Here is an 89,497-nt window from a genome sequence, read left to right as displayed (position 1 = left end):
GCTCTCGCTTGATGGTCACGGTAGTGCAACTATCGTTGATGAGAATGGACCTGACTTTGATGATATGCCTGTTCTGACGGTTTCTGATGCGGGTGAAACTGTTGAAGGTGATAATGAATTCCCGGCTACGTTCTTAGTTGAGTTAGATAAAGAAGTGGACGGTTTACTCACTTACACCTTTAACCTCAATGTTGAAGGTTATGGTGAAGGTTCCGTCACTTACAGCGCTGAGATGGAAGATTTCTTGGCAAACGGTAATTTAACAGTGACCTACACCGTGGGTGAGGGTGACGATGCAGTTTCGCCTTCAACCGCCGTATCTGCAGTTGATGGCACGGTAGACATTCCAGGTAATGCTTACAACATTTCAGTGAGTGTTGATACGTTTAATGACGATATCTTTGAAGGTACGGAGAGCTTTGGGCTTGATGTTCATGTTGACGGTGAGATTGGTGACGAGCTTGATGAGTTATCGCTTGATGGCCACGGTAGCGCGACCATTACCGATGAGCTGGATGGTGAAGATGACCCAGACTTCGAAGACAAACCAACATTAACCGTCAGTGATTCACCGGATGTTATCGAAGGGGAGCGTTCAGTCTTTGGCGTTGAGCTCAGCAATGAAGTTGATGGAGAACTAGAATATACGTTCAACCTCAATGTTGAAGGCAGTGCCGACCTTGCTGACTTTACAGACGTAGGGGATCTAACTGTTTCTTATACCGATGATGATAATGTTGAACATATCCAGCATATTGAGAATGGAGGAAGCCTCTTTTTTGCAGGAGGCATTTTGAATTTAACCGTCAGTGTCGGAACCCATTACGATGGTATTAACGAGGAGGCTGAGACCTTCGCTCTTGATGTCAATGTATCTGGAGATATAGGTGATCTTCCCCACGATCTAGATCTGGATGCTAGTGGTAGCGGCACCATTATCAACAAAAATGCGGCTCCAGAAGCCGAAGACTTTGAGGCTTATCTACGAGACCCTGACTCGCCAATTCCAATCGTCTTTGACTCTGATGACCCTGAATTCGATCACATCTGGGACTTTGATGAAACAATCCCGGGTAACACTGAATCAGTGATGGTGATGATCACTTCATTACCAACAACAGGTACGTTGTTCTACACCGAAGAAATTGATGGTCTAGATGTACGAAGAGAGTTAACGATAAATGATCTCTATACTCAAGAAGATGGCGGTACTATTCTGGACCCTAGCAAAATTGAGTACGAGCAAGATGAAGGTGATACCTTTGTGATGGGCGGTATGCCAGAAGATTTAGACTCAGTAGAGGGGCCTTATAATTGGGGTGATTGGGAGTCTAACACCGAGCGTAGTTTTGAACTTTCAAATGGCGCTACAATATTGATTTCACTTATTGACAATAACCCCAACAGCAAAGGGAAAGCAGAGTTTAAACAGTATGAACACCCAGATAATCATAAAGGTTTTGGCTTAGCTGAAAATCATGGTAAGGGTATGAACCCTAAAGAACAAATTGTTATTAATCTATCCGAAAATCCATTAGAGACAGTCACTTTTGGGATTGATGGTATGCAAAATGCCTTTATTAGAGGGGCTTCTATTTTGGTCACTTATACTTTACAAGATGGTACAGAAGAGACGGTTGAATATAATAAAAGCTCTGATCTAGGAAGTCAGGAGTTTTACGAACAGTTTACTTACACTTCAGAAGATAACCCAATAGTAGGTATGGTTATGGAAGGAACTGGTAGTAACTGGGTGCTTCGTGATCTCTCAGGCGAAGAAGCCATTACGGAAGATGATAGTTTCACTTACCTAGCGATAGATACCGGTGGCTTGGTCAGTGAAGAAGCAACTGTTACGATTCCTCCATATGTTGAACATGCAGCGAGTTTGGAAGATGAATTGTTGTCCGGTACTGAAGATACAGACGCCTTCAAATGGAGTGACACGACTATTGATAACGGTGAAGATACGATTGAAAACTTCACGCTTTATGAAGACCTTATAGACCTCACAGGGGTGTTGGATGATGACCCAGAGGTTAGTATTGGTGAGCTTATGGATGTTGTAACCGCTAGCGTTGTCGATGACGATGTAGTGTTAACGGTTAATGCGGCAAACTCTGACGATATCGAGGTTACTCAAACTATTGTTATCGAAGATGGAGCCACTATATTGGATGATTTCATTCCTGCGAACTCTGAACTTGATCAGTTAGAACTCTTATCACAAATACTCAAGACAGACGCTGCATAGTAGGCACAATAAAGCTGGTCGAGAGGCCAGCTTTTTATTTACAAATTCATTAGTAAAAACAGTTGCCAGACTCTTTGGAATTGTGTTACTTTCCCGCGCAATCTCGGAGCTGTATTTTAAGCATTGCACTGGGGGATACGCGCAACGAACATTCTGGCTGATTGTTTCGTTACGTAGGGTAGGTATCAGCAAGCCATTTGCTGATAGACGGGATAACTTTGTTGCCTTTGCAACAGATGAGAGAGAAACCCAACATTGAATACTTTTAACTTATACAGTCTAATCAGCTTCGTACTTCCTAAGTGCCCTGTACTTCACGTCAGTAGCATCACCGAACCCTGAATTCCTGATCTCCAAATCTACCATTTCTAATGGTCACTATCTAAATCCCGAACGTATGGATGTTTTCGGAAGGTATTGCTTTGCCTCTTGTTTTATCAACCGGTGTTGAAAAGAGCGCAAATCCTCTATTTTTAGGGAATTACAATGAGCACAGCTTTTGAAGTCGATAACACGCTTATCGCAACCACTTTTTCTACCAAAGTACCTAACGTAGAAGGTCTATATGATCTTACTCCAGACCAAATACTGCTTGATCAAGCAGATCATGAGTCTGAAGTTCGTTCATACCCAAGACGTCTACCTATCGCGATCAAACAAGCACATGGCGCGCTTGTTGAAGATACCCGTGGACAATTGTTTTTAGATTGTCTTGCTGGCGCAGGTACTTTGTCTCTGGGTTATAACCACCCAGAAATCAATCAAGCGTTAAAAGAACAGCTTGATCTAGGCTTGCCATATCAAACACTTGATATGACAACTAGCGCGAAAGATACCTTTATCAAACGCGTAAAAGCATTTTTGCCGAAAGAGTTCTCTCATAATTCTGCAATCCAGTTTTGTGGTCCTTCAGGCGCAGACGCGGTTGAAGCAGCAATTAAGCTTGCTAAGCAAACCACCGGACGTAATACCATGTTTGCTTTCCGTGGGGCTTACCACGGCATGACAAATGGCACCATGGGTATGATGGGTAACCTGAGTACAAAAGAGCGCCGTACAGGCTTAATGTCCGATGTTCACTTCATGCCATTCCCATATAACTTACGCTGCCCGTTTGGTTTAGGTGGTGATGAAGGCGCGAAAGCGAGCATTCGTTACATGGAACGTCTGCTTAACGATGATGAAGCGGGAATCATGAAACCTGCGGCAATCATCGTTGAACCAGTACAAGGTGAGGGCGGGGTGATACCTGCTCCTGCATTCTGGTTACGCGAGCTTCGCCGTATCTGTGACGAGCATGATATTCTGCTAATTCTTGACGAAATTCAATGTGGCGTAGGCAAAACTGGCTACCGCTTTGCGTTTGAAGAGTCGGGTATTTCTCCAGATATTCTGTGTCTGTCTAAAGCGATTGGCGGCGGCTTGCCAATGTCTATTCTTGTTTTCAAGAAAGAAATTGATACATGGAAAGCGGGTGAGCATACGGGCACTTTCCGTGGCAACCAACTTGCTATGGTATCTGGTGCTAAGGCGCTAGAAATTATCGAACGTGATAGTTTAGTTGAGCATGCAAATATTGCGGGTCAATACTTCCGTATGGGTCTTGAAAGCATTCAAAAGCGTGTGAATTGCGTTGCTGAAGTTCGTGGAAAAGGCTTGATGCTGGGTATGGAAATCCAAAAAGCAGATGGAAGCACCAACAAGTTTTGCGAACCTGAAGCTGATGGTGATTTAACTCTGGCGATTCAACGTGCAGCTCTAGAGCGCGGCTTGATGGTTGAGAAGGGCGGCCGTGAAGGTTCTGTCATTCGTTTCCTTCCACCAATGATTATTTCGTTTGAACAAATTGATTTTGCTCTTCGCGTCATGGAAGAGGCGATTATTGCTGCCGGTGGTGGCAAGCGTGAAGCAGTTGAAGACAACGCAAAGTGGAAACAGCACTTTATTCATGTTGGCGAAAATGGTGCTGATGAGTTCGCTGCGGTAATGAATCATGCGACGGATACGCTAAAGCAAATTTTTGAGCAGGTTGAGCAGCCATACACGGGTATGGATCCAAAGTTTCTTGAAGCTCAAATTAATTCGGTTTGTTTAGACTCTGCGAATGCAAGTTTAAAAGACGTCATTGAGAGCACTAGCGACCTAGTCGTGAAGAACTCTATCTTCACTCAGCATCCTAACTGTATTGCTCATCTGCATACACCACCTATGATGCCAGCTATTGCGGCTGAAGCGATGATCGCAGCATTGAATCAATCTATGGATTCATGGGATCAAGCATCTTCTGCAACGTATGTTGAGCAACGTGTTGTTGATTGGCTTTGTGGCAAGTACGAACTAGGCAATCAAGCGGACGGTATTATTACCAGTGGTGGAACTCAAAGTAACCAGATGGGGCTGCTGTTAGCTCGTGACTGGATTGCTGATAAGCTTTCAAAGCACTCAATTCAAAAGCTGGGTCTACCTGACTACGCACATAAACTACGTATCATCTGTTCAGAAAAGTCGCACTTTACTGTTCAAAAATCCGCTTCTTGGATGGGTTTAGGTGAAAGATCAGTCGTCACTGTACCTGCGCATGTTAACGGCACAATGGACACTGACGCGTTAGAGTCAACGATTCTGGATTTAAAAAAGCAAGGATTGATTCCATTTGCAGTGGTTGGTACCGCAGGTACAACCGATCATGGTGCTATTGATGACTTAGCCGTACTTGCAGATTTAGGTGAACAACACGATTTATGGCTCCATGTCGATGGTGCTTACGGTGGTGCTTTGATTCTTAGCAGCCACAAAGATCGCCTAGCGGGCATTGAGCGTGCTGACTCTGTGAGCGTGGATTTCCACAAGCTGTTCTATCAAACAATCAGCTGTGGTGCGTTGCTGCTAAAAGATAAGTCTCAATTTAAGTTCTTGCTTCACCATGCTGATTACTTAAACCGTGAGCATGATGAACTGCCAAATTTAGTTGATAAACAAATCGCGACGACGAAACGATTTGATGCACTGAAAGTCTTCATGACTATGCAGAACGTTGGCCCTCAAGCACTTGGTGATATGTATGACCATATTATCGAGCAAACGCTTGAAGTTGCAGAGTTGGTTCGTGCACATGATGATTTTGAACTATTGGCGGATCCATCTCTATCAACGGTTCTGTTCCGTTCAACTCGCACTTGCGAAGGTTCGGCAGACAAGCTAAATCAGAAAGTTCGAATCGAAGCATTGGTACGTGGTGTTGCAGTATTAGGTGAAACAGTTGTTGCAGGACACTCTGCCCTTAAGTTTACGATTCTAAATCCATGTCTAACGTTGGCAGATTTTGAAAGATTAATTAAAGATATTAGTCAGTTAGTGGTTGAATTTGCTGATTAGCATTTAGAACACGAATCACTTGAGAGGCTGACTTTTTCATATGTAAGCCTCTTTAAAAAGTAATCGAATTAGAAAGAATAAGGTAAAGATAACAATGGCAATTCTACAAATTGGTGCAGGTGGTGTTGGTTGGGTTGTTGCGCATAAAGCAGCACAAAACAACGAAGTTCTAGGCGATATTACTATCGCTTCTCGTACGCTCAGTAAGTGTGAAAAAATTATCGAGTCAATTAAGGGAAGAAATAACCTTAAAGACACGACTAAGAAATTAGAAGCACGCGAAGTTAACGCTGATGATGTTGAAGCACTGGTTGCTCTTATTGAAGAAGTGAAGCCGGATCTTGTCATCAATGCTGGTCCTCCTTGGGTCAATATGGGCATCATGGAAGCGTGTTACCAAGCGAAAGTATCGTACCTTGATACATCGGTAGCCGTAGACCTGTGCTCTGAAGGTCAACAAGTACCTCAAGCTTATGATTGGCAATGGGCGTACCGCGAGAAATTTGCTGAAGCAGGCATCACCGGTATTCTAGGTGCGGGTTTTGATCCAGGTGTTGTTTCTATTTTTGCTGCGTATGCGGTTAAGCACCTATTTGATGAAATCGATTCTATCGATGTTATGGATGTTAACGCAGGCGATCACGGTAAGAAGTTCGCGACAAACTTTGACCCAGAAACGAATATGCTTGAGATTCAAGGTGACTCGTTCTATTGGGAAAATGAGAAGTGGAACCAAGTTCCATGTCATTCACGTATGCTTGAGTTTGATTTCCCGAACTGTGGTTCTCACAAAGTTTACTCAATGGCGCACGACGAAGTTCGTTCAATGAAAGAGTTTATTCCAGCTAAGCGTATTGAGTTTTGGATGGGTTTTGGTGATGCTTACCTAAACTACTTCAACTGCATGCGTGACATTGGCTTATTAAGCACAGATCCATTGACTCTTCATGACGGTACTGTGGTTCAGCCGCTACACGTTCTTAAAGCACTACTACCAGACCCAACGTCTTTAGCTCCGGGTTACACAGGTTTAACGTGTATTGGTACTTGGGTTCAAGGTAAAAAAGACGGCAAAGAACGCAGCGTATTTATCTACAACAACGCTGACCATGAAGTCGCATACAAAGATGTAGAGCACCAAGCTATTTCTTATACAACGGGTGTTCCAGCTATTACTGCTGCACTTCAGTTTTTCCGCGGTGAATGGGCAGATAAGGGCGTGTTTAACATGGAACAGCTAAACCCTGACCCATTCCTAGAGACGATGCCGGGCCTTGGTCTTGATTGGCATGTACAAGAGCTAGAACCTGGTCAGCCTATCATTAATAAGCTGAAGTAACTCTACTTACTCCTATAGAGTAAATTAGATTCTAAGCCGATGCGTTTGCGTCGGCTTTGTTCGATTTAAAAGTGATTGAAAGATGAATACAAACGATTTCAAAGTAGGTGACTTAAAAACACCGTACTTCATGATTAACGAAGATAAGTTAATAGCCAACCTTGAGAAAGCAAAACAGCTGAAAGAGATCTCAGGTGTGAAGCTAGTATTGGCGCTGAAATGTTTTTCAACTTGGGGCGTCTTTGACATCATTAAGCCGTACCTAGATGGAACAACGAGTTCTGGTCCCTATGAAGTTAAGTTGGGTCATGAGACCTTCGGTGGCGAGACTCACGCTTACAGTGTTGGCTATAGTGAAGATGACGTGCGTGAAGTCGCGGATATTTGTGATAAGTTGATTTTTAACTCTCAAACACAACTTGCTGCCCATCGTCATATTGTCGAAGGGAAGGCGTCGATAGGTTTGCGTTTGAATCCTGGTGTTAGCTATGCAGGGCAAGATCTAGCGAACCCTGCTCGTCAATTTTCTCGACTTGGGGTCCAGGCGGATCATATCGATACAGCAGTATTTGATTCCATTGATGGTGTTATGTTCCACATGAACTGTGAGAACAAAGATGTAGATGCGTTTTCTGCACTTCTTGATTCAATTTCAGAGCAGTTTGGTGAGCAACTCGACAAGCTTGATTGGGTAAGCTTAGGTGGTGGAGTCTTCTTTACTTGGCCAGATTATGATATCGAAAAACTGGGTTTAGCACTAAAGTCGTTTTCACAAAAACACTCTGTTCAGCTTTATTTAGAGCCGGGTGAGGCTATTGTTACCAAAACAACTGATCTGGTTGTGACCGTTGTCGATGTTGTCGAGAATGTGAAGAAAACAGCAATAGTTGATTCAGCAACAGAAGCTCACCGTTTAGATACCCTTATCTACGATGAGCCTGCAACGATCTTAGAAGCGAATGAAGAAGGTGAATACGAGTATATTATTGGTTCCTGCTCATGTTTAGCTGGCGATCAGTTCTGTGTTGCGAACTTCGATGAGCCACTTGAAATAGGCCAACGCTTGCACATTTTAGATAGTGCAGGGTACACGATGGTAAAGTTGAACTGGTTTAACGGACTTAAGATGCCTTCTATCTATTGTGAACGTTCAAGTGGTGAGATTCAAAAGCTTAATGAGTTTGATTATGCTGACTTTAAACGCTCGTTATCTCAATGGAGTGTGAGTTAGTTTTTGATCTAGTGTAGTTAAGATTAATTATTAGCTATGAATCAAAAAGAGCAGCGATGGCTGCTCTTTTTTGTTTCTTTAATAAATGATTAGAATTGATGCTGTCTAAACTTCCAAGATAACCCGAGTATCTTCACTTAATGATTCAAGTTCATTGGCAACATCTTCAATTTGCATTTCACTAGGTAGACGTACGGCTAAATTAGCGGTGAATAAACTAGAACTCACACCACCACCACCCGCAACAAAGACTCGTTGGCAATCCATATCCAAAATGCTGATCCCTTGACCATCTAGTACGTGAGTAATTTCATTCACAATCCCGGCACGATCATTAGAATCTAGGCGAAGTTGAAAAATTGTATCTTCACGGTGTGGATTAGCCTCAGAATCGACGATTTGAACCAGTAAGTCTGAGTGTGATTGGAACGCCTTTTGAACAATCTCGGAGTTTTTTTCTGGGAGTTGAACTTTAATCACTGCGGCAACTTGGTCTTCAATAAAGTTAACTTTACTGATCAACCATTTCCCTCCGTTTTCATGAGTAACAGAAGCAAAGTGTTTAATTGTTGCGGGCGTGGCTTTCCCGACAAAATTCACGATAAATGTGGTGTTCATGATGGATCTCCTACGCCAAGTGAGTATAACTAATTAAAATAATTGATAGTTTCAGTGTAGAAGCAAATATTAGGAAAGACTTGATGGATGTCAATTTTTGAAGGTAAAGCAACTTTCAGACGCTAGAACGAGTTGTCGGGCACAAAAAAGCGCCTTGTATAAGGCGCTTTCTGAGAGTTTTTCTGGTTAGCTGTAACGGTCTAGAAACCGATTTTTAGCTCTACACCGTAGAACTGGCGGTCATAAGATGCGCCTGCGTCCATAGCAAATGCTGCTGCGCCGGAATTACCGAACCAAGGTGTACTGCTGTATTGGAATTCAGCACTGCCGCCCCAAGCATCGGTTACCCATCCATGAATGTGACCAACAGGGTTTAGGAAAAATAGAGTGAAACTACCCATCCTTTCAGAACCCCAAACTTCGCCACCGTTATTGTTAACAATGTCTTGCTCGGCTTCAAACATCATCTCACCGACAACCGCACCAAAGAATGGTGTCACGAAAATATCCTGCCATGATGGTACTTCAGCAAATGCTTCTACACCCATTTCCCAGAAGAAAGTCGACATAGTGGCAGAGTATAGGAATGATTCGAATTCATTAAAGCCTGCGTGTCTCGCTGCTGTGTAGTAAACACCGCCAAAATATGGGTGCATAACGTAGTTTAGGAAGTGTTCATCGCGATCCCATACTGGACCAGCTTTGATGTTTTCTTTCCATTTACTTCCAAGCTCACTCATATCACGAGCATCTTCATCCCATTTTGTAATGGATTCAGGCAGCAGAGTCATTAGGCCAACGGTTGCAACGCTGAGTCCCAAAATTGTATAGGTCTGGCCCATTAGGTAATCCCAGTCTTTTTCATCTTGTAAAACTAGGTATTTTGGTAAACCTGGATCTTCAATTTTGAGTTCTGGCTCTTTTAATGCGAGGGCGAAACTCTCTTGCTCATGAAAGAGGTTTGGCTGGTATGAGTAGGTATTATCATTAATACAGAAGCTATTTTCACAATCGACCGTGTAGGAAAACTCGATATGTTGATTGACGTTAAAGTTGTTGGCGTTTGCACAAGCGGAAAACGATAACATCATTGCAGCGATGTTTTTCTTTAGCACGGTGGCTCCATTATTATGATTTTTAAGATCCTAATCACAATTATCTTATAAAGAGCAGCCAATAGAAACCACAAAATGAACTAATTTACTTAGTTATAAGGATATTTTTACAGTGTCACAGTAATCGTTACATAATTTAGCGTAAAGTATGTGATGATGAGTTATAAAACTAGAAAAATAGGTAATGTTAATGACAAAAATCGCAATGCTTAGCACAGGAGAAGAAGTTCTCTACGGAGATATTGTCGATACTAATGCTGCATGGTTATCAAGACTCTTCTTTGCTAATGGTTTTTCAATGTATAAGCGCTCTACTGTTGGTGACAGCATGGTTGCGCTTAAAGAAGAAATCCTTATGTTAAGTTTCAATTGTGATGTCGTTATTGTTAATGGCGGCCTTGGGCCAACCAGTGATGATCTAACATCAGAAGCGGCTGCAGCATCTGCTGGTGAAGATCTATCGTTATTTCCTGAGTGGCTTGAGACGCTGCAGGCATTCTTCAATGCCCGTGGTGTGCCGATGCCGGAAAGTAATAAGAAGCAAGCTATGCTTCCTCAAAGTGCCACAATCATTGATAACCCGATTGGCACGGCTTGCGGTTTCCAAATGCATATAAATGACTGCTTATTTTACTTTACACCAGGCGTTCCCAAAGAGTTTGAGTTGATGGCTGAAACTCAAATCCTGCCGGATATGCAGCAACGTTTTCCTGATCATGAAAGCTTTAGCTGTAGCCGTCTATATACTTTAGGAACCTCAGAATCAGTATTGTCAGATAAACTGGATAAAATACAGCTTCCAAAAGACTACATGATTGGCTATCGCTCATACCTTCCATTCATTGAAGTGAAGTTGTTCGCGCCGAAAGAAGATTTGGACACCCGAGTCCGCGTATTACAGATGATCTATAAGCTGATTGAGTCAAATGTAGTGAGTGTCGATGAGAATATGCTTGCTCACTTAGGTCACTTGATTGCGGAGAAAAAGCAATCTATATCCATTTCAGAACAATCGACTCATGGCTGGCTGTCTAACTGGCTACATTCAAATACTGATGCCAACCCATATTGTGGACATTCGTGGATCATGAGCAGTTCACTGGATGTTTCAAGCCAAGAACAAAATCCATTGGCTGCGACATTCGCACTTGCTGGAGCGACAAGAGAAAAATGCTCAACAGATGTCTCTCTTGTGACCGGAAAATTGGAAGAAAACCAGTTTTCAATTGCGTTATCAACGTCAAAAGGGGAGTGGGGGCAAACGCTTCAATTTAATCGTCATTATTCAATGGAAGAGCAAAAAGAGCTTATCGCGACGATTGCTGCCGATATGCTTCGACGTTACCTTTCTGCAAAACCGATGTTTATTCAGTACAGTTCAGTGACGACTTTGAAAGATATGTTTATCCCTTCTGCTTTAATATAATCAAAAACTTACAAGGCTACTTATATCAAAAGTGGCCTTTGTCAAACCTCCACAGTGTGGCGTGCAGTAATAAAGTGATGATACTAAACCTTATTACATAGACCTGTTCATTTTTATTTCTTATAAACAAATCGTCTAAATGTAAGTCGATGATTTTCAATGTGCCGAGAATTTGTCCCACATTTGAGGCTACTAATGTTCTAGATTACTTGTACACTATCATCTCGTTCAAGCATTCTATCAAGGAGGTTAGTATGTTTTCTCAATCGAAGATATTAGTTTGGTATCAAGTGGCAAGCCAAAAAGTTGTTTTAGGTGAGGCACTTAGCAGCGAAGGGTGCAATGTGGCATCTGATTGGCTGCATGCACCAAGTGATGATAACTACAAAACTGCACAGGGCTATCGCCTGTCTTTGTTTGATGATGATGGTCGAGAGATTGCGGACAAGCCTGTCTCGATGTTTACCGCTGACGCTTTTCTTGAAGGTATTAAAAAGGCCAGCTTATAGCTGACCTTTGTGATTAACCTAGCGTTTAAGGCAAGACTCGTTTGCCCAGACATTACGCTCGCTTTTCTTTCAATCGGTAACGAACATTACTTAGCTCGACGTTGCTTTTGGCTTTACAGATACAAGGTAGAATTTCGTTCTTGTCTGTATAGGCCATAGCAAAACCAACAAACTCCACTTCACCCGATTCTAGTGTACAGCGACAAGCACCACAGTGCCCATCTCGACAATTATATTCTGGTTCAAGCCCAGCTAACTCTAGTGACTCTAATAGAGTATTTGAAGAGTTGGACTCGATCGTGGTGATTTTGTTGATTTTAAGTTGGGCCATTACAGTTCGAAGTCCTCGAAATCATCTGCGCTAACTTCATTGTCAATTTGGCCAACTAAGTAAGAGCTAATCTCCGCTTCTTGAGGCGCAACTTGTACGTTATCAGAAGACAACCAAGCGTTAATCCAAGGGATAGGGTTTGATGTTGCTTCAGGGTAAGCCACACCAAGTCCGACAGCTTGCATACGAACGTTTGTGATGTATTCAACGTACTGGCAAAGAATGTCTTTGTTAAGACCAATCATCGAGCCGTCTTTGAATAGGTATTCTGCCCACTCTTTTTCTTGCTCTGCTGCATCTTTGAATAAGTCGAAGCACTCTTGCTTACACTCTTCTGCAATCTGCATGAATGAGAAATCATCTTGACCGTTACGAAGTATGTTCAGCATGTGCTGAGTGCCGGTAAGGTGAAGTGCTTCATCACGAGCAATTAGCTTGATGATCTTAGCGTTACCTTCCATAAGTTCACGCTCAGCGAATGCAAATGAACAAGCGAAGCTGACATAAAAGCGAATAGCTTCAAGTGCGTTCACAGACATTAGGCAAAGGTACAACTTCTTCTTCAGGTTATGAAGAGAAACGGTTACCGACTCACCATTGATCTCATGTGTGCCTTCACCGTAGCGGTGGAAATCGTTTGTCAGCGCAATTAACTCGTCATAGTAGCGAGCAATATCTTTAGCACGGCTTAGGATATGTTCATTTTCAACGATATCGTCAAATACAACGCTTGGGTCATTAACAATATTACGAATAATATGTGTGTACGAACGAGAGTGAATCGTTTCAGAGAAAGACCAAGTTTCAATCCAAGTCTCAACTTCTGGTAATGAAACCAGAGGTAGAAGGGCAACGTTTGGGCTGCGTCCTTGGATAGAATCAAGCAATGTTTGATATTTCAAGTTTGAGATGAAAATGTGTTTCTCATGCTCAGGTAACTTGTTGTAATCGATACGGTCGCTAGACACGTCAACTTCTTCTGGGCGCCAGAAAAAGCTTAACTGTTTTTCAATCAGTTTTTCGAAAATCTCAAATTTCTGTTGGTCATAGCGAGCAACGTTTACCGATTGACCAAGAAACATTGGTTCTTTTAATTGGTCATTTTTATTTTGAGAAAAAGTACTGTAAGCCATAAATGCCTCAATTCCTTTTATAGCCTCTCTATTTAAAGAGAGGCGTTAAATCATAGGGTTGTTGTAGATTGTGTTACCAATGCAATTACATTAGCGAGAGTGATTGTAGATTAGATCTTACAACCGCCACCTGCACAATCGTCCTCTTCAACAGCAACCGAATCTGATTGCTCGTCCTTAGCACCGTCTCGGGTGTTATGGTAATAAAGTGTCTTAACGCCGTATTTATATGCTGTAAGAAGGTCTTGTAGAAGCTTCTTCATAGGCACTTTACCACTGTCATAAACACTTGGGTCGTAGTTTGTATTCGCTGAAATAGCTTGGTCTACAAACTTCTGCATGATACCTACTAGGTGAAGGTAACCATCGTTTGGCCCTATATTCCAAAGTAGTTCGTAGTTCTCTTTGAGATTAACGAAGTCAGGAACAACTTGCTTTAAAATACCGTCTTTCGATGCTTTAACGGAAACGTATCCACGTGGTGGTTCGATACCGTTTGTTGCATTTGAAATCTGAGAAGATGTCTCAGAAGGCATCAATGCAGTTAACGTAGAGTTACGAAGGCCGTGCTCCATAATTTCTGAACGTAGCTCATCCCAGTCGTAGTGAAGTGGTTCTTCACACACGAGGTCGATATCTTTCTTATAAGTATCGATAGGAAGCAAACCTTTCGCGTAGTTTGTTTCGTGGAACGAAGGGCAACGACCTTGCTCTTTTGCTAGCTCGACAGAGGCTTTCAATAGATGGTATTGAATTGCTTCAAATGTACGGTGAGTTAGACCGTTTGCACTGCCGTCCGAATATTTAACGCCATTCTTCGCCAAATAGTACGCATAGTTGATAACGCCCACACCGAGTGTTCGGCGGTTCATTGTCGATTTGTATGCAGCTGGTAGTGGGTAATCTTGATAATCCAATAGAGCGTCAAGAGCACGAACAACCAAGTTAGATAGGTCTTTTAAATCATCTAATTCGTTAATAGCGCCAAGGTTAAATGCAGAAAGCGTACAAAGGGCAATTTCACCTTGGTCATCTTCTACATTAGAAAGTGGCTTGGTTGGCAGTGCGATTTCTAAACATAAGTTAGATTGGCGAACTGGAGCAACTTTAGAATCGAATGGGCTGTGAGTATTACAGTGATCAACGTTCTGAATGTAAATTCGACCTGTTGAAGCACGCTCTTGCATTAGAAGAGAGAATAACTCGACCGCTTTAATCGACTCTTTTTTAACTGAAGGATCGTTTTCGTATTTCACATACAAACGCTCGAACTCATCTTGATCTTCAAAGAAAGCGTCATAGAGTCCTGGAACGTCCGATGGTGAGAATAGGCTAATGTTGCCACCTTGAACTAGGCGAGAGTACATCAGCTTGTTTAACTGAACACCGTAATCCATGTGACGAACACGGTTCTCTTCTACACCACGGTTATTTTTTAGAACCAGCAGTGATTGAACTTCACCGTGCCATAGCGGATAGAAAACAGTCGCAGCACCGCCGCGAACACCACCTTGAGAACAGCACTTCACAGCCGTTTGGAAGTATTTGTAAAACGGAATACAACCAGTGTGGAAAGCTTCGCCACCACGAATCTCAGAACCTAATGCGCGAATTCGACCAGCGTTGATACCGATACCTGCACGTTGAGATACGTAACGAACAATAGAGCTTGCTGTCGCATTGATTGAGTCTAAGCTATCGCCACATTCAATAAGAACACATGAGCTAAATTGGCGTGTAGGAGTACGCACGCCAGCCATGATTGGCGTTGGCAATGAGATTTTGAATGTCGAAGTTGCATCATAGAAACGCTTAATATAGCTAAGACGCGTCTCTTTAGGGTAATTAGCAAACAGGCATGCAGAAACCAGAATATAAAGAAACTGAGCACTTTCGTAAATTTCGCCAGAAACACGGTTTTGAACGAAATACTTACCTTCTAGCTGTTTAACTGCTGCGTATGAGAAGTCTAAATCACGCTTATGATCGATATAGCTATTTAGCTCTTCGAATTCAGCTTGCGTGTAATCTTCTAAAAGGTGCTTGTCATATTTACCTGCATCTACAAGGCTAGAAACGTGATCATAAAGCGTTGGCGGCTCGTATTGACCGTAGGCTTTCTTACGTAGATGGAAAACCGCTAGGCGGGCAGCCAAATATTGGTAATCAGGCGTCTCTTCTGAGATTAAATCTGCAGCAGACTTGATGATTGTTTCATGGATGTCAGAAGTCGTTATACCTTCGTAGAACTGAATGTGAGCTCTTAGTTCTACCTGTGAAACAGATACGTTGTGTAGGCCTTCTGCAGCCCATGTGATCACGCGGTGTAGCTTCTCGAGATCGATGTTTTCTTTACGTCCATCACGCTTGGTGACAGTGAGTTGTTGATTCATTCTGATTTCGTTCCCTAACAAAACTGATGAAAGCTATATTTCTATGTGATTTCTCATAAATAATGTATTGGCTTTGTGATCAAGCTCTCTCTACACATTCTAGTTGAAAACACAACATATAGGGGTGCTTCGTCATGCGAGTTACAAGATAGTGCTATGTGATAGGTTTTTCAAGGTGGAGTTCGTGGATGACTTGTGGATAACTGACAAAATTAAAAAAAACAGTAAGTGACTACTTACCGATGAAGAAAGAGAGCAGTTGACCATGAAAAGTTACAGTTTTGTAATCGGTTTAAATGTAGCCACAAACAAAAATATTTTTCTTGATCTTTAGATAAAACACGAGGATTAAATCGAGCTGTATGAATTGGAATCTAACGCACAAAAACCAAGCAATAAGCGGTGAAATAAGTGACATTGCTACAATGTCACCTATACGTGTAAATCTAAGATAATCAGAAAGAAGATTGTGGCTTAGTTTGAATTTTGGGTGTGGACGATGTAATTCACATCGACATTTGGCCCAAGTTTATAACTGTTTGTTAACGGATTGTAATGAAGGCCGGTGATTCCTTGCTCGACGAGATCTGTTTGGTCGACCATTTTTATCAGTTCTGATGGGCGAATAAACTTCTCGTGATGGTGGGTACCTTCCGGAACTATCTTCAGTAATTTCTCCGCGCCAACAATTGCAAATAGGTATGATTTGAAATTACGATTTAGTGTTGAGAAGAATACGTGTCCACCGGGCTTTACTAGTTTTGCACACGATTGAATGACAGAAAGAGGGTCAGGTACATGCTCTAGCATCTCCATACAGGTTACGACATCATACTTTTGAGAATTATCAATAGCGTGATCTTCTATGGTGCTTTGAATATAGGTAAGTGTTGTGCCTGTTTCTAATGCATGCAGTCGAGCAACTTCTAATGGTTCCTTACCCATATCTAGTCCTGTAACTACAGCGCCTTCTTTTGCCATGCTTTCAGCAAGAATGCCACCGCCACAACCGACATCCAAAACAACTTTACTAAATAGACCGTTTGATTTTTCGAGAACATAGTTAAGGCGAAGCGGATTAATTTGGTGCAGAGGCTTAAATTCACCCTCTAAATCCCACCATCTTGATGCCATGTCTTCAAATTTTTTGATTTCACTCGGGTCTACATTTTGTTTTGTTGTCATAATCCGTACTTCAATAATATTCTAATCACTTGCCTGCATTATAACCACTTATGTAGATGTGACTATAGCCAAGCCGTTTTTCGTCATTAAATGAGTAAAATTTAACCATTAATCAACTAGGTAACAGGGAAGTGTGCAAATTCTCAGCACTTGATTCACAACCAAGCTCACAACATGATAAAAGGTAGGGGAAAGTGATGCCGAATAGACAAATAGTGTGTTATATTTTCGGACCTTGTACGTATCAATATACGATCAAAATATAGAGGGATAATGGCTCTATGAGCGATCTAGCTAAAGAGATCACGCCGGTAAACATAGAAGATGAGCTTCGAGGTTCATACCTTGACTACGCGATGTCAGTCATCGTTGGTCGTGCTCTTCCAGATGTGCGTGATGGCCTGAAACCAGTACACCGCCGCGTTTTATTCGCGATGAATGTGCTTGGTAATGATTGGAATAAATCATATAAAAAATCTGCCCGTGTGGTAGGTGACGTAATCGGTAAATATCACCCACATGGTGACAGTGCGGTATACGAATCTATTGTTCGTATGGCACAGCCGTTTTCACTTCGCTATATGCTAGTTGATGGCCAAGGTAACTTTGGTTCTGTCGATGGCGATTCAGCGGCGGCAATGCGTTATACCGAAGTTCGTATGTCGAAAATAGCGGGCGAGCTATTGACTGATCTTGATAAAGAGACGGTCGATTTTGTTCCTAACTATGACGGTACAGAACAGATCCCAGCGGTATTACCGACTAAGATTCCAAACCTATTGGTTAACGGTGCTTCTGGTATCGCAGTAGGCATGGCAACCAACATTCCTCCGCATAACTTGACGGAAGTAATCGATGGTTGCTTAGCGTTCATTAATAATGAAGACATCACTATTGATGAGCTAATGGACTACATTCCTGGTCCAGACTTTCCGACAGCAGCATTAATCAGTGGCCGTAAGGGCATTGTTGATGCATATAAGACTGGTCGCGGCAAAGTCTATATGCGCTCTAAAGCGGATATTGAAACGGAGAAGAACGGTAAAGAGACAATTATCGTTACTGAAATTCCGTATCAAGTTAACAAAGCAAGGTTGATTGAGAAAATCGCTGAGCTTGTTAAAGACAAAAAAGTTGAAGGCATCAGTGCACTACGTGACGAGTCTGATAAAGACGGCATGCGTATTGTTATTGAATGTAAGCGTGACGCTGTTGGTGAAGTTGTACTAAACAACCTTTACTCTCAGACTCAGCTACAAACGACGTTTGGCGTTAACATGGTTGCGCTTAATAACGGCCAGCCTCAGCTATTCAACCTGAAAGACATGTTGAAGTGCTTTGTTGATCACCGTCGTGAAGTGGTTACACGCCGTACTATTTTTGAGCTGAAAAAAGCTCGTGAACGTGCGCACATTCTAGAAGCTCTATCACTTGCTCTAGCAAACATTGATGAAATTATCGATTTGATCAAGAGCGCTCCAACTCCGGCAGAAGCGAAAGCTGGCCTAGTTGCTCGCGGTTGGGATCTTGGTAATGTCGCTTCAATGCTTGAGCGTGCTGGTACAGATGCTGCTCGCCCTGATTGGCTTGAAGATGAATACGGTATCCGTGATGGACAATACTTCCTTACGGAAACACAAGCACAAGCAATCTTGGAGCTTCGTCTTCATAGATTAACTGGCCTAGAACATGAAAAAATTCTAGACGAGTACAAAGCACTTCTAGATGAAATTGCAGAATTAATGCATATCCTGGCAAGTACAGAGCGCTTGATGGAAGTTATCCGTGAAGAGCTTGAGCTAGTTAGAGATAACTTTGGTGATGCACGTCGTACTGAAATTACTGCGGCAATCCACGATATCGACATGGAAGAGCTTATTGCTCGTGAAGACGTTGTTGTAACGCTTTCTCATGAAGGTTACGTGAAGTACCAATTACTAAGCGACTACGAAGCACAGCGCCGTGGTGGTAAAGGTAAGAGTGCAACTAAGATGAAAGAAGAGGATTACATTGAGCGTCTGCTTGTTGCTAATACTCATGACAATATCTTATGTTTCTCTACTCGTGGTAAAACGTATCGCTTGAAAGTATACCAACTTCCTCAAGCTAGCCGTACTGCACGTGGTAAGCCAATCGTAAACGTTCTTCCTCTAGAAGAAAATGAGCGTATTACTGCGATTCTACCAGTATCTGAATTCAGCCCTGAAAAATACATCTTCATGGCGACAGGTGATGGTACGGTTAAGAAAACGTCACTAGATCAGTTCGCTAACGTACGAGCAAACGGCCTAATTGCTGTAAACCTTCGTGATGATGATTCACTGATTGGTGTTGATATCACCAATGGTGACAGCAACATCATGCTGTTCTCTAAAGCAGGTAAAGTGGTTCGCTTTAGTGAAGATAAAGTACGTGCAATGGGACGTACTGCAGCCGGTGTTCGCGGTATGAAGCTTGGCGAAGGCGATCAAGTTGTTTCACTTATTGTTCCATCGAACGAAGGTGAAATCTTAACGGTAACTGAAAATGGTTACGGTAAGCGTACAGAACTAGCAGAGTATCCGACGAAAGGTCGTGCAACTCAGGGTGTTGTTTCAATCAAAGTCTCAGACCGTAATGGCCCAGTTGTTGGCGCTGTTCAAGTTGAAGAAGGCGATGAAATGATGATGATTACGGACGCTGGAACATTGGTTCGTACTCGTGTCTCTGAAGTAAGCCAAGTTGGACGTAATACTCAAGGTGTTACTCTGATTCGTACTGCTGAAGATGAGAATGTTGTTGGTCTTCAACGTATCGATGAAGTTGAAGAAGCTGAGCTGCTAGATGACGAGTCATCAGAAGAAAACTCAGATGAGAATACAACTTCAACTGAAAGCGGTGCTCCGACAGGTGAAACACCATCTGAAGAAGCTGACCAAGCTGATGTAGAGTCTGACGACGAGTAATCGTTCATCAAGCCTAAATCTAAAAACCGAGCTTAATAGCTCGGTTTTTTTATGTGTGTTAAAAATGCGAATGAAGTGCGTTACTTGTAGAAAGCAGTGAATTTGAATAAGTAAGTTAATCGGTCATTCCTATATTTAACTTACCTGTAAGATCGGTCTAGAATTAAACTAAGGTTTTGTTTTATTTATAGCCAATTGCTTGTCAGTGAGAAAATTATTAGAGCTTTAACCTAAAATTAGTGAGGATTTTGTAGTAAAATTACGTCAATTCGTTTGTAGTACTGCCGAATCCAATAATGGCAATACATTTAATAAATAAGTGAAATAAATTATTACCACTAGAAACCATTAAAGATAATGTTTTGGTGATTTTTACTGGTCGTATTTTAACGGCTACGAGTCAAGCTTAAGAGAGGAATAATGACTAAAGGGATTGATAAGTACAGTATTGATAGTACTGACTACACAGTTGGACAAGATAATGTTCAAAAGTGGGGGTTCGATGTACATAACCCTGTATTTGGTATCAGTGCAGGATTGATTGCACTGTTTTTAATTGCCGTTTTGTTTGCCGATGCTGCAACCGCAAAAGCTGCTTTAGATGGTGTTAAATGGAAAATTATTGGTGCATTTGATTGGCTATTCATCTGGTCAGGTAACATCTTTGTACTATTTTGCTTAGCGCTGATTGTTTCTCCATTCGGTAAAATCCGCCTTGGTGGTCAAGACGCGACTGCCGATTACTCACTAATATCTTGGTTCTCGATGTTATTCGCAGCGGGTATGGGTATTGGCTTGATGTTCTGGAGTGTTGCAGAGCCTGTTGCCTATTTCACTGGCTGGTATGAAACGCCATTGAATGTTGCGGCGAATACACCTGAAGCAGCGCGACTTGCTTTAGGCGCAACCATGTATCACTGGGGTTTACACCCATGGGCGATTTACAGCGTTGTTGCACTGTCTTTAGCATTCTTTGCTTACAATAAGGGCTTGCCGCTTTCTATCCGTTCAATTTTTTACCCTATCTTAGGTGATAGAGCTTGGGGTTGGGCTGGACATATTGTTGATATCTTAGCGGTATTGGCGACACTATTTGGTTTGGCGACGTCATTAGGCTTAGGTGCACAACAAGCTGCGAGTGGTATTCACCATGTATTTGGCGTAGATGCTGGGTTAACGCTTCAAATCATCGTTATCACAATTGTTACTTTGCTGGCTGTTGTTTCAGTGGTTCGCGGTATTGATGGTGGTGTTAAGGTCATCAGTAATATCAACATGCTAATAGCCGTTGTACTGGTCGTCGCTGTCTGCTTAATAGGCTACGCGGTGACACTTGGTTCTATACCAACGACAATATCTGCTTACGTTGAAAACATCATTCCACTGAGTAACCCTCATGGGCGTGAAGATGAAGCATGGTTCCAAGGTTGGACTGTATTCTACTGGGCTTGGTGGGTATCTTGGTCTCCATTTGTAGGTATGTTTATTGCTCGTGTATCAAGAGGTCGTACTGTTCGTGAATTCCTTACAGCTGTTCTTCTTGTACCAACTGCATTCACAGTCCTTTGGATGTCTACGTTTGGTGGCATGGCTATTGACCAAGTTAAGAATGGTGTTGGCGCATTGGGTACAGAAGGTCTAACCGATGTATCATTAGCGATGTTCCAGATGTTTGACCTATTACCACTTGGTTCTTTGTTATCTGTTGTTGCTGTGTTGCTTGTTCTTGTGTTCTTCATTACTTCATCAGATTCAGGTTCGTTGGTAATCGATAGTATTACTGCTGGCGGTAAAGTTGATGCACCAGTATTACAACGTGTATTCTGGGCCTTTATGGAAGGTGCGATTGCTGTAGCTCTATTGTGGATCGGTGGTACAGAAGCTGTACAAGCGCTTCAAGCCGGGGCCATTTCAACGGCATTGCCATTCACCGTTATTTTGCTAATGATGTGTGTTAGCTTGCTGATGGGTATGCGTACTGAGCGTTTTGAGCGCTAATACGAATTGATGAGGTGACATTGGAGTAAAACCCAACATCACCAGATAGAAAAAACTCTAGCAGCCATGCTAGAGTTTTTTTATGCGTGCTTTTTACGAGAGCTTTTCGAGGGTACGTACTACCTTTGAGACTGAGTCAACTGCTTGTATCAGGACCTTAAAAACATCCGTAATTAAAAGTATCTATGACCAAGGCTTATTATAACCAATGGCAATCATAACCAAAAATCTCTAACGGGCTGATTTGGGTTATAGTGGTAGGCTATTTGTGCTTGTAAAAGTTCTGCTGTCGCTATTGCATCTGTTAATGCATGGTGAGGCGTGTAGGGCGGTAATCCATAACGGATACGGCTTTGCCCAAGCCTTACTGACTGAGGTTTCATTCCTTTCATCATATTCCAGAAGCCTCCAGCCCAAAGCTTTTGAATGTTACTTTCTATCTGCATCGTGTCGACGACTGGAAATTGGATACCTTCATTAAACCTTGCTCGAAGCGCTTTATCTAAAAACTCTCGTTCTATACGGTTATAGTGAACAACAAGAATATTCCCTGAAATACTGTCGAGTATCTCTTCGATAACTTCGGTTAAATCGGGCGCATCAGCGATATCGCTATGAGTAATACCATGGATAACAATTGAATCATCGTTCAACTGTTTTCTAGGCCTTACGGTCCAGTGTTTAGCTCTATTGAGATAGATTCGATTGAGTGTGAATGGCACTAATCCGACGGTGATAATGTCATCTTTTTTTGAGTCCAGCCCTGTGGTTTCAAAATCAACAGCCAAAAACTCCACTTCGTTTATCGGTGTGTTTTGGTCAGGAATAGGTTGCTCGTAGAAGCGCTGAAGCACTGGGTGTTTTGCTAATGCCAAATGCTTTTTTAGCTTTAGTGTCCAATCTATGGTTGGCTTGCGAGTAAAGTGATTCATGCCTCCTCCCTTACTTGAAGCTATTGTTAGCTTGGTAACGGAACTTCAAGAAATTTTGCGCGTTACTCAATATTTGGAAGGCATCTTTCAAATTTCGTCGCTCAAAATCAGAAAGGTTTTCAGGTTCAATATTGTTATCCGGTTCAATCTCGTTTTCTACATCGATAGCTTGATGTCGAATACGGACCATTGAAATGAACTCCATTGCATCACGCAGATCCTGAGCTCTTCCTTTTGGCAAGATACCCGCATCAATAATGTCATCCAATCGTTCAAAGGAATTTCTCGAGCGAGAGCCAACGGCAAGAGAATGTACACGGATAAGGTCTGCCAATGGGGCGGTCCCACGACGTTTCAAATTAATTGAATTGTTATGACGCCCATCTTTTTCCATAACAAAGTCTTGGAAGAACCCAAGTGGTGGCGTTCGGTTTAATGCATTTCGAGCAAGGCAAGCTAGGAAGCGATTGTTCTTTTTGGCGCGGCGGATAATAAAGCTATTTAGTTGCTCCGCCCACTTCAAGCGACCATAAACCCCATCAAGATCGAAAAATATGGAGGAATTTAATAGTGCTTTAGGGTTCGGGTTATCTATCCAGTCAGAGAAGCAATCCTCCCATTCCCTGCGTGTCATACGCCATTCTGGGTTTGTTGCCATAATATCGCCGGTACAATAGGTATAGCCGCACTTAGCTAAGCCATCACAAATGAAGTTTGAAAACTTTTCAAAGTATGCATTATGTTTTTCCGGAACATAGCTATCGTCTAGGATGATTGCATTGTCTTGATCGGTAACGATAAGTTGTTCATCTCTGCCCATAGAGCCGAGTGCAAGGAAACAATATTGAATTGGGGCTGGGCCTAATTCCTGTTCTGCTAGTTCAATAATACGTTGCTTGAAGCTCCTCCCAATTACCGACATTGCCGTGCCGACCATATGAGAGTTTGCATCTTCGTTGACTAACCGTACGAAGCTGTCTTTTACTTGCTCCGATATTTGAACCAGCTCATCAATGGTATGTTGCTGGAAAATGCTGCTCACTAGGAGTAGGGAGTTTTGCGACTCGTAGCGAACGATATCAGTAACACCGATGATGCCGATAGGTTGGCGATCTTTTAGCACTGGTAGATGGTGAACGTTGTAACGAAGCATGGTTAGCATCGCTTCATAGACATACGCGTTATGATCTAGGGATATGACTTCAGTTGTCATTACATTAGCGACCTCTTCATTAGGATCGCGCCCCTCAGCTAGCACCCGTGTACATAAGTCTCTATCAGTGATTATACCTAGGACAGGGCTATCGTCATTTTCATCATCGTCGAGTTTATTTTGGTCAATAATAAGCAGTGAAGAGATATTCTCTTCAGCCATTTTTATTGCGGCTTGTTGTATCGTTTCTGTTCCAGCAATAAATAGCACATCGCGGGTAAGAAGCGATCGCACCTTACATGTTGTTAAATCATTCTCATCTTCAGTGTTGGAAACTGTTTGTCTTAAGCGAGCATTGTCTTCTACTTCCACAAAATCAGCGAACGAGTCATGGTTGTCGTACAGTTCTTGGAAAATGGCCTCGGGAAGGCAGTAGAGCAATGTGTCTTCAATCGCCTTTGCGGGGAACTTTACCTTGTTATTAGTTAAAAGCCCCATCTGGCCAAACAAAGCTCCTTCGTCTAGTCGATTATATAGCTCACCTTTACGTCGGAAAACTTCGACTATCCCGCTTCGAACAATGTATAAGTCATGGATGTTATCGCCAAAGTGGATGATAGGCGTATCTTGTCGATAGTATGAAATTTCTACATGTTTCGTGACGTGTTCTAACACTTCTTGTGGTAAGTCATCAAATGGAGGGCGTTGGGATAGAAAGTTTTGAATTTCAAGTAGTTCTGCTTCCATTGTATGATTCCGTTTTGTCGTTTTTTATATAGTACATTATTTTGCGGATCTGCGCTTTTTTGTCTGTTCTCACTAAAACGGTTGTTCATAATTTAAGCAAGAATGAGCGATCACAAATTAAGTAAATTAAATATAACTATCAATAACTAATAACTACTTAGCAGAGATAACATTATTGATCTTACTTAGTGCATCTACCGCAAGTAATCTGTACTATCTCGCTTTATTTCGCTGAGTTGAAAAGATATGACACTTAACCTAAAACATAAACTAACAGCCTGCAGTGTATCCGCCGTTGTTTTAATGGCGATAATCCTTACCTCTTTATCTGGAATTAAACTTTTAGATGAAACCAGTACCAACATATATTCCCGCTCTGAAAGCATCTCTTCAACTGCCTCTGAAGGTATTTCTGAGTGGGTTGAGATTCGTAAGAACATAGCAACTGCGTTTAACGACAACATCAATCAACCTGATGTTGTACCGTTTTTGAAGCAGGCTCGTGTTTCTGGTGGATTTGATGATATCTTTTTTGGAACGGTAAAAGGCGAGATGCTTCGTTCTCACCCTGAACGAAATAGAGCAGGGTACGACCCAAGAGAGCGACCTTGGTATAAAGATGCATTAGTTGCTAACAAGCAAATCGTGACGACGGCTTATCAAGATGCGATTACTAACGAGTTGCTGGTTACTATTGCGGAGCCTATTTATCAGGGCTCAACATTAAAAGGTGTTGTTGGTGCAGATGTTCTTATTGACCAGCTAGTGACGGATTTAATCAATCTGGATGTAGGGCAGAATGCGTACGCAATGCTTATAGAATCAATTGATGGCACATTCTTAGTTCACCCTGATCAAAGCTTAACTCTTCAACCGCTCTCCCGTTTATCTAACACTCTTTCGATGTCTTCGATTGAGAGCGCAATTAGACAAAACCAAGTAGAACGCATATTCGTCGATGGAAAAGAAAAACTACTCTATTTCTATCCAGTTCAAGGTACTAGCTGGATATTTGGTATTGCTATGGATTACGAAACAGAAGCAGCATCAAGTAAGTCATTGTTGATGAGCCTTATTGGCACTGCGTTTGTTGTTGTCTGCTTTGTCGCGGTTGCCGTTTCTCTACTGGTGAACTTCCTATTTAAAGATCTTGGCCGTGTTTCTGATGCGATGGAAAATATTGCAAGCGGAGAGGCTGACTTAACCCAACGAATTACACCAAGATATGATGATGAAGTAGGTAAAATCGCAAAAGACTTCAATACTTTTGTAGCAAATACTCATCAAGTCGTCGTTAGGTTAGAAGAAGTGTCTTCATCTTTAGCTAATCAAGCAAAATCGACACTGTCACAGTCACAAACAAGAAGCCAACGTATTGTCTCGCAGCAAGATGACATCAACATGGTGGCTACTGCTATTGATCAGATGGGCGCAGCCACGCAGGAAGTTGCTGGTAATGCTGAACATACTGCTCAGCAATCAGAGCAGGCCGTAACGGCATGTTTGCACGGTAGCTCACGCGTTACGCAAACACACAAATCGATCAACAGTTTGGAATCTGAAGTACAAGCAGCTACCGATATCATGCAAGAATTGGAGCTTCACGCAAACAGTATCCATTCCATCATTGCCACCATCCAAGGTGTTGCAGAGCAAACGAATCTACTGGCGTTGAATGCAGCGATTGAAGCTGCACGTGCTGGTGAGCAAGGCCGTGGTTTTGCCGTTGTTGCTGATGAAGTTCGTGTATTGAGTCAGCGTACACATGCCTCAACCACTGAAATTCAAACTATGATTGATACACTGCAGCAAACAACCACGAAAGCGGTAAGTATCATGAATCATAGTCGTGATCTTGCGATGACGAGTGTTGAAGATGCCAATCTTGCGGCAGTTAGCCTTGATCAGATCCAACAGTCGGTTAAATTGATTAATGATATGGCCACTCAGATTGCATCAGCTGCAGAAGAGCAAGCAACGGTTACTTCCGATATTTCTCGAAACACCATTGGGATTCGAGATGTTTCCAATGAATTGTCATCTGAAGCACAACAAGCAGCAGTGCAAGCTTCAGAGCTATCACAACTTTCTGATGAGCTGCAAACTGAAATTGGTCGATTTAAAGTATAAGTTAGTTGGAGCCCATTTCTTATAGGAAGTGGTGTCCACCAAAAATAAAAGCGCCCGTTGCAATAACGGGCGCTTTTTTTATCAATTGCTATTTTAGCTCGATGTTGAGATAAATAGATAACTTCTAATTAAGTAGACCTTAGTCAATCAAGCCATATTGTTCACGAAGTACGTCGATGATCTCTTGCTTAGGGTTAGCGCTTAGGTGTAAAGGTTTACCCGTAATCTTTTCGGCAATGCTAATGTATGTTTTAGAAATATCCATCAATGCGTCATTTGGTAAGGCATTGTTGCGCGCTAGGGCTTCTCTTTCTGGCATGCGTTCTTTGTTAAGAAGGATGTCTGGATCTGGGAAATGGTTTAAAAGAAACTGGCGGAAGCCTTCTTTCGAATTCTCAACAATATTACCCGCTTGATACTCTTTGGTGTCCCAAATGCGAGAAGAGTCAGGCGTGCCAACTTCATCCATATAAATAAGTTTTTCATTACCCGCAGCGTCATTCACATAGCCAAACTCAAACTTAGTATCGACAAAAGTTTGGTCTACTTCAGCCAAAGCTTTACTAATTACAGAAAAACCTTCCTTTAGCAGAGTCTCGTATTTTGTAATGTCATCTGAGCCAGAGAAATTGAAAGCAGCATAGCTATCTTCGATATTCTTACGTGAAATATTGACATCATCGGCTTCAGGAACACCAGGGATACCTTTAAGAATCCCTTTGGTTGACGGAGTAATTAGAAGCTCAGGAAGAACCTTATCTTTCTCAAGCCCTTCTGGAAGCTCAATACCACAAAATTCACGTTCTCCTTTCTCATACGATCGCCACATAGAGCCAGTGATATAGTTGCGGCATATAGCCTCTATCATGACTGGTTTTGCTTTTTGAACAATCCAAACAAACGGATGTGGAATATCAAGAATATGGCTGTCAGCAAGGTTATTTTTCTTAAACAGATCGAACCAATGGTTAGATATCGCATTCAGTGCAGCACCTTTTCCAGGTACTCCTTTAAGGCCACCTTCAGCATGCCAAATACAATCAAACGCAGAAATACGGTCACTGATTACCATAATCGCTAAAGGCGCGTCGGGAGCGACATCATAACCTTTTTCTTGAATAAGACGTTGACTGTCTTCTTCAGTTAACCAGTAAACAGAGCGGACTTTACCACTGTGAACAGGTTTGTTAGTGCGAATTGGTAAATCGTCATTGACGGCTAAGACTTGATCAGCAAGGCTCATTAGACATTCCTATTTTATTAAACGTCACATTGAGAATGTGCCTAAGTACGTTAAAAGACGCGACCTAGACAGTGAATATGGAATGCATCATACCAGAACTTTTCAAGCTCATCACTTAAAAAGCAAACGTTTGCCTGTTGCTTGTTCTGGCTTGAATATATTTGAGAGAAAAGAAAAAAGCCTCAACGTGTGAGGCGAAAGAGTGTGAAAAGACGTCGAACTTGTTAATGGTACTTTTGGCCTCTGCCTTCAACGAAAAATACTTCACAGTCATGGTGTGATGCTAAAGATTGTAATAGGGCTTGGTTAATATGATCAATGCTATTAGAGGCGACGACTGCACTCGCGTTACCTGATTTTATAGCCTTGGTAACGGTTTCTAACTCAGTCATTGATTGCGACGGTTTCATATGAATAATTTTATTACAGCTCACTTTTGATGAAGAGAACTGCTCAAGGTTAGGACGAGGACATTCTGCGGTAAAAAGAATCCATTGTTGGCTATTGGATAAACCAGATAGGCGATACATGATTGAATCGTCAATAATCATTGCTCTTGTTGGTTGGGCAAGGGTATTGAATTTTGAGTATTGATTAGTCTGTTGCTGCAACATTATCCTGTCCTTTTATACATACTGTATGCCTATACAGTAGTTTTATTTTATCCAAGGATCAAGCTAAAACTGACGTTTTAATGAACAAAGTGTGATTTCGATTTGATTAGGAGTGTGTTTTTTATGCAACGAATGGGGTTTAGTAACAGTAGAAAGCGAAAAAGCCACTTTAAGTGGCTTTTGTTAGTCAGAAAATGGTGGTAGCTGTCAGCAGTGAACGCTTTGTCGCTCTAGCTGCCGTTGTTCAGCAATATTAAATTGGCGGACATCCAGTGCTGCAAGATCGTAGCAGTCTTTGCATGAGTTGTTAGACTTACCGTCAATGTAGTTAAGTTGAGTGAGTACGCTAGGTTTTTTACACCAGTCACAAGTACCTTCTGAGCTGAACATTATTTTCTCCCTCTTGTTTGAGTTCGCCATCTATTTTCCAAAAGCATTATGACATATTTCCCCCTTTGAAGTTAAAGTTTTGTTACTTGTGTGAGAGGGGAATCGCTTGCGCAGCTTATTTATGGCGATGTGCGGGAGTTTTACAAATATTGACGAAATGTAACAATTAGTTAACGTTGGTTGGTTTTTTAGTGTGAGTAACGATTATCTTTAGCGCACTGTTAAGTCTTTTCATCTCTTCATCACTCCCACTTAAGTCGGGATGATACAACTTAGATAATTGTTTATAGCGAACTTTAATCTGTTTTTGATCTGGAAGTTTTGTTGCTTTAAAACCGAAAATGGCACATGCGATGGTCAGTTTATCTGCATCTGGTGCTCTTTGATTTGATTGCTGTAACTTTTTAACCTGATGAAACATAGTTTCCAGCTGTCGCTTCTGCTGTTTAATTATTAGTGCTTGATTTTGTGTAGTTTCCTTTAGGATCTGTTTTTGGTTAAGGTCTGTGCTCAGCTTTTTACGTTTACGTCGTTTAACCGTGATTGAAATTAGAACGGCAATAATAATGATGCCGATAACAATAAGAGGGTTGGAATAAGTTTGATCGCTAGGCTTTGGTGATGTAGAAGTTGACTCAACAGTTACATCACTCATTTCAAAAGCAACATCTAGTTGATCCAGGGATGAGACTTGTTGTGCCTTGCGTTGATTGAATTTAGCTTCCAATACTCGGCTATAACCTGATTCTGCCTTTTCACTATTGGGCTGCGCGACAAGATACCAAAGTTCGGCCATGTCGAGGTTCTTTGGCTTTTCTGGGTGTTTCTCATAGATTGTGGCTAATGCTATTTGAGCGTCGATATTGCCTTCAACAGCAAGTTTGGTGAGCCAATACAAAGCTTGGTTAAGGTCAGGTTCTGTTCCGATTCCTTTGAGGTAATGCGTTGCTAACGAAAATTGAGATTGAATATGGTTTTGTTTTGCAGCTTGTTGATACCAGTAAAATGCTTGATTGAGGTCTTCTTCAGCCGAAGATTTTGCGTACGTGTTCGCTAAATCAAATTGAGCGGAAACATTATTTTGCTCAGCTAAAGGTGTGAGATCTGAAATTGTGTTACTGAAGCAAGTAATTGGTAGCAGTAGTACTGGCAGCAATAATAACGTTGAGAACAGCGACTTCAAGATATGCATTTCCTTTGCTAATTAAAGAGTCGGTACTGATGGAAAGTGCCTTAATCCTATAAGGTTAGTTGAGATTAACCACAAGCAGCATAAAACGATGAAGTCACTCTGATATGAAAGCCCTTAGGGTTAGTAGATCGCTTTCATATCAGCTAACTAACGCGATTGTGCTTATCTCAATTTTTTTGGTGCTTGGGCACCATCAATAGGTCGATTTACAGAGAGCTTACGACCTTTCTTTAGCCCAACTTCATAATCAGCAGTTAGGTTTTTCATAGCTTCTTTCAGCTGTTGTTTAAATGTCTCGCGATCAATATTCTCGAACTCTTTATCGATGTAGTTATTGATCTTGTTGTTCGACTCATCATCAGGCGTAATAATGGGTAGTTTCTCTAACGCACCTTCCACCCAACCAGAAACAAACGAGTTCACGCGTCGAGTCACCTCTGCTGAAGCTGTGCCACTGCCAGAGAAGCTATTACGAAACTGACCTGTGTGTTCATTCATCTCGCGGTAAATAATGTCAAAGGCAAAAGCGGCAAAGATTGCTCTGTCGGCTTCGCCAATAAACTCGACCCTTTTAAGGCCCTTGTGATTGAGCAGAACAGCTTCAACGCCAAACTTAGTATTGATTCCTCGAATCACTCGTAACAGTGTAGAGCTAATGTTTGCAGGTAACAGATGAGATGATTGTGTCTTACCCATTTTGATAAATTCGATGTCGTCTTTATCAAGTCCATACTTAAGCATCAAGCTATGTGCCATTTTGATGGCGTTAGCGGCTTCGTTTACGTTTGCTGAGTTACCAAGTTCTAAGCACTTAGCTATTTTCTTTAAAGCTTTTTGTTTATTCATCGATATTTAATAAGGTCGAGGCGATTTTTACAAAGTCAGCCATATTACCTTTTTATGACCAAAAACTGAATATCTCTGATAAGAATACCAATAAGAAATTTCCAAGAGCGGGTTCTTTATGTGGAAAAATAAAACCCCTGACTTAAATCAAGAGCAAAAGCTTGAGTAAAGTAAGGGGTTGCTACTTGTTGAGTATGTAAGCTAGCTACGGGATATGATGTTGTGTTTAGATACCGAGCTCATCTAACAAATCGTTAGCAACATCGCCGTTGTTATCTGCTGGCTTCTCTTTTTTGCTTTTCATATTGTTCTGAGTTGCTTCAAGAATTGAATCAGGGCTCTCGTCTTCAGCTACTTCAAATTCTTCTAACTGAATAAACTCGGTTTTATCCATTGCGAGCTCTAGATAGAATATGTTGTTTTCTGCGGTAGAAAAACTCACTCGTCGTGCTTGAGGGCGATCTAGGTTTGTATCAACCGATAAGATCACTTGTTTGTTTAAGGCGAGCATCTTAGGTTGATTTTGAGTGATGTTGGTTTGCAGCTCTTTGCGGATTTTACTGGTGAAATCACCAACAAGTTGATTCATTAATTCACCAAGTACATCACCCACCTCATCTGAAGTGTGTAGAACGGCCAGTTCTTCTTCAGGCATACCCATGTTACGCATGTAATTGGTATAAACCTCTAATGCAGCTTTAGCCGTAAAGTTGATAACTACCAATCCTGAGAAACCACCATCAAAAAGAACAAAGCAGCCGAAGTCTGGCTTTAAGCTCGTCTTATTGATCTTTTGAACCATTGCTGAGTAAGAGATTTTTGAGTCAGTCGCTGAGGTTAATACACCAGTTACTGATTGGCACAGTTTGAGAAGGATATCCTCAGTGGTTACAATTTTATTTTTTTTCATTATATGTTCACTCTACGTCAAGGCTATTTATTGAATGCATTGCACATTTATAAGCTTAAGTTTTAAAAAAGAAAGCATTAGTTTCATTTTATGATTGAGAATCTGTTTTGATCACGTTTTCAAATGTTGTAAAGTGACGTAATTCAAAAAATATATAATTACAATTACCCATAGCTGATTGGATCAGCGCTGTAGGGGCAGGAAGCACATGTTACCAAGACTTCAATCTCAAACTGATGTCGACCCAGTCGTACTCAGCTACTTAAAAGAACTAAAACATTCTGGTTTCACTGGTGATATTGAATCTCAATATGCCTGTCGATTAGCCGTCTCTACAGACAACAGTGTTTATCAGCAATTACCACAAGCTGTTGTACATCCAAAAACCACTCAAGATGTCTCTCTTATAGGTAAGGTTAGTTCAAAACCTGAATATGAGCGCATTACATTTTCTCCACGTGGTGGTGGTACCGGAACTAATGGGCAATCATTAACCAAAGGTATCGTTGTTGATTTGTCTCGCTACATGAATAAGGTACTAGAGGTAAATCAAGCAGAGGGCTGGGTCAGAGTTCAAACAGGTATCATTAAAGATCAGTTAAATGATGCTGTTCGTCCGTTTGGATATTTCTTTTCTCCCGAACTATCAACGAGTAATCGTGCCACCCTTGGCGGCATGGTGAATACGGATGCATCAGGGCAGGGATCGTTGAAATACGGTAAGACTTCTGATCATGTGTTGTCTCTTCAAGCTGTGTTCAGCGATGGTAGTTTACTTGAATCTGATCTTTCCCTTGGTAAACCAGACATTGAAACTCAAGCGTCGCTAGCTTTAGAGGCTACTGAAAAAGTCTGCCGAGACAATCGCGAACAAATATTGGATAAGTTTCCAGCATTAAATCGATTTCTAACGGGATACGATTTAAAGAATGCGATCGACGATAATGACCAGTTTAATTTTACTCGTGTACTTTGTGGTTCAGAGGGCTCTTTGGCGTTTATTACCGAAGCTAAGTTAAACCTTACCCCAATCCCTAAAGCACGTACTTTGGTGAACGTTAAGTATTCGAGTTTTGATGCGGCACTACGCAACGCTCCCTTTATGGTTGAAGCTAATGCACTGTCGGTTGAAACGATTGATTCCCGAGTTCTAAACCTCGCAAAACAAGATATTGTTTGGCATACCGTCAGTGATCTATTACGTGATGTACCAAATAAAGAGATGCTTGGCATTAATATCATTGAATTTGCGGGGAATGATGTAGAAAACGTTGCCTCTCAAGTCAAAGCGTTAACCGAACAGATTGAAAGCATGATGCTTAATGGCGAAGCCGGAATCATCGGCTTCCAGACGTGCAGTGATATTGGCAGTATCGGTAAGATATACAACATGCGTAAGAAGGCTGTGGGTCTTCTTGGGGCAGTAAAAGGTAAAGCTAAGCCGGTCGCTTTTGCTGAAGATACCTGTGTGCCTCCCGAAAATTTAGCTGACTTTATTGCTGAGTTTCGTCAGTTGTTGGATGAGAAAGAGCTTAATTACGGCATGTTTGGCCATGTCGATGCGGGAGTACTACATGTTAGACCCGCATTAGATTTGTGCGATCCAGAACAAGAACGCTTGATGCATCAAATATCCGATCAGGTTGTTCAGCTTGTGGCCAAATATGGCGGCTTGATGTGGGGTGAACACGGGAAAGGCTATCGGTCTGAATATGGTCCTGAGTTTTTTGGAGAGGCGCTCTTTAATGAACTTCGCCGGGTAAAGAAAGCGTGTGATCCGCTTAATAAAATGAACCCTGGTAAGGTTTGTACACCACTAGATAGTAACGCTGAGCTTGTAAAGGTGTCTGACACTAAGCGTGGGTACTATGACCGCCAAATTGATGTAGAAGTGCGAGACAGTTTCAAACAGGCGATGGAATGTAACGGTAACGGCTTGTGCTTTAACTACGATACTGCTTCACCAATGTGTCCTTCGATGAAGGTGACGGCAGACAGACGCCATTCGCCAAAAGGGCGTGCAGGTTTAGTTAGAGAATGGTTGCGCCAATTGACAGAGCAGGGCATCGATATTCTCGATGTAGAGCAGAAAACTTTATCTGGTAGCCTAAGTGTTAAGTCGCTGATTGAACGTGTGCGAAATAGAGTTAATCAGCGCCATGAATATGATTTCTCTCACGAAGTTTATGAAGCGATGAACGGTTGCTTGGCATGCAAAGCATGTGCAAGCCAATGCCCAATTAAAGTGGATGTACCAAGTTTTAGATCTCGTTTCTTAAATCTGTACCACACACGTTATCAGCGCCCGGCTAAAGATTACTTGGTTGCCAATATCGAAACTATGTTACCTCTTATGGCAAAAGCGCCAAAAGTGGTCAATGCGGTTATCAACCTTCCACTAGTCAAAACGATCACTGAGAAAAGCGTTGGTTATGTCGACACGCCATTGATGTCAGTGCCAACGCTCGCTTCAAGGTTCGAGAAATCTCATAAGTTCGATTTACAGCGCTTAGCTGGTCTATCAAAGCAAGAGAAAAGTAATCATGTTTTGATTGTCCAAGACCCATTCACCAGCTACTACGACGCTGAAGTCGTGGCTGATTTTATTACCTTAGTTTCAAAGTTAGGTAAGACACCTGTGTTATTACCATTTAAACCTAATGGTAAAGCGCAACATATCAAAGGTTTCTTACAGCAGTTTGCTTCTAATGCTAAAAACACCGCAACATTTTTATCGTTGGTGGCCGATCTAGGCATTCCGCTTGTTGGTGTCGACCCTGCCTTGGTGCTTTGCTACCGAGATGAATATACCGAAGTTTTGGGTAAAGAACGCGGCGATTTTGATGTATTGACGGTTCACGAATGGCTATTGCCACGTTTAGCTGATATTCAAAGTCAGTCTTCTTCGACGACCCAACCTTGGTACTTGCTTGCTCACTGTACTGAAAAGACCAAAATGCCTAATGCTGAAAAAGAGTGGGGTGAAATTTTCACTCACTTTGGCAGTGTACTAAATACTGTACCTGTAGGTTGCTGTGGTATGGCTGGCACGTTCGGGCACGAGAAAGACAAGCTCGAGATGTCGAAAGATATCTATGAGTTAAGCTGGAAACCAAGGCTTCAAGATCTTCCTTCGGATAGATGTTTGGTTACGGGTTATTCATGTCGAAGCCAAGTAAAGCGCTTTGAACAAGAAAAAGTGAAGCATCCATTACAAGCTTTGCTAGAAATAGTATAAAGATCTAGCGCTTGATGTTTAAGTGAATAGGTAAATAGTTAGATAGACAATTAGCCCAGATGAAAATTCTGGGCTATTTTTATTGAGCGTAAATAACCCCAATGCTTAGTTTCGTGAATTGGATATAGAGAGCAATAAATGAATAAATTTGAGCTAAAAATCCCACCTGTAGCCGTATTTTTAATTGTGGCTTTAATGATGAGTTACATGAAGAAAAGCATGTTGTTTGCTCATGTCTATCTTCCTCTAGCATGGGTCGTGTTTTTATCTTGTTTCATTATTGCTACGGTAATCGCTTTATCCGGTGTACGAGAGTTTCGCCGCGCTCAAACCACAGTGAACCCTGTGAAGCCAGAAACCGCTTCTTCTATCGTGGACAGCGGTATCTTTTCTTATACTCGAAACCCGATGTATTTGGGATTGTTTATCTTTCTATTTGGCATCGGTTATTGGCAACAGAACTGGATAAGCTTAGCGATGAGCTATAGCTTTGTACTGTATATGAATCATTTTCAAATTAAGCCCGAAGAGAGAGCGCTAGAAAAGATTTTTGGTGCAGAGTATATGGATTATAAGCAGCGGGTTAGGCGATGGGTTTAGTTCAATTGAGTTAGTCGCTGAAACAAAACACCCGCCAATTGGCGGGTGTTTTTAATTCTATGTTTTTACGAGCTTAAGCAGCCGCTGCAAACTGTGCTAAGAACATCTCTTTGCGCTCGTTGAAGCGGTTTACAAGATCATCGACTGACTCTTGAACGTATGGTTTTAGTCCGCTTGCGACCATGCGCTTAACGCCTTTTCCGACAACAATACCATCTTCTTTAAAGTCGAAGTTAAGGGTTACGATACCGCGCTTGCCATCGACATCGAAAGTTGCGCCAGTGTAGTCAACTTCTGGGTGAGTTAAATCTAATCGGTCAAATTCAACTTCCATGCTCTCGTAGATCACTAATGGACGTTGGCAGTTGATCATCATCTGCTTCTCTTCCATTAACGGCACCATAATATGCGGGAAGTTCATGCCAGAGAATTGAACGTAATTTTTTACGACATGTTCGATAAATGCAGCGTTATGGCTAACGTCACCTTCGCGGCTCATATGAAGGTACTCTTTTCCCTTCTCATCAACCAATGCGCTCTCTTTATCGCATTTGTTTTCAACGCTCAATTCGATGCCATCGTTCACCATGCCTGAGAAATCAAAACGCATTTTTTTGCTGATGCCTTCTTTTTGTAGCAATACTGCAAAAAGGAGATCGCCAGGAACACAAAAACGTTTGTTGTCTTCATCGTGAAGTGGATTAAAGTCACCCGCTACTTTTTTTGCAAAGTGGCTTGCTTGCTCACGTGTGAATTTGAATTGATGGTCTTGAGTTGAAACAAAAGGAGTCAGAAACATAATCTACAACTGGTAGTAAAAACTGACGCGGATTATATAGGAAAATAGGAATTATAATGGTCCATCCAGTCTGCTTTTGATTTAAATCAAACAGTTAAAAGAAAAGGCTCACTGATTATGAGCCTTTTTTGTGAGTTAGTTATGGGTGCTAACTAACAGATAGGCGCAGTGAATTAATAACTGATAAATAAGTGCTCTGGCACTAAGTGGTTATGAACAGCAAGCTTGAGCAGTGAGTTTGCTTGTTCAATATCGGGTGCGAAGTAGCGGTCTTTGTCATAGAACGAGACTTTCTCGCGCAATATCGCCTTAGCTTCTTCAACGCGTGGCGAAGATTTTAGAGGTGCTCTAAAATCCAAACCTTGTGCTGCTGATAGATACTCCACTGCCAGGATTCCACGCGTGTTTTCAGCCATATATTTGAGCCTTCTCGCTGCAAAGGTCGCCATCGAGACATGGTCTTCTTGGTTCGCTGACGTTGGTAGGCTATCGATAGACGCAGGGTGGGCGAGTGTCTTGTTTTCACTAGCCAGTGCAGCGGCTGTTACTTGGGCAATCATGAACCCTGAGTTAACACCGCCGTTGTCAACTAAGAATGGTGGTAGCTTACTTAGCGCACTGTCGATAAGTAGAGCCATTCGTCTTTCAGACAAACTGCCTATTTCAGCAATCGCTAGCGCTAGGTTATCGGCTGCCATGGCTACTGGTTCAGCGTGGAAGTTACCACCTGAAATGATATCTCCATCTTCAGCAAAGACTAATGGGTTATCGGATACCGAGTTAGCTTCGACTTCAAGCGTTGAAGCCGAGTGACGGATTTGCTGTAAACATGCCCCCATAACTTGAGGTTGGCAACGTAAAGAGTAAGGGTCTTGTACTTTTTCACAAGCCGTGTGTGATTCTCCCACTTCGCTGTTGTTATCTAATATATGTCGGTATGCTTCAGCTGCGTCCATTTGAGTCCTATGTCCACGCACGCGGTGGATACGAGGATCGAATGGACGTCGACTACCTAATGCTGCTTCAACCGTCATTGAGCCGCATACAGTCGCTGAGGCGAACAAATCTTCTGCTACAAACAGACCTTCAAGAGCAAAGGCTGTTGAAGCTTGAGTGCCATTAAGGAGCGCAAGCCCTTCTTTAGGAGCTAATGTGATAGGGGATAGCCCTGCGATACTCAGTGCTTCAAGGCCTGATATGATCTTGCCGTTATGTCTTGCTTCGCCTTCACCGAGCAATACCGTGCTCATGTGTGCAAGAGGAGCCAAATCCCCTGATGCCCCAACCGAGCCTTTTTGTGGAACACAAGGATAAACCTGTGCATTCACAAGCTCGACTAACGCATTTATTACAGAAAGGCGAATACCAGAGTAGCCACGTGCAAGGCTATTAATCTTAAGCACCATCATCAAACGAACCGTTTCGTCTGACATTAGCTTCCCGATGCCTGCAGCATGTGAAAGAACGATACTTCTTTGTAGCGTTTCGAGATCTTCAGGAGCGATACGCGTATTGGCGAGCAAACCAAAGCCAGTGTTGATGCCATAGACCGTACGATCTTCTTCAATAACTTGATTTACAACTCGGGTGCTTGCTTCGATTCCTTCAATGGCATCGGGGTTTAGAGCAAGGTTCACCGGAGTACGGCTGACTTGACGAAGCTCTTTTAAGCTAATCTGCCCAGGCTGTAGCAATAAGTTTAACATCTTCATAAATCCTTTAATTAATCTCTATTGTGTCGTTGTCGATTGAATACGATTAATCGACAACGATAGATAGTCGTTTGTAGTTCTCCTCTGTAGAGAGCTACCGATTTAGCAAAATCTGCTTATTTAAGCTTTCTAAGTTCTTCGTTAAGCATTGGTAAATCCAGCCCTTGTTCTGCGGCACATTGCTTCGCGATATCGTAACCGGCATCCGCGTGGCGCATAACACCGGTTGCTGGATCGTTATGTAAAACGCGAGCAATTCGCTCAGAAGCATCGTCACTACCATCACAACAAATAACCATTCCGGAGTGTTGTGAGAAGCCCATACCGACGCCGCCACCATGGTGTAGCGATACCCATGTTGCACCGCCTGCTGTATTAAGAAGTGCGTTCATTAATGGCCAATCAGAAACCGCGTCAGATCCATCCATCATGCCTTCAGTTTCTCTGTTTGGGCTAGCCACTGAGCCTGAGTCTAGGTGGTCTCGTCCGATAACTACGGGTGCTTTTAGTTCACCATTTTTGACCATTTCATTAAATGCTTGGCCTAAGCGTTCGCGATCTTTTAAACCAACCCAACAGATACGGGCAGGCAGTCCTTGGAATTGAATACGCTCTCGTGCCATATCCAACCAGTTATGAAGTTGAGGGTTATCAGGGATAAGCTCTTTTACTTTTTGGTCAGTTTTGTAGATATCCTCTGGATCACCAGATAGTGCAGCCCAACGGAACGGACCGATGCCTTCACAGAATAAAGGTCGGATGTAGGCAGGAACAAACCCGGGGAAATCAAAGGCATTTTCTACGCCTTCTTCAAGTGCCATTTGACGGATGTTATTACCGTAATCAAGTGTTGCCGCTCCACGTTTTTGTAGGTCGAGCATCGCCTGAACTTGAATCGCCATAGACTGCTTCGCTGCTTTGACGACTTTTGCTTCATCTTCCAGTCTCACTGAAGCTGCGTGTTCCATGCTCCAGCCTTGCGGAAGGTAACCATTTAAGGGGTCATGAGCCGACGTTTGATCGGTAACAACATCTGGGGTGATGTTTCGTTCAACTAATTCAGGGAATACATCGGCAGCGTTACCAAGTAGTCCAACAGAAATAGGAGTGTCAGACTCGTAGATCATAGCCAGTGCTTCATCAACGCTGGTGGCCTTTTTATCGACATAGCCTGTGCGAAGTCGGTAATCGATTCTTGATTCATCGCACTCAACCGCAATCATTGAGAATCCAGCCATTGTTCCCGCTAGAGGTTGAGCACCACCCATACCGCCAAGACCGCCAGTTAGAATCCAGCGGTTTTTAGCATCTCCATTGAAGTGCTTCTTGGCTATGGAAACGAAGGTTTCGTATGTTCCTTGAACGATGCCTTGTGAGCCAATGTAGATCCAGCTACCCGCCGTCATTTGGCCATACATCATCAAACCTTGCTTATCGAGCTCGTTAAAGTGTTCCCAGTTCGCCCAGTGAGGGACAAGGTTAGAGTTAGCAATAAGTACTCTTGGTGCGTTCTTATGTGTTGGAAATACGCCAACAGGTTTACCTGACTGTACCAGTAACGTTTGGTCATCTTCGAGTCTCTCTAGTACTTCGACGATCTTGTCATAACACTCCCAGTTTCGGGCTGCTCGGCCAATACCACCATAGACGACTAAAGCGTGAGGGTGCTCTGCAACATCAGGGTCAAGGTTGTTCATTAACATACGAAGTGGTGCTTCGGTTAGCCATGATTTTGCACGAAGTTGTGTGCCGTGAGGGGCACGAATAGTTCGAGATGTGTCGAGACGCTTATCTACAGTCTGGCGTTCCGTCATGTTGAGGCTCCTTTATAATAGGTTGTAGGGTTATTATGGTTTTATACGTTATTGGTTTGTTCTGTGGTCTTTGAAACTAGTTACTAGTAATTACTCAGTCTGCTTGGAAGAGACATGATCAGCCATGGCATTAGCGATATCCCAGCAGAGTCGGGCAGCCAGTCTAGCGGTTTGGCTATCGACATCATAAGTTGGGTTATATTCCGCTATATCGGCAATCATCAGCTTATTTTGGTAATGAAGAATTCGGTCTAGAAACATAGCTAATGTTTCGTAACTTACTCCTCTAGCCGCTGGTGCACTAACCCCTGGAGCCGTTGAAGCAGGAAAAACATCTAGGTCGATGGTTAGGTACAGATAGTCACAATTGTCGATAAAGTGTTGAAGTTGAGTAAGGTGATAAATATGGTTCATGTGAGATAATTGTTTATCCTCCACATACCAAACCCCAAGTTCATCCGCGGTTTTAAACAGCGCTGTTGTATTACTAGCGCGGCTTACTCCTAAGCAGGCATAATGGAAATCCCATTCATTTTTCTGACAATACTTGTGAATCTGATTAAAGGGTGTACCAGAGCTGGGCTTGATATCGGCATGATCACTTTCAAAAGCGCGTAAATCGAAATGGGCGTCGAAGTTTATGATTCCGATTTTAGGCTTAGAATCTGGTTTGGTATTTTGGAAGTAACGCGCCAAACCTGAAAACGATGCCCATGCAATTTCATGGCCACCACCAAGGGTGATTACTGGTGTATGTTCTAGTGCCTCTGTAATCACTTCAGCGGCTTGTTCTTGGCTCTCTTCAAGCAAATCATCTTCACAAATGACATTACCCAGATCAACGATCGACACTTGTTTATGCCACGCCATATTTGCGAGTGCTCTGCGAATAAGATCGGGTGCTTTTTTAGCCCCAATTCGTCCTTTATTTCGAGCAACGCCCGAATCGGTAGCGAAGCCAAGAATACTTATCGTATTTTTAACCGCGTGAAGCTCGCATGCTTGCTTTTGTTTGATGACATGATGAACTCGCTTTCCTAATTCTCCATCCTCGCCATCGTGTCTGCCTTGCCAATGGAAATCTTGATTAGTCACAGTGTGTGATTTTTTGTTCGCAGATTGCTCAGTCGTTTTATTTACCAATGTCATAACAGCTGCCTCCGTCTTTACTTAGTACGCCATCAACGATGCGAGCAGCTAAACGAGGAATACCAACTTGATAACTGAGATCCGCTGGATGAGATATATCCCATATTGCTAGATCGGCATCGAAACCTACTTCAATTTGACCTCGAGTCGTACTATGGCCTATCGCTTTTGCTGCATTACAGGTTACTCCTCGTAATGCTTCCTCTGGTGTTAGGCCGAATAACGTACAACTCATATTCATCATCATAGTCAAGTCAGCGAAAGGGGAGGTGCCTGGATTGAAATCAGTGGCAATTGCCATTGGAACGTTGTGTTGACGGAGCAATTCGATGGGCGGACGTTGTGTTTCACGTAGGAAATAAAAAGCGCCGGGAAGAAGTGTCGCGACCGTATTTGATTGGGCAAGTGCTGCAACCCCTTTTTCATCAAGATATTCAATATGATCAACCGATAGGCCATTAAAGGCGGCCGTAAGGGCACTACCACCAAGGTTCGAAAGTTGTTCTGTATGCCCCTTTACATGAAGACCATACTGCTTAGCAGCACGGAATACTTTTTCTGTTTGAGCCAAGTTGAATCCAATGGATTCACAAAATACATCGACAGACGAAGCTAAATTTTCTTCCGCAACAAGTGGAATGATCTCTTCGCATATTAAATCAATGTAGCGATCTGGGTTGTCTTTGTATTCTGGAGGTGTCGTATGCGCTGCTAGTAAAGTGGTTTCGACTTTAACATGCATGTGATGTTCAAGTGCTTTGGCGGCGCGTAACATTTTGATTTCATCATCGAGCGTTAAGCCGTAGCCGGATTTTATTTCAACGGATGTAACACCTGTATTCGTGAGGCCAATGAGGCGGTGCAGTGCTAATTCAGTTAACTGTTCAACAGTTGCATTACGAGTGGCATGAACGGTTGATAAAATGCCGCCACCTTGTTTCGCTATTTCAGTGTAGTGAACACCATTTAGGCGCATTTCAAATTCATTGGATCGATTTCCTGCGAAAACTAAATGGGTATGGCAGTCAATTAATCCCGGAGTAACAAGTCTATTTTTACAGTCATAAACACGGCGCTGTGGAGCTTCTTCTTTGCAGGTTAACTCACTATTTGAAATGGAAACTATCTTACCGGCTTTCAGTTGTACTGTTTTAGGAGAGCTTATTTGGTAACCCATCGCACCGGGCGTCATTGTGACTAAACAAGCATTGATAAGAGTAAGTTCGCTAACCGAATTCATGTGTTGCCCTAACTGATACTTTAAATGTATATACAATTAATAGTTCAAGATGAACATCAGAGCAAGAGTCATGTTATGAAAATGTGATCGGAAAGAAGTCGAAAATGCTTCAGTCTAGAAGAACTTTAGAGCTTAATTTGTATTTAGAGGCTGGATGGTAGAGTAATGCTGTACTAATGAGGTTCTCTTTACTCCATGTTCGTCTGTTAAGAAGTAGGCATGGTTCACTGTTGCTCATAGACAACGCTACACGTACCTCCTCTTCAGCCATAACAGCTTCAACGGTATGTTCAATGGCACTGAGGGGACAGTTATCAGAAAGGTACTGATTAGGTGTCATTGCTGAAAAATCTTGTAGAAGATAATTAGGGGCGTAGATTGGGTTTACCCAACGTAATTCCAATTGAATTGGCACGTCACCTTCAAAGTGGATGATTTTACTAAAGAAAACTTCTTTCCCAAGCATGATGCCTAATTGAGTAGCAATTCTGTCGTCTGCGTTTATTGAAATCTGAGCAATAACATCATTACGATATTGTTTACCTCTTTGTTCAACTTCTTCAGCGATATTTCGAATATCAAGAAGGGGGGACTGAGCTTTCTCTGGAACGCTACAAACGAAAGTCCCGGTGCGGGGTTTCCGCTGCAGCTTTCCTTCATTGACTAAATCTCGGATCGCTTTATTTACCGTCATACGGCTGACATCAAACTGCTTGGTTAGCTCAATTTCAGTAGTGATTCGATGCCCAACGGGCCACTGCCCCGAGTCAATTTTATCGCGAATATAGTGTTTAATCTGGATGTATAACGGAGAAGCAGGCATAAAAACACTCTAATTAATTGACTATACAAATAGTGAGTTAATTAGTAAGGGATTGCAACTGTCGTTAAGATATTTATGATGCTTAACAAGAGATTGTTACCGTTATAGTAACACCATCGCTAAACTGGTTTGGTCGTATCTACTCGAACCATCAAATAGATTAAGAATAATGAGAAATGAATATGTCTTACCCTACAGAAATGACCTTTTTTGAAAGGTTTGAAAAAGATATTTTATCTGGCGCGAAAACGATCACGATTCGTGATGAAAGTGAGAGCGATTATAAGGTTGGCGCTGTCGTCGATGTAAACACCCTCGAAGAGGGTCGGTGGTTCTGTAAGCTAAAAATTGATTCTGTAGAACCTATATTGTTTAGTCAGCTAACAGACTTTCATGCTGAACAAGAAAACATGACTCTAGAAGTGCTCAAAGGCGTCATCAATGATATTTATCCGGGTGTTGAACAGTTGTATGTTATTAGCTACCAATTAGCTAAGTAGTAATCGCTAGTCGATAACGCTAATTCAAACCGATAGCACTAAAAAAGCCGAACTGTATTGAAACAAGATCGGCTTTTTAATTAGCTAACTATGATTAATTACATTAGTAATTAATCACGCTTCCAAAGCATATGACAAAACTTATTTTCTGGATCGCGGCTAACAAGCATACGAGCGAATACGTCGTCTAGAACGTCACTCTCTTCGTTAACTAGACCAATACGAATCTCAGCAAAGACCTCTTTGTCGACGTCAAAGCCAACGTGTTGTCCCCAGTCATCACCAGTTTCTACAAGCTCGGCTGCACCACGATCTTCAAACTGAGCGGTGAACAGTATTACGTCCGCAGGTTCTAGGTTGTCAGGTGCCATTTCTAAGAAAATGTCGTAAGCAACGTCAATAGCATCATCGTACGAAATCAGGTTTTCAGACTCGTTATTTTCAGAAGTCATAATATTATGCTCGGCTCGTGTATTTACGTTCAGCGATGTTGATGATCACGCGATCGCCTGTAGCAATGTATTCTGGAACTTGGATCGTTAGTCCAGTTGCAAAGCGTGCAGGTTTAGTACGAGCAGAAGCAGAAGCGCCTTTAATTGATGGGTCTGTCTCTTCAATGACCATTTCTACCGTTGAAGGTAATTCAAGGCCAGCGACTTTGTCGTTAACAATAACAACGTGCATGCCTTGTGTATCTTCGTTGATGAACATCAGATCATCTTCGATGTCACTTTTGTTGAATGTGTACTGTGTGTAATCTTCATTATCCATAAAGATATACTCATCGCCATCCACGTAAGAAAAGGTTGATTGGCGTTTGTACATCTCTACTGTTTCGATTACTTCGTCAGCCTTTAAACGCTCATCAACACGAGCACCTGTCGCTAGGTCTGTACAGCGCATTTTGTAGATCTTCGTTCCGCCACGGCCACCTGGAGTGGTTACTTCAATTTCTTTAACAAGTAGTGTTTTACCGTTTGATTCAATGGCAAAACCTTTTTTAATTTCACTAGCTCTAGGCATCAGAGGGATCCTTTGTATTTAGATTGCGGCCATTATAACAAGTAACTTAGAAGAAGGAATATCTTGATTGAATTCCTTCTCTGAGCGACCATTGAGTTTGATTCCACTATTGAACATAACTGATACTTTTCATGACTCTTTCTGTTATTGACCCTAAGCAACCGTTTCAAATTGAATACCAAACCGCTATTGACGATCTCGTTAAGTTTTTAAGAGGTGGGCTAGGGCAAAATTTGCATAGCGTCTATTTGTACGGGAGTGTCGCAAGAAAGACGGCAAAGCCAGGTAAGTCGAATATTGATGTCATTGTTGTTACTGAGCGAACATTCAGTGATACAAAAACAACATTATTGAATACGATAAAATGGCGATTTCAACAGAGTTTCCCTCACATTACTGAAGTGTCGATTAAAACGGTCTTGAGCTCTGAAGTCGCGACGTTAGACAGCATATTTTCTTGGGGTTTTCAATTGAAGCACTGTTCAGTGTGTATTTATGGCACTGATTTATCTGAGTGTTTTGGTGATTATGAACCAAGTTGGGAGATTGCTAAGCATTGGAATATGGACGTCGAAGATTGGGTCGCGGTATATAGAAACAAGATAGCCCGTTCAAGTTCTGCACAAGAGCAGATCAAAGCGCAGAACATCATCGCTAAAAAACTGCTGCGCGCTAGTCACTCACTCGTTATGTATCGTGACAAAATGTGGTTTGATGACCCCGTAAAGTGCGGTGAGCAATTTCTACGTTTTTATCCAGAAAGAACGGTTGATATTGAGAGGCTTAATATATTACTTAGCGATAGGATAATTCCTAAACGCTCAGTCGTTGGGATATTAGACAGTTTTGGGAATTGGCTGGTGGACCAATATAAAAAAACTGAATTTAGAATTGGCTAACAGTCGGCTTTAAAGGGCGCTCCACTTGGCGTTTATGTTGAGAGCGTTGCAATATTATTGCGTACAAAATCACACTTAGTCACTATATGGGAACATCGGATTGTCTTAATCTTGATATTCCACGCAAATATATTGAGTAAAAATAGATAGTTCGTTACTGTGTCACCGATTTCAATAGAAACCAAGTGCATATTAATGGATGTAATGAAAGGCTCTGATTCTAAAGTAGAAACTAAAAAATCTCTTGGTAAGATTTATCGCACCTTAGCGGTTCAAATTCAGGCAATTCGAGAGGGCTTACTTTGGATTCTACCGTGTCTGATGATTTCATCATTGTTGCTTTTTGTAGGTTCAGTGAGCGAATTTATTCTTGGTCCTAATCAACCTTGGATAGAGATGTGTTACCGAATCTATTATTATCTCAACGACCTTTTCCCAATATTACTGACCGCAGCACTTTCTTATATTTTAGCCATGCATTGGCGATTACCACGCCCACCTGTGGCATTGATTTCTATTGTCTACTTGGCCATATTTAATCGACTTTTCCAAGGAACACAAAGTGGAGAGGTAGTCGAGTTGGTGATTTCAGTCGTCACTCCACTTTATTCAATTCCGCTTTTGGCTGCTTTTTTTCGCCATCGTCTTTTTCAGATTGTCACTAGTAATCACATTGGTCAGATAGTAAGAGAATCACTTAATCTGATTTTGCCCTCCATCTTGGTGGGCATAACCGTAATTTCGGTTAATAGCGCAGTCGTTCTGGCGTTTGATGCAGCAAACATCTTGTCTTTTATGGAGGTAAACTATGATGATTCGCCTCTGTTTTTCGGTGTGGTTTTTTCAGCAGTTAACTCGTTACTTTGGTTTATTGGAATCCACGGGTACTACGCTTTGCTTCCTTGGATATCGATACTAGAGCAAGCGATCCCCATGGCAGAGCATAGTGCTTTATTGGGCAATATTAGCGATTATGCCGTTAACTTTTCATTTATGGGCGCGTTCGTTTTTGTTGGTGGAAGCGGTGCAACGCTTGGCCTTGTTCTCTCTTTGCTGATTTTTTCTAAACAAAAACCAATGCGCCTAATTGCTTTAGCAAGTCTTCCATTGGGTTTACTCAATATCAATGAAATACTCTTATTTGGCCTCCCCATCATATTTAATCCGCGGTTGTTTATTCCTTTTATACTCGCGCCCGTTCTAAACTTACTTATTGCGTACATGACCATTTCATTGGGGTATGTTTCTGTGCCGGTAACTGCGCTTCCGTTTAGTAGTCCTATCTTTTTTAACTCTTGGCTAGTCACAGGAGGGGACGTTAATGCTCCTCTGTTACAGATGATCAATATTGTGGTTTCATTACTTGTTTATAGCCCGTTTGTGTTAGCAATGAATCGTGATAATTACGAGAAAACGATCCAGTTTAACTCTCTTGATACCGTTTACTCGCGTCGAAAAGAAGAAGCTCTGGTTCTAAAAAGTGACAGAGTTGCGGCTGCTCGCAGTGCTAGGCAGCGTCAAGTAGGCCTAGAACAAAAGCTGGAAAGTATTAGCCGAAAAGAATTTTGTTTAGAGTATCAACCACAAATCTGTGCTAAGACTCGTCGAGTTACAGGTTGTGAAGCGCTCATTCGGGCGATTGACGCTCAGGGTAACAAAGAGTACCCAGGTGGCTTCTTACCTTGGTTTGAGAAAGCTGGAATGATGAAGGAGATTGACCGATGGGCAGTGCTACAGGTTGTTAGTGATGTGAAGAAAGCACGCTCACAAGGTTGGGCGGTGAAAACGAGTGTTAATATTACCCCTGAAACATTGCTAAATCCTACGCTTGTTGAGGAGCTATGTCAGTATATTTCGCCTGTTGGACAATACATTCATATAGAGATAACAGAAGAGAGTTTGCTCAAAGACCATCGGGCAATTCAAAGTGCGATTAACGCATTTAGAAAAGTGGGCGCCAGTATCTATATTGATGATTTTGGCTCAGGTTTTTCATCATTAGGTTATTTAAGTTTATATGATATTGATGCGATTAAGATTGACCGAAGTTTTGCATTGGCCCTAGATAGAGAAAAAGGGCGTAAGGTATTTCATGGGCTTCTAGGAGTCGCTGAAGAGCTAGAATTAGCGACGGTCATTGAGGGTATCGAAACCCTTGATCAAATAAATCATATTCCTAGAAAAAATGGAATTTCAATTCAAGGCTGGTATTACAGTAAGTCACTGTCCTATGAGAAGCTTGAAGCCTATATACTAAATAGGAACAGTAATAGCGCCATTGAGCGAACTGATGATGTGCTTCAAAGTGGGGTAAGGGAAACTAATAGCCCTAAAATAGACCAAATTGACGCTCTGTTAAGCGAGTGAAATCCATATCAATAAAGGGAAGGATTGCATCACCAATGGGCTTCAGTTGCTTGTCGATATAGTGCTGATAATCAATCGCACTTTTCACATACTCTTTAGGCTCAGGCCCATTAATCGTAATCAGGTATTCAATTCTTCCTTTATTTTGGTATTGCAAAGGTCGTCCAAGCTGTTGGTTGATATCATCGGCTAGCCTTGCTGCTCTAACTTGAGGTGGGATGTTCTTTTGATATTCGTGCAGTTTACGTCGCAATCTTTTTTGATAGATCAATTGGTCGTCATATTTACCGGCTAACGTGTCTTCAACGAATTGAGCGACATATTGCTTAGGGCAATCACCATGAAAAACTAGTTGGTATAGGTGCTGTTGGAACATCTGAGATAAAGGAGTCCAATCTGTTCGGGCACTCTCTAATCCTTTGAAGATGATCTGTTCACTTTCTCCATTCCCTATTAAACCCGCATATCGTTTTTTCGATCCTTTTTCTTCTCCGCGTATGGTCGGCATCAGGAATTTTCTATAGTGGGTTTCGTACTCTAGCTCAAGGATGGATGTTAAATGATATTCATCCATTAAATGTGCTGTCCACCAAGTGTTGATTTTACTGACGAGCTTGAGGCCTACTTCATCAGCTTGTTGCTGCGTACAAACGGCATTAAGAGAGACAAACGTGGAGTCTGTGTCTCCATAAATTACTTGGTAACCCTCTTCTTCAATGAGTACTTTAGTTTGCTTCATGATTTCGTGCCCACGCATAGTGATACTTGAAGCAAGCCTTGTATCGAAGAAGCGACAACCAGAAGAACCCAGTACACCATAGAATGAGTTCATGATGATTTTTATGGCTTGAGAAAATGCCTTTTCGTTGTTTTTCTTCGCAACATCTCTGGCTTGCCACAATGTTTCGATCATTTGTGGAAGAAAGTGCTCGGTACGGTGGAACTGACCGCCACGAAATCCGGGGACAGCTTCTTCTTCGGCCGTCCCAATATCCTGCTTTAATCCCTCAATAAGTCCCATTGGGTCGATAAGAAAAGAGCGAATGATCGATGGATATAAGCTTTTAAAGTCGAGAACTAATACGGAATCATACAGGCCCGGCTGTGAGTCCATAACGTAACCACCGGGGCTAGCTATCCAGTTTTCTGGTTCCAGATTCGGTGCTACATAGCCTGAACGATGAATCTGTGGTAGATAAAGGTTTGTAAAAGCTGCTACAGAACCACCAATACGATCAATCTCTACACCCGTCAAACGTGACCGTTCAATGGCAAAGTCAAGCAGGTGGGTCTTAGTGAAAATGCGATTAACTAAGACACAGTCTTGTAAATTGTATTTGGCAAGCGAAGGCTTGTCATGACGGAACATTCGATTGATCTCATCCATTCGGTCATGAACATTATGAATATCTTTCCCTTCACCAAGCATTTCTTGAGAAACGGACTCTAAGGACCAAGATCGAAAGTGGTAGGTAGCGGTTTTTAGAGTGTCGATGCCATCCATTACGACGCGGCCGGGAATCGTAATAAAGCTTTGTTGAGTGGTCGAAGAGGTTCGGAAATAACTTAATTGCTTTGCACGGCCAAGGACAAGTTTAATATTATTAAATTCAGCTCTTTTATGCAGTAAACGGAAATCGAAATCGATAACATTCCAGCCAATGATCACATCTGGGTCAAACTGTTCAAACCAAGAAATTAGTGCTTTCAGCAGTTCAGACTCGTCGGTTACCCACTCTATATTTGTCTCGCTAGGCTCTTCTGGACCAATCATGATAACTCGACTGTCCATCACACTGTCGAGCCCAATGGAGTAGAGAATACCTCTTTCAGAGCACTCAATATCTAGAGAGACAACGTTAAGCTCAGGAGAGTAATTGCCTTGACGACATTTAGCTTGAGTAACTTTTGTATATGACCGGTTGTTGGATGTCTTGCCAGTAAATTCGACACCTCCACGTATAAATCGCTCCATGAGATAGCGATCTGCAAGGCGTATGTCGGATTCAAAAGTAGTGATATCATTACTATTTAAAATCGAAGCAACTTGTTGACTTTCTCTAGTGGTATTACAGTAACAAGCCGTGAGAGGTTCTGAATTAAAGGTTTGTAGTGCTAATGGTTTGTATGTCACATGTAGCTGTTTTTTTTGTGATAACGTCAGTGCCGATTTTTCTTGATGCTGGTGGATAAAAAATACTGGTTTTTCTTGAGTGACGATCAACTGAGTGGGGCCTTGTGGCGTTGCTAGCCATAACTCTATTTGAGTTTGATTAGCAATATCCCTAGCTTGACGGGTTAAAAGAAAGCCTTGCGATACACTCAAAAAATTAGCCTTAATTTGTGTATGTATCAATGTACTGATACGTTCGAATGCGAGATATAGTAACAAACTTAGATGAGAGAGGAAGGTATATCCCGATCAATGAATTTATTTTGTTTGTATATTAACCAAGTGGTTTATATCTCAGGGAAAAAGACTAAATAGTCGGACTAAGATCTCCTTTTCAATTTTAATTTCTGTTAGTGTACTTGGGTCGTTTAATCCTAGTTTCATATGGATTGAGTGAATTAGTTAGTGAACTTATACTTGCTAAAGTTAGTGTTTGGGCACATATTCAGAGTTACTTTGACTATCAGAGTAACCTTGGTTGCCTAAATAAGTTAAACTTAGCAATGAGTAGGCATAGTGGCTAAAACATTGGTAACTATGCAAACAGGTAACTGTGTAAGTAAGTAACTATGCAAGTAAGTAGCTAAGAAAAATAAGTAACGAAGCTGTTATCCACTACCTTAGGTGGGTGCAGAGCCAATTAACGAGTGTGGAGATACAAGTTTGATAAGTGTTTTCCTTGTAGATGATCACGAGCTGGTTCGCACAGGGATACGACGTATTATTGAAGACGTCCGTGGTATGAACGTAGCAGGGGAAGCTGAGAGCGGTGAGGATGCAGTAAAATGGTGTCGCAACAATCATGTTGATGTCATTTTAATGGATATGAATATGCCTGGTATTGGTGGCCTTGAAGCGACCAAAAAAATCATTCGATTTAATCCAGACATTAAAATCATTGTTTTGACTGTTCATACGGAGAATCCGTTTCCAACAAAAGTGATGCAAGCCGGAGCTGCAGGCTACCTGACAAAAGGTGCTGGCCCCGATGAAATGGTCAATGCAATTCGGATGGTGAATAGCGGTCAACGTTATATTTCCCCTGAAATCGCACAGCAAATGGCCTTGAGTCAATTCTCACCTGCTTCTGAGAACCCTTTTGCCGATCTATCGGAGCGAGAGCTTCAGATCATGATGATGATCACTAAAGGTCAAAAGGTGACAGATATTTCTGAGCAATTGAATTTGAGCCCTAAAACAGTCAATAGTTATCGTTATCGTCTATTTAATAAATTAGATATCAGTGGGGATGTCGAACTGACTCACTTAGCGATAAGGCACGGGATGCTCGATACAGAGACGTTATAGTGTCCACATCTTTTGATTCTGTTTCCTTTCTAAAAACTGTCACAAATCAGCCCGGTGTTTATCGTATGTATAACGCCGAGGCTGTTGTCATTTATGTGGGTAAGGCAAAAGATCTTAAAAAACGTCTTACGAGCTATTTTCGAAAAACAGTCGACAGTGAGAAAACGAAAGCACTCGTATCTAACATTGATAAAATTGATGTAACCGTTACTCACACGGAAACAGAAGCTCTTATCCTCGAACATAACTACATCAAACAGTATTTGCCGAAATACAATGTATTACTGCGTGATGACAAATCCTATCCTTATATTTTTATTAGTTCTCACAAGCATCCAAGACTTTCGATGCATAGAGGCTCTAAGAAAAGAAAAGGGGAGTATTTTGGACCATACCCTGAGTCAGGAGCGGTTCGTGAAACCCTTCATCTCTTGCAAAAGATCTTTCCAGTAAGGCAGTGTGAAGACACCGTTTACAGCAACCGTACTCGTCCTTGTTTGATGTATCAGATTGGACGCTGTGCTGGGCCTTGTGTCTCTAGCATCATCTCGAATCAAGATTACGATGAATTAGTGGGTTATGTACGTCTCTTTTTGCAAGGAAAGGATCAGCAGGTACTTGAACTACTGATCAGCAAAATGGAACAAGCGAGCTCTACACTTAATTTTGAAGATGCCGCTAAATTTCGAGATCAAATCCAAGCAATTCGTCGAGTACAAGAGCAGCAGTTCGTGTCTGACGATAGCATGGAAGATATGGATGTTTTAGGCTTCTCTCAAGAGAATGGTATCGCCTGTATTCATATCTTGATGATACGCCAAGGTAAGGTTCTTGGCAGTCGAAGCCATTTCCCCAAGATTCCGAACAACACGACTCAAGAAGAAGTGTTCTACAGTTTTCTTAGTCAATACTATTTGAGCCACAATGAAGCGCGTTCAGTACCGAATCGAATTGTGCTTAATGGCGGATTAGTAACAGAAACCGAATCCATTCAAGAAGCTTTGACGGGCATTGCAGGTAGAAAGGTTAACTTCCACCTTAATGCAACAGGTACACGTGGTCGCTATCTCAAATTGGCCAATACTAATGCACTAACGGCCATTACAACCAAGATAAACCATAAGATGACGATTTCTCAGCGTTTTAAAGCACTGAGGGAGGTGTTAAACGTCGAAAGTATTTCACGCATGGAGTGTTTTGATATCTCTCATACGATGGGAGAGAGCACTATAGCTTCATGTGTTGTATTCAATCACGAAGGGCCAGTCAAACAAGAATATCGTCGTTACAATATCACGGGGATTACGGGCGGTGATGATTACGCTGCAATGGGCCAAGTATTAGAGCGTCGTTATTCAAAGCAGCTTGATGTTGATAAGATTCCCGACATTATTTTTATTGATGGTGGTAAAGGTCAGCTCAATCGTGCACTAGAGATCGTAAGTCAATATTGGGATGATTGGCCTAAGCGCCCGAAATTACTTGGTATTGCAAAAGGGGTCACTCGAAAACCAGGTCTTGAAACGTTGATTACTACTGAAGGTGAAGAGTTTCATCTTCCAAGTGATGCACCAGCACTTCATTTAATGCAGCATATTCGAGATGAGAGCCATAACCATGCCATTGCTGGTCATCGTGCTAAACGTGGTAAAACTCGTCGAACCAGTCCATTAGAAGGGATTGAAGGCGTAGGACCTAAACGTCGACAATCTTTGCTTAAATATATGGGGGGGTTGCAGGAATTAAAGCGTGCAACTGTCGAAGAAATAGCCAAAGTGCCGGGTGTGAGCCATTCTTTGGCAGAAAACATTTATCAAGCATTGAAACAATAGTAAAAATCCCGCAACATAAACGCGCAATGAATAAGAGCTTATAAAAATATGCGTTTTAATATCCCTAACATTTTGTCTCTACTACGACTTTTTCTTATACCAGTATTTGTCGTGGCTTTTTATCTACCCTACACTTGGGCCCCTTTTGCAGCAGCCATGATATTCTGGGTGGCTGGGTTTACTGACTGGCTTGATGGTATGCTTGCGAGAAAGCTTGGTCAAACCTCGCGCTTTGGTGCCTTTATCGATCCAGTCGCGGATAAAGTTTTGGTTGCGACGGCATTAATATTGATCACGGATCAGTACCATACGCTTTGGATTACTATCCCTGCCGTTGTCATGATTGCTCGTGAAATCATTATCTCAGCACTCCGAGAGTGGATGGCTGAAATTGGTAAACGGGCCAGTGTTGCCGTTTCTTGGATAGGGAAGGTCAAAACAGGTTTTCAGATGTTTGCACTCTGGGTTCTCATTTGGCAATACGACGATTGGATGATTTGGTTAGGCTACGCCGCCATTTATATAGCGATGATTTTGACGTTCTGGTCAATGATGCAGTACTTAATGGCCGCGAAAGACGATTTACTTAGCGAAGAGCATCAATAGAAGAAACGGGCATTGGCCCGTTTTTTGTTTTTCTCCTTAGTTTTAACTAGTTTACTTACTAAATTTCAGCTAATTATCGCTATGAAAATGTTCAAAATAAGCTCTATTGAATGGAAAGTAGCCAAACGATTTAAAAAATAAAAAATAGGGTTGACTCATCTGACTGAATCCGTAGAATGCATCCCGTACCCAAGAGGAACGCATTAAACAGCGTGATGATTGAGGTTCGGCGGCGTGTTGGCAGAGTGGCTATGCAGCGGATTGCAAATCCGTGGACCTCGGTTCGACTCCGGGACGCGCCTCCATTTGCGATACTAGCTCAGTTGGTAGAGCGCAACCTTGCCAAGGTTGAGGTCATCGGTTCGAACCCGATGTATCGCTCCAAATATAAATGATGTGGTGTTTACGTTTAATGTAACGCGGTATCAAGATGGTGTCTAACTGACTCGAAAGAGTTCATTAATTAGAAGCATCGCAACAAGTTTTGCGTGCCCTGGTGGTGGAATTGGTAGACACAAGGGATTTAAAATCCCTCGGCGTTCGCGCTGTGCCGGTTCAAGTCCGGCCCGGGGCACCATCTATTCAAGTCTACGTTCTTCGAATGTAGCAATGCGATACTAGCTCAGTTGGTAGAGCGCAACCTTGCCAAGGTTGAGGTCATCGGTTCGAACCCGATGTATCGCTCCAAATAAACAGAAAGCCCTAGCAGATATGCTAGGGCTTTTTTGTATCTGACTCATTATGCACGATGCTAATGTTATCGGATTGCACATTTCTTTTCCTCGATCTTTTCTTATTTTACGCCGCAGACTCAATAGTTTAGTTGTGTACTTTTCCTAGTTGTTTTACTTACGAACGTTTTATTTGGACTTGTAAAAAGCCACTCATAGGGATGACTAGATTCCGTACAATAATAACTGTCACAAATAAATAACCACAAAACACTTGATCTGCTCAATGAATGATCTATTATGACGATGTGTCAAAAATGACGAATAGTCATAAAAGGTGAGGTACACACATTTTGCATTCGTGTTACAATTAGAGAGTCTAGAGGTATTAACGAAAGTGGATTGAATAACATGTTTGGCTTTAGCTGTAATAAAAGTGATAAAAAGAAGTCGCAGGGTTGTTCATTTGGTTTGTCCAAAAAACAACAGGCGATTGCAGATCGAGAAGTCGAGTTAACTTTGTTGGCAAAAGAACTTGTTCAAGAGCAAGGATTTGGAAACCTAACAATGGATAAGCTGACTGCTGCCAGCCCATACTCTAAGGGCACGATTTACAATCACTTTTGCAGTAAAGAAGATGTTATTTTAGCGCTATGTATACATTCGTTAAGAACTGAAGCTCTATTGTTTGCTCGGATTGGTGAGTTTGAAGGTAATACCAGAGAGAGAGTCATTGCAATGCATGTTGCTCTTCGCATTTATGCTCGTACGGAGCCAGTGCTGTCAACGTGTGCAATTATGGCCAAGAGTCCTTGGGTATTAGAAAAAGCTTTACCAGAACGAGTTACCGAGTTAAATAAACTGGAAGAGATGGTTATCGCTCAAGCAGACGAATTAACCAATTTGGCCGCTGAAATTGGCGACTTAAAGTTCTCTCCTGGTGTAGGCTCTGATGCGATAGTATTTGCAAACTGGTCAATAGCATTTGGTTCCAATGCATTAACGCAGAATGCGTCTAATAGCCATTGTATCAGTCGCTTACAGGACCCGTTTTCGGTGCTGCATAATGCAAACATGCTGCTTGATGGCCTAGGTTGGAAACCTCTTTCTACGGAATGGGATTACCGCAAAACCTGGCGTCGCGTAGAGCGCGAGTTGTTTAGTGAAGAAGTGGCTTATTTAGAGTCAGTTGGGCGTTAACTAAACCTCTCATTACTAAAACCCATTTTAAATGGGTTTTTAAATCACCGTTTATGACGATTCGTCAATAAGCCCGTATTTTATTAATGGTCTTTATTGATACGCTAGTGTCGCTTTTTAACCAGTCAATAAACTGGTTTTTTAATGGCGATAGTTGACGAAACGTCACAAACGGAGACTGTGATGAAACCATCTAATCCACCACTAAAGAACATAAATGCTTGGTTTACACTACCAACAAGGCTCACTTTCTGGGTGATATTTGCCACCATATCATTCGTTATTGTCGCTACTTTGGGTGCAAAAAATCTGTACTTTCGGGGTGATTACAATATATTTTTCGAAGGTTCAAATAAACAACTTGTAGCGTTTGATGAGATTCAAACGACATTCGCAAAATCTGATAATTTATCCATTGTCATTGCTCCTAAACAAGGTGATATTTTCACGCCTGAAATGCTGACACTGGTTCAAGATATAACAAAAGACGCCTGGCAAGTTCCTTACTCAAGCCGTATCGATTCGTTAGCTAACTTTCAACATACTGAAGCACTAGAAGACGACCTTATTGTCGAAGATTTGTTGTATGAGGGAAATGCCTTAACCGAGGAACGGATTCAAAAGATTCGACGTATTGCGCTGACTGAACCTGCTTTAGTTAATTCTGCAATCTCTAGCAAAGGTGATGTCACCGTTGTCAATGTGACGGTTCAGCTTCCAGAAGTAGATAAAACAGCGGAAGTTCAAGAGGTCATCGCAAGCGTTAATCAAATCGTTGACCACTATCAAACTGAATATCCAGATGTTGAGTTTCACAAAGCCGGCATCATAGCGATGAACAATGCGTTCATGCAGTCGGCTCAGTCTGATACATCGACACTGGTTCCAGCCATGTTGGTCGTAATTTTAGTTTTTCTGACCGTGATGTTGAGATCGATATTCAGCGTTATCGCAACGTTGGTCATTATTATCGGGTCAGTTGCGGCCACGATGGGTCTGTCTGGTTGGGCTGGTATGTTCCTTAGTACGGCGACGGTTAATATCCCAACTCTGGTGATGACTTTGGCCGTAGCGGATTGTGTCCATGTTATTGCAACCATGCGTCACAATATGCAGAACGGTTATTCAAAGCAATACGCAATAGATCAGAGTATTGCCGTAAATTTCATGCCCATTCTTATTACGTCTGTTACCACCGCCATCGGCTTCTTAATGATGAATATGTCAGATTCACCGGTACTCAGAGATTTTGGTAACTTGGCTGCACTTGGTGTGATGATAGCGTGTTTCTTATCTGTCTCATTATTGCCTGCTATGTTGAAGTGGTTGCCTATGCGAGTGAAAGAGAATCAGAACACCGCTTCAAATCGATTCATGGATGGGTTAGGTAACTTTGTAGTGAATAATCGCAAAGCTCTTTTACCGTTATCTGTGGTCGCCATTGTGTTCTCAGCCGCTTTGATTCCTCTTAATAAAGTGAATGACGACTCAGTTAAGTATTTTGATCAAAGAAGTGAGTTTCGTCGTGCTGCTGATTTTATGGAAGAACGTATCAGCGGTATGACTAACATAAGCATTGCGATCAAGACAAACGAATCACAAGGTATCGCTGATCCCACGTTTATACAGACAGTCGGAGACTTTAGTGATTGGCTACGTTCTCAACCAGAAACGGACCATGTTGCGACGTTATCTGATGTATATAAACGCCTGAATAAAAATATGCACGGCGACGATAATCGCTACTACCAATTACCTCTGGACAGAGAATTAGCCGCACAATACTTGCTGCTGTATGAAATGTCTCTGCCTTATGGTTTGGATCTGAACAACCAGATCAACGTCGATAAATCGTCGATCAAAATGGTCTTAACGATTGATAACCTTGGTAGCGTTGAGTTGGTCGAGTTAGAAGAACGGATGTACGAATGGTTTAAAACCAATGCGCCACAATATGAAGTCGTTGCGTCTAGTCCGTCGCTGATGTTTGCACACATTGGTGAAACCAACATGGCGAGTATGCTTTCTACACTGCCCATTACGCTCATATTAATTTCTGCACTCATGATCTTTGCGTTACGATCTTTGCGATTAGGCATCATCAGCATTGTGCCTAACATAGCACCAGCCTTGATTGGTTTTGGTATCTGGGCATTAGTCTCAGGTGAAATTAACCTTGGTCTATCTGTTGTGGTGACTTTAACTCTCGGCATTGTTGTTGATGATGCGGTTCACTTCTTATCTAAATATCAACGCGCTCGTAAGCAAGGACAAAATGCTGAACAAGCCGTTCGTTACGCATTTCAAACAGTAGGGCGAGCACTTTGGATCACCACTGTAGTGCTGGTTGCTGGGTTCTCGGTTTTAGCCATGTCTTCATTCAGACTCAATGCAGATATGGGCTTACTCAGTGCGATTGTTGTCTTTATTGCTTTGGTGGTGGACTTCCTATTCTTACCAACTCTATTGATGCTGTTCGATAACAAAGAGTACGAACGCGAACTTGAAGTACCTGAAACTCAAGAGATTTTGATGCCTAATAAACCTATCACCAACACATAGAAAACTCTGAATCAGTGTCCATGTAAGCAATTGATTATAGGTATAGAAAGTGAATTGGCGTACATGGGCATCAAACGATTGAATTTAGACGAATACAAGGAATGAATGATGAACGTATTAAATACTCAACTAAATCATAAACACATACCATCTTGGATAGCTAAAGCCACTTTGGTCGTGATGGCCTCTTTTGGTGCTTCACTACCTGCTTCAGCAAATATAGAGATAGGTTTAGAGATCGCTACAGAGCGAAAAAATCGAGATGAAGGATGGGGTGATTCAGTAGCAACGATGCAGATGTTACTAAAAAATGCCCAAGGAGAAAGTAGTACACGTTTGATGCATCTGAAATCATTAGAAGTTAAAGGTGATGGGGACAAAGGGCTAACTATTTTTGAAGAGCCACGAGATGTCAAAGGTACGGCATTCTTGAATCACTCACATACTGTTGAAGCCGATGACCAGTGGCTATATTTACCCGCTTTGAAGCGCGTGAAGCGTATCTCTTCAAGAAATAAATCCGGTCCTTTTATGGGGAGTGAGTTTGCTTACGAAGATTTAAGCTCGTTTGAACTTGAAAAGTACTCATTTAATTTTCTCAATGATGAAGTAATTGACGGCACAGAGGTCTTCGTTCTAGAGCAGATACCAACAGACAAGAACTCCGGTTATACCAAGCAAGTTGTTTGGCTAGAGAAACTGGAATATCGCCCTTTAAAAGTTGAGTTTTATGACCGTAAAGGTGCGCTGCTGAAGACTTTAACGTTTACTGACTATAAGCAATATCTGGATCAATACTGGCGCGCACACACGATGGCGATGCAAAACCACCAAACGGGTAAAAGCACTGTATTGACGACGAGTGAACTTGCATTTCAAACGGGTCTTAATGACAGTGACTTCCAGAAAAACACGCTGAAGCGCATAAGGTAGTAACGATATGAAAAGGAGTCGAAAGTCGTTCAACCAGTTAGGGGCGACACTAGCCATCGCAAGTAGTGGGCTTCTGGCGTTACAATGTCACGCTGATGATTCGCTTGGCCTAGCGGACCAGATCGAAGTGGGTGGTCAAGTGAATGTAGAGCATCGTCAGTTTTTCTCGTCAGGTGAACAGGGGCAGGGTAAAGGGCAATCTTCCATTGTTGTTGCCCCTGAGTTTTATTGGCAGTCAGAACAAAGTAATGGAAGTTTTACCTTTACTCCATTTTATCGCCTAGACAGTTTGGATGATGAAAGAACACATGGGGATATTCGTGAAGCTCTGTATCTGACTTACTGGGACGATTACGAACTGCGTGCTGGCGTAGGTAAAGTGTTTTGGGGGGTTACCGAATCAAGTCATTTGGTGGATGTCATTAACCAAGCAGACGCCATTGAATCGTTGGACGGCGAAGATAAGCTAGGTCAGCCAATGGTTCATTTTACCTCCATCAAGGAGTGGGGCACGTTAGACGCTTTGGTTCTTCCCTATTTTCGAGAGCGGACTTTCGCGGGGGTTGATGGGCGAATTCGGCCCACACTTCCCGTGTCAAATGAGGCATTGTACGAATCTTCGCGAGAAGAGAAGCACATAGATACTGCTTTTCGTTACAGCCAGATGCTGGGGGACTGGGATATCGGCCTTAGTTATTTTTATGGGACTAACCGTGATCCGTATTACCAGTTAAACACGGGCTCATCTCCGTTAACACTGCAACCTTATTACGCACAAATGAGCCAAGTCGGTCTAGATGTACAAGGTATTGTGGGAGATTGGCTTTTAAAGCTTGAATCAATCTACCGTGATAGTTTTGATAATCATACGGGTCTTGCAACTGGGTTTGAATACACCATAGTTGGCCCTTTTGAGTCATATTGGGACGTGGGGTTAATTGCCGAGTACCTGTACGACAGTCGTGGCAATAATGCGCAAACGCCAAATCAGAATGATATTTTTGCAGGTGTTCGATTGGCGTTAAATGATGAAGACGGTACCGAGGTACTAACGGGTATTACGCAAGATTTAGACAATAGCGACGTATACAGCGCAAAGTTGGAAGCTTCAAGCCGAATTACTAATCAGCTTAAGTGGCAAGTAGATGCGTGGTTATTTGAAAATGAAACACCGACCGATTTGCTCTATTTCGCACGCAAAGATGATTTTGTAGAGGTGTCTTTAGAGTATTACTTTTAGGTTTAAAGAGTAAGGCGTTGGAAGATGCCTTACTCTTAAGTATTCGTGACTGTGAGCCTATAGGGTTACAATAAATCAAAGGTTAGGGATCGTTAAGTTAGAGGGTTTTGATCATCCATACATCGCATTTACTGTGGATTGTACCTTCCAAAGGCTTATTCAAATGTTCGAATCCTAACTTTTCATACAAAGAGATAGCGGGCTTCATGCTAGACAATGTGTCGAGGTAGCAGTGTGTATAACCGAGTGATTTCGCGTAACTTAGGCACTCTAAGGTTAATTGTTTTCCTACGCCTAATCCACGTGCGCTTGATAATAAAAATAGTTTTTTTAGTTCACAGGTGTCGTCAGAATCGTTAAACGGTGCAATGCCTCCACCGCCAACAATTTCTTCGTTTACAGTTGCGACTAGATAATGGCTACGTTTTTCTTTTGTGTAGTACGCGCTCATATTCGAAACTTCCGCATCACCAGGGCCAAAGCCTTCCCCAATGGCTCCATATTCTTCGCCGACTTTAGTAATGATCTCTTTTATGGATTTGTCGTGCTCTGGCTGTAATTTTTTGATGATTAGCATAAGGGACTCTGATGCAAAATGATGTTGTATAAGATTAATGGGAGTGCTTACCGAGTTTTTCAATCATTGACGATGTTTTTTTCATCAATAGATTGAGATATAGGTAATTCAATTTGGCTTTAGATGGTGGTTTCGCTACTATGTACAGCTATTTGAAAATGCCCAAGAATCCCTTGCTGGGACCCTTATGGACACTACCACTTATGCCTTTCCAATGTAGGAAGTCATAGGTAGATGAGGAAACGATGCAACATCTAGAAGAGATTATTGCTAATGCTACTACTGCGATTAACGCGGCAGAGTCATTGGTTGCACTTGATGAAGTGCGAGTTCAGTACTTAGGTAAGAAAGGCGAGCTTACAGCTCAGCTTCAAAGCCTTGGTAAACTACCACCTGAAGAGCGTCGTACTGCTGGTCAAGAGATCAACAAAGCGAAAGGCGCAGTTCAGCAAGCAATCGTTGCTCGCAAAGACGCATTACAACGCGCTGAGCTAGAAGCAAAACTTGCTGCTGAAACTATCGATGTAACCCTACCGGGTCGTCGTATCGAGAACGGTGGATTGCATCCAGTTACTCGTACTGTTGAACGTATTGAACAATTTTTCGGTGAGCTAGGCTTTAGCACTGAATCTGGTCCTGAGATTGAAGATGCGTTTCATAACTTTGATGCATTGAACATTGCAGACGACCACCCAGCACGTACTGATCACGATACTTTCTTCTTCAACCCTGATCTTATGCTTCGTACTCACACATCAGGTGTTCAGATTCGTACAATGGAAAATGGCAAACCACCATTCCGCTTCATTGCACCGGGTCGTGTTTACCGTAACGATTACGATCAAACTCACACGCCAATGTTCCACCAAGTGGAAGGTATGTTAGTTGATGAGAACGTTAACTTTGCGCAGTTAAAAGGTATCTTGAACGATTTCCTATGTAACTTCTTTGAAGAAGAAGTTGAAGTGCGTTTCCGTCCATCTTACTTCCCGTTTACTGAGCCTTCAGCTGAAGTTGACGTTATGGGTAAGAACGGTAAATGGCTTGAAGTTCTAGGTTGTGGCATGGTTCACCCTAATGTACTTCGTAGTGTGGGTATCGACCCTGAGAAATACTCTGGTTTTGCATTCGGAATGGGTGTTGAACGTCTAACGATGCTTCGTTACGGCGTAAACGACCTACGAGCGTTCTTCGAGAACGACCTACGTTTCCTTAAACAGTTCAAGTAATTCAAGGGTAAAGACACTATGAAATTCAACGAATCATGGCTTCGTGAGTGGGTTAGCCCTTCAGTGACTACTGATGAGCTAACACACCAAATTACAATGGCTGGCCTAGAGGTAGACGATGTTCTTCCTGTAGCTGGTGAATTTACTGGCGTTAAAGTTGGTAAAGTGGTTGAGTGCGGCCAGCACCCAGACGCAGACAAACTTCAAGTAACTAAAATTGATATCGGCGAAGAAGAGCTTTTAGACATCGTTTGTGGTGCATCTAACTGTCGCTTGGGTCTAACTGTAGCAGTAGCAACGGTAGGAGCAGTTCTTCCTGGTAACTTCAAAATCAAGAAAGCGAAACTTCGTGGTGTTCCATCACACGGTATGCTTTGTTCTTTCTCTGAGCTAGGTATTGATGTTGAGTCTGACGGTATCCTTGAGTTACCTGAAGGCACTACTCTAGGTATGGATGTACGCGAGCTTCTAGAACTTAACGACGTTACAATTGACGTTGATCTAACTGCTAACCGTGCTGACTGTTTCAGCATTCGCGGTATGGCTCGTGAAGTTGGCGTATTAAACCGTGCAGACGTAACAGAGCCTGCAGTGACAGCAGTTGCTCCAGCGATTGATGATGTTGTTTCTATCGAAGTAAAAGCGACAGAAGCATGTCCTCGTTACCTTGGTCGTGTAGTTAAGAACGTAAACGTTCAAGCTGATACTCCACTATGGATGCAAGAGAAACTGCGTCGTTGTGGTATTCGCTCAATTGACCCAGTTGTTGATATCACTAACTTTGTTCTTCTAGAGCAAGGTCAGCCGATGCACGCATTTGATCTTGCTAAGATTGACGGCGGAATCGTAGTTCGTATGGCAGAGCAGGGCGAAAAACTTACTCTTCTAGATGGAAACGAAGCAGAACTAAACGCAGAAACACTTGTTGTTGCTGATCATAACCAAGCGCTAGCGATTGCCGGTATCTTTGGTGGTGAAAGCTCAGGTGTTACGACTGAAACTAAAGACGTATTACTTGAGTGTGCATTCTTTGCACCTGACCATATTCGTGGTCGCGCTCGTGCATACGGTTTACACACTGACTCTTCAATGCGTTTTGAGCGTGGTGTTGATTACGCACTACAAACAAATGCAATGGAACGCGCAACAGAGCTTCTTGTAGAAATCTGTGGCGGTGAAGTTGCACCTGTTGTTGCTGTTGAGTCTGAAGCTGACTTGCCAAAAGCAAACACAGTAACACTACGTCGTACTAAGCTTGATAACCTACTGGGTCATCACATTGAAGATGCAGACGTCGCTGAGATTCTAGAGCGTCTTGGTCTATCTGTTGAAGTAACGGCTGAAGGTTGGACTGCAGTAGCACCAACATGGCGTTTCGATATCGCTATCGAACAAGACTTGGTAGAAGAAGTTGGTCGTATCTACGGTTACGATAACATTCCAAATCAAGCGCCTGCTGCGGCACTCAAAATGAATGACCACAAAGAAGCTAACCTACCGCTTAAGCGTGTACGCAACCTTCTTGTTGACCGTGGTTACCATGAAGCAATCACGTATAGCTTTGTAGAGCCTGAGCAACAGAAATTAGTTGTTCCTAACGTTGAACCGCTTATTCTTCCATTCCCAATCTCTGCGGATATGGCAGCAATGCGTCTTGGTTTAGTTCAAGGTCTGCTGAATACGGTTGTTCATAACCAAAAACGTCAACAGTCTCGTGTTCGTTTGTTTGAGTACGGTCTACGTTTCATCCCATGTGAGTCTGCAGAAAACGGTATGCGCCAAGAGCCAATGCTTGCAGGTGTTATTGCTGGTACACGCGGTGAAGAGCACTGGGACATCGAAACTAACACGGTTGATTTCTTCGACCTTAAAGGTGATTTAGAAGCAGTTCTTGAATTGTCTTCAAATGAGAAATCATTCAGCTTTGCGGCTCTTTCTGTTGAAAGCAAACAGAAGAACCCAGCGCTACACCCAGGTCAATCTGCAGCAATCATCGTAGACGGTAAAGAGATCGGTGTGATTGGCACTGTTCACCCTGAGCTTGAGCGTAAGTTTGGTCTGAATGGCCGTACGGTTGTGTTTGAGATCGAATGGTCTGCTATCGATACTCGTGTTATCCCAGAAGCCGTAGCCGTATCTAAGTTCCCTGCTAACCGTCGTGACATCGCTGTTGTTGTTGATGAAGCAGTTGCTTCTGGCGACATCGTTAATGCGTGTTTAGAAGCTGGTGGCGAGTTCTTAACTGACGCTAAACTATTCGACGTTTACGTTGGTAAGGGCGTTGAGGAAGGCAAGAAGAGCCTTGCTATTGCACTGTCACTTCAGTCTGTAGAGCGCACACTTGAAGAAGCTGATATCGCTGGTAGCGTTGATGCTATTGTTGCAAAAATTTCAGAGCAATTTGGCGCAGCATTACGCGACTAGATTTTAAGAAACTCGACTGAAGAAATTTCAGAAATTTAGTAAAGAGCCTACTTTTTAGTAGGCTCTTTTTTTATCTGAAACTTGTTGATTATTAATAAGTTAAAGTTAAAAAGCAGATACTACTAAGGTGCTAATTTTTAACGAAATCTGTCCTTTTAGTTCAAAAAAATGCAAAAAAACTTAATTTTACCGAAATGGCATATTGGTTTGTCTGGTTGCTTTTTTCTGGTGTTTTATTCTTTATTGGTCGTATTTTTATGTTTATGTTGGCATTTAATTCTTCAGTGTTGAGCAGTTAACGTGACTTAAACTAGTTTGTCTTATGATCGAGTTATAAAAAAGTTGGCGAAAATCAGAAGCTTGGCATACACTTTCCAAGGTAAAGCCGATATGTTGTTGATTGGCTAGGCAAAATGCTTTGGCGCTGCACATAGCAGCAATGTTAAACATAGCTTTAAGGGGAGTTTTATGGCGCTCACAAAGGCCGATTTGGCTGAGAACCTGTTTGAAAAACTTGGATACAGTAAACGGGATGCCAAGGAAACGGTTGAAGTGTTTTTTGAAGAAGTTCGAAAGGCACTCGAAAGTGGCGAGCAGGTAAAGCTGTCTGGTTTTGGTAATTTTGATCTACGAGACAAAAGTGAACGTCCGGGTCGAAATCCTAAAACTGGCGAAGACATTCCTATTACTGCTCGACGTGTTGTTACATTTAGACCGGGACAAAAACTAAAAGCCCGTGTTGAAAACATTAAAGTTGAGAAGTAGCTGATCAATTGACCACGCATAGCGTGGTCTTTTTATAGCCTAAGAGTGACGTGTCGCTTGGCGACTAAGCTATAGATCGATATGAATAAGGAGTGCATATGCACTCCTTTTTAGTTTCTGTCGATTTTATTAATAGGGCTTAACTTGTCGTTTTAATGAGGTCTATCTCTTTTGAAGCACTTTGAGACAACCTTAGTGAAATCAATACTCCGAGAATAGCGAGTATCAACATAGCTCTATTTGAGGTGGTGAAGTTGAGGTTTCTTGAATCATTATTAATTGCAACTATCGTATTAATCTCGTCATTTTCAGTCCCCAATTTTTGAAAATACTCGATCACCATTAGGTCATTAGCGTAGGGAATTGATTTGGCTTCAAGCACTAAGTGTTGAACGGACTCCGATACGTGCTGATTATCGCTGATTTGTTCTCTAACGTGATTCTCAAGCATTGCTTGCCCAGAGCCAGCCACCACAGCAATACCTAAGGCAAGCCCTATATTGCGCGTTGTAGCCTGTATTCCTCCTGATTGTGCGGCACCTTTCTCTCCAATAGCTTGAGTAATAACAATTGGAGTTTGAGAAGAAAGAATACCAATGCCCATTCCACAAATGCTCATCGCTAGGTAGATCACTGAAGATATGTCACCTTCGCTAGTTGAAATTTTCAACAAATAACTACCAACAAAAAATAGACCAAAGCCAATAGCGCATAAAAATTTTGGCAGTTGATTTTTGAAAGCAATAGGAGCGACGACTGAGGACATTATCATCGCAACAGCGAAAACTAAAATGATTGAACCAGTCTTAATGGCGGACAAATTAGCGGCTATTTGCAGGTAAGCAACAACAGAGAAGTTAAACCCACCGAAAATAGAGTACATAATCAGTAATAGGCTTAATCCCTTCAATAACTCTTTCTCTTTTAACCAAGAGATAGGTAATAAAGCGGTGCCATATCGTTGTTCAAATCTAAGCTCGTGAAGTAAGAAGAGTGAAAACACGACCAAACCAACGATTAACATTAAAAGAGCAGGGCTAATGGAACCAAAAACTTGAGGCAAATTATAACTAGATGAATTGGTAATCAGTCCCCAGTTTGGTATCGCCAACAATGCACACACAATCAAGATTAAACTACTCGAGCATAACAGGGCTCCAAAGTAATCGAATCTTTTTGGTTTCGCGTTAAATAGCGGTGGGATCCAAAAGGTCGAGCAAAGTAAGCCAACAAGATATACCGCCATTTGAAGATAAAAACCGCTTCTCCAACTGAATGTATCAAATAGCCAGCCCGAAGCTAAAGGAATTAATGCAGCGGCAACACCCGTAGCAGCGGCCATTGAGCCGAATATTACAGCGCGTTCTTTGGGGGAGTAGTGCCCGATAACCAGTGCAAGAGCCGCTGGGAGAATAGATGCGCCTGCCAGCCCAGATAAGGGGCGAGCAACGTAGATTAAGAATTCAACAGATGGGGCTAATAAAAGGCAAGCAGTAGATATACACCCAATAAAGAAACCGAAAATGAGTAGGCGTCGCCAGCCAATGAATAACCCTATCATGCTACAAATGAGCATGAATGATGCGCCTATGAGCGGGTATACCGCACCGGCAGTTTTTAGGTCGTTACCATTGGCGTTGAAGTGAGACATGAGAGCGCTAGTGGCAATCGAGAAGGTTGCTATGTCAGACGCTAAACTAAATTGCGCCAAGCAAAGAGAGAAGAGTAGTAGAGTTTTATTTTTATAAATAATATCAGTCATAGGTAATAATCCACCTCAGTTTTAAAACTGAACAAGAAATCGATTTTTGTCACGTACAATGTATTTATGCATTTTTATTAAAGCCAAAATTGAAAAAAGCTGGCCACATGGGCCAGCTCTTTAGGTAGATTAGAATTGGTAGTTAAACTCTACGCGGTGATCGCCGTCTGCAAAATCAGTGTGCTCATTCCAGTTCGCAAAGTAACGAATGTTAAAGCGAGGTTGAATTTGGTACGACGCTGTGAATTCGTGAACTAGAATGCTATCACCGCTCGTCTGACCTTCCTGTATGAATGCATAGTCTTTAAAGGTCTCTGAACCAGACAAGGTTTGCATGTACATTGGGTTAAAGTTCAGCCAGATTTTATCCGTTACTGTGATTTTCGTGTACATACCAACAACACCGAATGTACCAGGAATGCTGTAACCGTCACTACCAGTTAAAGGAGTGTTATTAGCAAACATAACGCCAGCACCAGCAAGTGGGAAGAAGCTTACAGGGCCAAGAGCAGGAAGCGCTTGAATCATTGAGTAAGAAGCCGTACCTGTTTCGGCTGCGCCGCCATTTGCGTCAGAAGACGTTGAGTAAGCGATGTCTAGTTGTGTGCCACGACCGTTCGTTAGGTCAACCACGAAATCACGGTAGCGAATAGAGTCTACTGTGTCATTACGCTTGCTAGAGCCATCCCAGCCCAAAATATCACCAGCAAATCCTTTTATTTCTAAGATGTTCATGCCCATCTCAGTGTCTACACCAGTTGTGTAAGTTGCACCAACTTTTAGGTTAACGCCTTTATTGCTAAAACCGATGCCGCCTTGCGTGTATACAGCTAGAGGGTTTGACATATCTTGAACCTCTTCGCCTTCTGTAGCCACTGCTTGGTTCATACATAGAGTAAGAGGTAGGGCTGCTAGATATATCTTTTTCATTTTTAATTCACCTTGGATTTTTTATACTTACCTGACAAGAGAAGACAAACAGATGTGATCAAATAGTCAGATGCAGATTGAAAACAAGGCGATATTACCGCTGCTGTAATACGTACGAAACAAACCTAAAGCAACAAAAGATAAGTCACTTTTTGTTGCTTTTATATCAATGTAAATCAAGGGATTAGGGTTGTTATGACATGAAGGGAAGGGAGATGATAATTCAGAGGTTGAAGGAGTTAATCGTAACTAATTGTATGATTGTTAAAATAACTGTAATGAAGTGATTCTGGTTGCATACTCTAATTCTTGAGGGGAGTACTGCGAATTTTAAAATACTTGATCAGATACCACTGCTTATTATGGGTTTTCGTTTCGTACCATCAATGATTGAAGTGATTAAACGGTGTGATTGAATTTATGAAAAGGAATATTAATGTGGATAAGCTTTGCTAGTGTTGATTCACTTGTATCAATGACTCACATATAAAAGGGCATTTGGACGATTTACAGCCCATTGCCACTAATACATTAGCGTTTACTATTGTTGGCTGGCTACACATCTCCATCATCTCTTAGTGTTATTAAAACGAGAAAGGCCACCAAAAGTGGCAGCCTTATATTATTTAAACGCTATTCAGACGACAGGTTTAGAAGTTACCGTAGAAGTACTTGAATAGGTCAGAAGAGTAGATCGATTTAGTAGGCAGTTCATGGCCATCTTTCTTAATGTCTTCTTTAGTTGCATCCGCTAATGCATCAATGATGAAGATATGTGCACGAGCGTACTTCTCTAAAAGCTTAAAGCTAATTAGGCCCATATCGTAATCAATCGTTGAGTGGTAAGAGTAGCTCGAAATCGCCCAACCCGTCGAAATTGCATCTAAGTCATTAAACTTAGTAAACGGTGGGTGGAAGTGAGTCTCATCTGCAGCAGGATCTTGATAGTAAAAATCTGCTGTTGGAAGAGCGTAGGTGTTTACTGCTTGCTCGAATACATTAAGAAGTATTGGAGCTTTGTTAGTAATCATCTGCATTGCAGGGATTGCTTGGTTACTCTTACTCTGGATTGGACCTTCTTTAGTTAGTGCGATAAGACCTAACTTTTCAGGGCGAAGTACCATTAGCATCTCATCACGGACGAATTCATGGTTTTGCTCAATGAACTTATCGGTAGCACCAACACCTGGGTGTTCGTGATCGCCAACTGAAAGGACAACTAAGCCGTGGCCACGTTGCTCAAGAGGACGCTTCGCATAGTGCTTAGCAGCTGCCATTACCATTGCAGCGGTACCAGCATTGTCGTGCAAACCGTAGAAGTATGAATCCGTGTGGAATGTCATCACAACTGACTTACCTGTTGTACCAGGAATAAAGCCATAAACGTTTGATGAATTACGGTGACGGCCATCTTCCATCTTACCTTGAACACACATACGTAGCTTAACTGGCTCTTCTGCTGTTTGGCGATCGATTAGTTTACGAAGGTATAAACCATCGTCGTAACCAATAGAGATCCACGGTAGAGCTTCACCAACACTGTCACCGCCGCCCATAGCGCCAATACGTGTTGCTGTTTGCTTAGAACCAGGTAGGGTCCACCATGCAACGATACCTGCAGGAGCACCGTACGTACCAGCCGCAATGCGAGAGTATGCAGTACGACCCGTTGAGTACATTGGGCCGCCAGCTGAGAAATCGCATTGTAGTAAAACTATTTTACCATCAAGGTTGCGACCGTTTAGCTCAGCAGCAGTGCCTTGACCAACGTAAACAACTTCAGCTTCAATACCAGCTTCAGGCGTTAAACCAGAAGGGAAAGGAGTAACTGCGTATTCGAAGTTGTGTTCGGTTTCGCCTTCTTCTAAAGAGTTAGAAGCAATAACCGTTAGTTCGTTCTTAGTAGGTTCCCATTGTGCATTACGGATAGGGAAAAAGTCTTCACGCACATCTTCAACGCCGTATGAGCGTAGAGTATCAGCAACAAGAGTCTGTGCTTCTGCTTCGTATTTTGTACCTTGAATACGGCCCCAAAGAATGTTGCCATCTTCACGAGATTTCTTTGAGATATCAACAAGCTTCATAGCGAATGCTTCAATGTCATCAGCGTTGATATCACCACGAGGGTCTTCACTTGCATCAAGGTATGGTCTAGGGCTTTCATCCATAGAAAGAGTCGGAAAGTGGCCTTCATGAAGCGCTTGAACACGTTGTGACAATTCTTCTGGTTTCAAAAATGATACGTTAGCAAGAATTTTTACCATTTCTTCTGGCGTGCTCGCCATGTTTTGCTTTGCTTCTTTCTTTGTAGAGTCGGTCATAGGTTACCCTTATTTTTTGACTGTTATATGAATCACACACTCATATTATTCCTGCGTGTGAATTCATTAAAGGAAACTAATCGGACATAATGTAAGTCACATTGTGTCATTTTTTAATTCTGTTTAATCAATAACTTACGTGGTTTGTGATATGGTGCTTTGAGGGTGCTCGTGCTGCATGTTAGGCGTCAGAGAGTCATTTGAAGTATAAATAAAAAATACTATTTTGCTTTGATAAAAAATCACCTTTATAGTCGTGATGAATATCAAAGGAGCAATGATTACTTATGAATAAAATAAAAATAAATGGAATAATATGTGATATCGCATTCGATAGAATTATTATATGACCAAACTAAAACTCGAAGCTCCCGTATATCAAGTCGGTGATTATCTATACTCAATGACTTCTGGCGTTATTTCAAAAAATGACTCTATATGCCAGCTGCGCTCTAAAGAGTCAGCTTTACTTAATGTTTTAATTGAGACCTTTCCTGAAGTAACGTCAAGAGAAAAAATCGTTGAGAAGCTGTATCAAAATACCTACGCAACGGATGCGACAATCAATCAGCTCGTCAAACGATTAAGAAAATCACTGGAAGATAATAATCGCTCTCTTATTCGTACTATTTCTAAACAAGGGTACTTACTATCATCGCCACCCGATCAGGTAGAGATTGAAAAGAAAACTGATGTGAATTCAAATGCCAACCCTCACCTTATGGCACAACATTATAGTGGTGAGCACAATTTTGAAGGCCTTTCTAAAAGTGATGAAATCCAGCTTAAGCGTTTTGAAAATCCAGCCGCGGTAAAACAACTGTTAGAAACGACAAAAACTAAGCAGCGATTTTGGGGAGCGGCGGTCACTAGCGGTTGTGTTATTGCCTTTATCGTTGGTTATGGCATATCGATGTTAATTGGCCATGAAGGCTATCAATTAAAAGAGGTGACAACCTACGAAGCGGAGCAGATGACAGCAAGTGAATTACAGTCACCTGTGTTTTCTCGAGATGCGGGTACAAATAACATGACCATATATATTGAAGACAATAATGAAATTGTTCTCTGTGAAAGCCAAGATGGGGCAACAAAATGCTAATGAAGTTTAAGTATATTATTGTTGTTGCTCTTTGGCTGATTTTCGCTGCTATGGGTATGTTTGTACAAAAAATAACGTATACGCCAACAAAGCCTCATTTGGGTATTTGGACTGGTAGCACCGTTGTGCAATATCCAGAGCGCGAAATCGAAATTGACATGCAACTCATCGTTGATAACGCGAGTAACGAGAGTGCGAGACTCATTTCTAGTCTAAGTTCAATTGACGACGGTAGTGACGTGTTAAAGGGTAACATTACTGTCGACGTTATGATTATTGAGAGAAATGACGAAGAGCTGATATTTTCACTGTTAAATCCTAGTTATTCCGATAAAGCGCAATTAGAAGATTATATTGGGCGAGATCTACCAGCACAGGGGACATTAATTAGTGGAACGGCTTGGTCGATTAGCAATGATGAAATGTTTTTGTACTTGAAGTTGGGTTTTGGAGAGAAGCTTCGAGTTGTACTTAAACGTGAACGGTAAAAAGCCAGCGATTAAAGGCGTCGTAATGTCGCCATAAATTGAAGTGATAGGAAAGCACTGCAGTCGTTTGATGCGGTGCTTTTTTATATCTACGGCTTGTAATCGACTAATATAAAAATAAGCTATGCATGAGAAATAAAGTGACTAGTCTTGTGTGATGTACGATAAGCAAAACGAGAAGATAGAAGATAGAAGATAGAAGATAGAAAGTACTCGTATAATTAATCACCCTGTAGTCGTTACATGTGAATAAAACCCAAAAAAATCCCAACCGTAATGAGGCTGGGATTTTAATTATCTTACTTGCATGTGACTTTTACATGCTGTCTAAGCGGTCTATTACGCTTTGTAAGTAACTTCACCTTGCATGTAAGTCGCCTGAACTTTAACAGTATCAAGGTCGTTAGCTTCAATGCTTAGCGGGTTCTTATCAACAATAATCATGTCAGCAACTTTACCAACTTCTAGAGAGCCGTGATCAGCTTCCATTTTAAACTGCTCAGCAGCCCAAATTGTGTAGCCTTTTAGAGCTTGCTCTACTGAAATAGCTTCTTCAGCGTTTAGAACGTCACCAGAGTATGTTTCACGAGTGACGGCTGCTTTAATTGACTGCCAAGGTTTGGTTGGAGTAACAGGCGCATCGTTGTGTAGAGTCGGGCGCAGACCTTTCTCGATAGCTGTTTTTACTTTAAATGTGTGGTGAAGATCATCTGCTTTGAAATAATCGTGAATGATTTGACCGCCAGTCCAGTATAGGTGTCCCATGATGAAGCTTGGGCGGGTATTTAGCTCAACCATACGTTCGAATTGGCTAGGAGTTGTTAGCGACAGGTGGTGCGCGCATGAGATGAAGTTTGAAACATCAATACCATTTTCTTTTGCAGAGTTACGTGCGTGTTCTACTGCATCAAGTGCTGCTTCAAGTGCTAATTCACCATTTGCGTGGAATATGAAGTCTACGCCTAGTTGGGTAGCCGCTTGAGCTGTTTGGTTGAACATATCTTGTGTTCCCCAAAGAGGACGAGGCATGTTCTTGAATTCTTCGTTTTGGTATTCAATTGCCGTTGATGCATTGCCGCCCTGAACTGAACCGTCAGTAAATGCTTTTAGGAAGCCAATGCGGAACTTGTCCGTTTTGTATTCATCTTTTTGGCTGATGACTTGAGGGAATTCAGGGAAGTTGTTAACAATACCGCCAACGATACGAACTTTAAACTGCTCGTCTTTTGACGCTTCAACCATCGTCGCTAAGTTCTTTGGTGCCATGATCATAAGATCAGAAGCTGTTGTGATACCTTCTTCTGCGTACTTCGCAGATACAGCTACAACGTCTTCAGCTAACGGGGCAGGGAATGTTCCTTTGTAAGCTTGCATAACAGCGGCTTGACCTAAAATCATACCTGTAAACTCGCCGTCAGCGTCTTTTACATATTGAGAGTTTTGTGGAGCTTCGCTCTCTTTAGTAATGCCTAGCTCTTCAAATGCTTTACTGTTTAACCAGCCGCCGTGACCTTGCATTGTGATAAACATTGGTAGGTCAGGGTGTGCTGCATCGATTTCAGCAAGTGTAGGGATAGCCTGTTTTTTCACATCCCAACCGATACCCATCAACCAGCCGTCTTTGTTTGGTGTCATAGCATGGAAAGCAGCCATCATCTCTTCTTGAACCTGATACTTGAAGAAGCTTAGGTCGGTCATTTGTTCCATGTTTGCACAAAGTAGAATGTGAGAGTGATTCTCAATGAAACTCGGCATCAAAGTTTGACCTTCTAGGTCAACCATTGTGGCATTTGGATACTGTGCGACTAGTGCGTCTTTATTGCCTGTTTCGGTGATTTTACCATTTTCAACTAATAGTGCTTCAACCGTTGGTTGATCGTCGTTCATTGTAATGATTGAGCCGCCAAAAAATAGGGATTGATTAGCCATTGTAGAAGTCTCCACTTGATGAATAGGTGATGAGCTTTGCTCATTATTTGATGCGAATAGTTTCTTGAAAAATTTAATAGGCATTGTCGATATCGCTTATGCTGGTCACTAAATTTATTGGTTGTGAACTGATCCGTTGAGAATCTATAGTTCTTCAGCCGTCTGTGTATTGGATTTCAAAGTACGATTGGATACTAACGATATGAAATGAGTTGGGAAACCAAACTAATGAGACAAAATCTAAGTCATATTTTATCATTATTAACTTTCGTAATTACAATGACTTAGCGTATTTTCTTGTGAGGGTACTTATGGTTGTCTTTCGTTGTTTATTGAATGTTTTTAATCGTATTTACGCGTAAAAGAAGCCTATTGATGAATTTTTATGGCTCTGTACCAACATAAATCGAAGGCTTCTGATGAGTGTTAAGCCTTTATACTGAGGCTAACGGTTAGGCATTTTTGATAGGGAGTCACGCAGTGGAGGCGTGCTTTCGATTGCTGATGGATCTCACTCAACCTAGTGAATTAACAGACATCAATGATGTTTAAGTGGATGTGGTGCACTTTAGATTGATGCGTTGTTCGATGATGCAATCAAAGGCTAGGAGAATCGTTTGATAGAAAAAATCCCTACCACATTGTGATAGGGATTAACTTGAACTGCATAGCCTTTAAAGCTTTGGGCTGTGGTTACCGCATCACTACGCTTTGTTCTGCATCAGAGATTTACGCGGAAGACCACGACAAATCACTAGGCCAGACGCTACGATAAGCATAAGAGCAAACATTGTTTTGATTGCTGAGCTATGACGAGCTTCTGAGTTAATGGCAAGGATGATATTTGCTTCTTCTTTGCTTTCAGTTACTTCAGCAAGTAAAAGTTCAAAATCAGTCGTGCTTGTAAACGGTAGAGCAGGGATAGCAAGTACTGCTTCTTTTGTTTCAGCCGATAGCGCAGCGTGGTTTGTTACGTTGTCTTTGATTTCACCTGTAAGTGAGAACATAAGAACCGAACCTAATACTGCTACACCAAATGCTTGACCTACGTTACGCGAAGTTGCTTGGATACCACCAGATTGCTCAGCATCACGCTGCTCTAGAGCGCTTGTTACTGTGATAGACGCTTGAGTCATAAGAAGACCAACACCAAAACCAAAGATAGCTAGGCCAGCATGTTGTAGCGGGTTAACACCTGATTCAGTAAAGCCAAATGTAGCGATAACCAGACCAACGAATGAGATAGCGAAGCCTAGTAGACAAACTGAACGAACAGTCATGTTAGCCATTTTAGCCGGAGCAACAACGGTACCAATAATCATACCAACAGCGAACATAGTCATAAGAAGACCTGCGGCCATTGCAGAAGCACCACCAACAACTTGAACATAAGCGATGTTAATGAACAGAGAACCGAACATTAGGAATACGATAGCACACAGGTAAAGACCGATAAGTACTTGCTTGTTCTTAACAAACGTCGATGGAATAAGTGCTGTACCGTGTTTCGCTTCGAAGCTCTTTTCCCACTTCATTAGAATGAACAGTGTGATTGCGCCGAATGCAACTAGCGGAAGTGCAGGTGAAATACCCATGATGCTAGTGTCTGAAATTGGTGCAATTAGGCCCCACTCAGAAATCTTAAGTAGACCAACGATTGTTGCTAGTAGACCAGTAGAAGAAAGGATTACGCCGACTAGGTCGAATTTACCTTCGAACTTCGTTTTAGGCATTGCATCTAGCTTGAATGTCGCTAGGAACACAATGATGAAGTAAGCGGTAACACCCATAAATGAAGGAGTAAAACCAAATGCGTCAAGTGCCGCCCCCATTGCTAGAGGAACAACAGCTGTTGCAAGACCTACGGCACCAGCGATACCAGCAAACGCGATTGCTTGGTCTTTACCTTGGTATAGGCCTGCAACGTGCGCAAGGATTGAAGGTACTAAGAATACCGCACCAAGACCAGCTGCTACACGACCACCAAAAATTAGCACGTCCATATTAGGAGCAAATGCTGCAATCAAAGCAGAAGCAGCAAGTAGAAGTGCACCTAATCGAAGTTGACGGCCCCAGCCTATGAATAGACCTGTAAGGCCACCAACAACCATACCCGCACCAGCAATCAGCGGGTACATAGCGTTAGCAAATTGGATTTCTGGCATGGTAGCGCCAAGTTGTGAGATTAGTGCTTCCGTAGCAACAGCGAAACCGCTGTTATCTAGCATCGTTCCTAGTTGAGCTAGAATAAGAATACCTAAGCTCAGCCATTTTGCTTTGCCGGTGATTTCTTGATTGTTGGATTCGAGAGTCGTGCTCATTGGGTGTACCTCAGAGGTTCAAATTAATTGGTGTCGTTATTGATTTTTTCGTGGGTATTATTCAGTTGAATTACCGCTGAGGCTAACGACAAAAAATGAACTTAAATGGGCTTGCTAAGTCTTTGAGTAAACTGGTTTTATATTTTTTGTGTCACTTTTTGTGTTGGAATATGTTGCTTGTTTGTAGAAGGTAAATACTTGGTTTCTGGCTGGGTTTTTTAGGCATTCTATTGTTATAGATAGGGCTGCCAATCTACCAACCCATACTTTTTCATAATCGTATCTATTGCATCTGTTTTTCGTAATTCTCCCATCTTTGTATCAAAATACTCTATTAACTTATCTACCTTTTCTGCTTGTTCCGGATCGGGACTGAAAGCCATATAAATAGCTTCTGCTGAGACACAGCCTGCTGATTTTATCTCTTCACCCATACCTAATTGTGCAATCGTGTACATGGTTGAGTTATAAGTAAAGAGGAAGGTGTCGAGTCTCTCTTGTTTTACCATATTTAAATTACGTGTAATAAAATCATCATCATAAGGAAAGAAGCTAAACTGACCTTTATTGTGAGTGACGTAATCATTCAATTCGGCGATTGAGGTATCGTAAGCGATACCAATACGCAACCCTTCAAGCGACTCTAATCCATCATACTGCCAAGACGATGAACGATTGGCGAAAAAGCACATCCTCTGTACACCAATTGGATTATTAGGAAAGCGAAGACCAGGTGCTTCACTTTTAGCTGGAGAGAGAAGTGCAAGCGATTTTCCCTCGAAGACGCCTTGAATAGCTCGACTCCACGGATAAGTGGTAGAAACTATGTAATAAGGGCTATCAATGAAAACTGCATTGACAGTATCCATGACATAGCCTTGTTGATCTTGATGATCGCATAGCTGAGGGCACCAATCGATAGCGTTTATGTTAATCGCACCTTCGCGATTAATCGAATGAGTGTTTGATGAGGTTAGGCTAGAGCCATAGCAAAGAAGAGGCATCGCCAATATACAAGTCGAGAATAAAGAAGCGCTGTAATAACGGTACTTTTTTAAAGTCATTCTTTATTTCAACCTATGAGGGAGTCTGTTTAATATTGTTAACTTTAGTTGCTCATTTTCTCAATAGGCAAGCGACCCAAAGTAATTATTGGTGGTATTAAGGCCATTTTAGGGCGCATTTTGCGTCACTTTTATCCTTGATAGTTTAATATTGTAAACTTTGGTAAAGGTAACAATTCTTTACTATATCCACACTATTAGTGAGATCTTTATCAATTAATTGATTAAAATCAGCACTAAATACCTTGATTTAGCTCAATTTTAGACTTTTTATTAGTTGAAAATAGTTTACTGAAATTTGCTGAATTACTACTAATTGGGTAGTCTACCCCTCATAGAGTAAATTAATGTAAACGGATGAGTAAAATGCTAGAGCAAGTGATGTTTTCTCAACAAGATCGAGAGTCTTTGACTAACTACTTTCGCTTGGCAGATACCATAGCTGATCTGATCGGCCCTCACTGTGAAGTTGTTATTCATTCGTTTGAAAGCTTCGAAGAGTCTGTCGTTAAGATCGTTAATGGCCATCATACTGGCCGTGCAATTGGCGCTCCAATTACCGATCTAGGTTTAAAAATGTGGCGTGATTATGAAAATTCAGGCGTCGTATCACCAAAGAGTTACTTCACTAATAGCTGCGATGGCTCACTTTTAAAGTCAACGACTTGCATATTGGCGGGTTACGACAATAAAGCGATTGGCATGCTTTGTATCAATATGAATCTTTCGTTCCCGTTTCCAGAAATCATTAAAACATTAATGCCCGATGTCTCGGTGACCACCTCTATGGTCAATGAAAATTTTAGTACTAACGCTACTGATGTTATCGAGCAAGCGTTAAGCAGTGTTATTGAAGAGATTGATAATGATTCATCTGTCTCTGTTAAAGGGCGCAATAAAGCAATAGCAAAACGTCTTTTTGATAACGGTGTTTTCGAGTTAAAGGAAACAACCACACAAGTTTCAGAACGTTTGGGCATTACGCGCCAAGCGATTTACAAATATCTACGCGAATTCAAATCAGAAATTTTAATCAATTAATAATCAAAATATAGGTGTATCAATAATGAAGAAAATCATTAATACCAACGAAGCGCCAGCAGCTATCGGGCCGTATTCACAAGGTGCGACATTTGCTGACTTGGTATTTAGTTCAGGTCAACTTCCTTTAGTTCCTGAAACGATGGAGTTTGTTGAAGGTGGAATCACTGAGCAATCTCGTCAGTCATTAGAAAACTTAAAAGCGGTATTAGAAGAGGGTGGTGCTGGCATTGATACTGTCATCAAGACTACTTGCTTCTTATCAGACATGGAAAACTTCGCTGCATTTAACGCAGTGTATTCAGATGTATTTGGAACGGAAAACGCACCAGCTCGCTCTTGTGTTGAAGCTGCTCGTTTACCAAAAGACGCATTGGTTGAAGTTGAAGCCATTGCTTATCGTAAGTAATCACAGGGTTGGTTGGAGTATCTTATGAGTTTTACATTTATCGCACTTAGTGTTCTGTTCTTTGCCTTTTACGTCATACTTTCTAAATTTAAGAAACAGAAAAAAACGTTCAACTTCCGAGTTCTATCTGCACTAGTTGGTGGTCTGCTGTTTGGTGGCGCTATTCAACTGACGTTAGGCTTTGGTAATGAAGCAGTAAACGGTTTCGCTGAGTTAATCTCAGTATTTGGTAAAGGCTACATCAAACTTCTACAAATGATTGTTATCCCGCTTGTATTCGTAGCGATGATATCTTCAATCATGAACGTAGAAGGTGGTGGTGCACTGTCGCGTATCGCGCCTAAAGTGATCGGCGTTCTTATTGTAACGTGTGGTCTTTCTGCATTAATTGGTGTTGCTGCAATTTACATCTTCGGTATTGATGCAAACGCACTTGTTAGCACTGTAGGTTCAAGCGCTGCAATGGACGCTCGTGGTGCAAACCTTGCTTCTACACAAGAATCAATGGCGAACAATGGTTTAGCAAGTCTTGCTCTATCTATTATCCCAGCGAACATCTTCGACATGCTAACGGGCTCTGAAAGAACATCTACGCTTTCAACTGTTCTGTTCGGTATGTTCCTTGGTTACTGTATCCTGCAAGTAAGAACTCGTCGTCCTGAAAAAGTACAAAGCTTTGTTGATTTCATCAATGCTGCCAAAGAAGTTGTACTGTCTATGGTACGTGAAATCTTGAAGCTTACTCCATATGGTGTATTCGCTCTGATGACAACGTTCATGATGACAAACGATCTGTTTGCTCTTGCTGAAATGGGTCGCTTCCTTGTAGCAAGCTACGCTGCAATCTTTGTAATGTACGCTATCCACATCGGTATGGTTGCATTCACTGGTTTGTCTCCAATGCAGTTTGTTAAGAAGACTTGGCCTGTACTTGTGTTCGGTTTCGGTTCTCGCTCAAGCATGGCAGCTATCCCGCTAAACGTTGAAACTCAAACTCAACGCATGGGTATCGATGAAGAAACTGCGAACATGTCAGCAACGTTCGGTACAAGTATTGGCCAAAACGGTTGTGCAGGTATCTACCCAGCAATGCTAGCTATCATGTCTGCTCAAGTTATGGGTATTCCTGTAGACTTCGCATTCATCGCTCAACTGGTTGCTGTAATCGCTATCGCGTCTTTCGGTATCGCAGGTGTTGGTGGCGGTGCTACATTCGCAGCTGTTGCTGTACTGACTATCATGGGTCTAGACATCACGGTTGTTGCAATCCTAGTATCGATTGAAGCACTGATTGACATGGCTCGTACAGCGCTTAACATCTCAGGCTCTATGCTGTCGGGTGTTCTAACGGCTAAGAAGAATGGCACTATGGATGAAGAAGCATACAATGCTGAACATGCAAACCCATCTTCAGACAGCGAAGTCGTGGCTTAATCATTCGCACTATTTAATCTAGCTCCTTCGGGAGCTATTTTTGTTTACTATTTATAGGTAATAAAAGATGACAACAGTAATCGTAGGTGGCAATGCCGCTGGTATGAGTTTCGCTGCAAAATACAAACGAAATCAACCAAGTGAAGAGATCATCGTTATTGAAAAGCGTGATTACGTTTCGTTTGGTGGCTGTGGTTTGCCATATTTCACAGCGGGTATGTTTGACGATACTGAACGTTTGATTTCTCGTACTCCAGAGCAAGCTATTGCTTCAGGTTTGGATCTTCGCTTGGACTCTCAAGTTATCGGTTTAGATAAAGCCAGCAAGTCTGTTTCGATTAAAACCAGCCAAGAAGAATATCAATTGGCGTACGACAAACTGATCGTATGTACTGGTGCTCGTCCAATCGTACCTAATTTTGGTGAGTACAATTCTGAGCATGTTTATACACTAACAAGTATGGAAGATGGACTTGCCGTTAAAGAAGCATTCAAAAACAAAGAACTGAATAACGTTTGTATTATCGGTGCGGGCTTTATCGGCCTAGAGGTTTTTGATGCAGCAGAACACCTAAATAAAAACGTAACGATCATCGAGCGCGAAGCAACGGTAATGAGCCGTCAATTTAGCCCAGAAATGATTGATACGGTTGAAGCTGATATCCGCGAAAGTGGCGCTGACCTGAAATTAGGCTGTAGCGTTCAAAGCATCTCCGATGCTAAAGACGGTGGCTACGAGATTCAAACGGATGATGGCGTTGTAAAAGCAGACGTTGTCATCATGTCACTTGGCTTCAAGCCAAATACAGAAGCGTTTGATTTGCCGAAATATGACAATGGCGCGCTATTAACGAATGAATTTGGCCAAACAGAAGATGAACATATCTTCGCAGTAGGTGATTGTGCAACGAGTTACCATATTGCTATGGACAAAATGGTTTATCTTCCACTTGCGACAACTGCCAATAAGCAAGCTCGTATGATGGCTGATCACCTTGCAGGTAAAGACACGTTCCTTGATGGCTTCTTAGGTTCGTCATGCCTGAAAGTACTGGACCTTGAGTTGGCATGTACGGGTATTTCTGAAGTGGTTGCCAAAGAACATGGCATCGCATACAAGACGTCAATCATCAAAGATAAGAACCAAACAGATTACTGCCCGGGTCAAGAAGACATTAAGATAAAAGTACTCTACCATCCTGAAACAAAAGTACTTTTGGGTGGTGAAATTATCGGTAAGAAAGGTGCAGTTGGTCGTATTAATGCGTTAGCTGTTGCGATTACCGCTAAGATGACGACTCAACAACTAGGTTACTTAGATTTCGCTTACGCGCCTCCTTTTGCTCGCACATGGGATGCACTAAACGTTGCGGGTAACGTTGCGAAATAAAAAGAAATTATCACCTTCGATATGAAATTTGAAAAGCCAGTCATTAATCATGACTGGTTTTTTTTCGTTGATAGCTTTCTCAATTACTGACGATTATCGCTTTGCAAACTACACTCATAAATACGATCTCGGTATCAGTTTAATCCATTATAAGCGTTAACGTTTAGCGTTAGGGGGCGACATGGCCAAGCAGAAAGTTCAGCATTTCTTTCATCCCGTTTCAGGCACAATCAGCTACGTAGTATCCGACATTGCAACGAATGAAGCGATCATTATAGATCCTGTGGCAGACTATAATGTAGCCACAGGAGAGGTGACTTTTGAGTCTTCTCAGATGATTCTGCATTACATCGAAAAACATCAATTACACGTCACAGCAATCCTAGAAACACATATTCATGCGGATCACCTGACAGGTTCATTCTTCTTACATGAAAAGCTCAACGCACCTATTCATGTGTCAGATGCAGTGAAAGAAGTGTACGCAACATGGAAAGACGATTTAGCACTGAGTGAGATGTACGAATTTGAAAACTATTTGTTGGATCACGAGCACCTTGGCTTCGGCGATTCAGATTTGGAAGTCATTAATACCCCAGGGCACACACCGGCTGACTTAACGTATAAAGTAGGGGATGCAGTGTTTGTTGGGGACTCTTTGTTTCATCATGGTACTGGGCGAGCTGATTTCCCCGGCGGCAGTGCCAAACAGATGTTTCATTCATTAACCAAGCTTTATGATATGGACGATGATACTAAGGTGTATCTGTGCCATAACTACCCTAAAACGGCGGATGAGTTGGTCCACATGACCACAATTGGTGAAGAGAAGCATGAGAACTGTTTTATCCAAGAAGAAACGACAGAACAAGAGTTTATTTGTCACCGAGAAGAGAGAGATGAGCAACTGGCGGAACCTAGATTAATTAACCCAGCTTTGATCTATAACTTAACCTGTCAGTTACCTCAACCACAACCAATGCAGTAGGCTTTACCCATGAACAAAAGAAAACCCGAACGCATTATACGTTCGGGTTGATCTGCTTGTTTTTTATTTTCTAATTAGCGCAATTTCGATGTCTTTACTATTAAGTTGTTAACTAATTAGGTAAGGGAATAGTTTGGATTTCTCTTCAGGTGTTAAAGCCTCAACTCGAGCAATATTAGTGTCAGGGATTGCTTCAGGATTAGGGTAATGCTTTAACGCTTTTTCCATAGACTCTTCTCTTATCAAATGAAGAGTAGGGTAAGGCGAACGATTCGTTAGGTTTTCAGTATCTTCCGGCTGTGTGCCATGGAAGTAGTAATTCGGGTGGAAGGTGGCTACTTGATAGATGCCTTCATAATCTTGCTGCTTTATAAGACCATCGACCCAATCTAAAAAGAAGTTATAGTCCATAAAATCTTGAAGCATATCAGGGATAACAACGAGTGTTGTTTCTAATTCTTTAGGATCTTTACTATCGAGTATTTGAAACTCATCTAAGATAAACTCTAGAAGTTTCTCTTCAGTTGTCGCAGGCGTTACCGCTATTTTGATCTGCTTATTTTTATTAGGTTTGTGTGCGAATGGGCACAAGTTTAACCCTACAATTACATCCACTAACCATTGCTCTGTTTGCTTCTCAGCCAATTCATATTTATTCATTAGAGATTCTTAACTAATTTTTGCAACAGGATAGCAGAAATTGAGACGAAGAATAGCCTCTATGGCCTGACGGTATTAGCCGCTGCATCTGTGACCTGAATTGCCTGAATTTTTGTGCGTTGATAAAGAGCGTAGCAAAGTGAGAACAGTAACGCGTATAAAACCATGCCTCCCATTGCAACGCTAATCCAGCCGCCGTGCTGCCAGCAATAGATCAGAAAGAAACCGCCTAAACTGCCCCCGATATAGTAGTGCATGAGATATAAAGCGGTAGCCGTGGCTTTTGCGTGTGTCGCCTTTTGGCTTACCCAAGAATAGGCGAGCGTGTGGGTGAAAAAAGCACCAAAGCTAATAAGTAAGAGCCCAATCAACATCATAGGAAGTGTATCGTTCAAAGCGACCCACATTCCAATCATACTAATGATACTACCTGTGACCATACCTGACAGTGGCTGCTTGGATTGTGTCCATCGCCCGGTTAGCTTGGAGCTGATGGTTCCAGCTAGGTAACAAAGGAAAATTAATGAGGCGAGGCCGATGGGCAGATAATGAGGCTCGCTGACTAAGCGAAACGCCATGACTGAGTACAAGTTAACAAACAGCGCGAAGTTCACACCGCCAATGAGCATAGCGAACCAAATCGTACGGTTTATAATGTGTTTGACTAAGGCTCGGTTATGGTGGAAGAACAGCCCACGTTGCGGAGTGAAGTTTTCCTGCTTAGGTAAAATAGCGCTAACAATAATCGCTCCCACAAAAGTAACGATAGCCATGATGGTAACAGCATACTGCCAACTAAATAGATCGGCTAAAGTACCGCCGAGTACCCGGCCGAAGATACCACCGAGAGAGTTAGCAGCAATGTAACCCCCTATGGCACGGCCAAATGCGGCAGGGCTGAGCTCCTCTACCATGTAAGCGACTGCCACAGATGCAAAGGCAGCAAGCGCTATTCCCATCAAGCCACGAGTAATGAGTAATAACCAATAGCTATCGCTGATTAACATCATTGCGCCGATAACTGGCATAGAAAACAGCCCGATTAACATCACTTTTCTTCGTCCAAATGACTCCGAACAAATAGCCCAAGGGACGAGAAAAATGGATAGGGCAAACGTCGAGGCAGCAAATACACCATTAATCTGTGTTTCAGAAACAGAGAAATGTTCTGCTAGTAAAGGAAGAATCGGCTGAAAAAGGTAAAGATTACAAAAAACTAAAAATGAACCTAGCGCTAGGCTCAGTGTGATTTTTCGATATTTTGCACTACCAAATTCGACCATGGGGATTCCTGCTTGTTGATACATCTGGGTGTTAGATATTAGTTGGTGAGTATGTGATCAAATTAGCAGTGAAATTTCGATTAATAAAATATATTAATAATATATAGTCAATATAAATAATATATCACCATGGATTCAAGACAGCTGAAACATTTCGCTATGGTTGCTCAGTACGGACACTTTACGATGGCAGCCAAAGCACTGAATATCGCTCAACCTGCTTTAAGTATTTCCATTAAGAAGTTTGAGCAGCAATTGGGTGTCATGCTATTTAAGCGGCAAGACAGAAAAGTGGAGCTTACCCATGAAGGGCGAGTGCTTCTAGAGCATGCGAAGCGTATTTTGCAGCAACTCGATGATGCAAAGCTCGCCATGGATGAATTGATAGGACTTGAAAAAGGAGAGGTACGCCTAGGGGCACCTAGCATGATGGGATCTTACTTCTTTCCAGAAATATTGATGGCGTTTAAATCCCTTTACCCAAACCTAAAGCTCACGTTAGTGGATGCGGGAACTCAATCCATTCGGGAGATGTTATTAAATGGAGAACTCGATATAGGCGTCGTTGTGAATAAGGATATTCCGGTAGATTTAGAAGTCGATCACCTGATGACTGGAGAGATGGTGGCAGTTGTATCTGAACAACACACGTTAGCTAACCACGAATCAATATCATACCCTGAGTTTTTTGAACATGAATTGGTGATGTTTAAGCCCGGTTACTTCCATCGCGATTTCATCGATAAGGTGTCACGAGAAGGAGACTATGACCTTAAGTTCTCCTTTGAAACGAACTTGATTCCTATGATACTCAATATAGTAAAACGAGAGTTTGCTATCTCGGCCTTGTTAAATTTAGTGACAAACCACGAGCCTGGAGTGGTAGGCATTCCATTTGAAGAACCAGTAAAAATGGATCTCGTTTTAGCATGGAGAAAGGAGGGATACCAATCGAAAGCCGATAAAACGTTTATCGACTTTGTTAAGCAGTATGTCTAGGGGAAATTGAAGCTCGATTTAGGAGTTGTACATCTTATCGAAGTTCTTTTGATTCCAGCCAACCATAACTTGATCGCCGATTTTAAGAACCGGTATTGAACGAGCACCCATAGCTTGTAGTTCTTTACGACCACGCTGCATTTTTGCATTGGTGAGTCGGTATTTTATTCCCTTAGAGTCGAGATAGCGTTGGGCGTCTTTGCAGTGAGGACACTTATCGGCAACATAAAGGACTATACGTTTCATAACGGATTCTCAATAGATTAAACAGTACATGGGGAGCTTTTATGCGCAGGAGTTTATCGGAAAACACTCATCGAGAAAAGTAGACGGACAAAATCAATGATTCGAAGGGCTAAATCCGATAAACTTAGCGGCCATTAATCATCATCGTTACCCTATCTATGCACTCTTCACTCCGTTATGTTCAGGGCTATCCAGAGCATATAGTTTCTCAAATAGAACAGTTGGTTTCTTCTAATAAACTGGTAGCTTGGTTTGAATCACGCTATCCAGAAAACCATGTTATCAAAAGTGAAAAAGCGCTGTTTGAATATACGATGGCAATTAAAAACCGCTACATGAAAAAAACGGCACCACTAAGTAAGGTGGTCTACGATAGCAAGATCCATATTATTAATAATGCGCTCGGCCTTCATACTTATGTCAGTAAAGTTCATGGAGGCAAGATTAAGTCGAAGAATGAAATTCGCATCGCGAGCATATTTAGAACCGCGCCTGAACCATTACTTCGCATGCTCGTTGTCCATGAACTCGCTCATATTAAAGAAAAGAGTCACGATAAAGCCTTCTACCAACTTTGCTGCCATATGGAAGCCGATTACCATCAATTGGAACTAGATGCTCGAATGTTTATGATCTATCAAGAACTAAAAGATAAGTGATATCGATATGAAACCAACAAGAAAAAAAACGAAGAATGAATCTGATAGTTCAGCGATGAAGATAAAGACCGTTCAAAGCGAAGCTGGCTTACACAAGCGGAATAAGCATCATGGTCGCTATGATTTTGATGCGCTCATCACTTCACTTCCCGAGCTAAAGGTTTGCGTTATATTGAATCCTCATGGCGAGCAGAGTATCGATTTCTCAAATCCTGTTTCAGTTAAGTTACTGAATAAAGCGCTATTGGCTCATCATTACAGCGTGTCTGACTGGGATATTCCTGAAGGTTACCTTTGTCCTCCGATTCCAGGGCGAGCAGACTATATTCATCGAGCCGCTGAATTATTATCTAAAGAGTGCAAAACAGTAAAGCATTCTCTGGTGAGATCGCTTGATATTGGTGTAGGGGCAAACTGCATCTATCCAATTATTGGCGCGACTGACTATGGGTGGCAATGTGTAGCGAGTGATGTTGATGAGGTTTCAGTTCAGAACGCAAATGAGATTGCGCAGCGTAATCAAAGATTAAAAAGCAAAATTGAGTGTCGCTTACAAACCAATAGTCAGTCATTTTTTGCAAGTATTATCAAGAAGGGTGAGTTCTATGATATCACCACCTGTAATCCTCCATTTCATAAATCCCTCCAAGAAGCAGAGCAGGGTACACAAAGAAAAATCAAAAATCTGAAGGCGAATAAAGTTAAAAAAGGCACGCTTAAGTTGGATGATGCCAATAGGAAAACGACAGCATCAACGCTTAATTTTGGTGGTCAAAAAGCAGAGCTTTGGTGCCCGGGCGGTGAAGCCGAGTTCATTAAAAATATGGCGATTGAAAGTAAACAGTACGCTGCTCAGGTCTTATGGTTTACTACATTGATCTCTAAAAAAGAGAACGTTAAGTGGATGCAGAAAACCGTAGAGGCAATTGGCGCAGTTGACATGCAAATTGTGGAAATGCGCCAGGGACAAAAGATCAGTCGTTTCGTCGCTTGGACATTTAAAAGTGAAACTCAGCGAAAACAATGGCTGAAACTAAAAAGTTAACCATCATACGATAAGAAAGGGAGCGGGTTATGGACATTGAAATTTATATGCCTTGTAACCCCGACTGGCTCTGCGATGGCTTGTTATATTCTTTTGGATTAATCGGTATTGTTGGCTTCCTAATCTTTGTTGGCGTTCTGTATAGGGAGCACAGAAGAATAAATACTCCCTATAAACAAGGTAAGAAAAATGGGAAGCAGTGAGGCTTCTTTTGTCGTCGTTGGCACTTGTCAGTTATGCTAATGAGTTCTGCATGGTTGTGTGACAAAGTGATCTAATTGATTCGGGGTCACTGGACGACTTAGATAAAAACCCTGGCAAAAATCGATGTTACTTTCTTTTGAATAATCGAACTGCTCTGCTGTTTCGATTCCTTCCGCAATAACGGGGATATTCCTCGATTCGCAAACGAGCTTAATCGCTTTGATAACCGCCCTATTGAAGGGATTTAGCTCACTCATAAATTGCTTATCTAATTTAATGACAGAAATGGGTAGTGTATTTATCTTGTCTAGATTTGAGAACCCAGATCCAAAGTCATCAAGTTGTAGATTAAAGCCCTTAGCCTGTAGAGCGTGTAAGCACTTATAGCTTTGTCCATTATCGTCAATGATGAGTAGGTCAGTCACTTCAAAAATTATCTGGTCAGTCTGAACATTAAACTTATCTAAAATGTCCATTACTTGTTCTGGGAATTCTTCAGACAGTTGGTAGGAACTCAAATTGATATGAACAGCCCAGTTTCGGCTTTTATTCCAATCTTTGAGTTGTTTACATACAGTTTCGATCACCCATAAACCTATTAAGGGCATAAGCCCCGCTTGTTCCGCCAGAGGTATAAATTCAGAAGGAGAAACCTCCCCAAGTAGTGGGTCGTTCCAACGCATTAATGATTCAAGCGAAGATAGCTGACCACTCTTTGTATCGAAGATAGGTTGATAAACTAGGTTAAATTTATCTTCCTCGAGTGCGATGGCCATTTGTTGTCGAAGCGTGGATTTTCGATGTAGCTCGCTAAGCATCGTCGGTGCAAATTGATGAGCTCTGTTACGGCCTCTCTCTTTTGCACTTAACATCGCCACATCGGCAAAATTAATGAGTTGCTCAAAAGATTGGCTATGGTTTGGAAAGTCTGCGATACCAATACTACACCCTACATTTATTCGCCCAACTTTTTCGATGTCGATAGGTTGATTGCATTGATGAATAACAGACTGTGCGAACTTTACCCCGCATACGTCAGGTAAATATATGATGAATTCATCACCTCCAAAACGGGCTAGGGTCGCACCACAGGGTAGTATTGATTTTATCTTGTGGGTGATTTCTTGAAGTAGTTGGTCGCCAACAGGGTGACCATAGCTATCGTTAACTAATTTGAATCCATCAATATCGATGAATAGTACGCAGTATTTTTCTATATAAGGAGAGCTATCAATTTTCTTAATAATTCCTTTCCGATTTAATACTTGGGTAAGAAAGTCATGATCAGATTCATGTATCGCTCCATGATATGCATGCTTTTCATCATCCATATTGATCAAATTCATTAGAACTTGTTGTTTGTCATCCAACCAACGCATTTCTAGATTGAACCAGTGGTGACGTTTTCCGATGAAACTCTTGTGGACGGCATGTACTATCTTTTCCTTCCTGATCCTATCTATCCATGAATCTGCGAGAGCATTGTTTCCAATAAACTCTCCTAGAGTAGTAAATGTCGGTTTATAGCA

The 89,497-nt window shown here is 41.9% G+C and carries 69 protein-coding genes and 4 tRNA genes (1 of these 73 running past the window's edge); 39 read left to right on the top strand and 34 right to left on the bottom strand.

Features of this window, described 5'->3' with window-relative positions; all coding sequences use genetic code 11:
* The 4 genes from L4C54_RS20515 to nspC form a co-directional block, all read left to right on the top strand.
* Positions 1 to 2,254 (top strand): hypothetical protein (locus L4C54_RS20515; protein ID WP_428809605.1); only part of this gene is annotated, 2,254 nt, incomplete at its 5' end.
* A 486-nt stretch (positions 2,255 to 2,740) separates the two neighbouring features.
* A complete protein-coding gene (locus L4C54_RS20510; protein WP_428809604.1) occupies positions 2,741 to 5,629 on the top strand; it encodes a pyridoxal phosphate-dependent class III aminotransferase in 2,889 nt (962 codons plus the stop codon).
* A 94-nt stretch (positions 5,630 to 5,723) separates the two neighbouring features.
* Positions 5,724 to 6,968, top strand: a complete 1,245-nt coding sequence (locus L4C54_RS20505) for a carboxynorspermidine synthase (RefSeq protein ID WP_428803320.1) — start codon at positions 5,724 to 5,726, stop codon at positions 6,966 to 6,968.
* Between the two features lie 82 nt (positions 6,969 to 7,050).
* Positions 7,051 to 8,199 (top strand): carboxynorspermidine decarboxylase, encoded by a 1,149-nt coding sequence (gene nspC / locus L4C54_RS20500; protein ID WP_428809603.1) that lies wholly within the window; start codon positions 7,051 to 7,053, stop codon positions 8,197 to 8,199.
* A 105-nt stretch (positions 8,200 to 8,304) separates the two neighbouring features.
* Here the strand turns inward: nspC and L4C54_RS20495 are convergent, their stop codons facing one another.
* Both L4C54_RS20495 and L4C54_RS20490 read right to left on the bottom strand, forming a co-directional pair.
* A complete protein-coding gene (locus L4C54_RS20495; protein WP_428809602.1) occupies positions 8,305 to 8,817 on the bottom strand; it encodes a glycine cleavage system transcriptional repressor in 513 nt (170 codons plus the stop codon).
* A 200-nt stretch (positions 8,818 to 9,017) separates the two neighbouring features.
* Positions 9,018 to 9,932: a DUF3943 domain-containing protein gene (locus L4C54_RS20490; protein ID WP_428803323.1), complete on the bottom strand. Its 915-nt coding sequence runs from the start codon at positions 9,930 to 9,932 to the stop codon at positions 9,018 to 9,020.
* A 190-nt stretch (positions 9,933 to 10,122) separates the two neighbouring features.
* Here L4C54_RS20490 and L4C54_RS20485 point away from each other — a divergent pair, with 190 nt between their 5' ends.
* Positions 10,123 to 11,358 (top strand): CinA family nicotinamide mononucleotide deamidase-related protein, encoded by a 1,236-nt coding sequence (locus L4C54_RS20485; protein ID WP_428809601.1) that lies wholly within the window; start codon positions 10,123 to 10,125, stop codon positions 11,356 to 11,358.
* Between the two features lie 254 nt (positions 11,359 to 11,612).
* Positions 11,613 to 11,867 carry a hypothetical protein gene (locus L4C54_RS20480; RefSeq protein ID WP_428803325.1) on the top strand — a complete coding sequence of 85 codons (255 nt, stop codon included), beginning with the start codon at positions 11,613 to 11,615 and terminating at the stop codon, positions 11,865 to 11,867.
* A gap of 52 nt (positions 11,868 to 11,919) precedes the next feature.
* Here L4C54_RS20480 and yfaE read toward each other — a convergent pair whose 3' ends face one another.
* From yfaE to ubiG, 4 genes are all read right to left on the bottom strand, one after another.
* Positions 11,920 to 12,198, bottom strand: a complete 279-nt coding sequence (gene yfaE / locus L4C54_RS20475) for a class I ribonucleotide reductase maintenance protein YfaE (protein ID WP_428809600.1) — start codon at positions 12,196 to 12,198, stop codon at positions 11,920 to 11,922.
* A complete protein-coding gene (nrdB, locus tag L4C54_RS20470; RefSeq protein ID WP_428803327.1) occupies positions 12,198 to 13,331 on the bottom strand; it encodes a class Ia ribonucleoside-diphosphate reductase subunit beta in 1,134 nt (377 codons plus the stop codon). The genes yfaE and nrdB overlap by 1 nt, the downstream gene beginning before the upstream one ends.
* A 110-nt stretch (positions 13,332 to 13,441) precedes the next feature.
* Positions 13,442 to 15,724 carry a class 1a ribonucleoside-diphosphate reductase subunit alpha gene (gene nrdA / locus L4C54_RS20465; RefSeq protein ID WP_428803328.1) on the bottom strand — a complete coding sequence of 761 codons (2,283 nt, stop codon included), beginning with the start codon at positions 15,722 to 15,724 and terminating at the stop codon, positions 13,442 to 13,444.
* A 474-nt stretch (positions 15,725 to 16,198) separates the two neighbouring features.
* Complete coding sequence (ubiG, locus tag L4C54_RS20460) at positions 16,199 to 16,909, bottom strand: bifunctional 2-polyprenyl-6-hydroxyphenol methylase/3-demethylubiquinol 3-O-methyltransferase UbiG (RefSeq protein WP_428803329.1); 711 nt, start codon at positions 16,907 to 16,909, stop codon at positions 16,199 to 16,201.
* 281 nt (positions 16,910 to 17,190) lie between these two features.
* Here ubiG and gyrA point away from each other — a divergent pair, with 281 nt between their 5' ends.
* Both gyrA and L4C54_RS20450 read left to right on the top strand, forming a co-directional pair.
* A complete protein-coding gene (gyrA, locus tag L4C54_RS20455; RefSeq protein WP_428809599.1) occupies positions 17,191 to 19,854 on the top strand; it encodes a DNA topoisomerase (ATP-hydrolyzing) subunit A in 2,664 nt (887 codons plus the stop codon).
* Between the two features lie 420 nt (positions 19,855 to 20,274).
* Positions 20,275 to 21,852, top strand: coding sequence for a BCCT family transporter (locus L4C54_RS20450; RefSeq protein WP_428803331.1), 1,578 nt, complete (start codon positions 20,275 to 20,277; stop codon positions 21,850 to 21,852).
* 215 nt (positions 21,853 to 22,067) lie between these two features.
* Here the strand turns inward: L4C54_RS20450 and L4C54_RS20445 are convergent, their stop codons facing one another.
* The gene (locus L4C54_RS20445) at positions 22,068 to 22,784 is read right to left on the bottom strand and encodes a 3'-5' exonuclease (RefSeq protein WP_428803332.1); all 717 of its coding nucleotides are present in this window, start codon (positions 22,782 to 22,784) and stop codon (positions 22,068 to 22,070) included.
* Positions 22,785 to 22,794: 10 nt separating this feature from the next.
* Positions 22,795 to 24,684: a DUF294 nucleotidyltransferase-like domain-containing protein gene (locus tag L4C54_RS20440; protein ID WP_428809598.1), complete on the bottom strand. Its 1,890-nt coding sequence runs from the start codon at positions 24,682 to 24,684 to the stop codon at positions 22,795 to 22,797.
* Between the two features lie 246 nt (positions 24,685 to 24,930).
* Between L4C54_RS20440 and L4C54_RS20435 the strand changes: the two genes are divergently transcribed.
* Positions 24,931 to 26,814: a methyl-accepting chemotaxis protein gene (locus L4C54_RS20435; RefSeq protein WP_428809597.1), complete on the top strand. Its 1,884-nt coding sequence runs from the start codon at positions 24,931 to 24,933 to the stop codon at positions 26,812 to 26,814.
* A 139-nt stretch (positions 26,815 to 26,953) separates the two neighbouring features.
* Here the strand turns inward: L4C54_RS20435 and L4C54_RS20430 are convergent, their stop codons facing one another.
* The 6 genes from L4C54_RS20430 to L4C54_RS20405 form a co-directional block, all read right to left on the bottom strand.
* Entirely contained in the window at positions 26,954 to 28,057 is a 1,104-nt protein-coding gene (locus L4C54_RS20430; RefSeq protein ID WP_428809596.1) for a phosphoribosylaminoimidazolesuccinocarboxamide synthase, read from the bottom strand.
* A gap of 224 nt (positions 28,058 to 28,281) precedes the next feature.
* Positions 28,282 to 28,671, bottom strand: a complete 390-nt coding sequence (locus L4C54_RS20425) for a hypothetical protein (protein WP_428803336.1) — start codon at positions 28,669 to 28,671, stop codon at positions 28,282 to 28,284.
* Positions 28,672 to 28,878: 207 nt separating this feature from the next.
* Complete coding sequence (locus tag L4C54_RS20420) at positions 28,879 to 29,061, bottom strand: hypothetical protein (RefSeq protein WP_428803337.1); 183 nt, start codon at positions 29,059 to 29,061, stop codon at positions 28,879 to 28,881.
* A gap of 166 nt (positions 29,062 to 29,227) precedes the next feature.
* The gene (locus L4C54_RS20415; RefSeq protein ID WP_428809595.1) at positions 29,228 to 30,253 is read right to left on the bottom strand and encodes a J domain-containing protein; all 1,026 of its coding nucleotides are present in this window, start codon (positions 30,251 to 30,253) and stop codon (positions 29,228 to 29,230) included.
* Positions 30,254 to 30,415: 162 nt separating this feature from the next.
* A complete protein-coding gene (locus L4C54_RS20410) occupies positions 30,416 to 31,099 on the bottom strand; it encodes a DUF2786 domain-containing protein (protein WP_428803339.1) in 684 nt (227 codons plus the stop codon).
* A 226-nt stretch (positions 31,100 to 31,325) separates the two neighbouring features.
* Positions 31,326 to 32,009: a DUF3334 family protein gene (locus tag L4C54_RS20405; RefSeq protein ID WP_428803340.1), complete on the bottom strand. Its 684-nt coding sequence runs from the start codon at positions 32,007 to 32,009 to the stop codon at positions 31,326 to 31,328.
* Between the two features lie 208 nt (positions 32,010 to 32,217).
* Here L4C54_RS20405 and ydiJ point away from each other — a divergent pair, with 208 nt between their 5' ends.
* The gene (gene ydiJ / locus L4C54_RS20400) at positions 32,218 to 35,247 is read left to right on the top strand and encodes a D-2-hydroxyglutarate dehydrogenase YdiJ (RefSeq protein WP_428809594.1); all 3,030 of its coding nucleotides are present in this window, start codon (positions 32,218 to 32,220) and stop codon (positions 35,245 to 35,247) included.
* 138 nt (positions 35,248 to 35,385) lie between these two features.
* Positions 35,386 to 35,847: a methyltransferase family protein gene (locus L4C54_RS20395; protein ID WP_428809593.1), complete on the top strand. Its 462-nt coding sequence runs from the start codon at positions 35,386 to 35,388 to the stop codon at positions 35,845 to 35,847.
* Positions 35,848 to 35,920: 73 nt separating this feature from the next.
* Here the strand turns inward: L4C54_RS20395 and L4C54_RS20390 are convergent, their stop codons facing one another.
* The 6 genes from L4C54_RS20390 to hutC form a co-directional block, all read right to left on the bottom strand.
* Positions 35,921 to 36,646, bottom strand: coding sequence for a DUF3581 domain-containing protein (locus L4C54_RS20390; RefSeq protein WP_428809592.1), 726 nt, complete (start codon positions 36,644 to 36,646; stop codon positions 35,921 to 35,923).
* Between the two features lie 173 nt (positions 36,647 to 36,819).
* On the bottom strand, positions 36,820 to 38,352 hold the full coding sequence (hutH, locus tag L4C54_RS20385; RefSeq protein ID WP_428809591.1) for a histidine ammonia-lyase: 1,533 nt from the start codon (positions 38,350 to 38,352) through the stop codon (positions 36,820 to 36,822).
* 122 nt (positions 38,353 to 38,474) lie between these two features.
* Positions 38,475 to 40,172, bottom strand: a complete 1,698-nt coding sequence (gene hutU / locus L4C54_RS20380) for a urocanate hydratase (protein WP_428809590.1) — start codon at positions 40,170 to 40,172, stop codon at positions 38,475 to 38,477.
* A 90-nt stretch (positions 40,173 to 40,262) separates the two neighbouring features.
* Positions 40,263 to 41,321, bottom strand: coding sequence for a formimidoylglutamase (gene hutG, locus L4C54_RS20375; protein ID WP_428803346.1), 1,059 nt, complete (start codon positions 41,319 to 41,321; stop codon positions 40,263 to 40,265).
* Positions 41,305 to 42,561, bottom strand: a complete 1,257-nt coding sequence (gene hutI / locus L4C54_RS20370; protein WP_428809589.1) for an imidazolonepropionase — start codon at positions 42,559 to 42,561, stop codon at positions 41,305 to 41,307. Before hutI ends, hutG begins: the two co-directional genes overlap by 17 nt.
* Positions 42,562 to 42,670: 109 nt before the next feature.
* On the bottom strand, positions 42,671 to 43,384 hold the full coding sequence (gene hutC, locus L4C54_RS20365) for a histidine utilization transcriptional repressor HutC (RefSeq protein WP_428803348.1): 714 nt from the start codon (positions 43,382 to 43,384) through the stop codon (positions 42,671 to 42,673).
* Positions 43,385 to 43,566: 182 nt separating this feature from the next.
* Here hutC and yqfB point away from each other — a divergent pair, with 182 nt between their 5' ends.
* Positions 43,567 to 43,884, top strand: coding sequence for a N(4)-acetylcytidine aminohydrolase (gene yqfB, locus L4C54_RS20360; RefSeq protein WP_428809588.1), 318 nt, complete (start codon positions 43,567 to 43,569; stop codon positions 43,882 to 43,884).
* Positions 43,885 to 43,994: 110 nt separating this feature from the next.
* On the opposite strand, the gene L4C54_RS20355 is transcribed toward yqfB, so the two are convergent.
* Positions 43,995 to 44,336 carry an HI1450 family dsDNA-mimic protein gene (locus L4C54_RS20355; RefSeq protein ID WP_428809587.1) on the bottom strand — a complete coding sequence of 114 codons (342 nt, stop codon included), beginning with the start codon at positions 44,334 to 44,336 and terminating at the stop codon, positions 43,995 to 43,997.
* Positions 44,337 to 44,340: 4 nt separating this feature from the next.
* Complete coding sequence (gene efpL, locus L4C54_RS20350) at positions 44,341 to 44,907, bottom strand: elongation factor P-like protein EfpL (protein ID WP_428803351.1); 567 nt, start codon at positions 44,905 to 44,907, stop codon at positions 44,341 to 44,343.
* 131 nt (positions 44,908 to 45,038) lie between these two features.
* Between efpL and L4C54_RS20345 the strand changes: the two genes are divergently transcribed.
* Together L4C54_RS20345 and L4C54_RS20340 are read left to right on the top strand one after the other, a co-directional pair.
* On the top strand, positions 45,039 to 45,806 hold the full coding sequence (locus tag L4C54_RS20345; protein ID WP_428809586.1) for a nucleotidyltransferase domain-containing protein: 768 nt from the start codon (positions 45,039 to 45,041) through the stop codon (positions 45,804 to 45,806).
* Between the two features lie 195 nt (positions 45,807 to 46,001).
* Positions 46,002 to 48,173, top strand: coding sequence for an EAL domain-containing protein (locus L4C54_RS20340; RefSeq protein ID WP_428809585.1), 2,172 nt, complete (start codon positions 46,002 to 46,004; stop codon positions 48,171 to 48,173).
* Here the strand turns inward: L4C54_RS20340 and L4C54_RS20335 are convergent.
* A complete protein-coding gene (locus tag L4C54_RS20335) occupies positions 48,136 to 50,499 on the bottom strand; it encodes a DNA polymerase II (protein ID WP_428809584.1) in 2,364 nt (787 codons plus the stop codon). The two genes, L4C54_RS20340 and L4C54_RS20335, sit on opposite strands and share 38 nt — an antisense overlap.
* 510 nt (positions 50,500 to 51,009) lie before the next feature.
* Here L4C54_RS20335 and uvrY point away from each other — a divergent pair.
* The 11 genes from uvrY (at position 51,010) to L4C54_RS20280 (ending at position 60,698) form a co-directional block, all read left to right on the top strand.
* Entirely contained in the window at positions 51,010 to 51,654 is a 645-nt protein-coding gene (uvrY, locus tag L4C54_RS20330) for a UvrY/SirA/GacA family response regulator transcription factor (protein WP_428803355.1), read from the top strand.
* On the top strand, positions 51,654 to 53,486 hold the full coding sequence (gene uvrC / locus L4C54_RS20325; RefSeq protein ID WP_428803356.1) for an excinuclease ABC subunit UvrC: 1,833 nt from the start codon (positions 51,654 to 51,656) through the stop codon (positions 53,484 to 53,486). The genes uvrY and uvrC overlap by 1 nt, the downstream gene beginning before the upstream one ends.
* Positions 53,487 to 53,534: 48 nt before the next feature.
* Entirely contained in the window at positions 53,535 to 54,092 is a 558-nt protein-coding gene (gene pgsA / locus L4C54_RS20320) for a CDP-diacylglycerol--glycerol-3-phosphate 3-phosphatidyltransferase (RefSeq protein ID WP_428803357.1), read from the top strand.
* A 231-nt stretch (positions 54,093 to 54,323) separates the two neighbouring features.
* A tRNA-Cys gene (locus L4C54_RS20315) sits at positions 54,324 to 54,397 on the top strand.
* 3 nt (positions 54,398 to 54,400) lie between these two features.
* Positions 54,401 to 54,476: transfer RNA gene (locus L4C54_RS20310), tRNA-Gly, on the top strand.
* A gap of 106 nt (positions 54,477 to 54,582) precedes the next feature.
* A tRNA-Leu gene (locus tag L4C54_RS20305) sits at positions 54,583 to 54,669 on the top strand.
* Between the two features lie 34 nt (positions 54,670 to 54,703).
* Positions 54,704 to 54,779, top strand: a tRNA-Gly gene (locus L4C54_RS20300).
* Between the two features lie 395 nt (positions 54,780 to 55,174).
* Positions 55,175 to 55,963: a TetR/AcrR family transcriptional regulator gene (locus tag L4C54_RS20295; protein WP_428803426.1), complete on the top strand. Its 789-nt coding sequence runs from the start codon at positions 55,175 to 55,177 to the stop codon at positions 55,961 to 55,963.
* A 183-nt stretch (positions 55,964 to 56,146) separates the two neighbouring features.
* Positions 56,147 to 58,525, top strand: a complete 2,379-nt coding sequence (locus tag L4C54_RS20290) for an efflux RND transporter permease subunit (protein WP_428809583.1) — start codon at positions 56,147 to 56,149, stop codon at positions 58,523 to 58,525.
* A 180-nt stretch (positions 58,526 to 58,705) separates the two neighbouring features.
* The gene (locus L4C54_RS20285) at positions 58,706 to 59,458 is read left to right on the top strand and encodes an outer membrane lipoprotein-sorting protein (RefSeq protein ID WP_428809607.1); all 753 of its coding nucleotides are present in this window, start codon (positions 58,706 to 58,708) and stop codon (positions 59,456 to 59,458) included.
* Positions 59,459 to 59,465: 7 nt separating this feature from the next.
* The gene (locus tag L4C54_RS20280) at positions 59,466 to 60,698 is read left to right on the top strand and encodes a hypothetical protein (RefSeq protein WP_428809582.1); all 1,233 of its coding nucleotides are present in this window, start codon (positions 59,466 to 59,468) and stop codon (positions 60,696 to 60,698) included.
* 97 nt (positions 60,699 to 60,795) lie between these two features.
* Here the strand turns inward: L4C54_RS20280 and L4C54_RS20275 are convergent, their stop codons facing one another.
* Positions 60,796 to 61,275 carry a GNAT family N-acetyltransferase gene (locus L4C54_RS20275; RefSeq protein ID WP_428809581.1) on the bottom strand — a complete coding sequence of 160 codons (480 nt, stop codon included), beginning with the start codon at positions 61,273 to 61,275 and terminating at the stop codon, positions 60,796 to 60,798.
* 245 nt (positions 61,276 to 61,520) lie between these two features.
* Between L4C54_RS20275 and pheS the strand changes: the two genes are divergently transcribed.
* The 3 genes from pheS (at position 61,521) to ihfA (ending at position 65,693) form a co-directional block, all read left to right on the top strand.
* The gene (pheS, locus tag L4C54_RS20270) at positions 61,521 to 62,504 is read left to right on the top strand and encodes a phenylalanine--tRNA ligase subunit alpha (RefSeq protein WP_428803361.1); all 984 of its coding nucleotides are present in this window, start codon (positions 61,521 to 61,523) and stop codon (positions 62,502 to 62,504) included.
* 18 nt (positions 62,505 to 62,522) lie between these two features.
* Entirely contained in the window at positions 62,523 to 64,928 is a 2,406-nt protein-coding gene (pheT, locus tag L4C54_RS20265) for a phenylalanine--tRNA ligase subunit beta (RefSeq protein ID WP_428809580.1), read from the top strand.
* A gap of 468 nt (positions 64,929 to 65,396) precedes the next feature.
* A complete protein-coding gene (ihfA, locus tag L4C54_RS20260) occupies positions 65,397 to 65,693 on the top strand; it encodes an integration host factor subunit alpha (protein WP_102405695.1) in 297 nt (98 codons plus the stop codon).
* 139 nt (positions 65,694 to 65,832) lie between these two features.
* On the opposite strand, the gene L4C54_RS20255 is transcribed toward ihfA, so the two are convergent.
* From L4C54_RS20255 to L4C54_RS20245, 3 genes are all read right to left on the bottom strand, one after another.
* Positions 65,833 to 67,455, bottom strand: coding sequence for an MFS transporter (locus L4C54_RS20255; protein ID WP_428809579.1), 1,623 nt, complete (start codon positions 67,453 to 67,455; stop codon positions 65,833 to 65,835).
* Positions 67,456 to 67,584: 129 nt separating this feature from the next.
* Positions 67,585 to 68,385, bottom strand: a complete 801-nt coding sequence (locus L4C54_RS20250) for a hypothetical protein (protein ID WP_428809578.1) — start codon at positions 68,383 to 68,385, stop codon at positions 67,585 to 67,587.
* Between the two features lie 650 nt (positions 68,386 to 69,035).
* A complete protein-coding gene (locus tag L4C54_RS20245; protein WP_428809577.1) occupies positions 69,036 to 70,706 on the bottom strand; it encodes a zinc-binding metallopeptidase family protein in 1,671 nt (556 codons plus the stop codon).
* Between the two features lie 346 nt (positions 70,707 to 71,052).
* Here L4C54_RS20245 and L4C54_RS20240 point away from each other — a divergent pair, with 346 nt between their 5' ends.
* Positions 71,053 to 71,808 (top strand): winged helix-turn-helix domain-containing protein, encoded by a 756-nt coding sequence (locus L4C54_RS20240; protein ID WP_428809576.1) that lies wholly within the window; start codon positions 71,053 to 71,055, stop codon positions 71,806 to 71,808.
* Complete coding sequence (locus L4C54_RS20235) at positions 71,802 to 72,296, top strand: hypothetical protein (RefSeq protein ID WP_428803366.1); 495 nt, start codon at positions 71,802 to 71,804, stop codon at positions 72,294 to 72,296. Before L4C54_RS20240 ends, L4C54_RS20235 begins: the two co-directional genes overlap by 7 nt.
* A 339-nt stretch (positions 72,297 to 72,635) precedes the next feature.
* Here the strand turns inward: L4C54_RS20235 and L4C54_RS20230 are convergent, their stop codons facing one another.
* The 3 genes from L4C54_RS20230 to L4C54_RS20220 form a co-directional block, all read right to left on the bottom strand.
* Complete coding sequence (locus L4C54_RS20230; RefSeq protein ID WP_428809575.1) at positions 72,636 to 74,225, bottom strand: amidohydrolase; 1,590 nt, start codon at positions 74,223 to 74,225, stop codon at positions 72,636 to 72,638.
* 704 nt (positions 74,226 to 74,929) lie between these two features.
* A complete protein-coding gene (locus L4C54_RS20225) occupies positions 74,930 to 76,546 on the bottom strand; it encodes an MFS transporter (protein WP_428809574.1) in 1,617 nt (538 codons plus the stop codon).
* Between the two features lie 233 nt (positions 76,547 to 76,779).
* Positions 76,780 to 77,610, bottom strand: a complete 831-nt coding sequence (locus L4C54_RS20220) for a substrate-binding periplasmic protein (RefSeq protein WP_428809573.1) — start codon at positions 77,608 to 77,610, stop codon at positions 76,780 to 76,782.
* Positions 77,611 to 77,976: 366 nt separating this feature from the next.
* On the opposite strand from L4C54_RS20220, the gene L4C54_RS20215 reads away from it, so the two are divergent.
* The 5 genes from L4C54_RS20215 (at position 77,977) to L4C54_RS20195 (ending at position 82,872) form a co-directional block, all read left to right on the top strand.
* Positions 77,977 to 78,651 (top strand): helix-turn-helix transcriptional regulator, encoded by a 675-nt coding sequence (locus L4C54_RS20215; protein WP_428809606.1) that lies wholly within the window; start codon positions 77,977 to 77,979, stop codon positions 78,649 to 78,651.
* A 25-nt stretch (positions 78,652 to 78,676) separates the two neighbouring features.
* Positions 78,677 to 79,060: a RidA family protein gene (locus tag L4C54_RS20210; protein ID WP_248010210.1), complete on the top strand. Its 384-nt coding sequence runs from the start codon at positions 78,677 to 78,679 to the stop codon at positions 79,058 to 79,060.
* 24 nt (positions 79,061 to 79,084) lie between these two features.
* Entirely contained in the window at positions 79,085 to 80,494 is a 1,410-nt protein-coding gene (locus L4C54_RS20205; RefSeq protein ID WP_428809572.1) for a cation:dicarboxylate symporter family transporter, read from the top strand.
* Between the two features lie 67 nt (positions 80,495 to 80,561).
* Positions 80,562 to 81,884: a CoA-disulfide reductase gene (locus L4C54_RS20200; protein ID WP_428809571.1), complete on the top strand. Its 1,323-nt coding sequence runs from the start codon at positions 80,562 to 80,564 to the stop codon at positions 81,882 to 81,884.
* Positions 81,885 to 82,065: 181 nt separating this feature from the next.
* Positions 82,066 to 82,872 (top strand): MBL fold metallo-hydrolase, encoded by an 807-nt coding sequence (locus L4C54_RS20195; protein WP_428809570.1) that lies wholly within the window; start codon positions 82,066 to 82,068, stop codon positions 82,870 to 82,872.
* Between the two features lie 108 nt (positions 82,873 to 82,980).
* On the opposite strand, the gene L4C54_RS20190 is transcribed toward L4C54_RS20195, so the two are convergent.
* Together L4C54_RS20190 and L4C54_RS20185 are read right to left on the bottom strand one after the other, a co-directional pair.
* On the bottom strand, positions 82,981 to 83,532 hold the full coding sequence (locus L4C54_RS20190; RefSeq protein WP_428809569.1) for a DUF1415 domain-containing protein: 552 nt from the start codon (positions 83,530 to 83,532) through the stop codon (positions 82,981 to 82,983).
* A gap of 59 nt (positions 83,533 to 83,591) precedes the next feature.
* The gene (locus L4C54_RS20185; protein WP_428809568.1) at positions 83,592 to 84,815 is read right to left on the bottom strand and encodes an MFS transporter; all 1,224 of its coding nucleotides are present in this window, start codon (positions 84,813 to 84,815) and stop codon (positions 83,592 to 83,594) included.
* A 129-nt stretch (positions 84,816 to 84,944) separates the two neighbouring features.
* Between L4C54_RS20185 and L4C54_RS20180 the strand changes: the two genes are divergently transcribed.
* Entirely contained in the window at positions 84,945 to 85,814 is an 870-nt protein-coding gene (locus tag L4C54_RS20180; protein WP_428809567.1) for a LysR family transcriptional regulator, read from the top strand.
* A gap of 18 nt (positions 85,815 to 85,832) precedes the next feature.
* Here the strand turns inward: L4C54_RS20180 and L4C54_RS20175 are convergent, their stop codons facing one another.
* Positions 85,833 to 86,060: a glutaredoxin family protein gene (locus L4C54_RS20175; protein WP_428809566.1), complete on the bottom strand. Its 228-nt coding sequence runs from the start codon at positions 86,058 to 86,060 to the stop codon at positions 85,833 to 85,835.
* Positions 86,061 to 86,218: 158 nt separating this feature from the next.
* On the opposite strand from L4C54_RS20175, the gene L4C54_RS20170 reads away from it, so the two are divergent.
* Genes L4C54_RS20170 through L4C54_RS20160 form a run of 3 tightly spaced genes read left to right on the top strand, consistent with a single transcriptional unit; the run spans position 86,219 to position 87,967 of the window.
* Positions 86,219 to 86,719 (top strand): YgjP-like metallopeptidase domain-containing protein, encoded by a 501-nt coding sequence (locus tag L4C54_RS20170; protein WP_428803379.1) that lies wholly within the window; start codon positions 86,219 to 86,221, stop codon positions 86,717 to 86,719.
* Between the two features lie 7 nt (positions 86,720 to 86,726).
* Entirely contained in the window at positions 86,727 to 87,764 is a 1,038-nt protein-coding gene (gene rlmF / locus L4C54_RS20165) for a 23S rRNA (adenine(1618)-N(6))-methyltransferase RlmF (RefSeq protein WP_428809565.1), read from the top strand.
* 29 nt (positions 87,765 to 87,793) lie between these two features.
* The gene (locus L4C54_RS20160; RefSeq protein WP_428809564.1) at positions 87,794 to 87,967 is read left to right on the top strand and encodes a hypothetical protein; all 174 of its coding nucleotides are present in this window, start codon (positions 87,794 to 87,796) and stop codon (positions 87,965 to 87,967) included.
* Positions 87,968 to 88,003: 36 nt separating this feature from the next.
* On the opposite strand, the gene L4C54_RS20155 is transcribed toward L4C54_RS20160, so the two are convergent.
* Positions 88,004 to 89,497 carry the 3' portion of a putative bifunctional diguanylate cyclase/phosphodiesterase gene (locus tag L4C54_RS20155; protein ID WP_428809563.1) on the bottom strand. It continues 411 nt past the right edge of the window, so 1,494 of the gene's 1,905 nt are visible here — the last part of the coding sequence; its start codon lies off the right edge, out of view — the gene reads right to left on this strand; it ends in the stop codon at positions 88,004 to 88,006.

Source organism: Vibrio lamellibrachiae, assembly GCF_050337265.1.
In the GTDB taxonomy this organism is placed as follows: domain Bacteria; phylum Pseudomonadota; class Gammaproteobacteria; order Enterobacterales; family Vibrionaceae; genus Vibrio; species Vibrio kyushuensis.
The sequence above is the reverse complement of the archived record's forward strand: the minus strand, read 5'-3'. Positions and strand labels throughout refer to the sequence as shown.

Coding starts and splice junctions, on each gene's coding strand:
- L4C54_RS20510 (WP_428809604.1), top strand. CDS start 2,741: ATGAGCACAGCTTTTGAAGTCGATAACACGCTTATCGCAACCACTTTT.
- L4C54_RS20505 (WP_428803320.1), top strand. CDS start 5,724: ATGGCAATTCTACAAATTGGTGCAGGTGGTGTTGGTTGGGTTGTTGCG.
- nspC (WP_428809603.1), top strand. CDS start 7,051: ATGAATACAAACGATTTCAAAGTAGGTGACTTAAAAACACCGTACTTC.
- L4C54_RS20495 (WP_428809602.1), bottom strand. CDS start 8,817: ATGAACACCACATTTATCGTGAATTTTGTCGGGAAAGCCACGCCCGCA.
- L4C54_RS20485 (WP_428809601.1), top strand. CDS start 10,123: ATGACAAAAATCGCAATGCTTAGCACAGGAGAAGAAGTTCTCTACGGA.
- L4C54_RS20480 (WP_428803325.1), top strand. CDS start 11,613: ATGTTTTCTCAATCGAAGATATTAGTTTGGTATCAAGTGGCAAGCCAA.
- yfaE (WP_428809600.1), bottom strand. CDS start 12,198: ATGGCCCAACTTAAAATCAACAAAATCACCACGATCGAGTCCAACTCT.
- nrdB (WP_428803327.1), bottom strand. CDS start 13,331: ATGGCTTACAGTACTTTTTCTCAAAATAAAAATGACCAATTAAAAGAA.
- nrdA (WP_428803328.1), bottom strand. CDS start 15,724: ATGAATCAACAACTCACTGTCACCAAGCGTGATGGACGTAAAGAAAAC.
- ubiG (WP_428803329.1), bottom strand. CDS start 16,909: ATGACAACAAAACAAAATGTAGACCCGAGTGAAATCAAAAAATTTGAA.
- gyrA (WP_428809599.1), top strand. CDS start 17,191: ATGAGCGATCTAGCTAAAGAGATCACGCCGGTAAACATAGAAGATGAG.
- L4C54_RS20450 (WP_428803331.1), top strand. CDS start 20,275: ATGACTAAAGGGATTGATAAGTACAGTATTGATAGTACTGACTACACA.
- L4C54_RS20445 (WP_428803332.1), bottom strand. CDS start 22,784: ATGAATCACTTTACTCGCAAGCCAACCATAGATTGGACACTAAAGCTA.
- L4C54_RS20440 (WP_428809598.1), bottom strand. CDS start 24,684: ATGGAAGCAGAACTACTTGAAATTCAAAACTTTCTATCCCAACGCCCT.
- L4C54_RS20435 (WP_428809597.1), top strand. CDS start 24,931: ATGACACTTAACCTAAAACATAAACTAACAGCCTGCAGTGTATCCGCC.
- L4C54_RS20430 (WP_428809596.1), bottom strand. CDS start 28,057: ATGAGCCTTGCTGATCAAGTCTTAGCCGTCAATGACGATTTACCAATT.
- L4C54_RS20425 (WP_428803336.1), bottom strand. CDS start 28,671: ATGTTGCAGCAACAGACTAATCAATACTCAAAATTCAATACCCTTGCC.
- L4C54_RS20420 (WP_428803337.1), bottom strand. CDS start 29,061: ATGTTCAGCTCAGAAGGTACTTGTGACTGGTGTAAAAAACCTAGCGTA.
- L4C54_RS20415 (WP_428809595.1), bottom strand. CDS start 30,253: ATGCATATCTTGAAGTCGCTGTTCTCAACGTTATTATTGCTGCCAGTA.
- L4C54_RS20410 (WP_428803339.1), bottom strand. CDS start 31,099: ATGAATAAACAAAAAGCTTTAAAGAAAATAGCTAAGTGCTTAGAACTT.
- L4C54_RS20405 (WP_428803340.1), bottom strand. CDS start 32,009: ATGAAAAAAAATAAAATTGTAACCACTGAGGATATCCTTCTCAAACTG.
- ydiJ (WP_428809594.1), top strand. CDS start 32,218: ATGTTACCAAGACTTCAATCTCAAACTGATGTCGACCCAGTCGTACTC.
- L4C54_RS20395 (WP_428809593.1), top strand. CDS start 35,386: ATGAATAAATTTGAGCTAAAAATCCCACCTGTAGCCGTATTTTTAATT.
- L4C54_RS20390 (WP_428809592.1), bottom strand. CDS start 36,646: ATGTTTCTGACTCCTTTTGTTTCAACTCAAGACCATCAATTCAAATTC.
- hutH (WP_428809591.1), bottom strand. CDS start 38,352: ATGTTAAACTTATTGCTACAGCCTGGGCAGATTAGCTTAAAAGAGCTT.
- hutU (WP_428809590.1), bottom strand. CDS start 40,172: ATGACGGAACGCCAGACTGTAGATAAGCGTCTCGACACATCTCGAACT.
- hutG (WP_428803346.1), bottom strand. CDS start 41,321: ATGACATTGGTAAATAAAACGACTGAGCAATCTGCGAACAAAAAATCA.
- hutI (WP_428809589.1), bottom strand. CDS start 42,561: ATGAATTCGGTTAGCGAACTTACTCTTATCAATGCTTGTTTAGTCACA.
- hutC (WP_428803348.1), bottom strand. CDS start 43,384: ATGCCTGCTTCTCCGTTATACATCCAGATTAAACACTATATTCGCGAT.
- yqfB (WP_428809588.1), top strand. CDS start 43,567: ATGTCTTACCCTACAGAAATGACCTTTTTTGAAAGGTTTGAAAAAGAT.
- L4C54_RS20355 (WP_428809587.1), bottom strand. CDS start 44,336: ATGACTTCTGAAAATAACGAGTCTGAAAACCTGATTTCGTACGATGAT.
- efpL (WP_428803351.1), bottom strand. CDS start 44,907: ATGCCTAGAGCTAGTGAAATTAAAAAAGGTTTTGCCATTGAATCAAAC.
- L4C54_RS20345 (WP_428809586.1), top strand. CDS start 45,039: ATGACTCTTTCTGTTATTGACCCTAAGCAACCGTTTCAAATTGAATAC.
- L4C54_RS20340 (WP_428809585.1), top strand. CDS start 46,002: ATGGATGTAATGAAAGGCTCTGATTCTAAAGTAGAAACTAAAAAATCT.
- pgsA (WP_428803357.1), top strand. CDS start 53,535: ATGCGTTTTAATATCCCTAACATTTTGTCTCTACTACGACTTTTTCTT.
- L4C54_RS20295 (WP_428803426.1), top strand. CDS start 55,175: ATGTTTGGCTTTAGCTGTAATAAAAGTGATAAAAAGAAGTCGCAGGGT.
- L4C54_RS20290 (WP_428809583.1), top strand. CDS start 56,147: ATGAAACCATCTAATCCACCACTAAAGAACATAAATGCTTGGTTTACA.
- L4C54_RS20285 (WP_428809607.1), top strand. CDS start 58,706: ATGGCCTCTTTTGGTGCTTCACTACCTGCTTCAGCAAATATAGAGATA.
- L4C54_RS20280 (WP_428809582.1), top strand. CDS start 59,466: ATGAAAAGGAGTCGAAAGTCGTTCAACCAGTTAGGGGCGACACTAGCC.
- L4C54_RS20275 (WP_428809581.1), bottom strand. CDS start 61,275: ATGCTAATCATCAAAAAATTACAGCCAGAGCACGACAAATCCATAAAA.
- pheS (WP_428803361.1), top strand. CDS start 61,521: ATGCAACATCTAGAAGAGATTATTGCTAATGCTACTACTGCGATTAAC.
- pheT (WP_428809580.1), top strand. CDS start 62,523: ATGAAATTCAACGAATCATGGCTTCGTGAGTGGGTTAGCCCTTCAGTG.
- ihfA (WP_102405695.1), top strand. CDS start 65,397: ATGGCGCTCACAAAGGCCGATTTGGCTGAGAACCTGTTTGAAAAACTT.
- L4C54_RS20255 (WP_428809579.1), bottom strand. CDS start 67,455: ATGACTGATATTATTTATAAAAATAAAACTCTACTACTCTTCTCTCTT.
- L4C54_RS20250 (WP_428809578.1), bottom strand. CDS start 68,385: ATGAAAAAGATATATCTAGCAGCCCTACCTCTTACTCTATGTATGAAC.
- L4C54_RS20245 (WP_428809577.1), bottom strand. CDS start 70,706: ATGACCGACTCTACAAAGAAAGAAGCAAAGCAAAACATGGCGAGCACG.
- L4C54_RS20240 (WP_428809576.1), top strand. CDS start 71,053: ATGACCAAACTAAAACTCGAAGCTCCCGTATATCAAGTCGGTGATTAT.
- L4C54_RS20235 (WP_428803366.1), top strand. CDS start 71,802: ATGCTAATGAAGTTTAAGTATATTATTGTTGTTGCTCTTTGGCTGATT.
- L4C54_RS20230 (WP_428809575.1), bottom strand. CDS start 74,225: ATGGCTAATCAATCCCTATTTTTTGGCGGCTCAATCATTACAATGAAC.
- L4C54_RS20225 (WP_428809574.1), bottom strand. CDS start 76,546: ATGAGCACGACTCTCGAATCCAACAATCAAGAAATCACCGGCAAAGCA.
- L4C54_RS20220 (WP_428809573.1), bottom strand. CDS start 77,610: ATGACTTTAAAAAAGTACCGTTATTACAGCGCTTCTTTATTCTCGACT.
- L4C54_RS20215 (WP_428809606.1), top strand. CDS start 77,977: ATGCTAGAGCAAGTGATGTTTTCTCAACAAGATCGAGAGTCTTTGACT.
- L4C54_RS20210 (WP_248010210.1), top strand. CDS start 78,677: ATGAAGAAAATCATTAATACCAACGAAGCGCCAGCAGCTATCGGGCCG.
- L4C54_RS20205 (WP_428809572.1), top strand. CDS start 79,085: ATGAGTTTTACATTTATCGCACTTAGTGTTCTGTTCTTTGCCTTTTAC.
- L4C54_RS20200 (WP_428809571.1), top strand. CDS start 80,562: ATGACAACAGTAATCGTAGGTGGCAATGCCGCTGGTATGAGTTTCGCT.
- L4C54_RS20195 (WP_428809570.1), top strand. CDS start 82,066: ATGGCCAAGCAGAAAGTTCAGCATTTCTTTCATCCCGTTTCAGGCACA.
- L4C54_RS20190 (WP_428809569.1), bottom strand. CDS start 83,532: ATGAATAAATATGAATTGGCTGAGAAGCAAACAGAGCAATGGTTAGTG.
- L4C54_RS20185 (WP_428809568.1), bottom strand. CDS start 84,815: ATGGTCGAATTTGGTAGTGCAAAATATCGAAAAATCACACTGAGCCTA.
- L4C54_RS20180 (WP_428809567.1), top strand. CDS start 84,945: ATGGATTCAAGACAGCTGAAACATTTCGCTATGGTTGCTCAGTACGGA.
- L4C54_RS20175 (WP_428809566.1), bottom strand. CDS start 86,060: ATGAAACGTATAGTCCTTTATGTTGCCGATAAGTGTCCTCACTGCAAA.
- L4C54_RS20170 (WP_428803379.1), top strand. CDS start 86,219: ATGCACTCTTCACTCCGTTATGTTCAGGGCTATCCAGAGCATATAGTT.
- rlmF (WP_428809565.1), top strand. CDS start 86,727: ATGAAACCAACAAGAAAAAAAACGAAGAATGAATCTGATAGTTCAGCG.
- L4C54_RS20160 (WP_428809564.1), top strand. CDS start 87,794: ATGGACATTGAAATTTATATGCCTTGTAACCCCGACTGGCTCTGCGAT.